Annotated in this window: 97 protein-coding genes, 2 tRNA genes and 1 riboswitch (2 of these 100 cut by a window edge); of the genes, 43 read left to right on the forward strand and 56 right to left on the reverse strand. The window is 71.9% G+C overall.

From position 1 onward, the window contains the following. Positions 1-272, forward strand: the 3' portion of a protein-coding gene (gene gltB, locus AB0878_RS25975) for a glutamate synthase large subunit (RefSeq protein WP_366582838.1). It extends 4,258 nt beyond the left edge of the window; the window shows 272 of its 4,530 coding nt (coding positions 4,259-4,530); the start codon falls outside the window, past its left edge; the stop codon is at positions 270-272. Continuing rightward, positions 265-1,716, forward strand: coding sequence for a glutamate synthase subunit beta (locus tag AB0878_RS25980; RefSeq protein ID WP_366582839.1), 1,452 nt, complete (start codon positions 265-267; stop codon positions 1,714-1,716). Before gltB ends, AB0878_RS25980 begins: the two co-directional genes overlap by 8 nt. 128 nt (positions 1,717-1,844) lie before the next feature. Here the strand turns inward: AB0878_RS25980 and AB0878_RS25985 are convergent, their stop codons facing one another. After that, complete coding sequence (locus AB0878_RS25985; RefSeq protein WP_366582840.1) at positions 1,845-2,753, reverse strand: ROK family protein; 909 nt, start codon at positions 2,751-2,753, stop codon at positions 1,845-1,847. A gap of 214 nt (positions 2,754-2,967) precedes the next feature. Here AB0878_RS25985 and AB0878_RS25990 point away from each other — a divergent pair, with 214 nt between their 5' ends. Both AB0878_RS25990 and AB0878_RS25995 read left to right on the forward strand, forming a co-directional pair. Beyond that, positions 2,968-3,183: a CbtB-domain containing protein gene (locus tag AB0878_RS25990; RefSeq protein ID WP_255638318.1), complete on the forward strand. Its 216-nt coding sequence runs from the start codon at positions 2,968-2,970 to the stop codon at positions 3,181-3,183. A 15-nt stretch (positions 3,184-3,198) separates the two neighbouring features. Beyond that, positions 3,199-3,975 (forward strand): CbtA family protein, encoded by a 777-nt coding sequence (locus AB0878_RS25995; RefSeq protein ID WP_366582841.1) that lies wholly within the window; start codon positions 3,199-3,201, stop codon positions 3,973-3,975. A gap of 28 nt (positions 3,976-4,003) precedes the next feature. Here AB0878_RS25995 and AB0878_RS26000 read toward each other — a convergent pair whose 3' ends face one another. After that, a complete protein-coding gene (locus tag AB0878_RS26000) occupies positions 4,004-5,470 on the reverse strand; it encodes a M1 family metallopeptidase (protein ID WP_366582842.1) in 1,467 nt (488 codons plus the stop codon). A gap of 86 nt (positions 5,471-5,556) precedes the next feature. On the opposite strand from AB0878_RS26000, the gene AB0878_RS26005 reads away from it, so the two are divergent. From AB0878_RS26005 to AB0878_RS26015, 3 genes are all read left to right on the forward strand, one after another. After that, the gene (locus AB0878_RS26005; protein ID WP_366582843.1) at positions 5,557-6,648 is read left to right on the forward strand and encodes a histidine kinase; all 1,092 of its coding nucleotides are present in this window, start codon (positions 5,557-5,559) and stop codon (positions 6,646-6,648) included. 18 nt (positions 6,649-6,666) lie between these two features. Further along, a complete protein-coding gene (locus tag AB0878_RS26010) occupies positions 6,667-7,308 on the forward strand; it encodes a response regulator transcription factor (RefSeq protein ID WP_366582844.1) in 642 nt (213 codons plus the stop codon). Positions 7,309-7,390: 82 nt separating this feature from the next. Further along, complete coding sequence (locus tag AB0878_RS26015; protein ID WP_366582845.1) at positions 7,391-8,107, forward strand: DUF4190 domain-containing protein; 717 nt, start codon at positions 7,391-7,393, stop codon at positions 8,105-8,107. A gap of 4 nt (positions 8,108-8,111) precedes the next feature. Here AB0878_RS26015 and AB0878_RS26020 read toward each other — a convergent pair whose 3' ends face one another. Together AB0878_RS26020 and AB0878_RS26025 are read right to left on the reverse strand one after the other, a co-directional pair. Continuing rightward, a complete protein-coding gene (locus AB0878_RS26020; protein ID WP_366582846.1) occupies positions 8,112-9,596 on the reverse strand; it encodes a cobyric acid synthase in 1,485 nt (494 codons plus the stop codon). Then, complete coding sequence (locus AB0878_RS26025) at positions 9,593-10,531, reverse strand: cobalamin biosynthesis protein (protein WP_366582847.1); 939 nt, start codon at positions 10,529-10,531, stop codon at positions 9,593-9,595. The genes AB0878_RS26020 and AB0878_RS26025 overlap by 4 nt, the downstream gene beginning before the upstream one ends. Positions 10,532-10,567: 36 nt before the next feature. Between AB0878_RS26025 and AB0878_RS26030 the strand changes: the two genes are divergently transcribed. The 3 genes from AB0878_RS26030 (at position 10,568) to AB0878_RS26040 (ending at position 13,092) form a co-directional block, all read left to right on the forward strand. Beyond that, a complete protein-coding gene (locus tag AB0878_RS26030; RefSeq protein WP_366582848.1) occupies positions 10,568-11,173 on the forward strand; it encodes a bifunctional adenosylcobinamide kinase/adenosylcobinamide-phosphate guanylyltransferase in 606 nt (201 codons plus the stop codon). A gap of 10 nt (positions 11,174-11,183) precedes the next feature. Beyond that, positions 11,184-12,203 carry a nicotinate-nucleotide--dimethylbenzimidazole phosphoribosyltransferase gene (gene cobT / locus AB0878_RS26035; RefSeq protein ID WP_366582849.1) on the forward strand — a complete coding sequence of 340 codons (1,020 nt, stop codon included), beginning with the start codon at positions 11,184-11,186 and terminating at the stop codon, positions 12,201-12,203. A gap of 133 nt (positions 12,204-12,336) precedes the next feature. After that, complete coding sequence (locus AB0878_RS26040) at positions 12,337-13,092, forward strand: adenosylcobinamide-GDP ribazoletransferase (RefSeq protein ID WP_366582850.1); 756 nt, start codon at positions 12,337-12,339, stop codon at positions 13,090-13,092. A 23-nt stretch (positions 13,093-13,115) separates the two neighbouring features. Here AB0878_RS26040 and AB0878_RS26045 read toward each other — a convergent pair whose 3' ends face one another. From AB0878_RS26045 to AB0878_RS26070, 6 genes are all read right to left on the reverse strand, one after another. After that, entirely contained in the window at positions 13,116-14,069 is a 954-nt protein-coding gene (locus AB0878_RS26045) for a redoxin domain-containing protein (protein WP_366582851.1), read from the reverse strand. Next, a complete protein-coding gene (locus AB0878_RS26050; RefSeq protein WP_366582852.1) occupies positions 14,070-15,326 on the reverse strand; it encodes an epoxide hydrolase family protein in 1,257 nt (418 codons plus the stop codon). 87 nt (positions 15,327-15,413) lie between these two features. Then, positions 15,414-16,439, reverse strand: coding sequence for an Rv2231c family pyridoxal phosphate-dependent protein CobC (gene cobC, locus AB0878_RS26055; RefSeq protein ID WP_366582853.1), 1,026 nt, complete (start codon positions 16,437-16,439; stop codon positions 15,414-15,416). Next, on the reverse strand, positions 16,432-17,763 hold the full coding sequence (locus AB0878_RS26060) for a cobyrinate a,c-diamide synthase (protein WP_366582854.1): 1,332 nt from the start codon (positions 17,761-17,763) through the stop codon (positions 16,432-16,434). Before AB0878_RS26060 ends, cobC begins: the two co-directional genes overlap by 8 nt. A gap of 5 nt (positions 17,764-17,768) precedes the next feature. Beyond that, the gene (gene cobO / locus AB0878_RS26065) at positions 17,769-18,383 is read right to left on the reverse strand and encodes a cob(I)yrinic acid a,c-diamide adenosyltransferase (protein WP_285973515.1); all 615 of its coding nucleotides are present in this window, start codon (positions 18,381-18,383) and stop codon (positions 17,769-17,771) included. Beyond that, positions 18,383-20,359 (reverse strand): putative cobaltochelatase, encoded by a 1,977-nt coding sequence (locus tag AB0878_RS26070; protein WP_366582855.1) that lies wholly within the window; start codon positions 20,357-20,359, stop codon positions 18,383-18,385. Before AB0878_RS26070 ends, cobO begins: the two co-directional genes overlap by 1 nt. 152 nt (positions 20,360-20,511) lie before the next feature. On the opposite strand from AB0878_RS26070, the gene cbiE reads away from it, so the two are divergent. The 7 genes from cbiE (at position 20,512) to AB0878_RS26105 (ending at position 28,450) form a co-directional block, all read left to right on the forward strand. Then, on the forward strand, positions 20,512-21,696 hold the full coding sequence (gene cbiE, locus AB0878_RS26075; RefSeq protein WP_366582856.1) for a precorrin-6y C5,15-methyltransferase (decarboxylating) subunit CbiE: 1,185 nt from the start codon (positions 20,512-20,514) through the stop codon (positions 21,694-21,696). Then, positions 21,693-22,454, forward strand: a complete 762-nt coding sequence (cobM, locus tag AB0878_RS26080) for a precorrin-4 C(11)-methyltransferase (RefSeq protein WP_366582857.1) — start codon at positions 21,693-21,695, stop codon at positions 22,452-22,454. The genes cbiE and cobM overlap by 4 nt, the downstream gene beginning before the upstream one ends. Next, the gene (locus AB0878_RS26085; protein WP_366582858.1) at positions 22,451-23,461 is read left to right on the forward strand and encodes a Gfo/Idh/MocA family oxidoreductase; all 1,011 of its coding nucleotides are present in this window, start codon (positions 22,451-22,453) and stop codon (positions 23,459-23,461) included. Before cobM ends, AB0878_RS26085 begins: the two co-directional genes overlap by 4 nt. After that, positions 23,458-24,186, forward strand: coding sequence for a cobalt-precorrin-6A reductase (locus tag AB0878_RS26090; protein ID WP_366582859.1), 729 nt, complete (start codon positions 23,458-23,460; stop codon positions 24,184-24,186). Before AB0878_RS26085 ends, AB0878_RS26090 begins: the two co-directional genes overlap by 4 nt. Next, on the forward strand, positions 24,183-24,827 hold the full coding sequence (gene bluB, locus AB0878_RS26095; protein WP_366582860.1) for a 5,6-dimethylbenzimidazole synthase: 645 nt from the start codon (positions 24,183-24,185) through the stop codon (positions 24,825-24,827). Before AB0878_RS26090 ends, bluB begins: the two co-directional genes overlap by 4 nt. Positions 24,828-24,857: 30 nt before the next feature. Next, a complete protein-coding gene (locus AB0878_RS26100) occupies positions 24,858-27,935 on the forward strand; it encodes an arabinosyltransferase domain-containing protein (RefSeq protein WP_366582861.1) in 3,078 nt (1,025 codons plus the stop codon). A gap of 89 nt (positions 27,936-28,024) precedes the next feature. Continuing rightward, positions 28,025-28,450 carry a heme-binding protein gene (locus AB0878_RS26105; protein WP_366582862.1) on the forward strand — a complete coding sequence of 142 codons (426 nt, stop codon included), beginning with the start codon at positions 28,025-28,027 and terminating at the stop codon, positions 28,448-28,450. Here the strand turns inward: AB0878_RS26105 and AB0878_RS26110 are convergent. From AB0878_RS26110 to AB0878_RS26120, 3 genes are read right to left on the reverse strand one after another with little or no spacing between them, the layout of a single operon-like run. After that, complete coding sequence (locus tag AB0878_RS26110; RefSeq protein ID WP_366582863.1) at positions 28,441-29,961, reverse strand: precorrin-2 C(20)-methyltransferase; 1,521 nt, start codon at positions 29,959-29,961, stop codon at positions 28,441-28,443. The genes AB0878_RS26105 and AB0878_RS26110 overlap by 10 nt on opposite strands. Next, positions 29,958-30,581 (reverse strand): precorrin-8X methylmutase, encoded by a 624-nt coding sequence (locus AB0878_RS26115; protein ID WP_366582864.1) that lies wholly within the window; start codon positions 30,579-30,581, stop codon positions 29,958-29,960. Before AB0878_RS26115 ends, AB0878_RS26110 begins: the two co-directional genes overlap by 4 nt. Continuing rightward, positions 30,578-31,705, reverse strand: a complete 1,128-nt coding sequence (locus AB0878_RS26120) for a precorrin-3B synthase (RefSeq protein ID WP_366582865.1) — start codon at positions 31,703-31,705, stop codon at positions 30,578-30,580. Before AB0878_RS26120 ends, AB0878_RS26115 begins: the two co-directional genes overlap by 4 nt. Before the next feature lie 82 nt (positions 31,706-31,787). Between AB0878_RS26120 and AB0878_RS26125 the strand changes: the two genes are divergently transcribed. The 6 genes from AB0878_RS26125 to AB0878_RS26150 all read left to right on the forward strand — a co-directional run bounded on the left by AB0878_RS26125 (position 31,788) and on the right by AB0878_RS26150 (position 39,759). Then, positions 31,788-32,711: an ABC transporter ATP-binding protein gene (locus AB0878_RS26125; protein WP_366582866.1), complete on the forward strand. Its 924-nt coding sequence runs from the start codon at positions 31,788-31,790 to the stop codon at positions 32,709-32,711. Further along, positions 32,708-33,586 carry an ABC transporter permease gene (locus AB0878_RS26130; RefSeq protein WP_366582867.1) on the forward strand — a complete coding sequence of 293 codons (879 nt, stop codon included), beginning with the start codon at positions 32,708-32,710 and terminating at the stop codon, positions 33,584-33,586. The genes AB0878_RS26125 and AB0878_RS26130 overlap by 4 nt, the downstream gene beginning before the upstream one ends. 6 nt (positions 33,587-33,592) lie before the next feature. After that, positions 33,593-33,826, forward strand: a complete 234-nt coding sequence (locus AB0878_RS26135; protein ID WP_366582868.1) for a helix-turn-helix transcriptional regulator — start codon at positions 33,593-33,595, stop codon at positions 33,824-33,826. A 10-nt stretch (positions 33,827-33,836) separates the two neighbouring features. Beyond that, complete coding sequence (locus AB0878_RS26140; RefSeq protein ID WP_366582869.1) at positions 33,837-34,454, forward strand: hypothetical protein; 618 nt, start codon at positions 33,837-33,839, stop codon at positions 34,452-34,454. A gap of 65 nt (positions 34,455-34,519) precedes the next feature. Further along, a riboswitch (cobalamin riboswitch) is annotated at positions 34,520-34,589 on the forward strand. Between the two features lie 52 nt (positions 34,590-34,641). Further along, the gene (gene cobN, locus AB0878_RS26145) at positions 34,642-38,250 is read left to right on the forward strand and encodes a cobaltochelatase subunit CobN (protein ID WP_366582870.1); all 3,609 of its coding nucleotides are present in this window, start codon (positions 34,642-34,644) and stop codon (positions 38,248-38,250) included. Positions 38,251-38,550: 300 nt separating this feature from the next. Then, complete coding sequence (locus AB0878_RS26150; protein WP_366582871.1) at positions 38,551-39,759, forward strand: chitinase; 1,209 nt, start codon at positions 38,551-38,553, stop codon at positions 39,757-39,759. Positions 39,760-39,835: 76 nt separating this feature from the next. On the opposite strand, the gene AB0878_RS26155 is transcribed toward AB0878_RS26150, so the two are convergent. The 4 genes from AB0878_RS26155 to AB0878_RS26170 form a co-directional block, all read right to left on the reverse strand. Further along, positions 39,836-40,942 (reverse strand): dihydrofolate reductase family protein, encoded by a 1,107-nt coding sequence (locus AB0878_RS26155; RefSeq protein WP_366582872.1) that lies wholly within the window; start codon positions 40,940-40,942, stop codon positions 39,836-39,838. Continuing rightward, positions 40,939-42,171: an aldehyde dehydrogenase family protein gene (locus tag AB0878_RS26160; protein WP_366582873.1), complete on the reverse strand. Its 1,233-nt coding sequence runs from the start codon at positions 42,169-42,171 to the stop codon at positions 40,939-40,941. Before AB0878_RS26160 ends, AB0878_RS26155 begins: the two co-directional genes overlap by 4 nt. 118 nt (positions 42,172-42,289) lie before the next feature. Continuing rightward, entirely contained in the window at positions 42,290-42,973 is a 684-nt protein-coding gene (locus AB0878_RS26165) for a M50 family metallopeptidase (protein ID WP_366582991.1), read from the reverse strand. A 1,165-nt stretch (positions 42,974-44,138) separates the two neighbouring features. After that, positions 44,139-45,113, reverse strand: coding sequence for a hypothetical protein (locus AB0878_RS26170; protein WP_366582874.1), 975 nt, complete (start codon positions 45,111-45,113; stop codon positions 44,139-44,141). A 173-nt stretch (positions 45,114-45,286) separates the two neighbouring features. Here AB0878_RS26170 and AB0878_RS26175 point away from each other — a divergent pair, with 173 nt between their 5' ends. The 3 genes from AB0878_RS26175 to AB0878_RS26185 all read left to right on the forward strand — a co-directional run bounded on the left by AB0878_RS26175 (position 45,287) and on the right by AB0878_RS26185 (position 48,582). Next, entirely contained in the window at positions 45,287-46,063 is a 777-nt protein-coding gene (locus tag AB0878_RS26175; RefSeq protein ID WP_366582875.1) for a methyltransferase domain-containing protein, read from the forward strand. Between the two features lie 35 nt (positions 46,064-46,098). After that, positions 46,099-47,421 (forward strand): M20 family metallopeptidase, encoded by a 1,323-nt coding sequence (locus tag AB0878_RS26180; RefSeq protein ID WP_366582876.1) that lies wholly within the window; start codon positions 46,099-46,101, stop codon positions 47,419-47,421. A 111-nt stretch (positions 47,422-47,532) separates the two neighbouring features. Then, a complete protein-coding gene (locus tag AB0878_RS26185; RefSeq protein ID WP_366582877.1) occupies positions 47,533-48,582 on the forward strand; it encodes a trypsin-like peptidase domain-containing protein in 1,050 nt (349 codons plus the stop codon). Positions 48,583-48,705: 123 nt separating this feature from the next. On the opposite strand, the gene AB0878_RS26190 is transcribed toward AB0878_RS26185, so the two are convergent. After that, positions 48,706-49,092, reverse strand: a complete 387-nt coding sequence (locus AB0878_RS26190; RefSeq protein ID WP_366582878.1) for a DUF3224 domain-containing protein — start codon at positions 49,090-49,092, stop codon at positions 48,706-48,708. A gap of 68 nt (positions 49,093-49,160) precedes the next feature. After that, on the reverse strand, positions 49,161-50,705 hold the full coding sequence (locus tag AB0878_RS26195; protein ID WP_366582879.1) for a helicase HerA-like domain-containing protein: 1,545 nt from the start codon (positions 50,703-50,705) through the stop codon (positions 49,161-49,163). Positions 50,706-50,822: 117 nt separating this feature from the next. On the opposite strand from AB0878_RS26195, the gene orn reads away from it, so the two are divergent. After that, complete coding sequence (gene orn / locus AB0878_RS26200) at positions 50,823-51,431, forward strand: oligoribonuclease (protein WP_285973492.1); 609 nt, start codon at positions 50,823-50,825, stop codon at positions 51,429-51,431. A gap of 74 nt (positions 51,432-51,505) precedes the next feature. Further along, positions 51,506-51,581: transfer RNA gene (locus AB0878_RS26205), tRNA-His, on the forward strand. A 164-nt stretch (positions 51,582-51,745) separates the two neighbouring features. Here the strand turns inward: AB0878_RS26205 and AB0878_RS26210 are convergent. After that, positions 51,746-52,987 (reverse strand): NADH:flavin oxidoreductase/NADH oxidase family protein, encoded by a 1,242-nt coding sequence (locus AB0878_RS26210; protein ID WP_366582880.1) that lies wholly within the window; start codon positions 52,985-52,987, stop codon positions 51,746-51,748. Between the two features lie 234 nt (positions 52,988-53,221). On the opposite strand from AB0878_RS26210, the gene AB0878_RS26215 reads away from it, so the two are divergent. After that, positions 53,222-53,294 (forward strand) — tRNA-Lys (locus AB0878_RS26215). A gap of 130 nt (positions 53,295-53,424) precedes the next feature. Here the strand turns inward: AB0878_RS26215 and AB0878_RS26220 are convergent. The 4 genes from AB0878_RS26220 to AB0878_RS26235 all read right to left on the reverse strand — a co-directional run bounded on the left by AB0878_RS26220 (position 53,425) and on the right by AB0878_RS26235 (position 57,264). Beyond that, the gene (locus AB0878_RS26220; RefSeq protein ID WP_366582881.1) at positions 53,425-53,559 is read right to left on the reverse strand and encodes a hypothetical protein; all 135 of its coding nucleotides are present in this window, start codon (positions 53,557-53,559) and stop codon (positions 53,425-53,427) included. Between the two features lie 809 nt (positions 53,560-54,368). After that, a complete protein-coding gene (gene ilvD, locus AB0878_RS26225; RefSeq protein WP_366582882.1) occupies positions 54,369-56,066 on the reverse strand; it encodes a dihydroxy-acid dehydratase in 1,698 nt (565 codons plus the stop codon). Between the two features lie 153 nt (positions 56,067-56,219). Beyond that, a complete protein-coding gene (locus tag AB0878_RS26230; RefSeq protein ID WP_366582883.1) occupies positions 56,220-56,447 on the reverse strand; it encodes a hypothetical protein in 228 nt (75 codons plus the stop codon). Positions 56,448-56,496: 49 nt separating this feature from the next. Then, positions 56,497-57,264, reverse strand: coding sequence for a DinB family protein (locus tag AB0878_RS26235; protein WP_366582884.1), 768 nt, complete (start codon positions 57,262-57,264; stop codon positions 56,497-56,499). A 464-nt stretch (positions 57,265-57,728) separates the two neighbouring features. Between AB0878_RS26235 and AB0878_RS26240 the strand changes: the two genes are divergently transcribed. Together AB0878_RS26240 and AB0878_RS26245 are read left to right on the forward strand one after the other, a co-directional pair. Beyond that, positions 57,729-58,844: a hypothetical protein gene (locus AB0878_RS26240; protein ID WP_366582885.1), complete on the forward strand. Its 1,116-nt coding sequence runs from the start codon at positions 57,729-57,731 to the stop codon at positions 58,842-58,844. Between the two features lie 462 nt (positions 58,845-59,306). Further along, entirely contained in the window at positions 59,307-60,167 is an 861-nt protein-coding gene (locus AB0878_RS26245; RefSeq protein ID WP_366582886.1) for a YihY/virulence factor BrkB family protein, read from the forward strand. A 742-nt stretch (positions 60,168-60,909) separates the two neighbouring features. Here the strand turns inward: AB0878_RS26245 and AB0878_RS26250 are convergent. The 13 genes from AB0878_RS26250 to AB0878_RS26310 form a co-directional block, all read right to left on the reverse strand. Next, entirely contained in the window at positions 60,910-63,717 is a 2,808-nt protein-coding gene (locus AB0878_RS26250) for a sugar-binding domain-containing protein (RefSeq protein WP_366582887.1), read from the reverse strand. A 76-nt stretch (positions 63,718-63,793) separates the two neighbouring features. Further along, positions 63,794-64,084 carry a helix-hairpin-helix domain-containing protein gene (locus AB0878_RS26255; protein WP_366582888.1) on the reverse strand — a complete coding sequence of 97 codons (291 nt, stop codon included), beginning with the start codon at positions 64,082-64,084 and terminating at the stop codon, positions 63,794-63,796. Further along, positions 64,081-64,968, reverse strand: a complete 888-nt coding sequence (locus AB0878_RS26260; protein ID WP_366582889.1) for an LLM class flavin-dependent oxidoreductase — start codon at positions 64,966-64,968, stop codon at positions 64,081-64,083. The genes AB0878_RS26255 and AB0878_RS26260 overlap by 4 nt, the downstream gene beginning before the upstream one ends. A gap of 149 nt (positions 64,969-65,117) precedes the next feature. Beyond that, positions 65,118-68,369 carry a TIM-barrel domain-containing protein gene (locus AB0878_RS26265; RefSeq protein ID WP_366582890.1) on the reverse strand — a complete coding sequence of 1,084 codons (3,252 nt, stop codon included), beginning with the start codon at positions 68,367-68,369 and terminating at the stop codon, positions 65,118-65,120. A 485-nt stretch (positions 68,370-68,854) separates the two neighbouring features. Further along, positions 68,855-69,343: a hypothetical protein gene (locus tag AB0878_RS26270; RefSeq protein WP_366582891.1), complete on the reverse strand. Its 489-nt coding sequence runs from the start codon at positions 69,341-69,343 to the stop codon at positions 68,855-68,857. Continuing rightward, positions 69,340-70,074: a 2OG-Fe(II) oxygenase gene (locus AB0878_RS26275; protein ID WP_366582892.1), complete on the reverse strand. Its 735-nt coding sequence runs from the start codon at positions 70,072-70,074 to the stop codon at positions 69,340-69,342. The genes AB0878_RS26270 and AB0878_RS26275 overlap by 4 nt, the downstream gene beginning before the upstream one ends. Positions 70,075-70,233: 159 nt before the next feature. Continuing rightward, a complete protein-coding gene (locus tag AB0878_RS26280; protein ID WP_366582893.1) occupies positions 70,234-71,412 on the reverse strand; it encodes a serine/threonine-protein kinase in 1,179 nt (392 codons plus the stop codon). A 158-nt stretch (positions 71,413-71,570) separates the two neighbouring features. Beyond that, positions 71,571-72,287 (reverse strand): GNAT family N-acetyltransferase, encoded by a 717-nt coding sequence (locus tag AB0878_RS26285; RefSeq protein WP_366582894.1) that lies wholly within the window; start codon positions 72,285-72,287, stop codon positions 71,571-71,573. Then, entirely contained in the window at positions 72,284-73,279 is a 996-nt protein-coding gene (locus AB0878_RS26290; RefSeq protein ID WP_366582895.1) for a transporter substrate-binding domain-containing protein, read from the reverse strand. Before AB0878_RS26290 ends, AB0878_RS26285 begins: the two co-directional genes overlap by 4 nt. Then, entirely contained in the window at positions 73,276-74,049 is a 774-nt protein-coding gene (locus AB0878_RS26295; RefSeq protein WP_366582992.1) for an amino acid ABC transporter ATP-binding protein, read from the reverse strand. The genes AB0878_RS26290 and AB0878_RS26295 overlap by 4 nt, the downstream gene beginning before the upstream one ends. 5 nt (positions 74,050-74,054) lie before the next feature. Further along, a complete protein-coding gene (locus AB0878_RS26300; RefSeq protein ID WP_366582896.1) occupies positions 74,055-75,023 on the reverse strand; it encodes an amino acid ABC transporter permease in 969 nt (322 codons plus the stop codon). A 258-nt stretch (positions 75,024-75,281) separates the two neighbouring features. Then, positions 75,282-76,685, reverse strand: a complete 1,404-nt coding sequence (locus AB0878_RS26305; protein WP_366582897.1) for an NtaA/DmoA family FMN-dependent monooxygenase — start codon at positions 76,683-76,685, stop codon at positions 75,282-75,284. Between the two features lie 4 nt (positions 76,686-76,689). Beyond that, entirely contained in the window at positions 76,690-77,769 is a 1,080-nt protein-coding gene (locus tag AB0878_RS26310) for an LLM class flavin-dependent oxidoreductase (protein ID WP_366582898.1), read from the reverse strand. A gap of 468 nt (positions 77,770-78,237) precedes the next feature. On the opposite strand from AB0878_RS26310, the gene AB0878_RS26315 reads away from it, so the two are divergent. Together AB0878_RS26315 and AB0878_RS26320 are read left to right on the forward strand one after the other, a co-directional pair. Next, positions 78,238-79,389, forward strand: a complete 1,152-nt coding sequence (locus AB0878_RS26315) for an MsnO8 family LLM class oxidoreductase (RefSeq protein ID WP_366582899.1) — start codon at positions 78,238-78,240, stop codon at positions 79,387-79,389. Positions 79,390-79,513: 124 nt separating this feature from the next. After that, positions 79,514-80,281: a GAF and ANTAR domain-containing protein gene (locus AB0878_RS26320; RefSeq protein WP_366582900.1), complete on the forward strand. Its 768-nt coding sequence runs from the start codon at positions 79,514-79,516 to the stop codon at positions 80,279-80,281. A 9-nt stretch (positions 80,282-80,290) separates the two neighbouring features. On the opposite strand, the gene AB0878_RS26325 is transcribed toward AB0878_RS26320, so the two are convergent. Further along, positions 80,291-81,028, reverse strand: a complete 738-nt coding sequence (locus AB0878_RS26325) for a GAF and ANTAR domain-containing protein (RefSeq protein WP_366582901.1) — start codon at positions 81,026-81,028, stop codon at positions 80,291-80,293. A 25-nt stretch (positions 81,029-81,053) separates the two neighbouring features. Then, complete coding sequence (locus AB0878_RS26330; RefSeq protein WP_366582902.1) at positions 81,054-81,779, reverse strand: GAF and ANTAR domain-containing protein; 726 nt, start codon at positions 81,777-81,779, stop codon at positions 81,054-81,056. Positions 81,780-82,072: 293 nt separating this feature from the next. Between AB0878_RS26330 and AB0878_RS26335 the strand changes: the two genes are divergently transcribed. Next, positions 82,073-84,484: a lysylphosphatidylglycerol synthase transmembrane domain-containing protein gene (locus tag AB0878_RS26335; protein WP_366582903.1), complete on the forward strand. Its 2,412-nt coding sequence runs from the start codon at positions 82,073-82,075 to the stop codon at positions 84,482-84,484. On the opposite strand, the gene AB0878_RS26340 is transcribed toward AB0878_RS26335, so the two are convergent. Both AB0878_RS26340 and AB0878_RS26345 read right to left on the reverse strand, forming a co-directional pair. Further along, the gene (locus AB0878_RS26340; protein ID WP_366582904.1) at positions 84,469-84,969 is read right to left on the reverse strand and encodes a DUF5994 family protein; all 501 of its coding nucleotides are present in this window, start codon (positions 84,967-84,969) and stop codon (positions 84,469-84,471) included. The genes AB0878_RS26335 and AB0878_RS26340 overlap by 16 nt on opposite strands. Before the next feature lie 17 nt (positions 84,970-84,986). Continuing rightward, positions 84,987-85,451: a DUF5994 family protein gene (locus AB0878_RS26345; RefSeq protein WP_366582905.1), complete on the reverse strand. Its 465-nt coding sequence runs from the start codon at positions 85,449-85,451 to the stop codon at positions 84,987-84,989. A gap of 250 nt (positions 85,452-85,701) precedes the next feature. On the opposite strand from AB0878_RS26345, the gene AB0878_RS26350 reads away from it, so the two are divergent. Next, positions 85,702-86,142 (forward strand): DUF5994 family protein, encoded by a 441-nt coding sequence (locus AB0878_RS26350; protein ID WP_366582906.1) that lies wholly within the window; start codon positions 85,702-85,704, stop codon positions 86,140-86,142. A gap of 49 nt (positions 86,143-86,191) precedes the next feature. On the opposite strand, the gene AB0878_RS26355 is transcribed toward AB0878_RS26350, so the two are convergent. The 4 genes from AB0878_RS26355 to AB0878_RS26370 form a co-directional block, all read right to left on the reverse strand. Further along, a complete protein-coding gene (locus tag AB0878_RS26355) occupies positions 86,192-86,956 on the reverse strand; it encodes an alpha/beta hydrolase (protein WP_366582907.1) in 765 nt (254 codons plus the stop codon). Positions 86,957-87,047: 91 nt separating this feature from the next. Further along, positions 87,048-88,199: a N(5)-(carboxyethyl)ornithine synthase gene (locus AB0878_RS26360; protein ID WP_366582908.1), complete on the reverse strand. Its 1,152-nt coding sequence runs from the start codon at positions 88,197-88,199 to the stop codon at positions 87,048-87,050. 59 nt (positions 88,200-88,258) lie between these two features. Continuing rightward, on the reverse strand, positions 88,259-89,380 hold the full coding sequence (locus AB0878_RS26365; protein WP_366582909.1) for an AI-2E family transporter: 1,122 nt from the start codon (positions 89,378-89,380) through the stop codon (positions 88,259-88,261). Positions 89,381-89,472: 92 nt separating this feature from the next. Continuing rightward, entirely contained in the window at positions 89,473-90,462 is a 990-nt protein-coding gene (locus AB0878_RS26370) for an acyl-CoA desaturase (protein ID WP_366582910.1), read from the reverse strand. A 495-nt stretch (positions 90,463-90,957) separates the two neighbouring features. Between AB0878_RS26370 and AB0878_RS26375 the strand changes: the two genes are divergently transcribed. Further along, positions 90,958-91,959, forward strand: coding sequence for a ferritin-like domain-containing protein (locus AB0878_RS26375; RefSeq protein WP_366582911.1), 1,002 nt, complete (start codon positions 90,958-90,960; stop codon positions 91,957-91,959). 70 nt (positions 91,960-92,029) lie between these two features. On the opposite strand, the gene AB0878_RS26380 is transcribed toward AB0878_RS26375, so the two are convergent. Genes AB0878_RS26380 through sigK form a run of 3 tightly spaced genes read right to left on the reverse strand, consistent with a single transcriptional unit; the run spans position 92,030 to position 93,532 of the window. Beyond that, positions 92,030-92,197, reverse strand: coding sequence for a hypothetical protein (locus AB0878_RS26380; protein WP_366582912.1), 168 nt, complete (start codon positions 92,195-92,197; stop codon positions 92,030-92,032). A 46-nt stretch (positions 92,198-92,243) separates the two neighbouring features. After that, positions 92,244-92,957 (reverse strand): anti-sigma factor, encoded by a 714-nt coding sequence (locus AB0878_RS26385; RefSeq protein WP_366582913.1) that lies wholly within the window; start codon positions 92,955-92,957, stop codon positions 92,244-92,246. Then, positions 92,954-93,532, reverse strand: coding sequence for an ECF RNA polymerase sigma factor SigK (gene sigK, locus AB0878_RS26390; RefSeq protein ID WP_366582993.1), 579 nt, complete (start codon positions 93,530-93,532; stop codon positions 92,954-92,956). Before sigK ends, AB0878_RS26385 begins: the two co-directional genes overlap by 4 nt. Before the next feature lie 183 nt (positions 93,533-93,715). Here sigK and AB0878_RS26395 point away from each other — a divergent pair, with 183 nt between their 5' ends. Both AB0878_RS26395 and AB0878_RS26400 read left to right on the forward strand, forming a co-directional pair. Further along, positions 93,716-95,284 carry a molybdopterin-dependent oxidoreductase gene (locus tag AB0878_RS26395; protein ID WP_366582914.1) on the forward strand — a complete coding sequence of 523 codons (1,569 nt, stop codon included), beginning with the start codon at positions 93,716-93,718 and terminating at the stop codon, positions 95,282-95,284. A gap of 132 nt (positions 95,285-95,416) precedes the next feature. Further along, the gene (locus tag AB0878_RS26400) at positions 95,417-96,079 is read left to right on the forward strand and encodes a fasciclin domain-containing protein (protein ID WP_366582915.1); all 663 of its coding nucleotides are present in this window, start codon (positions 95,417-95,419) and stop codon (positions 96,077-96,079) included. 78 nt (positions 96,080-96,157) lie between these two features. Here AB0878_RS26400 and AB0878_RS26405 read toward each other — a convergent pair whose 3' ends face one another. The 8 genes from AB0878_RS26405 to AB0878_RS26440 all read right to left on the reverse strand — a co-directional run bounded on the left by AB0878_RS26405 (position 96,158) and on the right by AB0878_RS26440 (position 102,074). After that, a complete protein-coding gene (locus AB0878_RS26405; RefSeq protein ID WP_366582916.1) occupies positions 96,158-96,469 on the reverse strand; it encodes a DUF6292 family protein in 312 nt (103 codons plus the stop codon). 109 nt (positions 96,470-96,578) lie between these two features. Next, entirely contained in the window at positions 96,579-97,007 is a 429-nt protein-coding gene (locus AB0878_RS26410; protein ID WP_366582917.1) for an ATP-binding protein, read from the reverse strand. Positions 97,008-97,095: 88 nt separating this feature from the next. Beyond that, on the reverse strand, positions 97,096-97,476 hold the full coding sequence (locus AB0878_RS26415) for an STAS domain-containing protein (RefSeq protein ID WP_366582918.1): 381 nt from the start codon (positions 97,474-97,476) through the stop codon (positions 97,096-97,098). 82 nt (positions 97,477-97,558) lie between these two features. Then, entirely contained in the window at positions 97,559-97,924 is a 366-nt protein-coding gene (locus AB0878_RS26420; protein WP_366582919.1) for an STAS domain-containing protein, read from the reverse strand. Continuing rightward, on the reverse strand, positions 97,921-99,159 hold the full coding sequence (locus tag AB0878_RS26425) for a SpoIIE family protein phosphatase (protein WP_366582920.1): 1,239 nt from the start codon (positions 99,157-99,159) through the stop codon (positions 97,921-97,923). The genes AB0878_RS26420 and AB0878_RS26425 overlap by 4 nt, the downstream gene beginning before the upstream one ends. Further along, positions 99,159-99,956 (reverse strand): alpha/beta hydrolase, encoded by a 798-nt coding sequence (locus AB0878_RS26430; RefSeq protein ID WP_366582921.1) that lies wholly within the window; start codon positions 99,954-99,956, stop codon positions 99,159-99,161. The genes AB0878_RS26425 and AB0878_RS26430 overlap by 1 nt, the downstream gene beginning before the upstream one ends. A 62-nt stretch (positions 99,957-100,018) precedes the next feature. Further along, positions 100,019-101,344: a crotonyl-CoA carboxylase/reductase gene (gene ccrA / locus AB0878_RS26435; RefSeq protein WP_366582922.1), complete on the reverse strand. Its 1,326-nt coding sequence runs from the start codon at positions 101,342-101,344 to the stop codon at positions 100,019-100,021. Between the two features lie 100 nt (positions 101,345-101,444). Then, positions 101,445-102,074: a class I SAM-dependent methyltransferase gene (locus AB0878_RS26440; protein ID WP_366582923.1), complete on the reverse strand. Its 630-nt coding sequence runs from the start codon at positions 102,072-102,074 to the stop codon at positions 101,445-101,447. 175 nt (positions 102,075-102,249) lie between these two features. On the opposite strand from AB0878_RS26440, the gene AB0878_RS26445 reads away from it, so the two are divergent. The 5 genes in view from AB0878_RS26445 to AB0878_RS26465 are tightly spaced (at most 57 nt apart) and all read left to right on the forward strand, a layout consistent with a single transcriptional unit that may run on beyond the window. Continuing rightward, positions 102,250-103,326, forward strand: a complete 1,077-nt coding sequence (locus tag AB0878_RS26445) for an LLM class flavin-dependent oxidoreductase (protein WP_366582924.1) — start codon at positions 102,250-102,252, stop codon at positions 103,324-103,326. Between the two features lie 31 nt (positions 103,327-103,357). After that, complete coding sequence (solA, locus tag AB0878_RS26450; RefSeq protein ID WP_366582925.1) at positions 103,358-104,542, forward strand: N-methyl-L-tryptophan oxidase; 1,185 nt, start codon at positions 103,358-103,360, stop codon at positions 104,540-104,542. A 36-nt stretch (positions 104,543-104,578) separates the two neighbouring features. Beyond that, positions 104,579-104,842, forward strand: coding sequence for a phosphopantetheine-binding protein (locus AB0878_RS26455; RefSeq protein WP_366582926.1), 264 nt, complete (start codon positions 104,579-104,581; stop codon positions 104,840-104,842). Positions 104,843-104,899: 57 nt separating this feature from the next. Further along, a complete protein-coding gene (locus tag AB0878_RS26460; RefSeq protein ID WP_366582927.1) occupies positions 104,900-113,893 on the forward strand; it encodes an amino acid adenylation domain-containing protein in 8,994 nt (2,997 codons plus the stop codon). Continuing rightward, positions 113,883-115,343, forward strand: the 5' portion of a protein-coding gene (locus tag AB0878_RS26465; protein ID WP_366582928.1) for an alpha/beta fold hydrolase. 2,334 nt of this gene lie beyond the right edge of the window; 1,461 of the gene's 3,795 nt are visible here — the first part of the coding sequence; the start codon lies at positions 113,883-113,885; its stop codon lies beyond the right edge, outside the window. Before AB0878_RS26460 ends, AB0878_RS26465 begins: the two co-directional genes overlap by 11 nt.

The raw sequence follows: 115,343 nt of genomic DNA on the forward strand, positions 1-115,343 counted from the left end.
ACCTGCCGGCGCACCGCGTGAACCCGGAGATGGTCGACATCGACCCGCTCGACGCGGACGACACCGACTTCCTGCGCGAGACCGTGGAGAAGCACTACAACGAGACGGAGTCCGCTGTCGCGCGCGAGCTGCTCGCCGACTGGGACGCCGCCGTCGACCGGTTCGGCAAGGTCATGCCGAAGGACTACAAGCGCGTGCTCGCCGCTCAGGTTCAGGCCGAGCGTGATGGGCGCGACGTGAACGAGGCGATCATGGAGGCCGCACATGGCTGACCCCAAGGGCTTTCTGACCACCACCCGGGAAGAACCGAAGCGCCGTCCGGTGGATCTGCGGCTGATGGACTGGCGTGAGGTCTACGAGGACTTCGCGTCGACCAAGCTGGAGAAGCAGGCCGGGCGGTGCATGGACTGCGGTATCCCCTTCTGCCACCAGGGTTGTCCGCTCGGGAACCTGATTCCCGAGTGGAACACCTTGGTGTGGCGGGAAGACTGGCGCGAGGCGGCCGAGCGGCTGCACGCGACCAACAACTTCCCGGAGTTCACCGGCACGCTGTGCCCGGCGCCGTGCGAGACCGCGTGCGTGCTCGGCATCAACGACGACCCGGTGACGATCAAGCGCGTCGAGATCTCCATCATCGACCGGGCCTTCGCCGAAGGCTGGGTCACGCCGCAGATCCCGGTGGCGAAGACGGGCAAGAAGGTCGCCGTCGTCGGGTCGGGGCCGTCCGGGCTCGCCGCGGCGCAGCAGCTCACGCGAGCAGGCCACAGCGTGGTGGTCTACGAGCGGGCCGACAAGATCGGCGGGCTGCTGCGCTTCGGCATCCCGGAGTTCAAGATGGAGAAGTTCCGCCTCGACCGCCGGCTCGACCAGATGCGGGCCGAGGGCACGGAGTTCCGGACGTCGGTGAACGTCGGCGTGGACGTCACCGTCGAGGAGCTGCGCGCGAACCACGACGCGGTGGTGCTCGCCGGCGGCGCGACCGCGTGGCGCGACCTGCCGATCGACGGCCGCGAGCACGACGGCATCCTGCAGGCGATGGAGTTCCTGCCGCCGGCCAACCGCGTCGCCTCGGGTGATCTGGAGGAGGTCGAGTACTCCGCCGAGGGCCTGGACGTCGTGGTCATCGGCGGCGGCGACACGGGCGCGGACTGCGTCGGCACGGCCCACCGCCAGGGCGCTCGCTCCGTGACCCAGCTGGAGATCATGCCGCGGCCGCCGGAATCCCGTTCGGACGCGCACCCGTGGCCGACGTACCCGATGATCTACCGCGTCAGCTCGGCCCACGAGGAGGGCGGCGAGCGCCTGTATTCGGTGAACACGCAGGAGTTCGTGGCCGACGCCGACGGCCGCGTCCGCGCGCTCCGCCTGGTGGAGGTGCGCAACGAGGGCGGCAAGTTCGTGCCCGTCGAAGGCACCGAGACCGAGCTGCCCGCGCAGCTCGTGCTGCTGGCCATGGGTTTCGTCGGCCCGCAGCAGTCGGGCCTGCTGGAAGACCTCGGCGTCGACCTCGACCAGCGCGGCAACGTCGCGCGCGACAAGGACTTCCGCACGAGCGTCGACAACGTCTTCGTCGCCGGCGACATGGGCCGCGGCCAGTCGCTGATCGTCTGGGCCATCGCCGAGGGCCGCTCCTGCGCCGCCGGCGTCGACGCCTTCCTCACCGGCCGGGCCTTCCTCCCGGCCCCGATCGCGCCGACCGACCGGCCGATCTCCTGACCCCGTGGTGGGCGCACCAGCGTTGCTGCGCCCGCCACGACCCCTCCCGGGCTGCGGGCGGGTGCGGCAACGGCGCCGCACCCGCCCGTTTTCGGGTGTGGGCCCGTGCGGCCGCACGCGGCGAGCCGTCAGCGGTTGTGCAGCCGGTCCAGCGCCAGGAGTCCGGCGCCCAGCCGTCCGGCCTCGTCACCCAGCGAAGCCACCCGCAGTTCCGGCATCCGCTGGAAAGTCAGCGCCGAAGCCAGGTAGTCGCGCACCGGGTCGAGCACGTAGTCGGCCGCGGTGAACAGGCCGCCGCCGAGCACGATCACCTCGGGCGCGAGCAGCGTCAGCAACGTCCGCAGGCCGTGGCCGAGGCCGTCGAGCGCGTCGGACACCACGGCGACCGCCGCTTCGTCACCGTGGCGCGCGGCGTCGACCACGGGCTGCGCGCCGTCGGCCGGGCGACCGGTCCGTTCGGTGTAGCGGCGCGCGATGGCCGACGCCGAGGAGATCGCCTCCAGACAGCCCGTCGCGCCGCAGCCGCAGACGATGCGGTGCCCCACGTCGATGTGGCCGACCTCACCGGCCAGCCCGTGAGCCCGGTAGAGGCGCCCGTCGAGCAGCAGGGCGGCCGCGATGCCCGTGCCGATGGCGACGAACGCCGCGTCGGTGCAGCCCTTCCCCGCGCCCACGCGGAACTCCGCCAGCCCACCGGCGCTCACGTCGTGGCCGAACGCCACCGGCAGTCCCAGGCGGTTCTCCAGCAGGTCGCCGAACGGGACATCGCGCCAGTCGAGGTTGGCCGAGAACCGGGCGACGCGCGCCTCTTCGTCGACGATGCCCGGCACCACGACCCCGACGGCGCCCGGCGAACCCGTGCCGGCCTGTTCCGCGAGCGAGGAAACGATCTCGGCCACCTGCTCGGCCAGCGCCGTCCCGTCCGCGCTCTTCGCCGTGGGCACCCGGGTCGTCGCGAGCGCGTTGAGGTCCGCGTCGAGCAGGGCCGCCTTCACGGTCGTGCCGCCCACGTCCAATGCCGCCACCAATTCAGCCATGCCGCGATTGTCACATCGAGCACCTCACATCGATGTGACATTGACTGGCGGTAGCACAGCAACCTACGCTCGGTCAGCCAGACGACGAGTTCGGAACGCGGTGAGAATCCGCGCGGTCGCGCCACTGTGACCCCTCGAAGCACTTTCGGGGGGAAGCCAGACCCGGACCCGTCGTACCGCTCCCGATAGGCCGCGAAAAGCCCGAGGAGGCACAGTGACCACGCCCGCAGCACCCGCCGTCGCCACACCGATCCCCGTCCGGATCCCCGTTCGCCAGATCGTTCCGTGGGCCGTGCTGGTGGGCCTGCTCGCTCTCATCGCCCTCTACTTCGTGAGCGCCGAACAGGGCGCCACCGCGGTGTTCGCCAACATGTACGTGCACGAGTTCGTGCACGACGGCCGGCACCTGCTCGCGTTCCCCTGCCACTGAGGCGGGCGAACCACCGTGATGAGGTCCCTGCTGGTCCGCGGCATGCTCGCGGGCCTGATCGCCGGCGTGCTCGCGTTCGTCTTCGCGTACCTGTTCGGCGAGCCGTCGGTCAACAGCGCCATCGGCATCGAGGAGGCCGGCTCCGCGGAGCACTCCCACGTCCACGACCCGGCCGCCGGCCAGGGCACCGGTGACGCCGAGCAGCCCGAGGAAGAGCTCGTGCCGCGCGACATCCAGAGCACCGTCGGCCTGCTGACCGGCGTGCTCGTGTACGGCGTCGCCATCGGCGGGCTGTTCTCGCTGGCCTTCGCGTTCGTCTACGGCCGCATCGGGTCGCTGCGCCCCCGCGTGACCACGGCGCTGCTCACCGCGGGCGCGTTCGGCGTGGTGTTCTTCGTGCCGTTCCTCAAGTACCCGGCCAACCCGCCCGCGGTGGGCCAGCCGGGCACCATCGGGCAACGCACCGAGCTGTACTTCGGCTTCGTCGCCGTCTCCCTGCTCGCGGGCATCCTCGCCACCGTGTTCGGCCGCAAGCTCGCCGACCACCTCGGTGCCTGGCGCGGCGGCCTGCTGGCCTGCGCCGGCTACGTCGTGGTGATGGCCGTGGTCACGTGGCTGATGCCGGTCATCGACGAGGTGCCGCCGACCTTCCCGGCGTCCACGCTGTGGAGCTTCCGCACCGCGTCCGTCGGTACACAGGTGACGCTGTGGCTCACGCTGGGCCTGTTCTTCGGCTTCTTCGCGGAGAAGGTGCTGAAGCCCTCCCAGAAGGCCACCGCGGCAGCCGTCTGAGCTTCACCAGTCCAGGTCGCCGGCCATCTCACGCCTTCCAATCCGGGTGGCCCGGCATGGCCGGGGTGGTGGAGCCGTACAGCCAGTCGTGGAAGAACGCGCCCAGGTCGCGGCCCGAGACGCGTTCGGCCACGGCGACGTAGTCCTGCGTCGCGGCCGGGCGGCCTTGGAACTCGTCGAAGAAGGTGCGTTCGATGTGGTCGAAGGTCGCCGGGCCGACGAGGCTGCGCAGCGCGTACAGCGTGAGCTTGCCGCCGAGGTCGGTGCCGAACATGACGCCCGTGGCGGAGGACTGCCGGGCGACCGGGCCGTTCTGCTTCAGGATCTCGTTGTTCTGCTCGTAGCCGGACTTCGCCTTCTCGTCGAACGGCTGGCCACCGTGCTCGGAGTCGTAGAGATCCTGGTAGAAGGTGGCGTGACCCTCGCTGAGCCACATGTCGTCCCAGTGGCGCACGGGCACGGCGTCGCCGAAGTACTCGTGGGTGAGCTCGTGCGCCATGGTCGACACCTCGCTGGGGTATTCGAGGGCCAGGGCGCTGTAGGTCGGCATCGCGGCGGTTTCCAGGGCCAGGCCGCCGCCGTAGAGGCGGTTCACGCCGAGGGTGCCGGCGCTCGCGTACGGGTACGGGCGGCCGAGGCGCTGCTCCAGCCAGGCGATGATCTCCGGGGTTTTGCGGGCGGTGTCGAGCGCGGCCGGTTTCGCCGCCGTGGTCACGTAGCTGCGCACCGGCAGGCCGTGCGGGCCCACCTGGTCGAGCTCGGTGAAGTGCCCGGCCGCGAGTTGCACGACGTCGGTGGCCGTGGGCCGGTCGACGCGGAACACCGAGGTCACCCGGTCGCCCGCGCGGTGCTTCCCGACGAGCGTGCCGCTGCCGACGCCCTGCACGTCGGCCGGGGTGGTGATCCGCAGGGTGTAGGTGGCCGGGTCGCCGGGGACGTCGTCGGACGGGAAAACCGCGTGCTCACGGTCGGTCTGCCCCATCACCGCGAAGCCGTCCGGGGTGTTCTGCCAGACACCCACGGCCTCGGCGAGGTCGGGCGGCAGCGGGACCTTCACCGTGGGCGAGGCCGGGCTCTTCGCCCGGTCCGCGACGTAGCCGATCCGCACCGTGAACGGCATGCCCTTGCGCACCGGCCGCGTGGGCGTGACCACCAGCTTTTCGCCCTGTACCACGAACTTCGCGGCCGTGCCGTTGACCTCCACGGTCCGGATCTCACCGACGGCCGAGTCGAGCCCGAAGGACGACAGCGACTGGGTGGCGACGGCGCGCATCGTCACCGTCGCGTCCATCGTGGTCACGCCCGGCCGGTAGTCGAGGGAGACGTCGTAGTCGCGGGCGTCGTAGCCGCCGTTGCCGAGCCCGGGGAACAGCCGCTCGCCCGCGTTCAGCGCGCCGGGCGTCGCCGGATCAGCGGTGGCGGCGGTCGCGGTGCCGGCGGCCAGCACCGCGGCGAGCCCTGCCACCGCTGCGGTTTTGATGATCGTTTTAGCCATGCCGCCAACCTTGCCGAGAGTGACTCCGTGCGCACATCGGCCGGGCAGCTCGATCGGACTAACCGGAAAGTCGTACGGTGATCGCCGTGCGACTGCTCCTGCTCGACGCCTGCCTGGCGATCGCCGTCGCGGGCGCGCTCACGCTGGAGGAGCTCAACGGCGTGACCCGGCACCCGCTGTGGCAGCTCACGATCGTGGCCGTGCTGGTGCTGTTGCTGCTGCGCCGCCGGTTCCCGCTCGTCACGATGCTGGCGATGGCGGTGCTGGCCTGGTTCGCGCCGATGGCACAGCTCGCCACGATCTTCTCGCTCTACACCGTCGCGGCCCAGCGCGGACCGAAGTGGCCGACGGCGGTCGCGGTGGCCGCGGACCTGGTGATCACGTTCGTCACCTACCGGCCCGACGACCTGCAGGCCTGGGAGGTCGTCGGCTTCGTCGCGGCCCTGATGCTGCTCCTGCCGCTGCTCGCGGGGCTGTGGATGCACCAGCGCGCGGTGCTCCTCGACGCCTTACACGACCGCGCGGACCAGGCCGAACGCACCCGCGACCTGCTCGCCGAACGCGCCGTGACGGCCGAGCGACGGCGGATCGCGCGCGAGATGCACGACGTGGTGGCCCACCGCGTGAGCATCGTCGCGCTGCAAGCCGGTGCGCTGACGGTGCGGGCTCGGGACGAGGAAACCGCCCGGCTCGCCGAGGTGATCCGCGAGTCGAGTGCCGCCGCGCTCACCGAGCTGCGCGACATCCTGCGGGTGCTGCGCGAGGAGGAGAACGAACCGAAGGCGCTGCCCAGCCCGACACTCGACGGCGTCGCGCAGCTGGCGGGCGACCTCGCGGCGGCCGGCGCCGACGTCGACACCGAGGTGCCCGATCCCCTGCCGCAGGTGCCGGAGAAGGTGGGCCGGGCGGCGTACCGGATCGTGCAGGAGGCGCTGACCAACGCGGCGAAACACGCGCCGGGCGCGCCGATCCGGGTCAAGCTGTCCCTCGACAGCGGCAAGCTCCTGGTCGAGGTCGCCAACGCGCTCGGCGCCTCGGCGGGCCTGCCCGGCGCGGGCTACGGCGTGATCGGCATGCGCGAGCGCGTGACGCTGGCCGGCGGCGCACTGCGCGTCGGTCCCGACGGTTCGGGTGACTACGTGGTGCGCGCGGTGTTCCCGCTCGCCGGCGGGGCGTGAGATGAGGAGGACGCTGCGGTGATCAAGGTCGTGCTGCTGGACGACGAGGTGCTCGTGCGCAGCGGCATCCGGATGATCCTCGAGTCGGACCCGGAGATCCGCGTGGTCGCCGAGGCGGGCGACGGCACCGGCGTCGCCGAGCTCGTCGCGCAGTACCGGCCCGACGTCGTGCTCACCGACATCCAGATGCCCGGCGTCGACGGCCTCGAGGTGACCCGCGTGGTCACGGCACTGCCCGAGGCGCCGGCGGTCGTCGTGCTGACCACGTTCGACCTCGACGAGTACGTGCACACCGCGTTGCGCCACGGCGCCACCGGGTTCCTGCTCAAGGACACGCCGCCCCGCGACCTGGTCAGCGCCGTGCACGTGGTGCACCGCGGCGAGGCGATGCTGTCGCCGGCCGTCACGCGGCGGCTGCTCGGCGAGTTCGCCTCGGGCGGGGCCATGGAAACCGCGAAGGCACGGCTGGCCGCACTGACCTCCCGCGAACGCGAGGTCGCGGTGGCCGTCGCCGAGGGCTGGAGCAACGCGGTGATCGCCACGAAGCTCGGCGTCAGCCAGGCCACGGTGAAGGTCCACCTGGGGCGCATCATGTCCAAAGTGGAAGCCGCCAACCGGACGCAGGTCGCCATCTTGGTTCACGACGCCGGTCTCGCCTGAATCGTTGTCGCGCGAGCGGTGCCCGGTTGGTTACGATCATGCCCGGGTCGGGGGATTCCACGAATGAGTTCAGGGGACCCTCATGTCCGATTCAGTCCTGCCGCCCAAGCCGACCGGGCCGAGCTACCAGGACGCGCCACCGCCACCGCCGCCGCCCGCGACGGGCAAGACCAACGGTTACGCCATCGCCTCGCTGGTGCTCGCGATCGTCCCGTTGCTGAAGGTGCTCTTCGGCTTCGCGCTGGCGATCCCGGGGATCAGCCTGCTGCTGAGCGTGATCTGCGGTGTCGTCGCGCTGCGTCAGATCCGGCGCACCGGCGACAGCGGCCGCGGCCTGGCCATCGCGGGCCTCGCCCTGTGCGGTGCGTGGCTGCTGACAGTGATCATCACCGCCGGCACCTCCTCCGGTTCGAGCAGCGAAGACGCCGCCATCGACGAGCTGTCAGGCGGCGGCGAGAGCGTGTTCTCGGCCGAGCAAGGCGAGTGCTTCACCGGCTACGACAAGCTGACCAGCGACATCGCCAAGGTCTCGTGCGACGTGGCGCACGCCGACGAGATCTATGCCGTGGTGCCCTTGCCGGAGTCCGAAAGCTATCCCGGCGAGGAAGCCCTGTCCACGCTGAGCCGCCAGTACTGCACCACGGCGCAGTCAGGGTTCTTCGTCGACACCACGATGCCGGCGGACCTGGTGATGGGCGTGTACTACCCGCCGGCCGGATCGTGGCAGAACCGGAACCGCTCGGTGGTCTGCACCCTGGAATCCAAGTCGGGCATGCTGACGGCGCCGGTGGTGCACTAGCGGTTCACGGCGCGCCGGGCGGGACGAACGGCAACCCGGCCGGCGCGCCACTTTCCAGCAATTCCAGCAGTTTCGCGGTGTCCACTTCGGACTCCACGGCGTCGGCCAGCCGTTCCAGCATGTCCTCGCGCAGGGCCGCGAACCCGGGCGCGCCCTCGACCGGCGTCCAGTCGACGCCGGACTGAGCGGCCACCTCCGTGAGCCAGGCGCGGCGGAAGCCGTCGTTCTCGAAAGCACCGTGCCAGGTCGTACCCCACACGGAGCCGACCCGGTGACCGTCCAGAAAGGACTCCGCGTCGCCGCGAGACGCGGTGCCGTGGTGGATTTCGTACGCCTGGACCCGGTGGCCGCGCCACTCGCCGACCGGGCGGCCGAGCACCTTCTCCCCCGCGAACGTCACCTCGGTCGGCAGCAGACCGAGGCCGGCGACGGTGCCGGCGCGGGACTCGACATCGTCGTGGATGGTGGCCGCCAGCATCTGGTAGCCGCCGCAGATGCCCAACACGGGACGGCCGGCGGCGGCGCGCGCGGTCACCGCGCCGGCGAGGCCACGCTCGCGCAGCCAGCGCAGATCGTCCACGGTGGCGCGAGAACCGGGCAGCACCACCAGATCCGCCGCGGCGACCGAGTCCGGGTCGGCGGTGAGGCTCACCGTCACGCCGGGTTCGGCGGCGAGGGCGTCGACGTCGGTGGCGTTCGAGGCACGGGGAAAGCGCACCACGGCCACGCGCAGACCCCCGCCACCGCGTCCGGCTTCGTGGCGCCAGCCCGCGGCGGCCAGCGCGTCTTCGGAGTCGATCCACACGCGGTCCAGCCACGGCAGCACCCCGAGCACCGGCCGGCCGGTCACGTCCTCGAGGCTCTTCAACCCCGGGCGCAGCAGCCCGACGTCGCCGCGGAACTTGTTGACCACCCAGCCCGCGACCAGCGCCTGGTCTTCCGGCGACAGCAGCGCGAGCGTGCCGAACATCGCCGCCAGCACCCCGCCGCGGTCGATGTCGCCGACCACGACCACCGGCAGCGAAAACCGCCGCGCCAGGCCCATGTTCACGTAGTCGCCGCCGCGCAGGTTGATCTCCGCGGGACTGCCCGCGCCCTCGCACACGACCACGTCGAACCGCGAACGAAGGTCCTCGAACGCACCGAAGGCGATCTCCGCCAGCCCCGCGCGGCCGGTCGCGTACTCGCCGGCTTCCAGTGTGCCGAACGGTTTCCCGAGCGCGATGACGTGGCTGCGGCGGTCGCTGCCGGGTTTGAGCAGCACGGGGTTCATCGCCGCTTCGGGCTCGACGCGCGCGGCGCGGGCCTGCAGCCACTGCGCGCGGCCGATCTCGGCCCCGTCCGCGCAGACCATCGAGTTGTTCGACATGTTCTGCGACTTGAACGGCACCACCCGCACGCCGCGGCGCGCGAGCCAGCGGCAGATCCCGGCCGTGACCAGGCTCTTCCCGGCGTCGGACGTCGTGCCGGCGACCAGCAGCCCGCTCATCGCGCCACCGCCACCGCGGCCGCCACCAGCGCCGCCGCCGCACCGACCACACGCGACAGCCGCACCGCACGACGCAGGTCGACGGGCCGGGGCGCGCGGCCGTCACCGAGCGTGCCGCGGGCCTCGACCTCGCCGCCGTAGCTGTTGGTGCCGCCCAGGCGCAGGCCGAGCGCGCCCGCGAACGCGGCCTCGACCTGGCCGGCGTTGGGGCTCGGGTGGTGCGAGCCGTACCGCCGCCACGCCCGCAGCGACGCCCGGACCCGCCCGCCGGCGAGCGGCGCGGACACCGCGGTGAGCACGGCGCCGGCCCGCGACGGCACGAGGTTCACGACGTCGTCGAGGCGCGCCGCCGCCCAGCCGAAGTTGCGGTGGCGCGGCGAGCGGTAGCCGACCATCGCGTCGAGCGTGTTGAGTGCGCGGTAACCGAGCAGGCCGGGCAGGCCGGCGACGGCACCCCACAGCAACGGCGCCACCACGGCGTCGGACGTGTTCTCCGCGATCGACTCGGTGGCCGCGCGCGTGAGCTCCGCGGTGTCCAGTTCGGAAGCGTCGCGCGCGCACAGGTGCGACAGCCGGGTGCGCGCGGCGGGCACGTCGCCTGCGTCGAGCAGCCGCGCCATCTCGCGGCCCTCCGCCGCCAGGCCACGCCCGCCGAGCACGACCCACGTCGCGACGGCCGTGAGCGCGAAGCGAGCGAAGGGACGTCGGCGCGTACTCAGCTCAGCGGCGACGCCCAGGCCCGTCACCGCTCCCGCACAGACGGCCGCGTACGCCGCTCCGCGCGGCTTCGAGTCGGCCCACCAGCGGCGTTCCAGCGCACCGGCCCAGCTGCCGAACACCGCGACCGGGTGCCCGCGCCGGGGGTCACCGAAGAGTGAGTCGGCGGCATATCCGGTGATCAGGCCGGCCGCTGTGACGGCTTGTCGGAGTGGCACGTGGCGAACCGTAGCGCGTGCACGAGAATGCCGGGTATGACCAAGCTGACGCACCGGCTCGCCGGGTATCTCGAGACCCTGGCGCGGACCCTCCGCCGGTACGGACGCGACGACGGCAAGGTGCTGGTCCTCGGCGGCGTCCGCTCGGGGAAGTCGAGGCACGCGGAGCGGCTCGTCGCGCACCACACGCACCTCGTGTACGTGGCCCCGGGCCTTCCCCCGAGCGACGACGACCCCGAGTGGGCCGCCCGCGTCGCCGCGCACAAGGCCCGGCGCCCGCGCCACTGGACCACGGTGGAGACCACCGACCTGGCGACCGTGCTGCGCACGGCGACGAGCCCGTTGCTCATCGACTGCCTCGGCACGTGGCTCTCGCGCGTGCTCGACGAGGTCGGCGCGTGGACGGGCAAGCCGGGCTGGGAGCGCCGTCTCGACGACCGGCTCGAGGACTTCCTGGCAGCGTGGACCCAGGCGCGCGTGCCCGTGGTGGCCGTGAGCAACGAGGTCGGCAGCGGTGTGGTGCCCGCTACGTCGTCCGGACGGCTGTTCCGTGATGTGCTGGGCGCACTCAACAACCGGGTGTCCGCCGAGTCCGACCGGAGTCTGCTGGTCGTCGCCGGGCGGGTGCTCGAACTGCCGTAAGGAGTCCGCCGTGCCGCGTTTCGACATCCCCGTGCCCGACGCCGCCGCCCGCGCCGCCGCGCAGGAGCGCCTCGACGGCCTGGTGAAGCCACTCGGCGCGCTGGGCCGGCTCGAGGAGCTGGCCGCGTGGCTCAGCGCCGCCCACGGCGTGGTGCCGCCGCGTCCGCTGGACGACGTGCGCGTGGTCGTCTTCGCGGGCGACCACGGGGTGTCGGCGCAGTCGGCCTACCCGCGTGAGGTCACGGCGGCGATGGTGCGGGTGTTCCTGGCCGGGCGCAGTGGCGTCACGGTGCTCGCCGCGCAGGTCGGCGCTCGCGTGCGCGTGGCCGACATCGCGGTCGACTGGGACGCTTCGGACGTGCCGGCTTCCGTGACCGCGCACAAGATCCGCCGGGGCTCGGGCGCGATCGACGTCGAGGACGCCCTCGCCCCGGGCGAAGCGCTCGCCGCGTTCGAGGCGGGGCGCGCCATCGCGGCGGAGGAAGCCGACGCGGATCTGCTCATTCCGGGCGACATGGGCATCGGCAACACCACGATGTGCGCGGCTCTGGTCGCGGCCACGCTGGGCCTGCCCGCCGCCGAGGTCGTCGGCACGGGTACGGGTGTGTCCGGGGCGGCGCTGGACGCGAAGACGGCCGTGGTCGAGGCCGCGGTGCAGCGCGCCGCGGGGCGGGTGGCCGACCCGTTCGAGCGGCTGACGGCGCTGGGCAGCGCCTGCGTCGCGGCCACGGCGGGATTCCTCGTGGAAGCCGCCGTGCGGGGCATCCCCGTGCTGCTCGACGGCATCTTCTCCGGCGCGGCCGCCCTGGTCGCCCGGGACATCGCGCCGGGTGCCGAGCAGTGGTGGCTCGCGGGACACCGCTCGACGGAGCCTTCGCAGGCGTTCGCGTTGAAGGCGCTGGGCCTGACGCCGATCCTCGACCTGGGCCTGCGGCTCGGCGAAGGCAGCGGCGCCGTCCAGGCCGTCCCGACGCTGCGGGCGGCGCGGGCGATCATCGCGGACATGGGGCTGCTGGCGGACCTCGCGTGAGGGCTGCCCGCCAGGACCTGAGGGCCGCCGGCGCGCGGCTCGAAGGATTCGGGTCACCGTCCGCGGCGCGCGGCGCCGTGACGTCGGCCGCTCTCGGGTGCCGCGGTTACGCGCGGTTGCGAGCGGGGAGCCGGTGAAGCTCGGCGACGCGCTGCGGCTGGCCGTCGGCACCCTGACCACCGTGCCCGTGCCGGCCCCGCGCGTCATCGATCGCGGGGTGGCCGGGGCGGCGATGGTACTGGGACCGGTCGCGGCGGTCCCCCTCGCCGCGGCCGCGGGCCTGATCGTGGCCGGCGGCGTGGCCGTGGGCCTGCCCGCGCTCGCCGTCGCCGCCCTCGCGCTGGGCGTGGTGGCTCTGGGCAGCCGCGGCCTGCACCTCGACGGGCTGGCCGACACCGCGGACGGGCTCGGCGCGTCCTACGACCGCGCCAAAGCCCTCGACGTCATGCGCCGCGGCGACTCGGGCCCGACCGGGGTCGCGACGCTCGTGTTCGTGCTCCTGGTGCAGGCCGGCGCGTTGACCGGCGCCGTGTCGGCGGGCCACGGCGTCGTGGCCGCCGTGGTCTCGGTGCTGGCGGGCCGGTGCACGCTGTCGATGTCGTGCGCGCAGGGCGTGCCCTCGGCCCGGCCGGAGGGGCTCGGGGCGACGGTGGCGGGATCCGTGCCGCGGGTGGTCGCGGTGGCCGTCGGCCTGGTGGCCGCCGCGCTCGCCGCTTTGGCGCCCGGTTTGCCGTGGTGGCAAGGGGTGGCCGCGGTCGGCGCCGGGTACCTCGTCGCGGCGGCCTTGCTCGCCCGGTGCGTCCGGCGCCTGGGCGGAATCACCGGTGACGTCCTCGGCGCCGGGGTCGAAGTGGCGGTGGCGGCGGCGCTGCTCACGCTCGCCGTCTGAGCCGCCGCGGTCCCGAAGACGAGCTACCCGAACGTGAACACGTACGCCCCGGCGCCGGGTTCGAGGAAGGTGATCTCCAGCGTCCGCTCGCGGACCTCGTCGCGCTGGCGCACGAGCTGGTAGAGGCGGGCGTCCCGGAGCAAGCCGTGCCCGTCCGCGTCGACGTCGACACCGTGGCCCGGGCCCGGAGCCGCGCCGTCGAGGGTTACGCGGAAAGGAATCGGCGGTCCAGGACCACGAGCCAGCACGAGGTGCGCGTCGCGCGCGTGGAACCGGTAGGTGATGCTCCCACCGGCCTCGGCGAGCACGACGCTCTCGGGCCCGATCGTCCACACACCGGCGAGGGCCCAGGTACCGAGGCGCACGCCCTGCGGCGGGAGCTCGTAGGCGCGTCGTTCGTCGAACCCGATACGGCCCGGCGAAGCGAAGTGCTCACCACGCGCGTAGCCGAGATACGTCTCGGGCGTGCGCAGGTGATCCCAGTCGGCCTCGGCCTCCACGCCGTGCCCGGCGACGGAGACCAGCTCGCGCTCGACGCCGAGCAGCCGCTGGATCATGCGCTCCGACTGCTCGTAGCGTCCTTCACCGAAGTGGTGGTCGCGGATGACGCCTTGGGCGTCCACGAAGTAGAGCGCCGGCCAGTAGTGGTTGTCGAACGCGCGCCAGATGGCGTAGTCGTTGTCGACGGTGACCGGGTAGTCGATCCCCCGCTCGTTCGTCGCCTGGCGCACGCGGTCGAGCGCGTGCTCGAACGAGAACTCCGGCGTGTGCACTCCGACGACGATCAACCCGTCGTCGGAGTAGGCCCGCGACCAGGCGCGGACGTAGGGCTCCTGGCGCAGCCAGTTGATGCAGGTCAGCGTCCAGAAGTTGACGACGACGACGTGGCCGGCCAGCTCGGCGGGACCCAGTGGCCCGGAGTTGAGCCACTCGGCCCCGCCGAGGGCGGGCATGCTCGTGCGCGCGGATACCGACATCTAGCGCACCGAGCGCAATCCGGCACGGACCTCGGAGGCGAACAGCTTCGGCTGCTCCCAGGCGGCGAAGTGCCCGCCCTTGTCGAGCCGGTTGTAGTGGATGAGCCGGGGATACGCCTCCTCGGCCCAGCTCCGCGGCACCTGGTAGAGCTCGTCGGGGAAGACGCTCACCGCCACCGGGACGGAGACGCCCTTCGGGTCGAAGAAGCCGAGTTTGTTCTCCCGGTAGAGACGTCCCGAAGAGACCCCCGTGTTCGTCAACCAGTAGTGGGTGATGTTGTCGAGCACGTCGTCGCGGGTCAGTCCCTCGGACTGTCCGTCGAAGACCCGGGCGATCAGCGCCAGACTGGCCGCGTCGTGGTCGAGCATCCAGGCGGCGAGGCCGATGGGCGAATCGGCGATTCCGTAGAGCGTCTGCGGGTGGGTCCCCATCTCGAGGGCGTAGGCCACGTCTGTCGCGAAGAAGTCCCTCAGCTTTTCGTAGAGACGTGTTCCCTCCTCGGACAGATCGGGTGGCGCCGGGCCGCCGGACTGCACGGCCTGGGCGACGTCGGGGCGGACGGCGCCGGGGAAATTGGTGTGGATACCGATCAGGCCGGCCGGCGCCTGCGCACCCATCAGATCGACGATCTGCCCGCCCCAATCGCCGCCCGAGGCGACGTAGTTGTCGTATCCCAGGCGCTTCATCAGCTCGGCCCAGGCGCGCGCGATGTGCTCGGGGCCCCAGCCGGTGACGGCGGGCTTGCCCGAGAACCCGTAGCCGGGCATCGACGGGATCACCAGGTGGAAAGCGTCCGCTTCGCTCGCGCCGTGGGCCGTGGGATCGGTCAGCGGACCGATGATCTTCAGCTGCTCGATGACCGAGCCGGGCCAGCCGTGCGCGACGAGGAGCGGCAACGCGTCTTCGTGTTTCGAGCGAACGTGGATGAAGTGGATGTCGAGACCGTCGATCTCGGTGATGAAGTGCGGGAGAGCCTTCAGTCTCTCCTCGCACCTGCGCCAGTCGTACTCCGTCGCCCAATAACGGGCGAGCGCCTGCATCGTCTCGAGCGGCACGCCCTGCGAGGCGTCCGAGACGGGTTCCTTTTCGGGCCAGCGAGTGGCCATGACGCGCGCACGCAGATCTTCGAGATCCGCATCGGACGTCTCGACCGTGAACGGCCGGATCGCTTGATCGTGCACTGCCCCTTCAGTCGTGACAGACATGCGTCTCCTTGGCGGATGGGTGCGGTGGTCGATGTCGCGTTTGCCGGACAAGACGCGAAGCCCGGTACTGTGCCACCGAATCACCGGCGGTTCCTCACCCGAAACGAGTGATACGCACGGCTTGCCCGTGCTCGCCGGCTAGAGCGACCGGGACAGCGCGGCGAGGAACCCGTCGGTCACCTCGCGCGAGCGGACGGCCAGGCGCAGGTGCCGGGGGCCGAGGCCGGGGAACGTGTCGCCGCGGCGGACGGCGTAGCCCGCGTCGCGCAGCCTGGTTCGCAGGCCGTCGTCGGGGCCTTCGACGAGCACGAACGGTCCCCTCGGGTCGCCGAGCACGGGCAGGCCCAGGTCGGCCAGCCGGGAGACGAGGTAGTCGCGGTCGGATTCGGCGGCGGTGGCGAGCTTTTCCGCTTCCTCGAGCGCGGCCGGGCGGCAGCAGGCGACCGTGGCGACGGCGGCGAGCGTCGAAACCGACCAGGGTGGCTGGACCGAGCGCAAGCGGGCCAGGACGTCGGCCGGGCCGAGGACGTACCCGGCGCGCAGGCCGGCGAGGCCCCAGGTTTTGGTGAGGCTGCGGAGAACGACCACGCCGTCGAGCGACGAACCCGCCAGGCTCTCGGCCTCGCCGGGAATCGCGTCGAGGAAGGCCTCGTCGACCACGAGCAGACGGCCCGGCCGGGCCAAAGCCCGGAGTGCGGCGGCGGGGTGCAGCACGGACGTCGGGTTCGTCGGGTTGCCCACGAACACCAGGTCCGCGTCGGCCGGAACCGCCGCGGGATCCAGCACGTAACCGTCCGAAGCGGACAGAACCACGCGCGAAACCTCGTGCCCCGCGGCGCGCAACGCGGCCTCGGGCTCGGTGAACTGCGGGTGCACGACCACCGCGTGCCGCGGCTTCAAAGCCGAAGCCAGCAAGGTGAACGCCTCGGCCGCACCCGCCGTGACCAGCACTTCGTCCGGCGGACGGCCGTGCCGCGCGGCGACGGCGGCCTGCGCCGCCGACGAGTCGGGGTACGCGGCGAGACTGTCCACAGCGGACACCAGCTCCCGCCGCAACCACTCGGGCGGGCGCGCGAGCCGGACGTTCACCGCGAGGTCCACCAGCCCCGGCCCGACCTCGCGGTCGCCGTGGTGGTTCAGGTCGTAGTCCGGGGAGTCAGCCACGCGAAGCCTGCGCTCGGACGTGGGTGGCGAACCGTTCCGCCAGCTCCGGGTACCCGGCCCAGTGCACGTGCAGGTAGGACGCGTGCAGCGAAGCCGAAGCGAACCCGTCCACCGTCCGCTCCCAGCCCCACGCCGGCGACGGACCGGCGCCGGGCGTCAGCTCGGTCCGGTGGAACTCGTGCCCGGTCACGCGCTGGCCGGCGACCGCGAGCACGTTGTCCGCCAGCGAAACCGCCGTCCGGTACCCGAGCTTCCCGCGTTTGGTCATCACCGCCGTCGCGTCCACGACACCGGCCATCGGCAGGCCGTCCAGCTCGCGGCACAGGTACAGCAGCCCCGCGCACTCCACGCTCACCGGCATGCCCTGCGCCACCGCGTCCGCCACCGCCGTGAGCAACGGCTTGTTCGCCGACAGCTCCGCGGCGTGCACCTCCGGGAAGCCGCCGCCGAAGTACAGTCCGGCGCAGCCCTCGGGCAGCTCCTCGTCCCGCAACGGATCCACGTCGACGACGTCCACGCCGAACGAGGCGAGCAGCTCCACGTTCTCCGTGTACCGGAACGTGAACGCCGGCCCGGCCGCCGCGGCCACCACCGCCCGCGGTCCCTCGAACTCACCGGGCGGTGTCCACACCGGACCCGTCAACGGCGGCGCCGCGCGCGCGACCCGCACCACCGCTTCGAGATCCACGCCGCCGGCCACCCACGACGCCAGCTCCGGCAGCACCCGCTGCGAGTCGGCGGCGCGTTCGGCCGCGGGCACCAGGCCGAGGTGGCGGCTCGGCGCGTGCACGTTCTCGTTGCGCCGCAGCGCACCCAGCAGCGGAACGCCCGTAGCCTCCAGCGCGGACGCGATCTCGTCCTCGTGGCGCTGCGAGCCCAGTTTGTTGAGGATCACGCCGGCGAGGCGCACGCGCGTGTCGTAGTTCGCGAACCCCAGCACGGTCGCCGCGACGCTGCGCGAAGCGGCCGAAGCGTCGACCACCAGCACCACCGGCGCGTCGAGCACCCGGGCGACGTGTGCGGTCGACGCGTAACCCTCCGTGCCGAGCGCGCCGTCGAACATTCCCATCACGCCTTCGATCACGGCGAGGTCCGCGCCCGCGGAACCGTGGCGCAGCAAGGGCACCAACCGGTCCTCACCCTGCAGGAACGGGTCGAGGTTGCGCGCGGGACGGCCGGTGGCCAGCGCGTGGTAGGACGGGTCGATGAAGTCGGGCCCGACCTTGTGCCCGGACACGCGGTGCCCGGCCGCGCGCAACGCCGCCATCAACCCCGCGGCGATGGTGGTCTTGCCGTGCCCCGAGCCGGGCGCGGCGATGACCACCCGCGCTACCACTCGATCCCCCGCTGCCCCTTCTGGCCCGCGTCCATGGGGTGCTTGACCTTCGTCATCTCGGCCACCAGGTCGGCGGCCTCGACGAGCTCCGGCGGCGCGTAGCGGCCGGTGATCACCACGTGCTGGTGCCCGGGCCGGGAGACCAAAGTGGACACCACGTCGTCCACTTCGAGCCAGCCCCACTTGAGCAGGTAGGAGAACTCGTCGAGGACGTAGAAGTCGTGCGTCTCGGCGGCCAGGCGGCGCTTGATCTCGGCCCAGCCCTCACGCGCGTTGGCGGCGTGGTCCTCGTCGGAGCCCTGCTTGCGCGTCCAGCTCCAGCCTTCGCCCATCTTGTGCCACTCGACGGGCCCGCCCTCGCCCGTCTCGTCGTGCAGCTTCCCGAGCGCGCGAAACGCGGCTTCCTCGCCGACGCGCCATTTCGCCGACTTCACGAACTGGAACACCCCGATCGACCAGCCCTGGTTCCAGGCGCGCAGCGCCATGCCGAACGCGGCGGTCGACTTGCCCTTCATCTCGCCGGTGTGCACGGCGAGCAGCGGGCGGTTGCGGCGCTGGCGTGTGGTGAGCCCGTCCTGCGGGACGACAGCCGGTTTCCCTTGCGGCATCAGGCAGCCCTTCCGGTGCGATCACGAACCGCGGCGGCGAGCGTCTCGGCCGCGACCTCGGCGAGCGGCACGTGCTCGGCGCCGAGGTGCCCGGCCAGCTCCGCCGCGAGCCCGAGGCGCATCCGGCCGCTTTCGCAGTCCATCACGATGGTGGTGACGCCGGCCAGCAAGCCTGCCGCGGCCTGCGACCGGGCGACGGCGTCGGCCCCGCTCGTGGCGCGTCCGTCCGTGACGAGCACCAACAGCGGACGCCGGCGCGGATCCCGGATCGCCTCCACGCGCAGCACGCGCGCGGCTTCCAGCAGTCCTTCCGCGAGCGGCGTGCGGCCGCCCGTCGGCAGTCCTTCCAGCCGCGCGGCCGCGGCCTCGACGCTGATCGTCGGCGGCAGCGCGAGCTCGGCCGAGTCACCACGGAAGGTGACGAGCCCGACCTTGTCGCGCCGTTGGTAGGCGTCCAGCAGCAGAGAGAGCACCGCCGTCTTCACCTCGCGCATGCGCGTGCGCGCGCCCATGGAGCCGGACGCGTCCACGCAGAACAGCACGAGGTTGCCTTCGCGCCCTTCACGCAACGCGAACCGCAGATCCTGCGTACGCACGAGAAGTCCGGGACCGCTGCGGCCACGGGACCGCTGGTGCGGCGCCGCGGCCCGCATCGTGGCGACGAGGTGCGGACGGCCGTCGCGGACACTCGGCGGCTGGACCCCGATCGTGCGCCCGGTGTCGGTGATGGCCCGGGACCGGCGGCCGCGTTCGCCTTCGCCGGTGCCCTTGACGCGGAAGACTCGCGCGCGGAACGTCTCGCCGGAGCCGACCGTGTTCTGCGGTCCGGAACCCGTCCCGTCGCCCGGTTGTTGTTGCTGCTGCGGTGCGGGCCGGTCCCCCGGCGGCTGCTCACCTTCCGCGGCGGGCGGTTGTGAACCCGAGCCGGGCCCGTCGTCCTCCGGACCAGGGCCGGGATCCTCGGGCGGCTGCGCGTCCTGCAACGCCTGTTCCAGCTGCTCCTCGGAAATCCCGGGCGCGTCGAACGGGTTGCGGCGGCGCCGGTGCGGCAACGCGAGCCGCGCGGCCACGCGGACATCCTCGGTGGTCACCGCGCTGCGCCCGGCCCACGCGGCGTGCGCGACGGCCGTGCGTGCCGTGACGATGTCGGCCCGCATCCCGTCCACCTCGAACGACGCGCACACCTCGGCGATCTGCCGCAGGGCGTCGTCGGGCAGCTTCACCGCCGGCAGAAGCCGTTGCGCCGCCTCGATGTCCGCCGCCAGCGCTGCGTCTTCGGCGGCATACGCGCTCGCGAACCCGTCGGGATCCGCCTCGTACGCGAGCCGCCGGCGGACCACCTCCACGCGTTGCTCGGGCTCCCGGCTGGACGCGACCTCGACGGTCAGGCCGAACCGGTCCAGCAGCTGCGGCCGCAGCTCGCCTTCCTCGGGGTTCATCGTGCCGATCAGCACGAACCGCGCCGCGTGCGACACGGACACGCCCTCGCGCTCCACGGTCGCGCGGCCCATCGCGGCGGCGTCGAGCAGCGTGTCGACGAGGTGGTCGTGCAGGAGGTTGACCTCGTCCACGTAGAGCAGGCCGCGGTTGGCGGCGGCCAGCAGACCGGGCTGGTAGTCCGTGACGCCCGCCGACAGCGCCTTCTCCAGGTTCAGCGACCCGACGACCCGGTCCTCCGCCGCGCCGACGGGCAGCTCCACCAGCCGCGCCGGCCGCCGGTGCGCGGGCGCGCCCGCGGGGTGCGGACCGTCCGGGCACACGGGGTCGGGCGCGGCGGGATCACACGAGAACCGGCAGCCGTCCACCACGTCGAGCTGGGGCAGCAGACCGGCGAGCGCGCGCACCATCGTCGACTTCGCCGTGCCCTTCTCGCCCCGCACCAGCACGCCGCCCACGGCGGGTGAGATCGAGGACAGGATCAGCGCCAGGCGCAGGTCCGGCATCCCGACGACGGCGGTGAACGGGTACGGCTTCAAGAGCTCTCCTCGTGGTCGGCGTCCGGCCGATCATCGCACAGGAAACGCGTCGTCTAGCGTGGGTGAACGTGCGCGAAAAATCACCCGACTCAGGCACGCGTCGCGCCTTGCCCGAGGCGACCGACCACGCGGCGGGCGGGGGGTCCGGGGGCATGCCCCCGGCGCGGGGTCCGGGGGCACGCCCCCGGGGAGACACCGCACCTGTGTCGGTCGTCGGGATCGGTGCCGACGGCTGGTCGGGACTAGGCGAGAAAGCACGCGACGCCGTGCTCGCAGCCGACATCGTGCTGGGGGCGCCGCGGCAGCTCGTGATGGTGCCCGACGGCGTCCGCACGCAAGCCTGGCCGAGTCCGCTGCTGCCGGCGCTCGACGGCGTCCTCGCCGAGCACGCCGGGCGCCGCGTCTGCGTGCTGGCCAGCGGTGATCCCCTGCTCTCAGGCATCGGCACGACGCTGCGCGACCGCGGCCACGACGTCGAGGTGCTGCCCGCGCTGTCGTCGGTGACGCTGGCCCGTGCGCGGCTGGGCTGGTCGTTCGAGGAGACCGAGGTCGTCACCGTCGTCGGGCGGGCCGTGGACCGGGTGGCCCGGGTCCTGGCGCCGCGCCGGAAAGTCCTCGTCCTGGGTGCGAACGTCGAAGACCTGCGCGAGCTGCTCCGCACCCGCGGCTACGGCGAATCCACCCTGACCAGCCTCGAAAACCTCGGCGCCGAAGACGAGCGCCGCGCGGACGGCTGGACCCACGAACCCGGCCCGCTCACCGTGTTCGCCCTGGTCTGCGCCGGCCCCGCGCTCCCGCTCACCGGCCTGCCCGACAGCGCCTTCGAGCACGACGGCCAGCTCACCAAACGCGACGTCCGCGCGTCCGCTCTCGCCCACCTCGCGCCGGTGCCCGGCGAGCTGCTCTGGGACGTCGGCGCGGGCGCGGGCAGCATCGGCATCGAATGGTCCCGGGCCCACCCGCTCAACCGCGCGATCGCGATCGAACGCGACCCCGCGCGCGCCGAGCGCATCACCCGCAACGCCGCCACGCTCGGCGTCCCCGAACTGCGCGTGGTCACCGGCCCGGCCCCCGACGCGCTCGCTCGGCTGCCCCACCCCGACGCCGTCTTCATCGGCGGCGGCCTCACCGTCCCCGGCCTGCTCGACGCGTGCCTCGGCACCGGCGCCCGCGTGGTCGCCCACGGGGTCACACTGGAAGCCGAACGGATCCTGGCCGACGCCTACGCGAGCCGGGGTGGTGAGCTGACGAGGATCGCCGTCGACCACGCGCAGCCGCTCGGCGGGTTCACGGGGTGGACCCCGTCGCGCACCGTGACGTCCTGGAGTTCGAGATGACCGTTCACTTCATCGGCGCCGGCCCCGGCGCGGCCGACCTCATCACCGTCCGTGGCCGCGACCTGCTCGCGCGCTGCGGCGTGTGCCTGTACCCGGGCAGCATGACGCCGACCGACCTGCTCGCGTACTGCGCACCCGAAGCCGAGCGCGTCGACACCGCGAACCTGAGCCTCGACGAGATCGTCGACCGCCTGATCACCGCCCACCACGCGGGCCACGACGTCGCGCGGCTGGTGTCCGGTGATCCTTCGCTCTACAGCGCGGTCGCGGAAACCGTGCGCCGCCTCGACGCGGCCGGCGTGCCCTACGACATCGTCCCGGGTGTGCCCGCGTTCGCCGCGTCGGCCGCGGTGCTGGGCCGGGAGCTGACCGTGCCCGGCATCGGGCAGAGCCTCGTGATCACCCGCGCCCAGGCGAGGTCGACGGCGTTGCCCGAAGGCGAGACGCTGGCGAACTTCGCCCGCAGCGGCACCACCCTCGCGGTGCACCTGGCCATCAACCATATCGAGCGGGTAACCGAGGAACTCGCTCCGTTCTACGGCGCCGACTGCCCCGCGGCCGTCGTGGCGCTGGCGAGCCAGCCGGGCGAGACCGTGGTGCGCGGCACGCTCACCGACATCGCCGCGCAAGCCCGCGAGGCCGGGATGACGCGCGCGGCCACCATCTTCGTCGGCCGGGTGCTCGCCGCCGGAGGATTTCCCGACAGCTTCCTGTATTCGAGCACCCGAGACCGCGCGAGCCAACCGGAGTCACTGTGACCGAACTACGCTGGGGCCTGGTGGCCGCCGGATCGATCGCCGCCGATTTCGCGGCCGGCGTCGAACGCAGCAAGCACGGCTCGCTGGAGGCCGTCGCCGCGCGCTCGGCCGACCGCGCTCGCGAGTTCGCCACCCGCTTCGACATCCCGAAGGCCTACGGCGCCTACGAAGACCTGCTCGCCGACCCGGCCGTCGACGCCGTCTACATCGCCACGCCGCACCCGATGCACGCGGAGTGGGCGATCCGCGCCGCCGAAGCCGGGAAGCACGTGCTGTGCGAGAAACCGCTGACGGTCACCGCTGCCGAGGCCGAGAAGGTGATCGACGCGGCACGCCGGCACGACGTCTTCCTCATGGAGGCGTTCATGTACCGGCTTCACCCGCAGACGCGCCGGCTGGTCGAGCTCATCGAGTGCGGCGCGATCGGGGAAATCCGGGCCGTGGACGTCTCGTTCAGCTTCGACACCGGCGCCAACGACGCCCCGCGCCTGGCCGATCCGGCCCTCGGCGGCGGCGGAATCCTCGACGTGGGCTGCTACTGCACGTCGCTCGCGCGGCTCGTTTCGCAGGCGGCGACCGGGATCGACGTCGTGGAACCCACCACCGTCACGGGCATGGCGCGGCTGACCGACCGCGGCGTCGACGAGTTCGCGATGGGCCTGCTGCGCCTGCCGGGCGACATCATCGCGCAGCTGTCGTGCGGCTACCGGCTCACGCAGGACGACCACATCCGCGTCTACGGCACCACCGGCCAGCTGCACGTGCCGCAACCCGCGTGGCTACCGCAGATGCGCCGCGCGACGTCGGCGCAGATCGTGCTGACGCCGGCCGGCGGCGAGCCCGAGGTGATCGAGATCGAGGCGACACAGAGCGTGTTCGCGCGCGAGGCCGACCACGTCGCCGCGCACGTGGACAACCGGCAGGCACCCGAGCTGACCTGGGCCGAGACGCTCGCGAACATGCGCACGCTCGACCGCTGGCGCGCGGCCGTGGGCTACGGCGGATGACCGTGCTGGTCCTCGGCGGCACGGCCGAGGCGCGGGCGCTCGCGGCCGAACTGCACTCGCGCGCGGTCGCCGTGGTGTCGTCGCTCGCCGGGCGGGTCGCGCGGCCGCGGCTGCCGGCCGGGGAGGTGCGCGTCGGCGGGTTCGGCGGGGTCGAAGGGCTCTCGACGTGGCTGCGGGAGCACGAGGTGGCCGCGGTGGTCGACGCGACCCATCCGTTCGCGGAACGCATCGGCACCAACGCTTTCGCCGCCACCTCGGCGGTCGGTGTGCCGCTGCTGCGGCTCGCCCGGCCCGGTTGGCAGCCCGCCGAAGGCGACCGCTGGCACTGGGCCGACGACCTCGACGCCGCCGCCGAACTGCTGCCCGGCCTGGGCTCCCGCGTCTTCCTGACCAGCGGACGCCAGGGCCTCGCCGCGTTCGCCGGGCTCGACGCGTTGTGGTTCCTCATCCGCTGCGTCGACCCGCCCGAGCCGCCGTTGCCGAGGCAGCACGAGGTCGTGCTGAACCGCGGACCGTACGAAGTGGACGGAGAACGCGCACTGCTGGCCGGGCACCGCATCGACGTCCTCGTCACCAAGGACAGCGGCGGCTCGATGACCGCCGCGAAGCTCACCGCCGCCCGCGAGCTGGGCCTGCCGGTGGTCGTCGTGCGCCGCCCGCCGCGCCCGGCCACCGCCGAGGTCGCGGGGGTCGCCGAAGCCGTGGAATGGGTGCTGCGCCGATGATCGACGAGTTCTACGAAATCCTGCGCCGCCGCCGCGATGTCCGCGGCGAGTTCACCGGCGAGCCGATCGACGACGCGGTGCTCACCCGCGTGCTCGAAGCCGCACACGCCGCGCCCAGCGTGGGCCTGAGTCAGCCGTGGGACTTCGTGCTCGTACGCGATCCCGCCACGCGCGAGTCCTTCGCCCGGCACGTGCACGACGAACGTGACGTGTTCGCCGCCGAACTGGCCGGCGAACGCGCCGACACGTTCTCCCGCATCAAGATCGAGGGCATTCGCGAGTCGACCCTCGGCATCGTGGTGACCTACGACGCCGAACGCGGCGCGCCCGCCGTGCTGGGCCGCCACGCGATCGCCGACGCCGGGCTGTACTCCGTGTGCCTCGCCATCCAGAACCTGTGGCTGGCCGCGACGGCCGAGGGCCTCGGCGTCGGCTGGGTGAGCTTCTACCGCGAGCCGTTCCTCGCCGACCTGCTCGGCATCCCCGATGGCGTCCGGCCGGTCGCGTGGCTGTGCGTCGGCCCGGTGACCGCGCTGGCCGAGGTCCCTGATCTGGAACGGCATGGCTGGCGCACCCGCGCGCCCTTGACGAACGCCGTGCACCACGAACGGTTCACCCCACGCACCGAGGGGCCTGCGTAGCCCCTTCGGCCGACCGGATAACTTTCCCGGATGCGTCCGATTGCCGTAGCGCTGGGGTTGCTTTCGGCGCTATGCGCCCTGGCCTATCCGTTCCTGCCCGTCGTGCAGGACACCGCGCAGGTCGGCTGGCCGACCGGCTCCGACACCCGGTCCGTCAACGCGCCCTTGACCGGGTACTGGGCCCAGGACCTCGAGGCCGAGATCCCGTGCGCCACGATCAAATCGCTCGATGCGCGCACGAACGGTCCCGCGCTGCTGTTCGCGACGGTGCCGGACGGGCGCACCGATCCGCGCGCCGGCAACGGCGTCGGGCTGCAGCTGCGCGTGGACAACGGCGTTTTGCTCGCGTCGAGCCAGGGCCAGCAGATCGCGCAGCAGCCGCTGCCGCCGGCCGGTTGCGCGGTGACGCTGAAGTCGGACGCGACGCAGATGACGCTCGCCGTCGCGGGCACGACGGTGTTCCACACCACCGGTGACGTCCGCCCGCGCGTGGTCGGCCTCTACTCGTCGATCAGCTCCGCGAAGGACCCGATCTCGGGCCTGCACGTGACGATGGTGCCGGACACGCGCTACCAGACTTCGCCCACGGCGTTGAAGCTCGGCGTCGGCATCCTCGGCGCGCTCGCGTTCATCGCCTGCCTGATCGCGGTGTGGCGCATGGACGCCGGGTTCGCCCGCCGCGCGCCGCGCTGGGCCCCGGTGGGCTGGTGGCGCCTGACCGGCCGCGACGCCACGGTGATCCTCGCGCTCGGCGCGTGGGTGTTCATCGGACCGGTGACCTCGGACGACGGCTACATCCTCACCATGGCCCGGGTCACCGAGTCCACGGGATTCCTGACCAACTACCACCGCTGGTTCGGCGTCGCGGAGGCGCCGTTCGGCTGGTTCTACCACCTCTACGAGCTGATGACGCACGTCAGCACGGTGCCGCCGTGGATCCGGCTGCCCTCGTACCTGGTGGGCGTGATCAGCTGGCTGCTCATCAGCCGCGAGGTGATGCCCCGGCTGGGCACGCAGGTGCGCGGCAGCCGGGCGGCCGGCTGGGCCGCGGCGGCCGTGTTCCTCGTCTGGTGGATGCCCTACAACAACGGCGTGCGGCCGGAACCCGTGGCCGCACTGGGTTCGCTGCTCGCGATCTGCGCCGTGGAACGCGCGTTGGTGACGCGCCGCCTGCTGCCGCTGTGCCTGGGTCTCACCGCGGCCGCGTTCACGCTCGCCGCGACGCCGACGGGGCTGATCGCGGTGGCGCCGTTCCTGGTGGCCGCGCGGCCGTTGTTCAAGCTCGTGCGCCAGCGCGCGGCCGGCGGCTGGCTGCCGATCCTGGCGCCGATCCTCGCGTCCGGGCTGCTGGTGCTGGTGGTCGTGTTCGCGGACCAGACGTTCGCGACCGTGCAGGAGGCCACGCGCATCCGCACGCAGGTGGGGCCGAACCTGTCGTGGTTCCAGGAGCTCGCGCGCTACCAGCTGCTGTTCGAGAACCTGCCCGACGGGTCGGCGCCGCGGCGGTTCCCGGTACTGCTCGTGGTGCTGTGCACGGTGACGTGCCTGGTCGTGCTGCTGCGGCGCGGCCGGATCCCGGGCGCCGCGCTCGGGCCGAGCCGGCGGCTGATCGGCACCACGGCGTTGTTCTTCCTGCTGCTGGCCCTCACGCCGACGAAGTGGACGCACCACTTCGGTGCGTTCGCAGCTGTCGGGGCGTCGATGGCCGCGTTGACGGCGTTGGCGACGAGCTCCACCGTGCTGCGCTCGAACCGCAACCGGGCCACGTTCCTCGCGGGTCTGCTGGTGGTCGGTGCGCTGGCCGCGACGGGACCCAACACGTACTGGTTCGTCTCGCGCCTCGGCGTGCCGTGGACCGGGCTGGCGCCGTCGATCGGCGGGATCCCGCTGTCGACGATCCTGCTCGTGGCCGCGGCGATCGCGGGGATCTACGCGTTCGTGGAGAACATCCGCGCCCACCGGCCGGGAGCACCCGCGCCGCAGGAGAAACGCGGCCGGTCGCTGCGGCTGGGGTCGCTGTCGCTCGTGGTCGTGTGCGGGCTCGTCGCGGCCGGCGAGTTCTACACGATGGCGGCGGCGATCTACATCCAGCGGGGCAGCTACAGCCTGGGCGCCGCGAACGTCAGGCACCTGTTCGGCAAGAGCTGCAACCTGTCCGACCACGTGATGGTGGAGACCGACGCCGCCAAGAGCGTCCTGCACCCGCAGCCCGAGCAACGCACGGTGCCGGCGAAACAGGAGGAGTCACCCCTGCCGAACCCGGACCCGGACAACGGCCAGGTGCAGACCGGTTTCCACACGCGTCCCGTCGAAGAGGACGACCCGCTTTCCGAGCCCCCGCACGGCTTCACGCCGGACACCGTGCCGATGTGGAGCAGCTACTTCGAGCAGAACCGCGCGGGCCGGCTGCGCAGCCAGTGGTACGCGCTGGCCGACAAACCCGCCGACGGCCAGATCGTGATCGCGACGGCCGGGCAGCCCCGGCGGCCGGCCTCGGTGAGCCTCGACTACGGCGTGGTGACGCCGCAGGGCGTGAAGGTGCTGCGCAGCCAGTTCGCCCTCCCGCCCGGCGCGGGCACCGGCGGCTGGAACGACACCCGCATCAACCTGCGCGACCTGCCGCCGCAGACCACGTCGGTGCGCGTGGACATCGTCGACAACGACCTGACCGAGGACGGCTGGATCGCCGCGTCCGCCCCGCGCGTGCCGACCTTCACGACGCTGACGGACAAGCTCATGGGCAAGTCGGTGTACATCGATTGGCCCGCGTCGTTCGTCTACCCGTGCGCGAACCCCGTGACCTCCCACGACGGCATCTCGCAGGTGCCCGACTACCGCATCACGGCCGGCGCCCTGGCCGACGAGGCCCAGTGGGCCTCCAGCACCAACGGCGGGCCGATCGGCTGGCTCGAGGAGGTGGCGAAGGAACCCGAGGTGCCCAGCTACCTGATCGGGCAGCCGAGCCAGTCGTGGGGCCAGCTGCTGCAGGTGGAACCGTTCAGCGAAGGCATCGCACCCACGGTGCAGCACGGCCGCAGGACCGTGTGGGGCTGGTGGTCCCCGGGTCCGGGTCCGGCGCAGCCGAACGGGAAGGATCCGACGCGCTGAGTCAGCCGGGCACACCCCCGGGTACTTCTCCGCACGGCCGAGGGCGGGCCGGTGGACGGCCGCAGCGGCGCGCGGCTAGGTTCGGAAGGGTGTCTGATACCCCCCGACTGCCCGGGTTGACGTTGGCCGAAGCGGACCAGCTGGTGAACACGGCGCACGCCGTCGCCGCGGAGCGCGGGTTCGCGCCGCTGGCGGTGGCCGTCCTCGACGTCACCGGCGAGGTGATCGCGCTGAAGCGCGCCGACGGCGGCACGCCCGTGACCAGCCGCGTCGCCGTGGCCAAGGCCCGCACCGCGCTGCGCATGCTCAAGCCCTCCGGCGAAGTCACCCTGCCCGGCGAGGTCGTCGGCCCGCTCCAGCACGTCTACGGCGGCGACTTCGTCGCCCGTGCCGGCGGCATCCCCATCACCGACGGCGACGTGGTCGTCGGCGCCATCGGTGCGTCGGGTGCGCAGAGCGCGGAAGACGAGGAAGCCGTCCGCACCGCCGTCGAACGCCTGCGGGCTCAGGCGTAGCTGCGCGGGGTCCAGACGACCGTCGTGCCGTCCGGGCCCTGCTGCGCCACCGTTTTCGACGAGCCCACGATGAGCAGGCACCGCATGTCCACAGTGGACGGGTCCAGCTCACCCAGCGTGGTCACCGTGATCCGCTCCTCCGGCCCGCCCACGTCCCGCGCCACGACGACCGGGGTGCCCGGTTCGCGGTGGCGCAGCAGGACTTCCCGCGTGGTGGCCAGCTGGGTCGTGCGCGTGCGTGAAGCCGGGTTGTAGAGCGCCAGCACCAGATCGGCCGCGCCCGCGGCGTCGAGGCGGCGTTCGATGACGTCCCACGGCTTGAGGCGGTCCGAAAGCGACAGCACGCAGTAGTCGTGCCCCAGCGGGGCGCCGACGCGGGAAGCGGCGGCCTGCGCGGCTGTCACACCGGGAACGATCCGCACGCGCACGCCGGCACCACGACCGGCGGCAACCTGTTCCAGCACCGCGGAAGCCATCGCGAACACACCCGGGTCACCCGAGGACACCACGGCGACCCGCGCCCCGGAAGCCGCCAGCTCCAGCGCTTCCACCGCACGGTCGGCCTCGACCCGGTTGCCCGACGCGTGCCGCTCCTGGCCGGCGCGCTGGGGCACGCGGGCGACGTACGGGCCGTAGCCCACGATGTGCTCCGCTGCGGCCAGTTCGGCCGACGCTTCGGGCGTCAGCCATTCCGGGCCCGCCGGACCGAGGCCGACGACCACGACCTCGCCGCCGTCGGAAACCGGTTTCGGCGACGCAGGAACCACCGCCGGCTCACCGTCCACCCGGGACGCATACGCCGGGCTCGGCAGCAGCGCCAGCGAGAAGTACGGCACCGTCGCCGGATCGACGTCGGCGAGCGGCTCGATCCGCTGCTCCCCCCAGGTGGCGCGTTCGACGTACCACGCGTCGTCCAGCTTGCCCGCCTCCGCGAAGGCCTCACGGACGGCGCCGAACGTGCGCCCCAGCTTCAGCACGGCCGCGGCCTGCGTGTCCGCCAGCCGGCGCGCCAGCTCGGGCGCCGGCAACGTGCCCGGCAGGACCGTGAACACCTCGTCGCGCTGCACCAGCGGACGGCTGAGCACCGACGACGCCGCGCTCACCGACGTCACACCGGGCACGACCTCGGCCTCGAAACGGCCGGCGAGGCGCTCGTGCATGTACATGTAGGAGCCGTAGAAGAACGGGTCACCCTCGCACAGCACGACGACGTCGCGTCCCGCGTCGAGGTGCTCGGCGAGCTTTTTCGCGCTCAGCTCGTAGAAATCGGCGATCGCGCCCTCGTAGCCGCCGGGGTGGTCGGTGGTCTCCGTGGTGACCGGGTAGACCAGCGGCTCCTCCAGCTGGCCCTCGCGCAGGTACGGCGCGGCCACCGAACGCGCGATGCTGCGGCCGTGGCGCGCGCTATGGTAGGCGATCACGTCGGCCTCGCCGATCAGCCGCGCGGCCTTCACCGTCATCAGTTCCGGGTCGCCGGGACCGAGTCCGACGCCGTAGAGCCGGCCGGTCATTCGACCACGCTCGCGAGCGCGTTGACGGCCGCCACGGCCATCGCGCTGCCACCCCGGCGCCCCTGCACCACCAGGTACGGGGCGGGCGCGCGCTTCACCAGCTCCACTTTGGACTCCGCCGCACCGACGAAACCCACCGGCACGCCGATGATCGCCGCCGGCGCCCCGACGCCCTCTTCGAGCAGCTCCAGCAGGCGGAACAACGCGGTGGGCGCGTTTCCGATCGCCACCACCGAACCCGGCAGCCGGTCACGCCACAGCTCGAGAGCCGCGGCCGACCGCGTGGTCCCCATTCGCTCGGCGAGCCCGGGCACGCTCGGGTCGTCGAGCGTGCAGACGATGTCGTTGGCCGCGGGCAGCCGCTTGCGCGTGATGCCGCTGGCGATCATCTTCGCGTCGCACAGCACCGGCGCGCCCGCCTCGAGCGCCGCGCGGCCCGCCTCGACGACGTCGAGGGAGTAGCGCAGGTCGTCGACCAGGTCGACCATGCCGCAGGAGTGGATCATCCGCACCGCGACGCCGGCGACGTCGTCCGGCAGGATCGCCAGGTCCGCCTCCTCGCGGATCGTGGCGAACGAGTGCCGGTAGATCTCGGCACCGTCGGCCAGGTAGTCGATCACGGGTTTTCCTTCCTCACCCAGGAGTCCGCCAGGCGGGACGCCGGCAGCAGGCGTTCGCCGACACGGTAGCCGCCGGCCTCGGCGACCACGTCGAGGTGGGGGCCCGAGGGTCGCCCGCAGCGCCGGGCACAGCCCGCCACGTGGGCGCGGACCCCGGCCGGGACCAGCCGCGCGGCGTCGGCGCGCACGTCGGCCAGCGACTTCGCGCAGCCGGGCCGGCCGATGCAGGCCGTGATCTCCAGCACGGCGGGGTCGGTGCTGAGGCCGGCCGCGTGCAGTCGCGCGACGGCGTCCGGCGCCGGGTTCGGCAGCACGATCGACCGCCACGGCGTGACGACGGCGTGATCGGCCAGATCCGCGAGAACCCGCAGCTGCGCGGCCGTGAGCTGCCCGAACCGGGGCGCGACACCGACACCGTGCTCGCCGAGTGGCCCGACCGTCGGGTCCACCCGCACCGGGCGCTCCACCGGTTGCGACCGCGGTCCGCGAGGCAGCACCGCGGTGGGATCCGGCAGCTCCGCGATCCGCCAAGCCGTCCCCCGCCGCGCGGCGAACTCACGCGCGACGGCCAGCAACGCACCCACGGCTTCGCCCCGCGGCACCGACCAGCCGGTGTCCACGCCCGCGAGCAGCACCGTGCCCGCGTCGGACGTCACCGCACGCCAGCACACGTCGGCGCCTTCGCCCGCGACGTCACCCCGGCCGTCGTCGAACGCGAACAGGAACCGCCCCGGCAGCTCGGCCAGCTCGGGCTCGGCGCACAACGCCACGTCCAGCTCCCCCGCCAGCCCGCGGACGTCGGCGGTCCCGCCGTGCACCCCGCTCAACGGCGAGGCCAGCACGTTGCGCACGCGTTCGTGCGTCGGCGAGGGCAACAACCCCGCGGCCATGAGCCTCGACGCGAGACCGGGCCGCGTCACCCCACGCAGCTGGACGTTGCCGCGCGAGGTGAGGTGCACGTCGCCGTCACCGAGGTCTTCGGCGCAGGAAGCCAGCACTCGCAACCGCTCCGCGGAGACGACCCCGCCGGGCAGGCGCACTCGGGCGAGCGGTCCGTCCGCCGCGTCGTGCGTGGCGAAGACCCCGGGACAGGCGTCGGCGCGTACGCGGGCAGGGCTGGACATGCCGCTCACTGTAGCTGGCAGGGGATTCAGCAGACTTGCGATCGAATGTAGTAGATGTGCTACATTTCGTCGCACACGAGCGATGGGGGTGGGTCCGGTGAGGAATCCGGAGCAAGTCGTGTTGCAGGTCGAGGGCCTGCGCATGAGATACGGCACCAACGATGTGCTCCACGGCGTCGGCTTCACGGCGTACCGCGGCGAAGTGCTCTGCCTGCTGGGACCCAACGGCGCGGGCAAGACGACCACGATCGAGATTCTCGAGGGCTTCCGGATGCGTTCGGCCGGCGAAGTCGAGGTGCTCGGCACCGACCCCGCGCGTGGTGGCGAGGACTGGCGGGCACGACTGGGGGTCGTGCTCCAATCCTGGCGTGACCACGGGAAATGGCGCGTGCATGAGCTGCTCGCCCACGTCGGCGCCTACTACGCGCCCTACTCCACAGACACGATCCGCCGCCCGTGGAACACCGACGAGCTGATCGAGGTCGTGGGCCTCGCGCCGCACGCGGGCAAGAAGCTCAAGCAGCTCTCCGGTGGGCAGCGGCGCCGGCTCGACGTCGCGATGGGCATCGTCGGCCGGCCGGAACTGCTTTTCCTCGACGAGCCCACCGCGGGCTTCGACCCGGAGGCGCGGCGCGAATTCCACGACCTCGTGCACCGGCTCGCCGACGACAACGACACCACGATCCTGCTCACCACCCACGACCTCGACGAGGCCGAGAAGCTGGCCGACCGGATCCTGATCCTCAACGGCGGCCGGATCGTCGCCGACGGTTCGGCCGACGAGCTCAGCCGCCAGATCTCCGGCGAGGCCGAGGTGCGCTGGTCGGTCGAGGGGCAGCACTTCGTGCACTCCACCACCGAGGCCACGAAGTACGTGTTCGAGCTCTTCAAGCAGCACGGCGACGCCGTGGCCGACCTCGAGGTGCGGCGCGCGTCCCTCGAGGACACCTACATGACCCTGGTGCACCGGGCCGAGACCGGACTCGTGGAAGCGGGTGTGCGATGACAGCGACAACACCGCTGGCGCTCACGGCGGCCGGCAAGCGAGCCGCCGCGCGGAACGGGCTGCGTCGCGGGCTGATCGAGTTCCGCCAGCAGTGGACCAACCGCGACGACGTGCTCGGCCAGGTGATCTGGCTGGTCCTGATCTTGGTCACGCTGTTCTTCCTGCGGGGCATCCACCTGCCCGGCACGTCGTTCTCGCTCGGCGCGGCGACCGTGCCGAGCGTGCTCGGCGCCGGGCTGGTGTTCAACGGCCTCTCGGGTGCGGCGGGCCAGCTCGTCGTCGACCGTGAGGACGGCACGCTGCTGCGGGCCAAGGCCACGCCCAACGGCATGCTCGGCTACCTGATCGGCAAGATCATGTCGCTTTCGCTGATGCAGGTGTCCGCGATGCTGGTGACGCTGGTGCCGTGCCTGATCCTGTTCCCGGGCCTGGCCGACCGTGGCGTGTGGTCGTGGCTGAACCTGCTCTGGGTGCTGGCCGTCGGGCTGGTGGCGACGCTGCCGCTGGGTGCCGCGATCGGCTCGCTGATCCGCGACCCGCGCTCGATGGCGCTGGTCATGCTGCCGGTCACGGGCCTCGCGGCGATCTCCGGCATCTTCTACCCGATCACGGCACTGCCGGTGTGGGTGCAGGACATCGCCCAGGTGTTCCCGATGTACTGGCTCGGCCTCGGCATGCGCTCGGCGCTGCTGCCGGATTCGGCCGTGGTGGTGGAGATCGGGCAGTCGTGGCGGCCGTGGGCGACCCTCGGCGTGCTGCTGGTGTGGTCCGTGATCGGATTGGTGCTGGCCCCGGTGCTGCTGCGGCGCATGGCGCGGCGCGAGTCCGGGTCGTCGGTGGCCGAACGACGAGAGAGGGCACTGCAGCGTGTGTGATCCGCGGTGAGCGAGAACGTCTACAACCGCATCGCGGTGCTGCGCGCCGAGCGCGGGATCTCGCGCCGGCAGCTGGCCGACGCGCTCGGCGTGCACTACCAGACGATCGGGTACCTGGAACGGGGCGAGTACAGCCCGAGCCTCCACCTGGCGCTGCGGATCGCGGAGTTCTTCGAGGTGTCGGTGGAGGTGCTCTTCTCCACCGAGCCGTTCCCGCGGATCGGCGACCGGTCGGCGTAGAACGGATGGGGTGATCGCCCACCTGCGCGCCGCCGAGGACCTCATCGACCACCTCTCGCCGGAGGCCAACCGCTACAAGGCCTCCGGCGAGCCCGACGTCGTGAGCTGGGCCCGGCCGTGGCGCAACCACACGCAGTGCGCCTCGTTCCAGACCCAGCTGCTCAAGCACGTCTACGACTGGGCCGACGACGAGTTCTTCACCGCCCACTTCCGCTCGGTGAGCCCGCCCTCGCGCACGTACCGGTGGGTCTTCGAACAGCGGGAAGTGCCGCACTTCGCCCGCGTGGACACCGTCGCGGACCTGCGCCCGGGTGACCTCGTCGTCGTCGACTACGGGCACCGCCGGCCGACGAACACCGGGCACATCGCGCTGGTCCGGGGCGCGCCCGTGGTGGACGAGGACAAGTCCTACGTCGTGCCCGTGGCCGACTGCACGGCCGACCCGCACGGCACGTCACCCGACTTCCCCGACAGCCGCTCCCCCGCAGGTCAGGGCGCCGGCTACGGGCACCTCGTGTTCCACGCGTCGCCGGAAACGGGCGGGTTCGCGGGTTACGCGTGGAGCGTCACGGCCCAGCGGTCCCACCCCGTGGCCGAGCGGCCGATCGTGGCCGTGCGCGTGGTCTGAGACGTCACCTTGACGCGGGCTCGCGCGCCCGTGAGAGTGAGTGACGAACCACGCGTCGGCAGGTGGAGGAACCCGGTGAGAGTCCGGGACGGTCCCGCCACTGTGACCCGGAGTGATCCGGGAAGCCAGGAACTCCCGCCGGCGCGACCGACGACCCGGGGCGCGGACACCCCGAGTGAGGAACGCCGTGATCCTGCTTCTGTCCACTTCGGACACCGACCTGCTCAGCGCCCGGGCCTCGGAGGGTGAGTTCCGGCTCGCGAACCCGGCCCGGCTCGACGTCGCGGACCTGCCGGGGCTGCTCGACGGCGCGCCGATCGTCGTGGTCCGGATCCTGGGCACGCCGCGGTCGTGGCAGGAGGGCCTGGACACGCTGCGTGCGTCGGGCTCGCACGTGGTGGTGCTGGGCGGCGAGCAGACGCCGGACGCCGAGCTGATGAAGCTCTCCACCGTGCCGGCGGGCATCGCGGCCGAGGCCCACGCGTACCTCGCGCAGGGCGGGCCGGAGAACCTCACGCAGCTGCACCGGTTCCTGTCCGACACGCTGCTGCTGACCGGCGACGGCTTCGAGCCGCCCGCGCAACTGCCGTCGTGGGGCGTGCTGGAGCGCGCTTCCTCGGGCCCGGCGGACGGCCCGGTCGTCGGGATCCTGTACTACCGCGCGCACCACCTGTCGGGGAACACCGCGTTCGTCCACGCGCTGGCCGACGCGATCGAGGCCGCGGGCGGGCGGGCGCTGCCGATCCACTGCGCGTCGCTGCGCAACCGCGAGCCGGAGATGATGGCCGAGCTGGGCCGCGCCGACGCGCTGCTGGTCACGGTGCTGGCGGCGGGCGGCACGCGGCCCTCGGAAGCCGGCGCGGGCGGCGACGACGAGGCGTGGGACGTCGCCGAGATGGCCGGGCTCGACATCCCGATCCTGCAGGCCCTGTGCCTCACCAGCGATCGCGCGGCGTGGTCGTCCAGCGACGACGGCCTGTCGCCGCTGGACGCAGGCAACCAGATGGCCGTGCCGGAGTTCGACGGCCGGCTGATCACGGTGCCGTTCTCCTTCAAGGAGTTCGACGAAGACGGCCTGCCCCGGTATGTCGCCGACGCCGAGCGCGCTGCCCGCGTGGCCGGGATCGCGCTGGCGCACGCGCGGCTGCGCCACACCCCTGCCGAGTCGCGGCGCATCGCGTTGATGCTCTCGGCGTACCCGACGAAGCACTCGCGGGTGGGCAACGCCGTGGGGCTGGACACCCCGGCGTCGGCGATCAAGCTGTTGCGGCTCATGCGATCGCAGGGCTACGACCTCGGCCCCGACGCGTTCCCGGGCGTCGAGCCGACGGGCACCGACCAGCCGGACGGCGACGCGCTGATCCACGCGCTGATCGCCGCCGGCGGGCAGGATCCGGAGTGGCTGACGGAGGAACAGCTCTCGGGCAACCCGATCCGCGTCCCCGCGGCGCGGTACCGCGCATGGTTCGCCGCGCTGCCCGCGGAGCTGCGCTCGGCGGTCGAGGAGCACTGGGGCCCGGCGCCGGGCTCGCTGTATGTCGACACATCGGCAAATCCCGAGGGCGACATCGTGCTGGCGTCGCTGCAGTCGGGCAACGTCGTGATCATGATCCAGCCGCCGCGCGGGTTCGGTGAGAACCCCGTGGCGATCTACCACAACCCCGACCTGCCGCCGAGCCACCACTACCTCGCCGCGTACCGCTGGCTGGAGGAGGAGTTCGGCGCGCACGCGGTGGTGCACCTGGGCAAACACGGTTCGCTGGAGTGGCTGCCGGGCAAGACGGCGGGCCTGTCCGCGTCGTGCGCGCCCGACGCCGTGCTGGGCAACCTGCCGCTGATCTACCCGTTCCTCATCAACGACCCCGGTGAGGGCGCGCAGGCCAAACGGCGGGCGCACGCCACGATCGTCGACCACCTCATCCCGCCGATGGCGCGCGCCGAGTCCTACGGCGACCTCGCGCGGCTCGAGCAGCTGATGGACGAGCACGCGAACATCGCCGCGATGGACCCGGCCAAGCTGCCGGCCATCCGCGCCCAGATCTGGACGCTCATCCAGGCGGCCAAACTCGACCACGACCTGGGTGTGGCCGAACGTCCGCACGACGCGGAGTTCGACGACTTCCTGCTGCACATCGACGGCTGGCTCTGCGAGGTCAAGGACGCGCAGATCCGCGACGGCCTGCACATCCTCGGTGAGGCCCCGGTCGGCGAGGCGCGCGTGAACCTCGTGCTGGCGATGCTGCGGGCCCAGCAGATGTGGGGCGGCAAGCAGGGCGCGGTGCCGGGACTGCGTTCGGCGTTGGGGCTGAAGGAGAACTCGTCCGCTCCGATGTCCGAAGTGGACGCGATCGAGACCTCGGCGCGTTCGCTGGTCTCCGCGATGGAGGCGCGTTCCTGGGCTGTTTCGGCCGTGCCCGCTGTGGTTTCCGACGTCCTGGGCACACCGGACGCGGAGGTCTCGCGGGTGCTTTCGTTCGCGGCCACCGAGATCGTCCCCCGGCTGGCGGGGACTTCCGGCGAGATCTCCGCGGTGCTGCACGCGCTGGACGGCGGTTACATCCCCGCCGGCCCGAGCGGGTCGCCGTTGCGCGGGCTGGTGAACGTGCTGCCGACCGGGCGGAACTTCTACACTGTCGACCCGAAGGCCATCCCGAGCCGCCTGGCATGGGAGACCGGCCAGGCGCTGGCCGACTCGCTGCTGCGCCGCTACCGCGAGGACACCGGCTCGTGGCCGAAATCGGTGGGGCTTTCGGTGTGGGGCACCTCGGCGATGCGCACCTCCGGTGACGACGCGGCGGAAGTGCTGGCGCTGCTGGGCGTGCAGCCGGTGTGGGACGAGGCTTCGCGGCGCGTCACCGGTCTGGAGGCCATTCCCCTGGCCGAGCTGGGCCGCCCGCGCATCGACGTCACCGTGCGCATCAGCGGCTTCTTCCGCGACGCTTTCCCCCACGTGATCACGTTGCTGGACGACGCCGTCCGCCTCGTGGCGGCGCTGGACGAGCCTTCGGACCAGAACTTCGTGCGGGCCCATGTCGCGGCAGACCTGGCCACGCACGGTGACGAGCGCCGCGCCACCACCCGCATCTTCGGCTCGAAACCGGGGGCCTACGGCGCCGGCCTGCTGCCGCTGATGGACTCCGGCAACTGGCGCGACGACAAGGACCTGGCCGAGGTGTACGCGGTGTGGGGCGGCTTCGCCTACGGCCGCGACCTCGACGGCCGCCCCGCGCGCGAAGACATGGAGCAGTCGTACCGGCGCATCGTCGTGGCCGCCAAGAACACCGACACGCGCGAACACGACATCGCCGACTCCGACGACTACTTCCAGTACCACGGCGGCATGATCGCCACCGTTCGCGCGCTGACGGGCTCCGCGCCCGCGTCCTACATCGGCGACAGCACCACGCCGGACGCCGTGCGCACCCGCACCCTGGGCGAAGAGACCGCCCGCGTGTTCCGCGCCCGCGTGGTCAACCCGCGCTGGCTCGCGGCCATGCGCCGCCACGGCTACAAGGGCGCCTTCGAACTCGCCGCCACCGTCGACTACCTCTTCGGCTTCGACGCCACCGCCGGCGTCGTGGGCGACTGGATGTACGAGAAGCTGTCCGAGTCGTACGTGCTCGACTCCGAAAACCAGGACTTCCTGCGCCAGGCCAACCCGTGGGCTCTGCGCGGCATCATCGAGCGCCTCACCGAAGCCGCCGACCGTGGCCTCTGGTCCGAGCCGGACCCCGACCTGATGGCCCAGCTGCGCGACGTCTACCTCACCCTGGAAGGCGATCTCGAAAGCGACTGACCTCCTTCACCCGACCCGTCGGAGCGGTCCTGCCATTCCCTGCCGCCCGCTTGTCCTGTCCTCGGGTGCCAGAGAGCGAGTGCGACCGGATTTCGAGCGTCGCCGGCTGTCCGCAGTGGACCAGCGGGGCGGTTGGTCCGCGTCCGGTCGGGGGCGGGGACGTTGGGCCGCCAGGGTGAACACCGGGGGCCGATCCCGGCATTTCGCCCGTAGCAGCCCGCCGATCGTCGGGTGGTGGGTTGACTTCGCATTGGTCTAGTCCAATGCTGATGTGCACCCCGCTCGTCAGCTGGAGGACAGATGCAACGAAGCAGACTGGCCGCCGTCGGGCTCGCTGCCGCCGCCGTGCTCGGAACAGCCGCGACCCTGGCCGCCACGGCCGATGCCCAGCCCGCGGCCGCCGCGGCCCTGAGCAACAACTGGTACGCCTCGGCGCCGTACCTCATGCCCGTGAGCAACAATCCGCCCGACCCGGTGACGGTGATGAACGCGACCGGGCAGAAGGCGTTCCAGCTGGCCTTCATCCTCGCCCCCGACGGCGGCGGTTGCAGCCCCACGTGGGACGGCAAGTCGGCAGTCTCTTCGGACACCGCGGTCGCCGGCGTCGTGAACCGCATCCGGGGCAACGGTGGTGACGTGTCGGTGTCCGTCGGCGGCTACGGCGGTACGAAACTGGGCCAGACGTGCGGCACCGTCGACGCGACCGCCGCCGCCTACCAGCAGGTGGTGACCAAGTACGGCCTCAAGGCCCTCGACTTCGACCTCGAAGAACCCGAGTACGAGAACACCGCGGCGATCGCCAACGAGCTCGGCGCCGCGAAGAAGCTGCAGGCCGACAACCCGGGCCTGTTCGTGTCCGTCACGATGCCCGGCACCTCCGCGGGCACCGGCTGGTTCGGCACGCAGCTGCTCGACCAGGCCAAGTCCACCGGCTTCACGCCCAACAACTTCTCGATCATGCCCTTCGACGGCGGTTTCAACGACTCCTCGGCGCAGGTCTCGGCGCTCGAGAACTTCCACGGCCTGCTGGAAAGCCACCTCGGTTGGGACAGCGCCACCGCGTATTCGCACGAGGGCTTCTCCGGCATGAACGGCCGCTCCGACAACGCGGAGATCTTCACCCTGGCCGACTTCCAGACCGTCTACGACTACGCGACCAGCCACCACCTCGGCCGCTTCACGTACTGGTCGGTCAACCGCGACCGCCCCTGCACCACCACGACCGACAATGCGGTGTGCTCCAACGTGACCCAGAACGACTGGGACTTCACCAAGTTCACCACCCGCTTCGCCGGTGCGACGCCGCCCCAGACCGACCCGCCGACGAGCCCGCCCACCAACCCGCCGGGCACCTGCGCCGCGCCCGAGTGGCAGAAGGCCTCGGTCTACGTCGGCGGCAACTCCGTGTCCCACAACGCCCACAAGTGGACCGCCAAGTGGTGGACCCAGGGCGAAGAACCCGGCACGACCGGCCCGGACGGGGTCTGGTCCGACAACGGCCCCTGCTGAGCGCGTTCCCCTGCTGCCGGGTGGCCCACGGTGAATCCACTGTGGACCACCCGGTGTTCCACGTCCGGCGGCAGGCTCAGGGGCGGATGCCGGGCAGGTGCGTGTTGGCGCGGCGGACCTCGGAGGCCAGCGCGGGCACCTCGACGACCTTGCGGCCCGCCGCGGTGAGGAGTTCGACACCCTCGGCCTCGACGAAGAGCGAGGGCTCGCGCCAGGCGATGACGACGCGCGGGATGGACGTTTCGAGGATCAGCTGCGTGCAGCTCTTCGGGTGCGAAGCGCGGGAGCTGCACGGTTCGAGCGAGCTGTACATGGTCGCGGTGGCCAGGCGCGGGTCGTCCGCGCGGAGCTTGGCCAGGGCGGCTTCCTCGGCGTGGTTGTGCGGCTCGCCCTCGCCGGAGTGGCCGGTGGCGAGCACGGTGCCGTCGGGCGCGGCGATGACGGCGCCGACGCGGAACGTCGAGCTGGGCGGGCATTCGTCCGCCAGCGCGATCGCCTGGCGCAGGCGCAGGACGTCAATCGGCGTGGGTTCGGCCGCTGCGCGGTAGTTGAGGACGGCGACGTTGCCGAGCTGGCGCAGTCCGGCCAGCTCCAGCGGGCGCGGGAACGCGCCGGGGCCGAGGAAGCGCGGCGCGCGCGGGTCGCCGACCACCAGGGGCGCGATGGCGAGGCGCAGCTCATCGGCGAGGCCGGCTTCGAGGAACTGCGTGTGGACGGCGCCACCGCCCTCGACGAGGAGCCGGCGGACGCCGCGTTCGCCGAGGTCGTCGAGGATGCGCTCGAGCCGGGGCGGGGTGCCGGCGTCGATGATCGTCGCCACGTCGCGCAGGCCGTCGACCGCGACCGGCGGCGCGTACACGAGCTTCGGTGCTTCGCCGACCGTGAAGAAGCGCGACGCCGGATCCAGCTTGCCGCTGCTCGTCACGGTCACCTTGATCGGCTGCTCCGGCCGCCCCGCCGCGACGCGCTCGCGGCGCAGGTCCGCCGAACGCACGAGCAGCCGCGGGTTGTCCGCGCGCACCGTGTTGGCGCCGACGAGGATCGCGTCGGCCTCGGCGCGCAGGCGGTCGACCTCGGCGAAATCGTCCTCATTGGACAGGATCAGCCGGGTGGTGCTCGCGTCGTCGAGATAGCCGTCCAGCGACTGGGCGGCCGACAACACGACGTGGGGACGGCTGGTCATGCGGGTTGGACCGCGTACTGGCGCACGTACAGGTCGGTGTAGGTCACCGGCCCGCGCGGCCCCGGCACGCGGTCGAGGTTGATCCCGGTCTCGGGCACGGCGAGCAGCTTGAAGCCGTCGAGCAGCCGCGTCGGTGCGTTCCAGAAGACGCCCGTGCCAGTGTAGCCGTCGAAGAACGCGCCGGCCGCCGCCTCGTCCTCGGTGGCGATGCCCGCCGCGAGGCCCGACGTCCGTTCGTTCGCGATCTCCACGGCCTCGTCGAGCCCGCTCACGCGCTCGACCGTGACGGTCGCCTCGCGGTCGGAGTCCAGCGCCCACTCGTAGCCGATGGCGTGCTCGTGCGGCGCCAGCGACGGCGTCACCCCGCGCTCGGCCAGCGCGGCGGTGATCGACGGCCACACGGCGTCGTGCACGTCGTCGTGGATGAGCAGCAGGTTGAGCCGGTTGCACACGCCGAGCCGGTCGAGGCTCGCGGACACGAGGTCGCGCACCTTCGCGGCGTCGGCCGCTGCGTCGACGTACAGCACGCCGCCGCCGTCCGCGTGCGCCAGCGTGCGCACGCCGTGCACGGCCGCCTCGGTGGCCAGCGCACGCGTGCTGTCGCCGCTGCCGCGCAGGATCACCAGCGGCACCAGCCCGGGCAGGCGCACCAGCGCCGACGCGGCCTCCCGCTCGACGCGCGGCACCAGCTGCACCACGTCCGGGTCGATCCCGGCCTCGGCCAGCGCCGGCGCGATCACCGTGTCGCGCAGCCGCTGGGCCGACCCGAGAGCGGCAGACCCGGTGCGCAGCACCCCGGCGTTGCGCGACTTCACCAGCTGCGAGGCGACGTCGACGGTCACGTTCGGCCGCGCCTCGTAGTTCGCGCCGATGACACCCACGGGCCGGCGCCGCTCGATCAGCCGCAGTCCACCGTCCAATGTGGACACCTCGACGGACCGCTCCTGGTGCGGCGCGCCGGCCAGCAGCCGAAGCTGCTCGGCCATGCCGTCGAGGCGCTCGGGCGTGATGGTGAGCCGGTCGAGCAGACCCGCGCTCATCCCGTCCTCGCGCGCCTTGGCGACGTCGGCCTGGTTGGCGTCGAGCACCTCCTCGCGGTGCGTCTGCAAGCGCTCGGCCATGCCCCGCAGCGCCGCGTCCACGGCCTCCTCGGTGGCCCTGGCCAGCGACGGCGCGGCCAGCTTCGCCGCTCGCGCGCACTCCTCGACGGCCTTCGCGACCTCGTCCATCGTCGTCTCCCTCCGCGCGTTCGGCAGAGGACCAGTTTGCCGCACCGCCCACATCGGGGGACGGCGGGCTCACCCCTCGGGACGCCCGTCACACGCCCGCGGCCCATCCCCGGGTCGTTCAGGCGACGACCGGCTCCAGCAGCCACAGCGCACCGGCCAGCAGGCAGCTCACCGTGAGCACCACGAACACCAGCACCCACAGCACCGCCGGCACCGCGGTCAGGCGGCTCAGCTGGTCGGCGTCCGAGTCGCGCGCCTGCCCACGATGCCGCTTGACCTGCAGCTCCACCACCGGCCGGACGCCCCCGAACAGCAGGAACCACGTCAGCAAGTACGCGAACGGCGCCTGCACCACCGGCGGTGCGACCAGCGCCACCAGCCCCAGCACGACCGCGCTCGCGACCACGGTGAACACGCCGTACGCGTTGCGCACCATGATCAGCACGCCCAGCAGCAGCAACGCCACCAGCACCAGCACGGCCGTGATCAGGTCCTGCCCCACCAGGCTCGCGAACACCAGCCCGAGCACCGACGGCGCGACGTAGCCCGCCAGCGCCGTGAACGCCATGCCCGGCCCCTCCGGCTTCCCGCGCGACACCGTGACGCCCGAGGTGTCCGAGTGCAGCTTGATCGACCGCAACCGCCGCCCGACCAGCACCGCCGCCAGCGCGTGCCCCGCCTCGTGCACGATGGTCACCACGTTGCGCGCAAACCGCCACGGCGTACCACCCACCAGCACCACCAGCAACGCGACGCCCCCGGTGACCAACGTGATCGCCGCCGGCGTGTTCGCCTGCGTCAGCGCCGCCTCGACCGCCCCGGGCGCGTCGGCCGCACGCCCCCACCCACCAGCCACACCTTGACTGGCGACCACGGACGAGACGTCGAACACACGCGAAATCACGCGCACACCTCACCACAGGCGACATCTGGCCACTGTTAGTGCCCACTGCGGGACGGGGTGGCTGGGGTCGGTATGGGTGGGGTCAGTTCATGGGGTCTCCTTTCGTCGTCTTCGGTTTCTGTTGCATCGGGTGCGGCGCTGCCGGCCGCTGTTGACCACCTCCTTGAGTCGCCCGCCCACTGCTCGGGCGAGGACTGACCGGGCTTGTGGCACCGGTTGCGCCGTCCACCACCGACCGCAGCCGGCCCGGCACCGGTCCCGACCCACGCTTTGCCCGCAGAGCACGCCCCTGGGCACTGCTGCGCCCGCACGCTTCCTCGTCGCCCAGCACAGGGCCGCGCCGCTGGACCGCAACCAGCTGAACGCACCCGCGACCTCCCTCCCGAACCCAGTCACCACCTCCATCTCGAATGCAGTCCGCAGCGCCCCAGCAGGCAACCGTGAGCAGCGGTCCACTCCCGCCCCCTGACCGAAAGCGACTGCGACAAGACCGAACGCGCCGGCGCAGGGGCCAGGAAGCCCCCTCGCACCAGGCCGCACAGCCGCCGAGGATCGCCCGCACGAGCCATCCCACCGATCGCCCTCCGCCGAGCAGCACAGCACCACCACGGCCGGGCGCCGTTCCTCGGCCGATCCCGGCTGCCCCACGGGCACGTCGGCACAGCCGCCAGAGCGGCACTTCCGCACGAGCCGCAGCCTTCGGACACGCGCGTCCGGGCGTCGCACACCAGCCGAGGCAGTCTCGACATTCAGTCGCACGTCGTCGCAGCACCATCGCGGCCAGCCGTCGCGCGGCAGTCACCTCGGCTAAAGGCAGCACGGCCGCCAGGGTGGCACGCTCGGCGAGCCCGGCCTCCAGGCGCGCGGCCAGGCGTCGCCGCTCAGACAGACCAGCCTCGACGTTCAGGTGCACGGCTCCACCGCACCAGCGCGGCTTGACGTCGATCGTTACCCAAGCCGGAAGTCACCTCCTTCCCGGGTGCGACAGCCGCGGGCGCGCCAGCGCGTCCACGCGGGCGACTCGTGAGCCGCAACAGCCGGGCTAGCGGCGCAGCGGTCGGCATCACTGTGCGGCCGAGCCGGTCACCACCTCCTCAGCCAAGGAAGCCGCGTCGGGGTCTGGCGGTACGGCATCGAGCGTGGCGCGGAACAGCAGGGCGATCCAGCTGCGGTAAGGGCGCCAGTCATCGGCCAGGGGAATCAGCTGGGAGGCGGGGGTGGTCGCGGGGAGCGAGTACGCCTCGCGCATGGATTCGTGCAGGCGGGCGTCAGCGCGGGGGAAGAGGTCGGGGTGGCCGACGCCGCGCAGGAGGATCTGTTCGGCGGAGAAGGCGCCGATGCCGGGGATGGTGCGGAGGTGCGCCAGGGCGTCGGGAACGGGGAGGGCGCGGAGTTCGGTGGCGTCGAGGCGGCCGTCGGCGGTGGCCTGGGCGATGGAGCGGAGGCGGGCGACGCGGAAGTCCGCCAAGCCGCCTTCCGAGGCCAGTTCGGCCAGAACCGCGGGGGCGGGAAACGAGACCACTTGGTACTCACCGACGTCGATGATGGCGCCGTGGCGTTCGGCGAGGAGGCGGCGGCGCCGCATGGCCGTGGTGAAGCGCATGCCCTGGGAGAGCACCGACCAGCAGGCGGCTTCGTAGGGCGAAGAAAACAGCACAGGGCGCAAACCCGGATGCTCGGCACGCAAACCGGCGGCTACGGAGTCACGCAAGTCGATGTCGGGCAGACCCGAGGCGTCGACGTCGAGCGACAGCATGCGGCTCACCTGCCCCATCACGCGCGCGGCCAGGTCGACCGGCGCGGAGACCTCGACTTCCACCGTGCCGGGCGATCTCTGGCGGATGGCGGCGCCGGCGTGGGTCCACACGCCGTCCACGGGGAAGGCCAGCCGCAGCACGCCCGGCTCCGAGGCGGCGTCGGGCCGGCCGGCCGGGCCGAACCCGGCCAGGTAGCGGCTCGCGGCGGACAGGTCGAACGGTCCGCGCACGGCGATCTCGCCGGTCGGCACGTCGATGGGCAGCAGGATCGGTGCGGTCATCGGGATGTCCCTCCTCTGCGGACTCCGGGGGTCGGAGAACCGTGGAAGCGACGTTAGGAAGGGGGGCCGACAATCCGGGCACTCGAACGCCTGATCGGCGAGATCTTCACTCGATCGTGGACAACCAGGCTTTGGCATACTGCCGGTATCCCACCGAGAGGGGAGAAAAACCGGTGGTCGAGCACCCGAAAGCCCAGGACCGTCTCGCCGAGCTGCTCACCACGCCGGCCAAGCCCACAGACGCCGGCTACCTCGACGTCCTCGGCGACGCACCCCAAGCCGGTCCCACCACCGGAATCACCCAGCGCGTGATGCGCACGACGCTGCTCCCCCAGGTCTACGAACGCTTCTGGCGCCCCGCGTTCGGCCGGCTGTTCAAAGGTCCGTTCGGCCCCAGCATGGCCGGCGAAGTCCGCCTCGCCACGGAACTCCTCGCGCTCGAACCGGGCGAGATCGTGCTCGACGTCGCCTGCGGCACCGGCCGGTTCACCCGCGCTTTCGGTGCGGCAACGGGAAACCACGGCCTCGCCATCGGTCTCGACGGCGCGCCCTCGATGCTCGCCCGCGCCCTAGCCGAGACAGACGAAAGCCACGAAGACGGGGTCGCCTACCTCCGTGCCGACGCCGTCGAACCACCCTTTCCACCCTCCACAGTGGACGCCATCTGCTGCTTCGCCGCCCTGCACATGTTCGCCGAGCCCGAACGCGCCCTCGACTCGTTCGCGCGGATCCTGCGTCCCGGCGGTCGCGTCGTGCTGCTGACGAGCGCGCGGCGAGACTGGCAACCCGCGCGAGTCGTCGACACGGCGGGCGGGATCCTCAGCGGACAGCGGATGTTCGACCGCGGCGAGATCGCGGCCGCCTTGCGCGCGCGGGGTTTCCGCATCGTCGCCGAGCGGTTCGCGGGCGTCACCCAGATCGTCGCCGGCGAGCTGCCCGGGGCGAACTGATCCACTTTGTCGGTGCCCGGGGATAGCATCCCCGCATGACCGACGCCGCTCCCGTCCCACCCGACGACTCCCACCTGCGCGCCCTGATCGAGGCCACGGCCGAAGCCGTCGCGGCCGCCGAGCCCCTCGGCTCCGACCACACCGGAGCCGAGTCCGGCGTGCGCGCGGCCGTGGAACGAGAAGTGCGGGCCCGCGCCGACGAACTCGTTGCGCTGAGCCAAGACCTGCACGCCCACCCGGAAGAGGGCTTCACCGAGCACCGCTCCGCCGGCGCGCTGGCGGAGCTCCTGCGCGCCCACGGCCACGAGGTCACGGTGGGCCTCGGCGGCCTCGACACGGCGCTGCGCGCGAGCACGCCGGACAACGGCGGGCCGCACATCGCCGTGCTCTCGGAGTACGACGCCCTGCCCGGGCTCGGCCACGCGTGCGGGCACAACGTCATCTGCACCGCCGGCGCCGGCGGGTTCCTGGGTGCCGCGGCCGTCGCCGAGCAGGCCGGCGGGCGCGTGTCCCTGATCGGCACGCCCGCGGAGGAAGGCGGTGGCGGCAAGGAGACGCTCGCGCGCGCCGGGGTGTTCGACGACGTCGACGCCGTGATCATGCTCCACCCGTTCAGCCACGACATCGCGCTGCACCCGTTCCTCGGCCGGCGGCAGCTGGAGATGGTGTTCCACGGCGTCGGGGCCCACGCGTCGGCGCAGCCGTTCATGGGGCGCAACGCACTCGACGCGGCGGTGGCGGCCTACCAGGGCGTGTCGATGCTGCGTCAGCAACTGCCCTCCACCGACCGCGTGCACGGTGTCTTCACCGACGGCGGCGCCCGGCCCAATGTGATCCCCGAACGCGCCGCGCTCCTGTTCTACCTCCGCTCGGCCGACCCCGAGACGTTGCGCGACCTCGCGAAGCGGATGACCGCGATCGCCCACGGCGCTGCCGAAATGACGGGCTGTGGCGTGGAGCTGACGTGGGATTCGCAGCCGGCGTACCTGCCGATCCGTTTCAACACCACACTCGCCGGGCGGTGGTCGGTGAACCAGGCCGACACCGGCCGCAAACCACTGCCGCCGGGCATCGTGCCGGAGTTCCTCACCGGGTCCACGGACCTGGGCAACTTGTCGTACCGGATGCCCGCGCTGCACCCGATGATCGCCGTCTCCGGACCGACGGTTGCCTTGCACACCAAGGAGTTCGCCGAAGCCGCCGGGTCGCCCTCGGGCGACAAGGCCGTGGTCGACGGCGCGCTCGGCCTCGCCCTCACCGCCGCCGACTACCTCGCCGACGCGACGCTGCGCCAAGCCGTGCACGACGAGTTCGAAGCCTCGGGAGGTGCCCTCGACGTCCCGAAATTCTTCGACTGAAACCCACCCGCCCAGGCTGAGGAACGCCTGAGGATTCTCAGCTGATTCTTCTCAGCAAAGCCGAAGGGATTTCCACAGGGTTCTCACAACCACGGCCGCGAACCTGGTGTCATGACCGAGAACGCGAGTCGGCCCGGCCCCGCCTCACCCGGTGGGCACCAGCCGCACCAGACCCACCCGAACGCTGCTCAGCAGAACGCCCAGCAGCACACCCAGCCGCAGTACGGCCCGTACGCCCAGTACGGGCAGTACTGCCACCAGCAGGCCGCGCCGAATCCGCTCTTCACGCAGCAGCCGCAGGCTCAGCACGCGACGCAGCCGAAGCGACGGGGCGGCAAGCTGGCCGCCGTCGTCGGCGCGACCGCGCTCGCCGCGGCGCTCGTCGGCGGTGGCGCCGGCGCGGCGATCGTCGGGCTGACCACCACGTCGGTGGCCTCGCCCGCGTCGTCCTCCGCGGTCGCCGGGCAGACGGTCAGCAACACGACCTCCACCGGCGACGTCAGCACGGTCGCGGCGAAGGTGCTGCCGAGCGTCGTGCAGGTCAACGTCGACACCGGCCAGGGCGAAGCCATCGGCTCGGGCGTCATCCTGACCTCCGACGGCCGGATCCTCACCAACGCCCACGTGGTCGACGGCGCGGTCGGCGACGTCACGATCACGACGTCCGACGGCAAGAAGTACCAGGCCAGCGTGGTCGGCGCCGACACCAAGGGCGACATCGCGGTGCTCCAGGCCAAGGACGCCAGCGGCCTCACCGCCGCCACCCTCGGCGACTCGAGCAAGCTCGCGGTCGGCCAGGAAGTGATCGCCATCGGCTCGCCGGGCGGGCTGCAGAACACCGTGACCACCGGCATCGTCAGCGCGCTGAACCGGCCGCTGTCCGACGTCGGCGGGGGCGAGCAGCAACAGCAGTCGCCGTTCAGCCGCACATCGAACCAGGCCGACAACGGCCCCAGCTACACCGCGATCCAGACCGACGCCTCGATCAACCAGGGCAACTCCGGCGGCGCGCTCGTCGACGCCCAGGGCCAGGTCATCGGCATCAACTCGGCCCTCTACAGCCCGTCGGCGGCAGGAGGCTCCGCGGGCAGCGTCGGGATCGGCTTCGCGATCCCGGTCAACGACGCCAAGACGATCGTGAACCAGATCGTCAACGGCTGACGCGGTCGCGGACGGACCGCGGTCGGGGCGGCCCGTCCGACTTTCCTCGCTCGAATCGGGGTGGCGGGGAAACCACGGTGAAAGCCGCTCTCCCAGGGTTTCGGGGCCCTGAGAGAGCGGCTTTCACGCTGCCGGGAGCTCGTAGGTCAGCGTGAACGCGTGGTTGCCGGCTTCGTCCTGGGTGATGGCGGCGGAGCCGGAGATACCCGTCAGCTCTCCCGAGCCTGAGCCCGCGAGGATGAGCAGCGACAGGCCTTCGTCACCCGCCGTGTGCCGCAGCACGAATGAACCCTTGCGCCCGTCGACGGACACCGACAGTCGCTCGAAGGCGACGTACGCGCGCGAAGTGGCGTTCGAGGCCGTCAGCATCTCGACGGTGCTGGTGCCCTCCACCGCACCCGTGAACGTCTTGGCGATGGCCACCCGCGCGAACTCGGTGCCACCCGTCTCGTCCTCGGCCTGCGGCTCCCACTTGTCCAGCTCGAACGTGGCGGTCGCGGTGCTGGTCATGGCTCGTTCCTTCCGATCGGATGCGCTCAGCCTGCCCGCCATACCTGCCAGGTCGTGTCAGGTATTTCTCACCGCCGCCGGTTGCCGAACAGCCCCCGCGTGATCTCCCGCCCCAACGCGGACGCGGCCGAGCGCATGAACGACTTCACCGCCGGGTTGCTCATGGCCTGGGAGATCAGTCCGGGATCCTCGGCCTTCCCCGCCGGAACCGGAGCGGGAGCAGGGGCTGGGGCCTCGGCAGCAGGCGGCTGGGCAGGCGCCGCGACCCGAGCCGCCAGCTTCTCGTACGCCGACTCCCGGTCGATCGTCTCCGAGTACTTCGCGTTCAGGTCGGACGCCGCGACCGCCGCGGCCACCGCCTCGTCCCCGACCGAGCCCATCTTCGACCGCGGCGCCCGCAGCCGCGTCCACGCGACCGGCGTCGGCGCACCCCGTTCGGACAGCACCGTGACCACCGCCTCGCCGATCCCGAGCGACGTCAGCGCCGACTCGAGGTCGTAGTGGGGCGTCTTCGGGTACGTCTTCACCGTCCTGGCCAGGGCTTTCTGGTCGTCGGGCGTGAACGCGCGCAGCGCGTGCTGCACCCGCGCGCCCAGCTGCGACAGCACGGCGTTCGGGATGTCGGTGGGCAGCTGCGTGCAGAAGAACACGCCGACGCCCTTCGACCGGATCAGCTTCACCGTCTGCTCGATGCGCTCCAGGAACGCCTTCGACGCGTCGTTGAACAGCAGGTGCGCCTCGTCGAAGAAGAACACGAGCTTCGGCTTGTCGAGATCGCCCTCCTCGGGCAGCTCCTCGAACAGCTCGGCCAGCAACCACATGAGGAACGTCGAGAACAACGCCGGCTTCGACTGCAGGTTGTCCAGCTCCAGCAGCGTCACCACGCCTTTGCCGTCGGCCTGGCGCATCAGGTCGTGCACGTCCAGCTCGGGCTCGCCGAAGAAGTCCTCGCCGCCCTGGGCTTCCAGATTGGACAGTGCGCGCAGGATCACCCCGGCCGTCGCCGCGGAGACGCCGCCGATGCCCTTGAGGTCGGCTTTGCCCTCGTCGCTGGTCAGGTGCGTGATCACCGACCGCAGGTCCTTCGTGTCGAGCAGAGCCAGCCCGCGCTGGTCGGCCCAGTGGAAGATCAGGCCGAGCGTCGACTCCTGCGTCTCGTTCAGGTCCAGCACCTTGGACAGCAGCACCGGGCCGAAGCTCGTGATCGTGGCCCGGATCGGCGACCCCTTGCCGCCGGTACCCAGCGACAGGAACTGCACCGGGCTCGCGGCCGGCGCCCAGTCGTCACCCAGCTCCTGCGCGCGTTTCGTGAGCTTGTCGTTCGCCTCGCTCGCCGCCGACAGGCCCGAAAGGTCGCCCTTCACGTCGGCCAGCACCACCGGCACACCCGCGGCGGAGAGCTGCTCCGAGATCAGCTGCAACGTCTTCGTCTTGCCGGTGCCGGTCGCACCCGCCACCAGACCGTGGCGGTTCAGCGTGGCCAGCGGCAGCCGCACGGCCGCGGCCGCCTCGGTCCGCCCGTCGATCACCACGGCGCCCAGCTCCACCGCGGCGCCCTCACTCACGTAACCCTGCGCGATCTCCGCCGCAGGCCCCGACCCCTGCTCGGCCACTGGCCGCACCCCGTTCCGAGTCCGAAATCACACTCTTTCACCTGGCTGCCCGAGCGTAACGCGCCGAATGCGCAGGTAACCCGGCTGACATCCCCGTGTCGGGTTAGGGTTGTCCGGGTGACCGACCACCTAGTCTGGATCGACTGCGAGATGACGGGGCTCGACCTCGGCAAAGACGCGTTGATCGAAATAGCCGCCCTCGTGACCGACGCCGACCTCAACGTCCTCGGCGAGGGAGTCGACATCGTCATCCACACCGACGACACCACGCTCGACGGCATGCCGCAGGTGGTCCACGACATGCACGCCAAGTCCGGGCTCACCGAAGAGGTCCGCGCCTCCGCGGTGACGCTCGCCGAAGCCGAGCAGCGCGTGCTCGACTACATCCGCGAGCACGTCCCCGACCCCGGCACGGCCCCCCTGGCGGGCAACTCCATCGCCACCGACCGCGGCTTCATCTCCCGCGACATGCCGGCGCTCGACAGCCACCTGCACTACCGCATGGTCGACGTGTCGTCGGTCAAGGAACTCGTGCGGCGCTGGTACCCGCGGATCTACTACGCGAAGCCGGAGAAGGGCCTCGCCCACCGCGCGCTCGCCGACATCAAGGAATCCATCGGCGAACTCGACTACTACCGCAACGTCGCCTTCGTCCCCCAACCCGGGCCGACCAGCGAACAAGCCAAAGCCGCGGCCGCCGAAGTGCAGGAACGCCACCGAAGCTGACCCGGTGAAAACCCCTCGCGAGGGCACGCTACGATATTCCGCAGCAAGGTGATCGCAACGATCCCTCGCAGATGGTGGGCGTAGCTCAGCTGGTAGAGCACCTGGTTGTGGTCCAGGAGGTCGCGGGTTCGAAACCCGTCGCTCACCCCATCACCCCAGTCTGGTCGGTGACCTTCGGGCACCTTTCCCCAGGCTGGGGTTTCGCCTTTTTCTGGGGGTCGGACCCCCAGACCCCCGCCAGGGGGCGAGCCCCCTGGACCCCATCCCGTGTCGTCACCCTAGGTCGTGGGGTATTCCTCGTCCTTTGTGGAGGGTTAGGAGAAGAAGAGGGCGTCGTGGAGGGTGGTGAGGGCGGCGATGACGAGGGCGGTGGTGGGGCGGCGGGAGGGGCGCGGGCGGGCGCCGCGGCCCAGGCGGGAGAGCTGTTGTTGGTGCCAGGAAGAGTTGAGGAGGTCGTCCAGGAGCTTCTGGCCGATCTTGGGGGTGGGGGCGGCGCTGCGGGCAGTGGGGGTCGTGAGAAGTCGGTGGGGGAAGGTCGGGTCGTGGGTGATGGGGCGGGCCAGGCCGACGAGGTCGACGGAGCCGGAGGAGACGGCGTCGACCATGGCGGCGTGGGAGCGGAAGCCGCCGGTGAGCATGAGGGGAATCGTGAGCTCGCGGGCGAAGTCTTCGGCGAAGTCGTGGAAGTAGGCCTCGCGGGCGAGGGTTGAGGCGCGTTGAGGGGTGCCGTCGACGACGGCGATGCTTTCGTAGGTGCCGCCGGATACTTCCAGGAAGTCGACCTCTTCCTGTTCGAGGGCCTTGGTGACCGCGAGGGCGTCTTCGGGGGCGAAGCCGCCGCGCTGGAAGTCGGCGGAGTTGAGCTTGACCGAGAGGATGAAGTCCGGAGGCGTGCCGGCGCGGATCGCGCGGACGACCTCCAGCAGGAAGCGCATCCGGTTCTCCGGTGACCCGCCCCAGCGGTCGTCACGGCGGTTGACGAGCGGAGACAGGAACTGGTTGAGCAGGTAGCCGTGGGCCGCGTGGAGCTGGACGCCGGCGAAGCCCGCTTCGGCGGCGACGTACGCGGCCGTGGCGAAGCGCGCGACCAGTGTGCTGACTTCCACGTCCGACAGCGCCCGCGGCCGACGGAAGAGCCACTTCCCCAGGTCCAGGAGCACCGCCGACGGCGCGACGACATCCTGCTGCCGCCCGGCGAGCTTCAGGCCACGCATCGACTGGCGGCCGGGGTGCGAGAGCTGCAGGAGCAGTTTGGTGTCGGTGCCCACGGTCGCGGCCGCCCAGCGCCGCAGCTCGGGCAGGTGCCGGAAGTCTTCGATCACGACGTTGCGCTGAGCCTCCAGCGCCGAGCCGTCGACCATGACGTTTCCGCTGATCAGCAGCCCGGCACCCGAGTGCGCGAGCCGTCGGTAGGCCTCCGCGAGTTGCCGCGTCGGCGCGCCCCGCCGGTCGGCCAAGTGCTCACTCGTGGCGGCCTTCGCCAGCCGATTGGCGAGGACGGTGCCATTGGGCAGCGTGAGTGGGGTGGCGAGGATGTTCTCCTGTACGCCGTACATGAGACCAGAGTTACCTGTACGACGTACAGTTGTCAACGGCCGCTTCATGACCTCGACAACCCCCACAACGGCCCCCGATCTGCCAGACTGAACGGGAACGCGCAGCTAGGAGCCCTCCCGCCGCCGCGGCGACCCCCCGCGCGCGCTTAAGGGGACCCCCCTGAAACGCGGCTTGAACAGCCTGCTAATCTTTTCCACGTCGCCGAGGGAAACCAAAGCGGCGGGCACCACCAAGCGCCATTAGCTCAATTGGCAGAGCAGCTGGCTCTTAACCAGCGGGTTCGGGGTTCGAGTCCCTGATGGCGCACCCTCACTCCCCAGGTTCGGATCTTCTCCGGCCTGGGGATTTATGTTATGTGGAAGAGTTTCTTCCGGTTGTCTACCGTCCACAGTGGTCACCGTGATCGAAGAGTTCCTCAACAAGTCGCGCCCGAACTTCATGTCCAACCCACCATGAGCGCCAGGCTTTCGCGGTGTGGCACGAATCCCGCCGACTGGTTGCGGACGGCCGCACCTTCGGGTCCGCTGCGACTGTCGTTCGAACGCGGATTGCCGGCGACGTCGTCGGCCACCCGATCTCCGTAGCAGCCGACCAGACCGCCGTCGAAAGCAGCCGATACGTCCAGTCAACCGCAGCCGGCCAGGCCACTCCTGGCAACCGCGCTGAAAGCGACAGGTCCGGCGCCTGCACGCCCGATGTCCGCCCCCACTGGTTCGACGCCCTCGCGCGCGGGATTTCCGGTGTCCCGCACCGGTCATCAACCGGGACGGGAGACGCCCGCGCCGCCATGCTCGCCGACGGCGTCCGCACGCTCGCAGCCCCCAACCCCGCCTGCGCCCGCGTCGGCCCGAACGGCGCCCTCAGCGCAGACCCCAGCAAGGCACACAGCTTCTGGCTCACTGCACACGAGGCGAATCCGACGGCAGCTGCGGCGCCGCGCCCCGAAGCCTTGCCGGAGTCTTCGAGACCAGTCTTGCCTGTGCATTGGCGGCCGGCCAGGCAGCCCGAGGTTCAAGGCTTCTGCGCCGACTGCTCGAGCGCCGCCTGGTGCCGAGAGGCCTTGTCTGCTGCGATCGGGAGCAGACTTTTCTCGGCGTCGTCGAGGGCGTCCTCGGACAGAGCACCAGCGAACCCGGCGCCGACGCCCGCTTCGTCAGGGTGGCCGGGGCCGGGGAACGTCGTGAACCTTTCCTCATGGGCTTGAGCACTCATGCCACACACGCGGCAGCGACCGGCGCCGTCCCCACTTTCCTGAGCGGCTCATCCACTGAGCCCGGCACCAACAGAAATTGCCAGCGCCCTTCGCCTCGTTCCGCTTGACCATTCGGTCATGAGCGACGGCCACGCCCGGCCGGATCGCCGGGCGCAGTCCTGGCTGCGTTACCCGCAGACAGCGCCCTGGGAGGCCGAGCCGACGAGCCTGGAGTACTTGGCCAGCACGCCGCGTGTGTAGCGGTCGGGCAGTGGGGTCCAGCCCGCGCGGCGGGCGGCCAGCTCGGCGGCATCCACGCCGAGGTCCAGCATGCCGGTCGCGACGTTGAGGCTGACGGGATCGCCATCGCGGACGAAGGCGATCGGCCCGCCGTCGGCTGCCTCGGGGGCGACATGGCCGACACACAGGCCGGTCGTGCCGCCGGAGAAACGGCCGTCGGTCAGCAGCAGGACGTCCTTGCCGAGCCCCGCACCCTTGATCGCCGCGGTGATGGCGAGCATCTCCCGCATCCCCGGCCCGCCCTTGGGGCCCTCGTAGCGGATCACCACGACGTCGCCCGCGACGATCGTGCCGTCCTCCAGCGCGTCCATCGCGGCGCGTTCGCGATCGAACACCCTGGCCGTGCCGGTGAACACGTCCGAGTCGAAACCGGCGGACTTCACGACCGCGCCCTCCGGCGCCAGGGAACCACGCAGGATCGTGATGCCGCCGGTCGGGTGGATCGGCGAGGCCATCGCGCGCAGCACCGTGCCGTCCGGGTCCGGCGGCGCGATCTCGGCCAGGTTCTCGGCGACCGTACGCCCGGTCACGGTCAGGCAATCGCCGTGCAGAAGACCCGCGTCCAGCAACGCTTTCATCACCACCGGCACGCCGCCGATGCGATCGACATCGGTCATCACATACCGCCCGAACGGTTTCACGTCGGCCAGGTGCGGCACCCGCGCACCGATCCGCGTGAAGTCGTCCAGACTCAGCGGCACCTCCGCCTCGTGCGCGATCGCGAGCAGGTGCAGCACCGCGTTGGTGGAGCCGCCGAACGCCATCACCACGGCGATCGCGTTCTCGAACGCCTCCCGGGTCATGATCCGCCGAGCGGTGATCCCCTTGCGCAGCATCTCGACCACCGCCTGACCCGACCGCCGCGCAAACCCGTCACGCCGCCGGTCCGTCGCCGGCGGAGCCGCACTGCCGGGCAACGACATCCCCAGCGCCTCGGCCGCACTGGCCATCGTGTTCGCCGTGTACATCCCGCCGCACGCGCCCTCGCCGGGACAGATAGCGCGCTCGATCAGCCCGACGTCCTCGCGGCTCATCAGGCCCCTGGCGCACGCACCGACGGCCTCGAACGCGTCGATGATCGTGACTTCGCGCTCGCCGCCATCCGACAGCGTGACCCGGCCGGGCAGAATCGAACCGGCGTAGAGGAACACACTGGCCAGGTCAAGCCGGGCAGCCGCCATCAGCATTCCCGGCAACGACTTGTCACACCCGGCCAGCAGCACCGAGCCGTCCAACCGCTCGGCCTGCATCACCGTCTCCACACTGTCCGCGATCACCTCACGCGACACCAGCGAGAAATGCATGCCCTCATGGCCCATCGAGATACCGTCGGACACCGAAATCGTGCCGAACTCCAGCGGATAGCCACCCGCGGCGTGCACGCCGTCCTTGCTCGCCTTCGCCAGCCGGTCCAGCGACAGGTTGCACGGCGTGATCTCGTTCCACGACGAAGCGACACCGATCTGGGGCTTCACCCAGTCGTCGTCACCCATGCCCACAGCCCGCAGCATCCCGCGCGCAGCGGTGCGCTCCAGGCCGTCCGTGACATCGCGACTGCGCGGCTTGATGTCCGGAGTCTCGTCCATGACCGGACCGGAGTCCGAACGATTCTGGTGCACCTTGTTCCTCCACGGTTTTTCGACGACCAAATTCGACTATCGTAACTTGGCAGCACCCGGTACAAAAGCAGAAATTTTCCCAGGGATAACTTGGTCAAGTCGTTCAGAAAATCATTCATATCACGGTAATCGTTTCGGGGCAGAATGCGAGCCAAGCTCGTCCAGGATGTCCCGAGCTTTCGCCGAAGTGATCTCAACGCTCGCGTGCTCGGCGAATTCAAGCGGCGTGAGGTCAACAACGACCTCAGCCTCCGTGTTGAGGAAGTAGCTTCCCGGGAAGGTTTCCACGCCCGCGAGGTCGTTCGGCAAGGCGATCTGAACGACCGTGGAGCCGCCGACCTCCGTCACCCATCACGGACACCAGGGCTCGCCACCTGGCCGGGGAATAGCTCGAAGACTACTGCGGTTCAGGCACACCTGCCTCGAGCACCGCAAGGTCGCGCGCCGCGTAACGGTGGTGCTCGCCTTCTTCTTTCAGCACTACCTTGAGACAGCGGCGCACGACGTACTCCGTGTCGGGATACGGGTGCGCCGGCTTGCGACCGCACACCCGGTCGAGCTCGGCCGGAGTGAGCCCTTCGACGACACGCCGCATCACGGCCATGCGGGCCAGCCGTGGCGCGAGCACCTCGTCGAGCGACGGGGTGGCGTCAAGGTCCAGGCCCAGCTTCGCCGCCGCGTCGGGCGGCATCCCCCCGGCGGGCAGGCCCCACGGGTGGTAGGGCGCTTCCTCCTCGAGCACGGCGTTGCCGAGCCAGGCATCGCACGCGAACAGCAGATGCCGTTGCGTCTCGACAAACGACCACTCGCCCGCCACCCGCTCGTGCAGTCTGGCCTCGGGCAACAGCCTCGCCCGGTCAAGCGTCGCGCCCCACAGGGCCTCGATCGCGTCCCACGCAGCCCCGTAGTCCGCGGGGGATGCCGCGTCCCGCGCCAGCACCCGCACGGGGTGCCGGCGGTCGAGTTCCGCCTCGACGTAGGCGGTCACGTCGACATCGTTGACGACCAGGCGCTCGAAGTCACCACCGAGATAGACGTCCCTGCCGTAGCAGTCGACGATCTTCAGGCCATTCACCTCGCAATCGCGGATCTCGAGGCCGGCGAGATTGCACAGGCGGATACGAGCACCACGGAATTGATCGCTCTGGGCGTACTCGGAAACCATCGAAGCAGTCTCGCCCACCCGCCCCGCCCCCGCCACACTCGGCAGCGGCCTGGCCATCGACTCGATGCGAAAGGCGGGGCCAGCGTGAGTCCGCGGCAAGGCGCTGTCGCGACGCACAACGTGCAGACCTCGTGATGACCGGGCGCAGCTCGCCGTCCAGCTCAACGTGCAAGTTCTCGACTTCCAGCAGGTGATTGAGCCCGTCTCGCACCTTGTCTGCTGACTCTCGGTCGTGAGGGTATTGGCGAGGGTCGGTCAGCCGCCTGAGTACTTGTTCGATGGCGTCGGGTTCATCGCGGCGGTGCCGGCCCCTACGTTCCAAGGACCGCAGAGAGTTACGTCGAACGCCGGGTCACCGGACTTCCATGGTTTCCCGCCGTGCCTGGACCTACTGTCGAGAATGGAGCTTCCTGCCCTGCCTCAGGCAGGACGGGCGGACGGACACCTCGATGAGGAGGAACCGCATGACGTTGTACACCGACATCCCGACCCGCTCCGAGATCGACGCGCTCTGGCAGGCCGAAGCTCCGGCCGCCGTGTCGATCTACCTGCAGACCGAGCCCACGTCACCGGGCGAGGCGGAGCGGATCGCCTCCAAGAACGGAGTCCGGGAAGCGCTGGCACAGCTCGGCGACGTGGACCAGCACGACCTCGCGGCACTGGAAGAACAACTCGCCGTGCTGGAGGACGAGGACTCCGGGGTCTTCTGGCGGCACCAGGCGCGCAGCCTCGCCGTGTTCGCGACGCCGACCTCGCTGCACAGCTTTCGGCTGCCCAACCGCCTCACGCCGGCCGCAGTCGGAGCCACACGGTTCTTCGTCAAACCGCTGATGCGCGCAGTGACCTTCCCGCAGACCGCGTTCGTGCTGGCGCTCGCCCAGGGTTCGGCGCGGGTGCTGGAAACCGTGCCCGACGCTCCGCCGCGTGAGATACGCGTGCCGGGCATGCCCGCGGACGTGGCGTCCGCCGTCGGCAAGGCATCCGTCAAGGACCGCGCACCGAGCCGCCGGGTGCAGGGCGCGGAGGGACAGAAACTGCGCATGGCGCAGTTCTCCCGGCTGGTCGACGGCGCGCTGCGCGAGGTGCTGCCCGGCCACGGCGTGCCGCTCGTCCTCGCCGCTACGGAGCCGCTCGACAGCATCTTCCGCGTGCACTGCGGCTACCCCGACCTGGTGCCCCACAGCGTGCCCGGCAACCCGGAGGACCGCGGTGACGGCGAGCTGGTCACCGAAGCCCGCGCGGTCCTCGACCGTTGGTACGCCGCGCGGCTCGACGAAGAGAAAAGCACCTTCGACGAACGCTTCGGGCAGGGTCGCACCTCGACCGACCTCGCCGACCTGGCCCGCTTCGCCACGCGCGGCGCCGTGCACACGCTGTTCGTGGACATAGACGCCACCGTCCCCGGCGAGGTCGACGACTCGGGCGAGGTGACCTTCGGAGCTCCCGGCCCCGTCGATCTCGTCGACGAGATCGCGCGCCGGGCCTGGCTGTCGGGCGCCTACCTGCTCGCCGTCCGCCACGAGGACGTCCCGCGCGGCGGCGACGTCGCCGCGACCTTGAGATACGCGCCGACGGCGTGATCGCGGACCCCTCGACCTGCGCGGTTGACCACCCGGAGCAGCGAGTACAGCCGGTGAACGGGCGCGTCGCGAGCCGCTGGGTTCCAAACTCGATACCTCGCCGATGCCGTGTACCAGCAGCTCATCAACGACACGCCCCACACGGCCGAACACGTTGCGTCAAACCAACCGCCGCTTGACACCAGACCCCAGGTGCTCCTCATTCCGAGATCGTCACCCTCGTGTCGTTCGTGTTCGCAACCTCGCAGAACCACCACCGAGACCACCGCTGACACATCACCCTTCCCAGGTGAGAAACGCCCCGCCACGCGCCCGGGCCCGGGGTCTTGGCGCGTGGCTGCGGAAACGGATGTCGCACAAGAGGATGGGGGCGGAGGGACACAGCTCGAGGTCTCCACCCTCCCGGACGAGGTCACGCCGACGAAGCCGGCGCAGACTTGGCGAAAGGAGGTGCATGAGCACGTGACAAACTCGGCTCCGCTGGTTCGCGCGCTGCGCAGGCGAGTCGAGGCCGCGCTGCGAGTCGTAGCCGAGGACCAGCTACCCGACCGAGCCGCCGCACTGACCTACTTCGGCCTGCTGGCGATCTTCCCGGCGCTCATCGTGCTGGTCGCAATTCTCGAGCTGACCCTGCGCTCCACTCCCGACACCGACGTCGTCGTCGATGGTTTTGTCGAGCTGCTGCCGGCCGGCGCCGCCGGGGTGGGCCCGGTTCTGCGCGACGCCCTGCGCGACCACACCGCGGCCGGAACTGTCGTGGGGGTCGGACTGGTCGCGAGCGTGTGGGCGGTCTCGGGCTACGTCGCCGCCTGCCAACGCGCGATCGGCGGGATTCGCGGCGTGCCGGACACCCGACTGCCCTGGGTCGCCAAGCTCTCGCGGCTTCCGCTGACTCTCCTGATGCTCGCCCTGCTGGCCGGGATCACTCTCGCGCTGCTGGCCGGCGGTCCGCTCGGCGCCGCCCTCGAGCGGGCGGTCGGGCTGCCCGACCTGGTCGCGGGCCTTTGGCACGTACTGCGCTGGCCGCTGTTGTTCGCAGTGCTCCTGATCTTCTTCGGGCTGCTGCAGCGAGGACTGCCCGCCGCCCCGGGAGCCCCGCGCGGGCGAGCCAAATGGGTGAGTCGGGGCGGCGTTGTCGGCGTGCTCCTCTGGCTCGCCGGATCCGGCGCGTTCTCCTGGTACAACGCGAACTTCGCCGCCGGTGGCTACGGCGCGCTCGGCACTGTGGTGATCTTTCTCGCGTGGCTGTGGGTGGGCCACTTCGCCCTGCTGATCGGTGTGGAGATCGACCTCCGGTCAGTCAGGTGCACCACCAAAAAATGAGCCTCAAACTCCGCCGGCTCGATCACGCCCTGACCAACCCAGCAGCGCTCAACGCAAGTACGGTGCGCAGCTACGCAGGGAAGGTGCGCTCGTTGGCCAGGATCAACCGGTAGTCCGCGCTACTCACCTTCGGTGTACCCCGCGCAGGCACACCCGTTCATCCGGGGGTCTTCTTGGCAGTTCGCCACTGGCGCAAGATCCGCCGACCGTCGTTGTGCGTACCGGCCACCCGATCCAACTCGGCTCCATTCGGAGTCCGACCGCCGGCTGCTTCACGCCGGTGGTGCTCCCACATCCGCTGCTCGGCCGTCATCCCGCCCGCTGTGGACGGATGCGACACGGAGTGCGAGCCGACGATCTCGGCGGTTTCGTGACCCGTCCTTTGTGGCGAGCCCGAGACCGCGTTCGCTCCACTCTCGGCGTGCGGAAGCCGTCTCGGAGCCAGTCTCGACCGCTGTCCGGCGCTTCCGTGCGCCGTCGAGCAGCTCGACTGCCATCAGCAACACCGACGGAGGACAAGCAGCCACTGTCACCTGAAGCGGGCTCAGCGTCGTCACCGAGCAGATGTTGGCCACCAGCGACAAGCAGATGCCGAACACGAACGCCGGCCACGCCACCCAACAACCCTCGGCCGAGCACCCACGGCGCTGACGCGGCGTCACCCGTCGATCAGGACAGCGTTCCGTCGCTGGCCGGCCGCAAGCGAGGGATCAGGCGTTTCGGCCGGACCCCTCGCTTCCGGCTACGCGCCGAAGGTTTTCGTCGGGGGGTGGGTGGAAAGGGCGGCCTGGTTGAAGGTAACGGCCATGCCGTGGCCGCGCAGGTGGGAAGCGGGCTGGTCGATCTTCCACCCGTCGACGCGGATGCCGAGGGACGGGTGGCGGCGGGTTTGGTCGGCGGTCAGTTGCGTGTGGACGGTGGTCGACTCGCCGGGGGCCAGGTTGAGGTAGTTGTCGCTGAAGGTGGCGGGCAGGATGCGGTCGCCGGTGTGGGTGTCGTAGGCCTGCAGGTGCAGCATGAGGGCCACGGAGTGGCCGGTGTTGGTGACCTCCGCGGTCAGGGTGAGCTCGTCGCGGTCGCGCCGGGCGTCGGCGGTGATGGAGACGGCGGGGGCGGGAGCGGTGTCCAGGCTTGCGAATCCCGTGGGGCGCGCCGGGTTCTCGAGCCAGGAGAAGGTGCGGACCAGTTCCGTACCGTGCTGGTCCTTGAGGGACAGGCGGACGAAGGCGACGTCGTCGGGGGTGGCGGCGAGCTGGGGCGCGAGGGTGCCGATGACGGTGTGGTCGGAGGCGGCCGCGGCGGGCACGCGCAGGGAAGTCTGGGCGAACACCGTGCCGTTCAGGGCGTAGAGCGTGGCGTCGACGGTGCCGCGCACGGCCGACCGGGTGTGGTTGGCCACCACCACGTCGAGGGTCTGGCGGTCGAGGATCACGTTGACCCGCCGGCAGGCGTGCTGGACCGCGTAGAACGCCGAGTGCGCCTCGAGGTCGTGGGTGTACATCTGCCAGACGAAGCTGGGCTGCGCGGGGTTGGTCATCCACATGATGACGCCGGTGCGCGGGTACGGCTTGCCCGGCGACGCGCTGATCATGTTCGCGGCGTGCGCCTCGTAGATCGCCCTGATGCACTCGTAGTTCATCAGCTGCGACTTGCGCGCGAAGTCCGGGAGGTTCAGCACCTCGCCGTACCGCTGCGCGATGAGCGCCAGGTACCCGGCGCCGCCGCCGTTGCCGCCGTTGCCGTTGACGTCGCGGTCGGCCCAGAAGTCGTCCGGGTGTTCCCACGACGACTCGGGGAGCATCTTGCGGATGAACTCCAGCGTCGGGATCGAGTACGAGCCGACCTCGTTGTGGAACGGGGGCCACTTCGTGCCGTCGTTGAGCGAAAAGTGGGTGCCGGGGGTGACCCAGTGGTACGGACCGCCGGAGCTGTATCCACCGATGGGGTCCTGGCCGGTGTCGCCGGCCGAGCTGGTCAGCGCCGCGCGTTTCGGGTCGAGCTCGGCCACCAGCGCGTCCAGGCCGTCGACGAGCGGCTGCGGCGGCGGGCCTTCGTTGCCACCGCACCAGAGCAGGATCGACGGGTGGTTGCGGAACCGCACGATGCAATCGCGGATGTTGTCCAGGTCGCGCGCGACGTCTGCGGGCGGCGGGCCTTCGGTCGAGCAGAAGAAGTCCTGCCACACCAGAATGCCGTACTCGTCGCACGCCTCGAAGAAGTCTTCGGTGCTGCTTTGGCCGTTCCAGTTGCGGATCAGGTTGAGGTTGGCGTCGCGGTGCAGCCGCACCTGGTCGCGCAGCCGTTGCCGCGGAATGCGTTTGAGCGCCTCGTCCAGGCCCCAGTTGCCGCCCATCACCAGGATCGGCTGGTTGTTGACGGTGATGGCCAGACCGTCGACGGTCGCGCCGGACGGCGACTCGACCGGCTTGGTGTACTCGATCCGCCGTACCCCGAAGTCCACCGTCCGCTCGTCGCAGACCTCACGGCCGGACTCCACCGCGATCGTGAGCCGATAACGGTGGGGGTCGCCGTACCCGTTGGGCCACCACAGCTTCGGGCGGTCCAGGCGCAGGCAGGCGAGGTCTTTCGACGTCAGCGTGATCGTGGACGCCCCGGCCGGCACGGTCACGGTCCGCTCGAAGTCGTGACCGTCGAGGGATCCCTTCAGCACCACGGGTTTTGCGGTGCCGAACGCGCTGTCGAGGGCGAGCTCGACCGTGACGTCGGCGGTGCGCAGATCGGCCGACAGCGTCGGATCGACGTGCACGTCGGTCAACCGGACCGGGCCGGTGGTGGACCAGGTGACCGGCTGCCAGATGCCCAGGTCCCGGTCCGGGATGGTCGGCAGCCAGTCCCAGCCCGCCGTGCAGAAGAACGTCGGCCCGTTCTTCAAGGTGATCCCGGTCTTGCCCCCGTTGCGCCCGCCGCGCGTCACCCCGCTGGCGTAGCTCGGCAGCGACGGCGGGTCGACGTAGTCCAGCTTGCCGACCAGCACCGCCAGGTACGCGGTGCCTTTCGCGTTCGTGATGATGTCCGTGACGTCGAAGACACTCCGCTTGAACGCACCCGCGACGGTGCCGACTTCGGTGCCGTTGAGCCAGACGGTCCCCAGGTAGTTGATGCCGTCGAACTGCAGCCAGAACCGCTGGCCCGGAATCAGCCGCGGCACGGCGAACGCGACGCGGTACCAGTAGCCGGTGTCCTTGAGGGTGTCCGGGACCGTGTCGGTCACGATGTGGCCGTACAGCGGATCGGGGTACTCGCCGTTGGCGATCATGCTCGTGAGCGGCGTCCCCGGCACGACGGCCGGCTTCAGGCCCGCGAGCTGCTGGGCACTGGCGAACCGGTCCCCGGTTGCCGCTGTCGCGTCGGCCGCGGTGAAGGTCCAGCCGCCGGTGATCTCGTGGCCGTCGAGGTGAAGGGGCCGGCCACCGGCCGTGCCGTCCGGGGCCGCGTCGGCGATGCCCGACAGGCCGAGCGCGCCGAGCGCGCCACCACCGGCGATCGCGATCCCACCGGACAGAAACCGCCTGCGATTCAGCTGGGTCACGTCGCTCCCGATCCGTGTCTGACAACGTTGTCACGCTCAGTGCGACTTCTATGATCGACGGGCCGGGATCCCTTTGTCAATCCGACTTTGGGAGGTGCCGGGCCTGTAGCTGCTTGCGCTCCGCGGTGTAGTGCCACCACGGTCGGGCCGGCCGCCCGGCGGCTTGGTCCGCAACGGACAAAACCGTGTCGAGCAGGCACGGGTCGAGCCGTTCACCGGCCGCCGCGGACATCCGCTCGTACAGCTCGACCGGGTCCTGGTTCGCCAGCTGCGTGATCCGGGTGATGCCGATGCTCTCGAAGTAGCCCGCAACGGCGGGGCCGACGTTGGCCAGTGTGGTGAGGCCGGATTCCTTGTGCGAGCTCATCGGGGTGCCTCCTTTTCCGATTCCCAGGCCGTTTTGTCGAGGACGCCGGCCAGCAGGCCGATCTGCTCGGGTGATCCCGAGCACGGGAACAGCACCAGATCGTCGGCTCCGGCCTCCGAAAGCCGGCCGATCTCCTCGCGCAGGCGGGGTTCGTCGGTGATGACGTCGAGACGGACGCGGGGCAAGAACTCGGCCCCGTAGTAGTGCGCCACATACGATTCGGCCGTTTCCGCCGCGCGCGGCCCCAGGCAGAAGTAGCGCTCGACGACGATCCGCGGTCGCCCCTCGCGGCCGGCTCGGCCCCACTCCCGCCGGACCGTCGCCACCCCTTCGTTCAAGACCTCCAGCCCGAAGGACGGCGCCACCCAGCCGTCGGCCAACCGCGCGGCCCGGACGAAACCGGCGGGCACGACCCCGGCGAGCAAAACCTGCGGACGGCCTGGTGGCAGGCCGGGGATCGGCCCGCAGGCCCCGGACAGCTCGCCGCGCCACACCTGCCGCATCGTGTCCAAAGTGGACTCGAACAGGGCGCCCCGCTTCGTCATTTCGACGCCGCTCGCGTGGTAGTCCTCCGGCCAGCCGCCCATCCCGAGCCCGACGGTGAGCCGCCCTCCGGAAAGGCGTTCGACCGAATCGATCTGCTTCGCCAGGACGACCGGATTGCGGCGATAACCGGTGTTCAGCACCGTGGTCAGCAGCTCCACGCGCTCCGTGCACGCCGCAGCGGCGGCCAGTGCCACCAGCGGGTCCAGGTTGTCGTACACCAACCGGTCGAGCACACCCAGCGAACGGAAGCCCCGCTCCTCGCTCTCGGCGGCCCACCGTCCGATCCCCGCGGCGTCCGTCCCCGGCACCGCGGCGGGCAGTCCGATCCCGATCCGCACCCGTCTCTCCTCCGTCGGCGTTCGTTCCCTCGCCGCCAACGTAAGCGGGGAGGGCCGGCCGGATCTTGAACAGATCGGACACCCACACGACGGGCCTTGCCATGCCACAGCAGCAGGGCGCGCAACGGCTCGTCCGCCGGGACGACGGGTTACGAGTTCAGCAACCGCACCGTGAGCGGGCGGGCCGTCGGTTGTGCGGGCGTCCGCACGGTCACGGTTTTCGTCGCGGGGTCCCAGGTCCACGTGTTCGCGGCGCTGCGGTGGCCGTCGACGAGCACGGCCGACGGAGCCTTGGCGGCGGTGAACCGCACGGTCCAGGTGCGCTGCGCCGGCCGGCCCGGGTACGAGCCGTGCATGGCGTCGATCGCGAGTGTCGCCGAGTGGGGGTCCTCGGTGTAGGTCAGGCGGGTGGTGGCGCCCTTGGCCGAGGGTGACTGCCCGTCGTCCTCGTAGAGGGTGAAGGTGCCCTGGTGGCCGCCGGCCACGGTGGCCGTGGTGGCGGTCAGGGGGTGGCCCTGGTCGCCGGTGACGTCGGCGCTGCGGGTGACCATGATGCCGCCCGAGCGCAGGAACACCGGCATGGTGTCCCAGCCCGTGGTGATCTGCGCGGTGGTCCCGCCGTGGTAGGTCTTGCCCGTGAAGTAGTCGGTCCAGTCGCTGCCGGGCGGGAACCACACGCTCGTGGTGGCGGTGGTGCCGGGGCTCGTCACGGGAGCGACCAGCACGTCCGGCCCGTACAGGTACTCGCCGCCTGCCTGGGCGTAGGCCTCCTGCTGCCCGGGGTACTGCAGGTACAGCGGACGCACGATCGGCAGCCCCGTGGCGGTGGCCTGCTGCGCGAGCGTGTACGTGTAGGGCACGAGGTCCTCGCGCAGGTTCAGGAACTTCGTCGCCGACGTGTCCGCGGCGGCCCCGTACTGCCACGGCAACCGGTCGCTGTGGTTGGAGTGCAGGCGGTCGATCGGCTGGAACGTGCCGAGCTGCACCCAGCGCGCGTACAGGTCGTCCGGCAGCTTCGTGCTGCCCGGCTCGCTGCCCGGTTCCTGCAGGCCCCCGGTGTGGCCGCCGATGTCGTGGCTCACCGAAGCCAGCCCCGTCGCCGCGGACTCGCCGGGCGTGTAGCCGACCTCGAATCCCAGCGTGGCCCAGTCGGAAATGGTGTCACCGGTGAAGTGCAGCGTGGTGCGCTTGTCGGCCCAGGGCCCCGTGGGCACCGCGGTGGGCGAGCTGTAGCCACCGGCCTGCAGTGAGCCGTACGCGCGGGAGAACGCGAACCCGCGGCCGACGGTCTTCGCCGCGTCGTCGGCGTACTGCTGGTTGATCCACGAGTCCGGGGTGACGCCGGCGAGGCCGGAGCTCGACCCGTCGCAGCACCAGTCGAGCCACCAGAGGTCGTTGCCCTGCTGCTCCATCGGCCGGTGCAGGTCGAAGTAGGCGCGCAGCTGGTCCGGGTCGCCGAAGTCGAACACGTAGCAGTCGGTGCCGCCACCGCCGCAGCTGCCGGGCTTCAGCTTGCCCTTCGCGGTCGCTTGCGCCGCGGCGAACTGCGGGTCGGAGGCGAGGATGCTCGGGTGGACGTTCAGCGCGGTGTGCAGGCCCTGATCGTGCGCCCACTGGAAGAACGCCGCCGGGTCGGGGAAACGGGCCGGGTCGATCTCCCAGCCGTTCCACTTGTTCGGCGTCTTGAAGTCGGTGTCGACCACGAGCATGTCCAGCGGCACGTTCTCCGACCGGAACTTCGGCAGGATGGTCTGCTCGAAGTCCGCGGCGGTGCGGTCGTAGTACTCGGAGTACCAGACGCCGTACGACCAGCGGGGCAGCAGCAGCGACGGCCCGGTCAGCTGGGACAGCTCCCGCAACGCGCGGGTGTAGTCCTGGCCGTAGGCGAACACGTATCCGTCCTGGTAGGCCTGGCCGCCGTGCGCCTGGCGCTGGGTGACGACCTTGGTACGCGGGTCATACAGCGCCGAAGCGGTGTCGTCGAGCAGCGACCAGCCGTCCTGGTAAAGGATTCCCGGGGCGGTGACCGCGGTGCCGTCCACGCCGTCGAGCCCGCGCCGGTAGCCGCCGAGAGCCGCGTGCGGGGCGAGCAGCGGCGCATGGGGCTTCGTGATCGCGACGGTGTCGATGTTGAGGTGGCAGTTCGTCGAGTCGGGGCAGGCCAGCGTCACGGTGTCGGTGCCCGCCGCCAGCTTGACCGGGACGGCCGTGGTCCGCCACGAGTTCCAGCTGCTCGTCGCCGGCAGCGTGAGGCTGGTCGGTGCGGCGTCGCCCACCCGGACCGACAACGTGGTGGGCTGGTTCTGGCCGGAGACGGCGGTCGCGTCGGCGTAGCGCAGTTGCAGGTCGTACGAGCCGTTCGCGGGCACGCCGGTCACCGTGAGCGCGCTGGACGCGTCCGCCCGCTCCATGCCCGCGAGGAAGCCCTTGCCGGAGTAGCCGTCGTGGTCGCTCGCCGCGTGCGCGCCGCCGGCCAGGGCGCCCTGGTCGGCTTCGCAGAGCGCGCCGAAAGCACAGGGCGTGGGTGCGGGCGGGACGGGCTGCGGGTACGCGGCGCCTGCCGTGACCACGGCGAGGCTGTCGATGTTGACGTTGCCCGAGTCGGTGGCGCCACGCTCGATGCTGACCTGGTGCTCGCCCGCGGGCAGCGTCACCGGCACGGTGGCGAGGGTCCAGGTGTCCCAGTCGGCGGTGGGCGGCAACGACACCTGGTGCGGATCGCCGCCGTCCACGAGGACGGTGAGCGTGCGCGTGGTGTGCTGGCCGTCGCCGCCGGATCCGTTGGCGTACCGAAGATCCAGCTGGTAGTCGCCGGCCTTCGCGGCGGTCGTGCGGAACGCCAGGGCGTCGCCGGCGTTGGCGAAGCCCGCGGCGAACCCGGCGCCGGTGTAACCACGGTGGTCGTCGGCCGCGCCCGGCCCGGACAGCTGCAGATCCTCGGCCTCGCACAGGGCGCCGAACGCGCAGGCCGGGGTCAGTTTGCCTGCCCAGGGGCGGGCTGTGACGTCCTGGCCGCCCGTGCGCAGCTCGACGGTGAGGTTGTCGTCGGAGAACGCGCCCGAGCCGAGCTTGTAGCGCAGCTGGACGGAACTGGTCCGGATGGTCAGCCAGCCGTCACGTTTCGTTGCGGTGTAAGGGGTCCGGGCGAAACTGCCGCGGCCGACCGCGTTGAACGTGCCGGCGTCGACGAAGGCGGAGTCGCCCGCATACTCCGTCCGGATGAGCGTCGGCGAGAGGACCTCGAACCGTGCCTGCCCGGCGGTCACGGTTTGCGCGGCGAGCGCGGAAACCGGTGTGGCGCCGGCGGACGCTCCCGTGGACACCAGCGTGCCCGCCAGACACACGACGGCCAGCAGCCGCACCAGAAATCGTCGCCGGACCGATGTCGACCGCCTGGTCACCGTTGCCTCCTAGAGATCCCCGGCGACGGTACTTCGGGAAGGATCAAGGCTGAAGACGCGGGCCTGAGCCTGTCCGGTGGTCTGTCCTGTCGGGCACCGGCAGACTCCGCGCGGACGAACAACCCGCGGGCGCGTCGGCATCACGGTACGGCCGTTCGGAGCCGTAGCAGGTGATGCGCTCCGCGGGCATGAGGAACCAGTGCCGTTCGAGGCACCGGACTTTCACGTGCGGAACGCCGGAGAGCCGGGACGCCCATTCGATCGTGGCGACGTTCCCGCACTCGGGGCAGGACACGAGTTCGATCGCTGTGCGCTCGTGTTGGTCGCCGTCGGGGTCGGTCATCGGGAGGTGCTTCCCGGATCGAGGCTGCGATTTCTTGTCCATGCCGGGTAGACGAACTGCTGCGCGGGAACGTGAGGTCCGGTTCGAACGACCAAGCCGGGTCTGCGAGGCCCGTTCCTCGCGCAGTGCGATGTGTCCGGCGTCATGCGTTCCCGGCCACGTGCCAGGAGGCGCCGTCCGCGGTGGCGCCGGTGAGGCCGTGCAGGTGGGCGAGGCCGACGAGCGCGAGGGTGCGCGGATCGCCGATTCCGGCGGTCGCCAGTGTGCGGGCCGGGGTCCAGGGGGTCGACCACAAGAGGCGCCGGGTCATCTGGGCCCAGCCGGTGGCCGGTCCGGTCATGAGCCACAGGTCGGGGTCGGCCGCGGCGAATCGGGAGGCCGGGCGCAGCCAGGACGCTGCGGTTTCGGGCCAGGTGACGGTGCCGAGCGTCCGGCCGCCGGCGTGGGCCCAGGCGGATTCGACCGCGCGGGCGGTCGCGAGGGCGCGGGCGGTGCGGCCGGAGCCGATCGTGATGTCGCGGGCGCCGCGGGCAAGGGCGAGCCGGACGAGAGCGTCGACCTCGGCGTCGGTGGCCGTCAGGTCCGCGTCGTAGGTGGCGGGCTTCGTCAGCAAAGGGCTTTCGCCGCTCATGCCGCGTCGTGGAAGACGAGGGCGAGGGTGTGCCGTTCGCCCGACCTGATGGCGGACACGCCGTGGCGGACCGGCGCCGCCGACCAGCCGCGGGCGGATTCGACCGGCCGGTCGCGGGTGGTGAACAGGTAGCCGTGACCGTGCGGCAGCAGGGTGGCCGTGCCCCGGGACTGGGCGCGCGGGCGCTGTTCCAGCAGCAGGAACTCCCCGCCGGTGTGGTCCACGCCCGGCTCGTTGAGGTTGATCACGACCTGCAACGGGAACACGAGGTCGCCGTACAGGTCGCGGTGGAGGGCGTTCCAGTCCTTCTCGGCGTAGCGGAGCAGGATCGCGGTGGACTTCGCCTGGCCGGCGTCGTGGCACATCCGGAGCCACTCGTCGAGGGTGTCCGGCCAGGGCGCGGGCCGGCCGAGCTTGGTCCACCAGTCGCGGGCGATCGGCAGCAGGCGCGGGTACAACGCCTGCTTGAGCCGCTCGATCGGCTCCGGGTACGGCGCGTGGAAGTACCGGTACTCGCCCCGGCCGAAGCGGTGCCGGCCCATGTCGACGGTGCTGCGGAACAGGTCGTCCCGCGCGTACAGCCCCCTGATCTCCTCGGTCTCCTCCGGGGCCAGCAGCCGGGGCAGCAGGGCCCCGCCGTACTCGTCGACCTCGGCGGTGATCGCCGGCCAGTCCCCCGACTCGACGCGGTCGCGCCAGCGATCCACGGTCGCTTGCCGTGCAGCGTTCATGCAATCTCCAGGTTCACGAATGCCGGACACTCCTCTACCTGGTAGACGGCGGCCGAGGGTAAAACGTGAGATGGCCTCCGCCGGCGATTTGCGGTGGCCCCGGCGTACAGCGTGAGCCGGTCGGGATTGCGGCGAGTGGGGTGTCTGCGAGCGGAGGCGCTACGGGCCGCCGGGGCCCTTGCCTTTGCCCTTGGCCTTCTCTTCGGGTTTGCCTCTGGCTTTGCCGCCCGCGGCTGGCGTCTTGGGAAGAGCGCCCGGGCCTCGCGCAGCGACGGGGATCGGCCGCGACGGGGCGGGGTTGTGCGGTACCGCCGCCGGGACGGCGGAGGTAGGTGGCTTCGCGGAGGCGGCGGTTGACGGCGCCGGCGCAGCGGGAAGTTGGGCGGCAGGTGCGGGGCCGGGCGCGTCCGGTCCCGTGAGCGCCACAGCGAGGACGGCTGCCGTCGTGACGGCCGCGATGCCTCCGAACGCGGCCAGCAGCCTCGGGCGAAGCCTGCGGGCCACGGCCGGTGGCCGAACCGGCGCAACCGCGGTAACGGGCTGACGAAGCAGCTGCAGGGCCTCAACCGCCGTGGGGCGGTGCGCGGGCTCCCGGGCCGTCATCCGCTCGAGCGCGTGCGCCAACGGTGCGGGCAACCCGGCGGGAATGCGCGGCGGCCGGTGCAGCCGCGCCATCGCCGATTCGGCCATCGTGCCAGGGTATTCGCGTTGTCCCGTAAGGCATTCCAGCAGGATGAGACCCAGCGCGTAGACATCGGCGGCGGGTCCGGCCGGCTCGCCGACGACCTGCTCGGGCGCGAGGTACGCGGCCGTGCCCGTGACGAACCCCGTGCCGGTGATGCTGGTCGAGCCGAGCTCGTGCGCGATGCCGAAATCGCTGATCAACGGGCCGTCCGGGCCGAGCAGGATGTTGGCGGGCTTGAGGTCCCGATGCACGACGCGCCGGGCGTGGATGTGCGCGACCGTCTCGACGAGCCGCACCGCCAGATCGGTCACCTGATCGGCCGGCAGGGGCCCGGAAAACAGGCGCTCCGCCAGGTTTTCGCCGTCCACGAGCTGCATCACGAGAAACGGGCGGCCACCGTCCGTCCCGCTGTCGAGCACGGCCACCACCCGCGGGTGGTCGATGCCGGCCTGGATCGTCCGCTCCCGCACGCGGCGCACCTGCTCCACCGCGACCGATTGCCGGTCGTACACCTTGACCGCGACCTCGCGGCCGAGCCTGCGGTCCACCGCCCGGTAGACGCGCGCCGTGCCTCCGCTGCCGATCAGCCGCTCCACGTCGTAGCGCCCGGCGATCGAGTGCGGCGGATCCTCGGGCACCTCCCACGGCAGCACCTGGGCGCCCAGGGTGAACCGAGGATCGGTGACGCCACTGGCGTCGCTCCCGCGTCCGTCCGTCATCGGCCGACACCCCCGTCCTCTCGGTGACCGCCCAAGTACCCCCGCGGAACCACCCGCCAAACACCGGACCGGAAACCGAGACCATCCGCACGTCAGCGCTCCTCGACCACCTCCGGTACCCGGACCTGGCCGAAGACCGTGCGGTGGCGTAGGCGGAAGCCGAGGGACTCGTACAGCCGGATCGCGTTGTGGTTGTGGGCCGCCGCGTGCAGGAAGGGGGTTTCGCCGCGGTCGCGGATGCCGGCGGCGACGGCCAGGACGAGGCGGGTGGCCAGGCCACGACCCCGGTGGTCGGGGTCGGTGCAGACGGCGCTGATCTCGGTCCAGCCGGGCGGGTGCAGGCGTTCCCCGGCCATCGCGATGAGAGCGCCGCGGTGGCGCAGGCCGAGATAGGTACCGAGCAGGACGGTGCGGGGCAGGAACGGGCCCGGCCGGGTGCGGGCGACCAGGTCGAGCATTTCCGGCACGTCGGCTTCCGTCAGCCGCACGGCCTCGGGATCCGGCGCGGCCGCCACGCCGTGGTCCACGAGCTGCACGCCCGCGGCCTCGCGCAGGACCTCCCAGCCGGGTGGCGGCGTGCCGGCCCGCGCGAGCAGCGGCACCACCGCGCCGGGGCCGGCGAGCGCGGCGAGGTCGTCCCACACCGGGCCGCGCGCCGCGGGATCGACGGCGAGGAACGGGGCCACGTCGACCGGATAGCGCACGAGGCGGCCGCGGCGTTCGGCGAAGTGCGCGTGCGGGCCGGTGAGCGAGGCCCACGCGGGGTCGTCCAGAACAGCAGTGGGTTCGGTGGTGCTCGTTTCGGTCACGAGTTGTCCAGCGGGAGTCCGGGCGGGTTGACCGCGGCCTTTTCGACGGCTTCGTTCTCGAGCCCGTACGCGGCGAGCCACTGCTTGTACTGGCCGTGCTGGATGAGGTAGTCGATGGCCTCCGACAACGCCTCGACGAGCCCGTTGCCCTTCTTGGTGGTGGCCGCGATCAGGCCCTGCAGCGTCGCGCCGGCCCCGGAGTACTTGCCTGCGCTGCGCGTGGGGTTGGGCGTGCTCGCGGTTTGCGCGGCGTGGTAGGCGATGCCGGGGTTGGGGGCGAAGTAGGCGTCGATGCGGCCGGAGTCCAGCGCGAGGTAGGTGCTGTTCTTGTCGGCGAAGTTCCGCACGTCCAGCTTCCTGCCCTCGGCCTGTAGCCGGTTCTTCCACTCCAGCAGGATCTTCTCCTGGTTGGTGCCGGAGTCGACGGCGACGGTCTTGCCGGCGAGGCTCTCGTAGGTGCCGTCGAAGTTCCACGTGCTGGTGCGCTTGACCTCGAAGCCCAGGTTGTCCTCGCGGTAGGCGGCGAAGTCGAAGCCCTGCTGCTTGCGCTGCTCGGTCACGGTGACGTTGGAGAACCCCGCGTCGAACTGGCCGCTTTGCAGGCGTACGAACAGGTTCTGCCAAGACGCGTTCTGCACGTCGGGCTCGAGCCCCAGCACGCCGGCCACCAGGCGGCCGAGGTCGGGCTCGGCGCCGGTGAGGGTCCGCTGGTCGGTGCCGACGTAGGCCAGCGGCGGGAAACCCGAGGGCAGCGCGCCGACGCCGATCACGAGCTTGCCGCGGTCGAGGATCGCTTTCGGCACCTTCGCGCGGATCTCGGCGACGGTCGGCACGGTCAGCGTCACCGGGTGCTCGTCGCTGGTGTTGGCGGCGACGTTCACGGTGTGCGTGCCGTCCGGGTTCGTCGCGGCCTGGGTGCTGCCGCCGCACGCGCCGGCGAACAGGGCGACGACGGTGACGGCGGCGAGGGGCAGCAAAGAGCGGCGTCTCATGGGATTCCTGCGCTTTCGGTGCGGGTGACCCTCCCGAGGAACTCCCGGGTGCGGTCGTGACGGGGACGGTCGAGGACCTGCTCGGGCGGGCCCTCTTCGACGACGCGGCCGGCGTCGAGGAACACGACGTGGCCGGCGATTTCGCGGGCGAAGCGGATCTCGTGGGTGACGACGATCAACGTCGTCCCGGAGCGGGCGAGGTCCCGGATCACCGAGAGCACCTCGCCGACGAGTTCGGGATCGAGCGCCGAGGTGGGCTCGTCGAGCAGGATCAGCTTCGGCTCCAGCGCGAGCGCGCGGGCGATCGCGACCCGCTGCTGCTGCCCGCCGGAAAGCTGACGCGGGTAGGCGGTTTCCTTGTCCGCCAAGCCGACGCGGGCCAGCAGCTCGCGCGCCCGGGCCTGCGCCGTCGCCCGCGCGACGCGCTGGGTGACGACCGGGGCTTCGATGACGTTGTCGAGAATCGTCAGGTGCGGGAACAGGTTGAAGTGCTGGAACACGAACCCGATCCGCGAACGCCGGCGCAGGATCGCGCGTTCGCTCAGCTCCTTGAACCGGTCGCCGTGCACCCGCACACCGACCAGCTCGCCGCCGATGCTCACGTAGCCGCTGTCGAGGCGCTCCAGGTGGTTGATCGCCCGCAACAGCGTCGATTTCCCGGACCCGGACGGACCGAGCAGCACCGTCACCTCGCCCGCGGGCGCGGTGAGGTCGACGTCGTCGAGGACCCGGATGCCGTCGTAGGACTTCACCGCGTTGCGCACGCGCACTTCGCTCACCGGGCCACCCCCAGCGAGCGGAGCCGGCGCCGGAACCGCTGCACCGGCGTCGGCGGCACCGTCCGCAGCGCGCCGCGGGAGAAGTAGCGCTCGACGTAGTACTGCACCACCGACAGCACGCTCGTGAGGATCACGTACCAGACCGTGCCGACCAGCAGCAGCGGGATGATCTGGCCGCTGTTGGTGCTCGCCTGCGTCTCGACCACGCCGAACAGCTCCAGCAACGACGTGATGTACACGACCGACGTGCCTTTCAGCAGGCCGATCAGCTGGTTCGCGTACGCGGGCACGATGGCGCGCGTGGCCTGCGGCAGGATGATCCGCCGGTACTGGCGCCACCGCGGCAAGCCCAGCGCGGCAGCCGCCTCCAGCTGCCCCTGGTCCACCGACAGCACGCCGGAGCGAACGATCTCCGCGGCGTACGCGGCTTCGTTGAGGCTCAGCCCGAGCACGGCCACGACGAAGAAGCTCAACAGGTCCGTCGCGCTGAACTGCAGGAACGACGGTCCGAACGGGATGCCGAGGCTCAGGGTGCTGTAGAGCGCCGTGACGTTGGCCAGGAACAGCAGCAGCACGATCAGCGGGATCGACCGGAAGATCCAGACGTAGGCCCAGGAAACGGCCTGCAGCAACGGGTTTCGCGACAGCCGCATCAACGCCAGCACGATGCCGCCCACCAGGCCGAACACCGCGGCCAGCCCGGTCAGCTCCAGCGTGAGCACCAGCCCGTCGAGGATCACCGGCCGGAAGAACCAGTAGCCGAACACGTTCCACTGGAACACCGGGTTCGTCACCAGCGCGTGGACGAGCTGCGCCAGCAACACCAGCACCACCGCGGCGGCGATCCAGCGGCCCGGCCTGCGCAACGGCAGCACGCGCCGCGCGGCGAACTCACGAAGGCGGGCTTCGTCGACCGGTGGTCCGGATGACGAGGTTTCGAGGCGAGTGACCGGAGGAGAGCTCACGAGTGACTCCAGAGGGGAAGGGGAAAGCGTGCTGCCGCCGATCACTCTGACCCGGTCGCCGCACCCCTGTCGAGCACCGGCTCGACACTCTCACATGATGAACTTGGCCCGTGACAAAGGTTTCGGTGCAAATGTCCCGAGTGGACACTTGCCGAGACCGGGCGGGGCCGGATGGTCATGCCGAACACCGCCCTCTGCCCGGCAGGCAACCGGGCAGAGGGCGGAGCGCACTGTCCACAGTAGATCTTGCCGGCGCGGTCAGCTGGCCTCCGCGACCGGCAGAGCTCCTTCCCCTCGCCGGGCCGGAGGCAGGTCCAGGTGCTCACGCAGCGTCGTGCCGGTGTACTCGGTGCGGTACAGACCGCGTTCCTGCAGCGCGGGGATGAGGGAGCCGACGATGTCGTCGAGGCCGTCGGGCACCAGGTAGGGCGAGACGTTGAAGCCGTCCAGCGCACCCTCCCGGACGAAGCGGGCGAACTTCTCCGCCAGCCCGGCCGGAGTGCCGACGTGGCTGCGAGCGCGCTGCCCAAGCTCGATGACGGTCTGCCGCAACGACCAGCCGTGGGCGGCGGCCTCCTCGCGCCACCGCGCGACGGTCGCGCGCGAGTCGGCCACGCGGGCGGCACCGAAGGCGCCGCTGCTGTCCTGCTCGCGGGGTTCGAGGTCGGGCAACGGCCCGTCGGGGTCGTAGGCCGACAGGTCGACGTTCCACAGCAACGTCGCCTGCGCCAGTGCGGTACCGGGCGTGATCTGCTGCTGCCGCACCCAGCGCGCCTTCTCCTCGGCTTCCGCCTCGGTGTCGCCGAGGATGATGGACGCGCCGGGCAGGATGCGCAGGTCCTCGGGAGTCCGGCCGGCGGCGGTGAGGCGGCGGCGGATGTCGCCGGCGAACGCGAGCGCGTCGTCGAAATCGTAGCCGTGGGCGGAGAAGATCACATCGGCGTTGCGGGCGGCGAAGTCGCGCCCCTCCGACGAGTCGCCGGCCTGGAAGATCACCGGGTGGCCCTGGCTGCTGCGCGGCAAGCCGCCGGTGAGCTCGAGGTCGACGAGGTCGCCGTGGCGGACGACGGGCGCGATCGAGCCGTCCCGCGCCCACGACTCGGCGCCGGTCGAGGTGGAAAGGGCGTCGTCGGCCCAGGCGTCCCAGAGCGCCCGTGCGGCGCCGAGCACTTCTTCGGCACGCCGGTACCGGTCGGCGTGGTCGAGGTAGCCGCCGCGGCGGAAGTTCTCGCCCGTCCACGCGTTGTCGGTCGTGACGACGTTCCAGCCGGCGCGCCCGCCCGAGAGCAGGTCGAGCCCGGCGAAGCGGCGGGCCAGGTCGGCCGGGTCGTTGTAGGTGACGTTCGACGTCGAGACCAAACCGATGTGCCGGGTGGCCGCGGCCAGCGCGGACAGCTGGGTGATGGCCTCGGGCCGGCCGGCCACGTCGAGGTCGTGCACCAGGCCGTTGATTTCGCGCAGACGCAGTCCTTCGCCGAGGAAGAAGGCGTCGAACAGGCCGCGCTCGGCGGTCAGCGCGACCTGGCGGTAGGACTCGGGCGCGATCTGCGAGCCGCTGCGCGGGTCGGTCCAGATCGTCCAGTGGTTGACGCCCTGGAAGAACACCCCGAAGTGCAGCTTCGCGTGCGGGCGGGGAACGTCGTGCGGATCGGTGCGGGTCATCGGCTCAACCTCCGGTGGTGGCGAACGGGTTGGTGGCCGCGGCGAGACCGAGCGTCGACCGCAGCCACTGTCCGGGAACGGGTGCCGCGGCGAGACGTTCGGCGCGCAGCCGCGGCAGGACCGACCTCGCCAGCGTGGGCAGGTCCTCGTCGAGGACAAGCGGGTGCAGGCGCACGCCGTCGACAGTGCGGGCCAGGTCGGCCAGCAGCCGCACGAACCCCGGTGCGTCGCCGACGAAACGCAGGCGCCCGCGATCGGCCCAGGGGGCGTGCCGCGCCAGGTCCGCGACCCGCTCGGCCCCGCTGTGCGCCTCGGTGTCCAGAGCGACCTCGACCTCGGCGAACCGGAGCGGTGCGGCACTGGCCAGGCTCGACGCCGCGGCCACCGCGGTGAGGTCCCGGCCGGAGATCAGGGCGACGTCGGCGTCCGCCGGATCGACCAGCTCCGGCGCGGCGAACACGACCGGGTTGCCCTGCGGCGGTCGCGGCACGATCGCCGGTCCCTTGACCGAGTACGTCTCACCCACGAAGTCGATGTAGTGCACGCGATCGCGGTCCAGGTAACGGCTCGTGGTCACGTCGCGGACCACCGCGTCGTCCTCCCACGAGTCCCACAGCGCGCGCACCACGCGCAGGGCGTCGGCGGCCTCGCGCCGCAGCGCGGCCTCCCCCGTCACGGCAGGACGGTCCCAGGCGAGCGCGGCCGCCGGGTTCTCGGTGCTGCCCACGACCCATCCCGCCCGGCCGTGGCCGAGGTGGTCCAACGCCGCGAGGGCGGACGAGACGTGGAACGGTTCCGTGTAGGTCATCGACACGACCGGCACGAGCCCCAGCACACTCGTCACCTCGGCGAGGAACGCGGCGCGCTCCAGCGACCCGATGCGGCCCGCGGGCTCCGGCGCGGGTCCCGGCAGCAGGTCGTCCTCCAGCGTCACCGCGGTGAAGCCGGAGCGCTCGACGGTCTCGCCGAGTGCGCGCAGCCGCCCGGGATCGAAGTGCCCGGACGGTGGATGCGCCGCCCTGCGCCACGCCGCGGGATGCGCTCCCGCGCCGTCGATCTCCAGTGCCACCGCGAGGGATGTCATGGCCCGTCTCCTCTGTCACGTGCGCCGCGCGCACCATCTGCCGGACGGCGTCTGCAGCCGCTGCGGCGCTCGGGGTATTCCGGGTTTCACGGGGTAGGACGGGCCTGGCGAACAAACTGCCGATCCCGTCCGACGCATTCGGTCGGCCCGCGAAACCGCACCCGACGAGGCGGGCGAGGCGTAGCAGCCACGCGGAATCGGCTCCCCTGTGGACAGTCCCGGTGAGGTCGGCCGGATGAACCGGCAGGTCCCTGCTGCCACCCCCGTCGCACGACGATTGTCAGCACCGGCGTGCAGGTGAGGCCAGCCCGTCCACGGAGCGAAACCCTTGCCGGACAAAGTGAAGGGCCGCACAAAGACCGGGAAGGGTCCAGGATCCGGGAATCGGCTCCGTCCGCGGAGTTTCGGCCTAGCGTGGCCGGGTGTCTCGAAACCTTTCGGTCAAGCACACCCTCACGGTCGTCGGGCATGTCGCCTGACGCCGCCCGAACCGGGGCGCCCGACCTCCCGTTGTCGGTCCTGGACCTCGTTCCCGTGAGCGAGGGCTCGACCGCGACGCAGGCCGTGCGCAACGCGATCGACCTCGCCCGCCACGCCGAACGGCTCGGCTACCGCCGGTACTGGCTCGCCGAGCACCACCTCAACGAAGGCGTCGCGGGATCGTCGCCGCCGGTCCTGGCCGCGCTGCTCGCGTCCGCGACAGAACGCATCCGCGTCGGATCGGCCGGAGTGCAGCTCGGCCACCGGACGCCGCTGTCGGCCGTGGAGGAGTTCGGCCTCGTCGACGCGCTGCACCCCGGCCGCCTCGACCTCGGGCTCGGGCGCAGCGGCAAGCAGCTGATCCGTGAGCGCGCCTCCGCGCCCGAGCACCGGCCCGCCGCGCACCACAACGGCGGCGTGCTCATCCCCCGGCCCCCGGATCTCGGCAACCTCCGGCGCTCGGCCCGGCTCGCCGTGACGTTCGCCCTGCTCCAGCAGCCGGGCGCCGAAGCCCCGGACTACGGCGAGCAGGTCGACGACCTGCTCGCACTGCTGGACGGGACTTATCGCTCGGCCGAGGGCGTGGCGGCGCACGCGGTTCCCGGCGAAGGCGCCGACGTCGAAGTCTGGGTCCTGGGCAGCAGCGGCGGGCAGAGCGCCCGGGTGGCCGGCAGCCGCGGGCTGCGCTTCGCGGCCAACTACCACGTGAGCCCCGCGACGGTGCTCGACGCGGTCGAGGGCTACCGCGCGGCCTTCCGCCCGTCGGCGCACCTTTCGCGGCCCTACGTCGCCGTCTCGGCCGACGTCGTCGTGGCCGACACCGACGACCACGCCCGCCACCTCGCGGCCGGCTACGGCCTCTGGGTCCTCGGCATCCGCCGCGGCGAAGGCGCCATCCCCTTCCCCACCCCCGAACAGGCCGCCGCGCACACGTGGACCGCCGAGGACCGGGCGCTCGTCGCCGACCGGGTCGACACCCAGATCGTCGGCTCACCCGCCACGGTCGTCGCGCAGCTGCGCCGCCTCCAGCAGGCGACCGGCGCGGACGAACTGGCCGTCACCACGATCACCCACGACCCCGCCGACCGCCTTCGCTCCTACGAACTCCTCGCCACCGAATGGAGGACGAGCACAGGTTGAGCTGAGTCTGTCGGCACCCGCGCCGGTTTCGGCGTGGGATCGTTTCGCCGAGCGCTCGGCTGTCCCCCGCGTATCCTGGAGGACTCCCCTGTTCCTGGACCTTCGCCGGAGACGGAGCAGACCCATGGATGAGCACTCCACCACGGCAACCCGAACGCTGGCCGGGCGGGAACGGCAGCTGGCCCGCGCGTTCGTCGCCCTCGCCGACACGCTGGTCGCCGATTTCGATGTCGTCGACTTCCTCGGGATGCTGACCGGGCAGGTCGTCGACCTGGTCGACGTCGCGGCGGCGGGGGTGATCCTCCGCGGTGGCCAAGATCGGCTGCAGGTGGCGGCGACGTCGTCGCACCGGGCGGAGCTGCTGGAGCTGTTCGCGGTGCAGACCGACGACGGGCCGTGCGTGGACTGCGTCCGGACGGGCGAGCCGGTTTCGAGTCCCGACCTGCAGGCCTCGGCCCTCCGCTGGCCGCGGTTCGCCGCCGCGGCGCGCGAATGCGGGTTCCGGTCCGCCCACGCGCTGCCGATGCGGCTGCGGGACGACGTCCTCGGGGGCCTGACGCTGCTGGGCACCGAGCCGCGTGGCGTGGGGGCCGATGACCTCGCCCTGGCGCAGGCCCTGGCCGATGTGGCGACGATCGGGATCCTTCAGCAGCGCACCATCGAACACGGTGACCAGCTGTCGGCCCAGCTGCAGACCGCGTTGAACAGCCGGGTGCTGATCGAGCAGGCCAAGGGCGTGCTGGCCGAGCACGGCGGGATGTCGATGGACGAGGCGTTCGGCCACCTGCGCGGCTACGCGCGGGCCCATCACCGCCGGCTCACCGAGCTCGCGGCCGAGGTCGTCGGCGGCGGCGTCGACCTCGACGTCATCCTGCGCCAGCACCCGGCCTGACGGTCTCGGTCACCCGCGGGCGAAGATGTCGGCGGGGCTGACGGTGCCGTCGGCGAGGTCGCGCGCGACTTCGGACAGCCCGCGTTCCTGGGCGTGGGCGTAGCGGCGCAACGCCGTGAAGGCCTCGTGCATGTCGATGCCGCCGTGCTCGGCGAGCACACCTTTGGCCTGCTCGATCACGGCGCGCCGCCGCAGCGTGGCTTCGAGCTCCTCGGCCAGCAGTTCCGCGCGCGAGGCGGCCCGGTTGTGCAGGATCCCGATCGTGGCCACGTCGGCCAGCGCCTGGCCGATGGCGATCGTGTTGTCGTCGGGGTCGACCGGTGCCTGTTTCAGCAGTGTCAACGCGCCGACGGTCTGCTCCCGCAGCCGCATCGGCACGGCGGAGGCCGCGCGGAAGCCGGCGTCGAGAGCGGCCGGGGCGAACTGCGGCCAGCGCCGCAGCGCGGCCTCGGTGGCGAGGTCGCCGCTGCGGACCGGCCGCCCCTCGGCGACGCAGTCGAAGCACGGTCCTTGCCGCGCCTGGACGGCGAACAGCTCGACCAGGTCCGCCCGCTCGGACGAACCGGCGGCGGGCCGCCAGCCACCGCGTTGATCGGACAGGATCACGCCCGCCGCGTCGACCTCCAGCAGCTCGACACTGCGCTCGGTCAGCGCGGACAGGAAATCGAGCACGTCGAAGCCGACGACAAGGGTGTCGGCCAGGGCAACGAAGGTGCGGGCCAGCCGCTGGTCTGGGGTCGCGCTCATGCAACACGCCTTTCTTCGCTGGTCATCATGCGGGCTTCTCTTCGTCGGTGAACCGCAGCGTGCGGGCCACGACCTGCCGGGCGACGTGGCTCAGCGTCGCCCCTTCGGCGAACGCGTGCCCGCGCAACCGCAGCAGGGCCGCGTCGGCGGTGACCCCGAGCTGAACCTTCACCATCCCCACCGCCTGGTGGATCTCGATGTGGGAGTCGGCCAGCCAGGACAGGTCGCTGACGGCGTGCCCGTCGAGGTGGCCGATCACCACCTGGGTGGCCACGTCGGCCAGCAGCAGGGCGTCGGACAGCTGGCTGCGCGACAGCGGACCCGCCTGGTCGCGGTAGAGGTCGAGCGAACCGAGCCGCACCACCCCCACCTGCAGCGGGAACGAGAACACCGCCGCGACACCGAGCCGGGCCGCGGCCGGGCCGAACGCGGGCCACCGCGCGCTCTCGGCGAGCAGGTCGGGCACCAGGATCGGACCGCCGGAAGCGTAGGCGTCCAGGCACGGGCCCTCGCCGACGGTGAACTGCAGGTCGTCGAGCCCGGCGCTCACGGGGTTGCTGGCGTGCACCAGGCCACGGTGGCGCCCGACACCGGCTCCATTGCCGTTGCCGTTGCCGAGCACCGTGGCACCGGCACCGGACACTTCGAGCGTTCCCACGCACACGGCGCAGACCCGCTCGATGCGCGGGCCGAACTGCTCCCGGCCGTCCTCGGCGAGCAGCCGGTACAGCTGCTGCCGCCGATCGTCCATCACGGCCACTCCCGTCTCGGCATTCCCGCCGACCGATTGAGCCTAGGCCCTGGTCGCGGCAGGCGTGCGTGCGCCGGTCCAGGAGACCGCGCGAACATCGGCGAATTCTTCACCAGGGCGGCGCGTCCGCTGTAGACACTCACGACGCAGGGCGCGTCGATGACTCGCACGGCGCGGGTTGAGCGGAGCCCGAAGTCCGGGGGCGAGCCGTTCGGGTACCCCGGCCGCGTGAACGCAAACTCGCCGACGTCGTCCTCCCGGTTGTCCTGGTCGCGGGTTGGGCGGACGCTGGGGTGGTCGACCGTGCGACCCGCGATGAGTCCGAGGCAGCAGTGAAGGGCAACAACGAGATTTCGGCCGCCGCGAGCGGCCGGCGCCGGATTTCGCTGTCGATCGGGCGCAGACCCGGTGACCTGATCTCGCTGGCGATCGCGGCGGCCGTGGTCACGTTGTGCTCACTTGTGGCGAGAAACCCCGCCATCAACCCGGTCGAGGTGGCGATTTACCAGCAGCTCGGGAAGATCCCGGCCGAGTCCGTCTGGGTGTGGCGGGTGCTGGCGGGGGTCGGGAGCTGGATCGGCATCGCCGCCGCTTCCGCGCTGGCGTTGTACTTCAAGCGGATCCGGCTCGGGGTGTCTCTCGCGGCGGCCGGCACCCTCGCCTGGGGGTCGGCGCGGATCCTGCACTGGTTCACCGGATTCCGGCCCGTTCCCGCCGAACTGCTGTCGGATCCGGTGATCCGCCTTCCCGGCGCCGCGGGATTCGACTTCCCGTCGGTGCCCGCGGCGATCGCGGCGGCGATGGCCACGGTCGCCGCCCCCTACCTCACCGTCAAGGTCCGCAACCTGGCCTGGGCGGTGGCGGTCCTGGCTGCCGCGGCCGATGTGTACCTCGGCGGGCACCTCCCGCTGGGGGCCTTCGCCGGGGTGTTCCTCGGCTGGGGCGCCGGGACGATCATCCACCTGGTGCTGGGCGCGCCCGGGCGCCGGACGTCGGCGGAAGCGGTGCACCACGCGCTGGACGTGGCCGGGTTGAACCCGGTCCGCGTGCTCCCGGTCGAGCAGGGCACGCGGGGACCGCTGCAGTTCACGGTGGACACCTCGACGGGCGACCGGCTCCGGGTGCAGATCGTGCGCCGGCTGCATCGCCGCGCCGGCGCGTGGTACCGGCTCAGGCGGCTGCTGGCCTCCCTCGACGCCGAAGACGATCCGCCGCTCTCGACCACCTACCACGAGGCCGAGCACGAAGCGTTCGTCACGCTGTTCGCCGATCGCGCCGGGGTGCGGACGCCGCCGGTCGTGTCGGTCTGCGAGACCGAACACGGCTCGCCGCTGCTCGTGCGCCGGGAAGTCGAGGGACGCCGGTTGGGTTCCGCCGAGATCGGCGAGCCGGTGCTGGACGGCATCTGGCGGCAGGTCGCGATCCTGTCCGAGGCCCGGATCGCCCACCACGACCTGCGGCCCGAGAACTTCCTCGTCGACACCGCCGGCGACGTGTGGCTGCTCGACTTCACCTTCGGCCGGGTGAGCGCGGCCCCGGCCCGCTGCGCGCAGGACCTCGCCGAGGCGCTGGTGTCCCTGACGGCGCTGGTCGGTGTCGAGCGGACCGTCCGCAGCGCGCGCAGGACGCTGTCGCCCGACCGGCTCGAGGCGGCCCTGCCCTACCTCCAGCCCCTCGCGTTGCCGCGGAGGATCCGGAGCCAGATCGACGGCCGCTACGTGCTGACCGATCTCCGTGAGACGCTCGCCGAAACCATCGACCGGCCCATCCCCACGTTCCGTTCCCCGGTTCGCCCGAGGACGATCGTCGGGCTGCTGTTGTTCGGCGCGGCCGTGTATGTGCTGCTGCCGCAGCTGTCGGGAATCGACGAGGTGGTCGGCTCGCTGCGGGACGCCCACTGGGGCTGGCTGCTCGCGTCCGTGGTCACCGGTCTGCTGGCGATCGTGATGTCGTCCGTGTCGTTCCTCGGTTCCAGCGTGACGCCGCTGCCCTTCTGGCGCACCACCGCGGTGCAGCTGGCGGCGGCGTTCACCGGGCGCACCACGCCCGGCGGGGTCGGGTTCTTCGGCATCAACATCGCGTTCATGGAACGCCTGGGCATCCGCCGCGCCCACGCCGTGGGCGTCACCCTGCTGAACCTCGCCGCCACGGGCGCCGTCTCGGCGCTCTGGTGCGTGATCGGTGTGTTCGCGCTCGGTGGTTCGGGAGTGGTTCACGGGGTGTCCATCCCGCACGGGTGGCCCGTCCTGGCGGGGGCGGGCGGCGCGCTGGTCATCGCGGGCATCGTGATCGGCTCCCCGCTGGGGCGCCGGCGCCTGGTCCGGCCCACGGTGGCGATGGCCCGCGACCTGCTGCCGGTGCTGCGCGACCCGATCCGCGCGCTCGAACTGTTCGGCGGCGCGGGCGCCTATCTGCTGTTCTCCGGCCTCGGGCTCGCCACCAGCCTGGCCGCGTTCGGCGTCGCAGTCCCCGTCGCCGCGGTGCTCGTGGTGTTCGTGGTCGCCCAGTCCCTCGGGCACCTCGCGCCGATTCCCGGCGGCCTGGGGGCGGTGGAGGGCTTGATGGTCGCGGGGCTGACCGCGGTGGGCGTGCCGCCGGCGACGTCGGTGGCGGCGGTGCTGACTTCGCGGCTGCTGACGTACTGGCTGCCGGTCCTACCGGGAATCGCGACGTTCCGTTATCTCCAGCATCACGGCACCATCTGACCGGGACGGCGGATTTCCGTTGAGCCGCCTTCGGATTCCCAGCGGCAGACGTCGTTTTCGGACGGTTGGCGGGCCAGGCCCGCGCCGTTGAGGAGCGCCGCCGGGCGGGTCGCGTCGTTCTGGTCCGAGGCGGCCGACATCGCGCGCTCGACGATGACCGGTGTGGTTTCCGCGGGGACGACGAGCAGGGTGAGGCGGCGCATCAGGCTGCCGGTCACGTGCACGATGTGCGGGTCCTGGGCGGGGAACCCCTCCAGTCGGATGACCATGCCGCGGTTCACCATTCGGGTTCCGGGCACCGTCCACGCCGGCGACGGGTACGCCACGCGCCACACCGGTCCGATCCGTTCGGCGAGCGCGGCCGCGAGTTCCGGCACCTCGGCGGTGAGCTCCGTCGAACGCGGCCACCAGGCGCCGTCGACGAAGCCGGTGACGGAAGGCTGCGGCTTGAGCCGCACCCTGGAGCCGTCGAGCGGGGCGTCCATGAGAATTCCGATCCCGGTCAGGCCGGGCCGGTGACCCCGCTGTCGCTCAGGATGAGCTGGGCGGAGTCGGTGCTGTCCTGGGCGGACGTGGCGGCCAGGGCGCGTTCCGCGGCGGCCGGGTCGGCTTCCGGCGGGATCACCAGCAGGGTCAGGTGGTGGATACGCGGCCCGATCACCACGACGGTGTGCTGCTGCAGACCGAAAAATCCCGCCAGCCGGACCAGATCGGGACCGTGGGCGAGCCGGGCCGGCGCGAGGTCCCACGCGGCCGGGTTGAAGCCGATGCGTTCCACCCGGCCGAGCCCGGCGGCGATCGACGAGACGAGGGCGCTGAACTCCGCGACCGGATCACGGGAACGCGGCCACCAGGCGCCGTCGAAACAGCCTTTTGTCGCTCCCGGTTCCTTCAGCCGCAGCCGTTTTCCGGTCGCGAGCGAGCCGATCACCGTTCCCGCGGCACCGCGGTCCGTTCCGAACTCCATGGTCGCGCTCCTGTCCGGCTTGCCTCGTGCGACGAGCGCTCCCGCGATTTCCCCGAGGTGCGCCGTCCTCGGCCGGCAGAGTCGAATTCCGTGATTTCCTGGGCCAATAACCTCAGCGTACGCCGATTTCGCCCGCATTCGGGGTAGCGTGGTGGTACCAGGGGGAAGAGTGTCCGGCTGCTCGCCGGTGCCACCGCTGGCGCACGAACAATCCCCGGCCCCGTCGAGGGCCGGAGGTGGGAGCGCCGGAATGGCGACCGCGATTCAGCCGGAAACCGACCAAATCCACGAGCCCCGCCTGCGGCTGAAAAACTCCGGCACCGAACGCGGCTCTGTCGACGGCGGCTGGTGGCCGCGTTCCACGGATCTGGAAGCGGAACTGCCCTCGCTGGCGGCCGCGCTCGAGCAGTCGGTGGGACCGGTCACGCGGGTGTCCTACCACCTGGACACCTGGGACCCGGCGACCCGGAAGGTGTACCTCGGCGACCGGATCGTGCCGCTCGAGGGCTTCCGATTCACGGACCCGCACACGATCACGGCGATCGGGTCGAATTCACGTCAGCTGATCCTGCTGGTCGTACCCCCGGAAACTCCGCGGGAAGCGGCCGACACCGCGCTGCGGTCGGCCGCTGGCGAGGGGTCCGCGACCACTACGACGGAAATCCTTGCGGGCGAAGGCGTTCCCGCGTAAGGCAGAGCACCAGTACTGAAATTCCAGTCCGATGTGGACATGGAAGATCTCACGCGAAAAATCGTGCGATGCGGTCCATGGCCCTGGGGATGTGAACTTCGCCGGGGAGCACTTCGTGCCGCGAACGCGGATAAACGGCGCACAAAATCGCCACACTGCGCGCGTATTCCGGCGTCGTACTACCGCCCTCGACGAAGGTCACCGGTGCCGTCACGCCGGCCCAGTACTCGGCCGGCACTTTCAGCCCGGTCGCGGACTCGAGGTCGGCGATGAGGCCGGGGACGAGCCGCGCCAGCTTGGCGACCGTCCCGTCGGCGGCGCCCTCGTCGCGCGGGGCGGGTGACCCGCTCAACGTGAGAGCGAGGCGCACCGCGTCTTGCGGATCACCTCCCTCGACGGCTTCACGACAGCCCTTGAGCATCGGTTCGAGCGGGCCGCCGAGCAGAGCCACCGGCGGCTCGTACAGCACCATCCCCGCGACGCGCTCCTCGGCGGCGCGCGCGGCCGCCAAGCTCACCAGGCCACCGAAGGAATGTCCGAACACCATCGCCGGCTTCGCGACTTCCCCCAGCACGGCAACGAGATCCTCCGCCTGCCGGTCGAACGTCGCCGGAGCCGGCCCCGGCGACGTCCGCCCGTAACCCCGGCGCTCGACGAGCACGACCGCGTACCGGTCCGCCAGCACCCGCGCCAGCGGCCGGTACAGCTCCAGCGGCGCGAGCACCCCCGGCACGATCACCAGCGGCCGCCCCCGGCCCTCCGTGGAGAAATGAACCTTCGTTCCGTCCGGGGAAATCGCGAACCCGTCACGCACCGCTGCGTCACCCTCCCTCGGCCGGTCCGTCGTCGGAACGATCTTTCCACCTCGTGCGCGGTGGGCAAACGCGGCCGAGCTTCGCCGGGGCTCAGAGCTTGTCGTGCGGGTACTCCGGCGAGCGGTGCTGGAAGGACAGGATCGCGGGGTTCTCGACCGTGCCGTCGCGGATCTCGATGGCACGGCGGACGGTCGGGTGCTCGTCCCAGCCGGCGGAGCCCGCGAGGACCGACCGCAGGTGCGGCAGCAGGGCTTCGCTGATCTCCCAGGTCGCGGAGTTCCACAGGTAGGACGGGCTGTGGTCGACGGCGTAATAGGTGATGCCGTCCCCGACCGGGAAGGTCGGCGCGGCGAACGTCGTGGGCCGGGCCCAGCTGAACCCCATGCCTTCGTCGCACGAGACGTCGACGATGAGGCTGCCCGCGGTGAACGCGGCCAGGTCGTCGTCGATGAGGAAGGTCAGCGGCGCGGCGGTGTCCTGCAGCACGCAGTTGACGACGATGTCGTGCTCGGCGAGGAACCCGGCCAGCGGGACCCGGCCGGTCGGGGTGAGCGCGTGGCTGCGGCGGAGATCGCCCGGGTTGGTCACGTCGTGGTCGATGTGCACCATCGTCGCGGAGTGGATCGGCGAGCCGACCGCGCTGAGGCCGCGAGCGGTGAGGACGTCGACGTCGTGGATCCCGTGGGCGTTGAGCGCCGTCACCGAGCCGCGGGCCGTCGCGCCGAAGCCGATCACCACGGCCCGCAGCCGCCGGCCGAAGTCGCCGGTCGACCCGATGAGCTGCAGGCCGTGCACCACCGAGCAGTACCCGGCCAGCTCGTTGTTCTTGTGGAACACGTGCAGGCCGAACGAGCCGTCGCGACGCCAGTGGTTCATCGCCTCGAAAGCGATCACCGTGAGCCGCCGGTCGATGGCCAGCTGGGTCAGCTCGGCGTCCTGCACGCAGTGGGGCCAGCCCCACAGGACCTGGCCGTCGCGCAGCTCGGCGACGTCGCCGGCCAGCGGCTTGGCCAGCAGGACGACGTCGCACTCGGCGATGAGCTGCTCACGCGAGCGCAACCCGGCGACGAGGCCTGCCAGCTGCTCGTCGGACACGCCGAAGGACTCGCCGTAGCCGTGTTCGAGGTAGATGGTCTTCCGGAGATCGGCGTCGATCCGGTCGAGGTGGTGCGGGTGGATCGGCAACCGGCGTTCGTTCTCTTTCCGGGAAAGAGCGATGACGCCGAGACTGAGCTGGTGCACCTGGAGCCCCTTTGCTAGGACCCAGTCCTAACACACTCGGCGCGCCGGCCGTGAATTCATCAGGCCCGGTCGAGGCGCGGGTACAGGACTTCGCGGACGATGAGCAGGGCCGCGGCGGCGATGGGGATGGCGACGAGCGCGCCGACGATGCCCAGGAGCGCGCCGCCGACGATGACGGCGACAACGGTGACGAGGGCGGGCACCTTCACCGCGCCGCCGATGATGCGGGGCACCAGGAGGTAGTCCTCGACGAGGCGGTAGCCGACGAAGAACCCGATCGTGGCGAGGCAGACCGGCAGGGACACCGTCAGGGCGACGAGGCTCACGAGCACGCCGCCGACGACCGAGCCGACCACCGGGATCAGGTCGAGGATGGCGACGGTGATCGCGAGCAGCGCCGCGTAGGGGACGCCGAAGATCAGCAGCCACGCCAGGGTCAGCACGCCGGCGATGACAGAGATGGCCAGGTTGCCCAGCACGTAACCGCCGACCTTGGTGGAGATCTCGTCGCCGAGGAGGATGGCGCGGGGCCGGCGCGAGTGCGGGACGAGCCGGTAGCCGCCCGCGCGGATGCGGGGCAGGTCGGCGAGGAAGTACACCGTGAGCACGATCAGGATCAGCACGTTGGTCAACGCGCTGAACACGGCCTGGCCGGCGCCGAGCAGACCGGTGCCGAAGCCGGGCCCGCTGAGCAGGCCTTCGAGCTGCGACTGCAGGTGGAAGCGGTCGTTGAGCTGCCCGAGGACGGTGTTGTGGTTCTGGGCGTCGTGCAACCAGCCGGGCGCCTTGGCGACGAGCTGCGTGCCCTGCTCGACGACCACCGGGATCGCCGCGGTGAGGAAGCCGCCGAGGGCCAGCAGCCCGACGACGAACACGGTCGTCACCGCGAGCCAGCGCGGGAACCGGCGCCGCGTCAGCCACGAGACCGCGGGTTCGAGGCCGATGGCGAGGAACAGCGCGAGCCCGATCAGCACCAGGATGTCCTGGAGCCCGACGACGATCAGCACCAGCCCGTAGACCACCGCCACGCCGGCCGCGCCCGCCAGACCGAGCAGGAAGGGCGACCGCCGGTTGAGCGGTTTTCCCTTGGCGCCCAACGGCTGTGCGGCCGTGCTGAGCTCGGCCGCGGCGGCTTCGGCGGCGGCGAACGAACCCTGCTCGGGTTCCTGCGATTCGGGCACGGCTGGGCCTCCGGAGGTGCGGGTGTTCGGATCGTGGAGGCTGTGGGTTCAACCCGCGTTGATCGAACCAGGCCGTGGCCCCGGGCGCAGTGTCACCGGGGATCGAGCACTCCGCGTTCAAGGCCCGGTGCGTAGCCCGGGTTGAGCTTGCGGGCCAGGCGGTCGGGCTTCGGCCAGCGGACGTCGGTGGCCCAGCCGGCCTTCTCGAACAGCCAGATGATCCGGGCCGAGATGTCGATCTGGCCGCGGCGGACGCCGTGGCGGGCGCCGGTCGGGTCGGCGTGGTGGGAGTTGTGCCACGACTCGCCCATGGACGCGATCGCCAGCGGCCAGAAGTTCGCCGACTTGTCGCGCGCGGCGTAGGGCCGGTCGCCGATCATGTGGCAGAGCGAGTTCACCGACCAGGTCACGTGGTGCAGCACCGCGACGCGCACGAGGCTCGCCCAGAAGAAGGCGGTCACCGCGCCCCACCAGGACATCGTGGCGAGGCCGCCGATGAGAGCGGGCGCGAGGAGCGTGACGGCGGTCAGCGCGGGGAACCAGCGGTCGATGCGCGCGATGTCGCGGTCGGCGAGCAGATCGGGGGCGAACCGCTGGGCGTTGGTCTTCTGGCGGTCGAACAGCCACCCCATGTGGGCGAACCAGAACCCCTTGGCGAGCGCGGCGGGCGAGGTGCCGTAGCGCCACGGGGAATGCGGATCGCCGTCACGGTCAGCGAAGGCGTGGTGGCGGCGGTGGTCGGCGACCCAGGTGATCACCGGGCCCTGCATGGCCATGCTCCCGGCCACGGCCAGCGCGATCCGCAGCCCGCGGTGGGCCTTGAACGCACCGTGCGTGAAGTGCCGGTGGAACCCGATCGTCACGCCGAGGCAGGTCAGGACGTAGAACCCGGCGGCCAGCGCGAGGTCCACCCAGCCGAGACCCCAGCCCCACGCGAACGGCACCGCCGCCACCAGCGCCAGCAACGGCACCACGGCGAACAGTTTGACCAAGGAGTTCTCGGTTCGGGTCTTTTCACCCGACAGCATCGGCTGCGCGGGTTTTCGCGCACCGCTACCAGGGCGCGTGAGGGTTTGTGTCATGCGATCGCTCTTTCTCGGAGACGGACGGTGGTCGCCGAGTTCTGGGGCGATTAGCACCGGGATATCCCGCGTGGGGTGAGGCAAAACCGTCGGGTGGGTCACACGTGCGTCACGGCCGGACCGGTTCCGCCCGTGGTCCACAGTGGATTTTGGGGGTGGGATGCCGGGAAGTTTCCCGGTTCCCCGAACCGGGCCGGAGGTGTCACCCGTGGTGGCGCCGGCGTTGTCGGTCACGCCGCTGGAACCGGTGCCGCCGGAGCCGCCCGGAGTGCCGGATGCGGCGGCCATCCGAACGGAGGGGTGCGGGGCCGATCTTTTTCCGTTCCGCCGAAAAGATTCGGCGCCGCCACCACCCGATCCGGGGTCCGGACCAATCCGCGTCCCGAGCGGCGCCGAACTCCGGTGGTCCACGCAAGATCCGTTGCCCGCGCGCACGTCCGGCGCGGGTTCGCCCGGCGCGGCCGATCGCGGTGCCGGGTCGGAAGGAGATCGCCTGTGTTCGGCAAGCGTTATACCGCCTCCATGATCAGCCGGAGCGCGGAGAATCCCCAGGATCGGCGGAAGTTCCTCCAGGCCGCGGGCATGACCGGGCTCGGCGTCGTCGGCGTCGGCGCGCTCGGCGGAATCGGGCTCGCCGGGCCGGCGGCAGCGGCGACGCGGCGGTCCGCGCCGGTGGCCGAGGCCGGCGCCGAGGTGAGTGACGGCGCGGTGCTCAACTTCGCGCTGAACCTCGAATACCTCGAGGCCGAGTTCTACCTGCACGCCGTGACCGGCAAAGGCCTGGCCGACTCGATGACCACCGGCACGGGCACCCGCGGAGGGGTCAGCGGCGGCCGCGCGGTGCGGTTCGAGACGAAAGCCACCAAGCAGTACGCGCAGGAGATCGCGGGTGACGAGAAGGCCCACGTCGCGTTCCTGCGCTCCGCGCTCGGTGCCGCGGCGGTGAGCCGGCCCGCGATCGACCTGCAGTCCAGCTTCACCGCCGCCGCGCAGGCGGCCGGGATCGTGAAGCCCGGGCACACGTTCGACGCGTTCGCGTGCGAGGAGAACTTCCTGCTCGCCGCGTACCTGTTCGAAGACGTCGGCGTCACCGCCTACAAAGGCGCGGCCCCGCTGATCAGCAACAAGACCTACCTCGAAGCGGCCGCGGGCATCCTCGCGGTCGAGGCCTACCACGCCGGCACGATCCGCAGCGCGCTCTACCAGCGCGGCGGAGGCCTGCTCGGCACCGGTCTGTTCAGCACGGACCTGAAAACGGCGTCGGTCAGACTGTCCGCCGCCCGCGACAGCCTCGACGGCCCCGCCGACGACGACCAGGGCGTGATCGACACCCACGGCAATGCCAACATCGTGCCCACCGACTCCAACGGGATCGCCTACAGCCGCAGCCCCGGCCAGGTCCTCAACATCGTGTACCTGACCGACAAGGCCGCGACCTCCGGCGGGTTCTTCCCCCAGGGCGTCAACGGCGACGTCACCACCAGCGCCGCCGGCTGACCCGGCACACTACGGAAACGAAGGGGGGTGGCGGGCCGCGTGGCCCGCCACTCCCCTTCGTCACGTTCGGTCAGCCGGGGAGTGCGACGACGACCGTGATCCGCACGGACCCGCGGCGCAGTACCAGCCATCCGTCGGCCGCGCGCTCGATGTCGTAGCCCTCGGCGAGGTAGGAGTCCAGCGCGCGAGCCAGTTCGCCGCCGCCGGCGACGTGGTGGACCGGCTCGTGCGCAGTCACGTGCTCTCCTCCCCACGGGAATTCAGCATCCGAAGTGGACAGTGGCTCACCCGAGGTCGAGCCGGAGCACGCCCGGAGTCGTGGGCCGGGGTGATCCCGTCGCGGGTTCGGTGGTGACGGCGATGTGGTCGACGTCGGCGGGCAGGGCGGTGACCAGCGGGCCGGCGTCGGGGCGGAGCAGTCCGGCCGACTGAGGGCCGCGGGGGCCGATCAGCCAGACCTGGTACGCGTGGGCGGGGTCGAGCGGCGCGACGCCGGCGAGCGAGACCGCGACGCGGGCGGCGCTGCGGGAGGCCTCGGCGGTACCGGTGCCGCCGGTGGCCACGCGGGCGGTGACGGTGACCGCGTCGGGCGCGGCGAGGATCTGGCCGTCCGCGGTGGCGACCGTCGAGCCGTGGGGGTCGCCGCCCAGCGTGATGCCCCCGACGACGCCGGCGGCCACGGCCGCGACGGCGGCCACCGCGATCGCCGCCCGGGTGCGCCACCGGCGGGGGATACGGACCGCGGGGTGCGGTTCGCGGACGATCGGCGGGGCCTGGCGCGTCGTCGTGATCCGGGCGAGCACCGACGAGCGCAGCCAAGCCGGCGGGTCGGCGGCCGCGGCGACGCCGAGCAGCGCGGCCACGGCGCGCAGCTCGCGCACCTCGTGGGCGCACACTTCGCAGTCGCGCAGGTGCCGTTCGAACTGTGCCCGCTCGAAATCGCCGATGGCGTCGAGCACGTAGGCGCCGGTGAGGGCGTGGGTGTCGGCCGTGGTCATGCTCGTGCTCCCAGGACGTGGCGCAGGCGGATGAGGCCGTCCCGCATGCGCGACTTGACGGTGCTCACGGGAATGTCGAGGAGGGCGCCGACCTCGCGATAGGTGTATCCGTCGTAGTACGCGAGCTCGATCGAGCGGCGCTGCAGGTCGGTGAGCGAGGCGAGCGCCGCGCGCACGTCCTCGCGTTCCAGGCGCAGCATCGTCTGCTCGGCGACCTCGTCGAAGTCCCGGTGCGGGTCCAGGCGGCCGGCGCGGGCCTCCCGGTCGGAGCCGGACTGCTCGGACCGCACGCGGTCGATCGCCCGCCGGTGCGCGATCGTCAGCGCCCACGACCGCACGTTCCCGCGATCCGGGCTGAACGTCGCGGCCTTGCGCCAGATCTCGAGCATCGTCTCCTGCGCGACCTCCTCCGACTGGGCGCGATCGCGCAGCACCCGGCCGACCATGCCCAGCACGGGGCCGGCGAGCTCGTCGTACAGCGCGGCGAAGGCCACCTCGTCCCCGAGCGCTGCCCGGGCGAGCAGCTCCTCGGGTGTCGCCTGGACGTCCACTGTAGACAGTTGCGGCGGCGCCATCCGCAAAACTCCGGCGTGACCGGCCATGTGAAGTCCCTCCCGGCCGAACCGCCGAGTCCGCCACCGGCACTCAGCCGGCAGGTCACCAGGCATTCGCCACCGGTTCCGTGCCGTTTTGGTGCCGATCGGAAACTCACCCGAGCAGGTGCCCATCCGGACGCCGGGCGGGGCCGAATGACCGGTATGGCCACTACCGAAGCCCCTGCCGCGCCGAGCACCGCGCCGGCCCGGCTGCGCATCCCGTCCGCGGCGCTCTGCGGGGTGCTGGCGCTGCTCGCCGCGCTGGGGGCCGGGCACCTCGTGGCCGGGTTCATCAGCATCAACGCCTCGCCCTACCTCGCCGTCGGCAACGGCGCGATCGACCTGACGCCGATCGGGCTGAAGGACTTCGCGGTGCGGACGTTCGGCACCTACGACAAGGTCGTGCTGCTCGGCGGCATGGCCGCGGTGATGGTCGCCGCGGCCGCGGTCGCCGGGGTGCTGTCGCTGCGCTCGCCCCGGCCGGGAGTGGTCATCGTCGCCCTGTTCGGGCTGCTCGGCGGGTTCGCGGTGTACCAGCGCCCAGACCTGACCGCCGTGGCGCTGCTGGCGCCGGCGGCGAGCCTGGTGGTGGGCGTGGCCGTTTTCCTGCTGCTGCACCGGATCGCTCCCCGCAAGAACCCGCGGGCCGAGCGGCCCGGGGGTGCGTCGCGGCGGTCGTTTCTCCTCGGCGGGGCGGGTGCTCTCGTCGGGGCCGGGGTACTCGGCGGGGCCGGCCGGCTGGTCAGCGGCACCCGGGACGCGACGGCGTCCCGGGCGGCGATCGGTGCCCTCGTGCCCGCGAAATCCGCGCCCGCGATCCCGGCCGACGCCGACTTCGCCAAGCTGGGAACACCGACGTTCCTGACGCCCAACCCCAAGTTCTACCGAGTGGACACGGCGTTGTCGGTGCCGCAGCTGCGCGCGGAGGACTGGAGCCTGCGGATCCACGGGATGGTCGAGCGGGAAATGCGCTACCGCTACGCCGACATCCGCAACCGCCCGCTGGTCGAACGCACGATCACCATGACCTGTGTGTCCAATGAGGTCGGTGGCGACTACGTGTCGACGTCCGAATTCATCGGCGTCGACCTGGCCGATCTGCTGGCCGAGGCCGGCGTGCGGCCGGGAGCGGAGCAGCTGTTCTGCACGAGTGTCGACGGCTGGACCTCCGGCACGCCCGTGGCGGCGGCGCTGGATCGCGGCCGCGGCGCGATGCTGGCGATCGGGATGAACCGGGAACCTCTTCCGCTGGAACACGGGTTCCCCGCCCGGCTGGTCACACCGGGGCTCTACGGCTACGTGTCGGCGACCAAGTGGGTCGTGGACATCGAGGTGACCACCTGGCGGGCCCGGCAGGCGTACTGGCTCAAACGCGGCTGGGGCGAGCAGGCACCGATCAAGACCGAGTCACGCATCGACACCCCGAAGGGCTTCGACACCGTGCCGGCGGGTGCGGTGCGGCTGGCCGGCATCGCGTGGTCGCAGCACAACGGCATCGCCGACGTCGAGATCAAAGTGGACACCGGCCCGTGGCAGCGGACCACGCTCTCGGCCGAGGTCAACGTGAACACCTGGCGCATGTGGTGGACCCAGATCGCCGTGAAACCGGGGACGCACCAGGTGTTCGTCCGCGCGACCGACAAGACCGGTTACACCCAGACCGACGCGCGCGCCGGCACCGTGCCCGACGGCGCCACCGGCTGGCACTCCACCACGTTCATCGCGACGTGAGCGGCTCACTCGAAAGAGTTTCCCGCACCACCAATCCTTTTCTGGACCGGCGTCGAATCCCTCACGAGAAACACCCCGGCGAACCACTGGGCCGGTCCTGGTTCATCTGTCCACTGTGAATGGAGCTTTACCGTGAAATCCCTTCGTATCGCCGGAATCGGCGTCACCGCTGTCGCCGCCTTCGCACTCGCCGCCTGCGGCACCGACAGCGGCTCGTCGAGCAGCAGCGCCCCGGCCCCGGCCTCGTCGGCCCCGATGTCCAGCGCCGACTCCGGTGTCTCGAACGGCATGACGACCAACGCCGACGTCTTCGGCCCGGCCTGTTCGCAGCTGCCGCAGGGCAACTCCCCCGGCTCGCTCGACTCCATGGGCCCGCAGCCCGTGGCCAGCGCCGCGTCGACGAACCCGCTGCTGACCAAGCTGGTCGCCGCGGTCAAGGCCACCAACCTGGTCGACACGCTCAACAGCCAGCAGGCCATCACCGTCTTCGCCCCCGCCGACCCGGCGTTCAACGCCCTCGGCGACGCGAAGTTCAACGAGCTGGCCCAGAACCCCGACCAGCTCGCCCCGATCCTGCAGTACCACGTCGTCGGCAAGCGCTACGACGCCAAGGGCCTCGCCGCTGCCGGCACCGTCACCTCGCTCAACACCGCGGGCGGCCCGCTCAAGATCGAAGGCACTGGCGACACCATGACCGTCAACGGCGCCAAGATCCTCTGCGGCAACATCCCGACGAAGAACGCGACCGTCTTCGTCATCGACAAGGTCCTCACCCCGGGCACCAACAAGAACTGACCCCCGACGCGGACCAACAAGCCCGGCGTGCTTGCCCCAGAGGCCACGCCGGGCTCGTTGCAGTCCGGAGGGCAGCAGCTACAGCGAATCCACGACCTCCGCCGAGTTCCGCAGCGCGTCGCGCAGCCGGCGAGCCACCCGCGCGGGTGCCGGGCGCACCGGGTGCGGCCACGCGGCGACGACCACCGGCTCCTCACCACCCTCGGGCTCCAGTGCGAGCCGCCAGCCTTCTTCACCGTTCCACAGCAGCATCAGCAACCGCTCGGGCCAGGCCGCGCTGGAGTCGGCGAGCGCGATGTACGCGCTGGGCCGGGGCCCGCTCTCGCACAACGCCGCGCCGGCCTCGACGCCGACCTGCTCGGCCACGGCGTTCACGTAGTGCCGCAACACCAGGGCTTCTCGATACTCGGGCTCCACCGGCCTGCCTCTCACCATCGTCTCGGGGGCGGGGTTTCCTGTCGCCGGTGCGGCGAAACCCGGCCGTGAGTGCCGCGGCGGGCTAGGCCCCGTCGGGGTGCAGGCGCCAGGTCATGGTCACGGTGGTGCCGGCGCCGGTGCGGACGATCGTGGCGTCGTCGGACAGGATCCGGATGAGGGCCAGCCCGCGGCCGCGCGTCGGGTCGGGGGCGGCCGGCGGACGTTCCCAGCGGCCGAAATCGGTGACGGTGACGCGGATCAGGCCGGGCTGGTGCTGGGCGCACAGCTCGACGTCGCCGGCGGCGCCGGCCGGGTAGGCGTGCTCGGCGGTGTTGATCAGGGCCTCGTAGGCGGCCAGCGCGATGTCGCCCACGAGGTCGACCGGCGGCTCCTGCGCCGCGATCCAGCGGGTGAGCTTGTGGCGCACCTTGGTCACGTCGCCGGTCCGTGCCGGTGACGTCACCCGCAGCTCGGGAGTGACGGTCGCGCCGAGATCGCCGGCCGGAGCCATGTGCGCCACCTCGCGCTTTCCTGATCGGGTTGGCCTGGACGTCATGGGCTCGGGGTACCCGCCCGCGGCACTCCCAAGCACCGGATGCTCACCCGGCCGCCAGAGCCTCCTCCACCGAGGCGTACGTCGCGAGCTGCTGGTCGAGGCCCACCAGCTTCAGAGTGCGGCCGAGGTAGTGCTCGACCGCCAGGCGCAGGCTGGTCTGCTCCGCGGCCTTCAGGTGCGCGTCGACCAGGGCCGCGATCGCACCCGAGCCGAAGAACTCTACGGCGGTGAGGTCGATGACCAGCACCTCGGGGCCGGCTTCGACCGCTTCGCGGATCGAGGTCCGCAGCCGCGGGGTCGTCACCGCGTCGAACTCGCCCTGTGCGGTCAGCACCACGGCGGAACCGGCGCGGCGCAGGCTGATGGTCGTCTCCCCCGCGAACGAGCGGGGGTCTTGTCCTGGGTTCGGATCTGATGCCGGCATTCCCCGATACTCGTCCGCCCGCCGCCGGGCCGCACAGCCACGGGCGAGGCGGCCGAGGGCGCCGGGGCGGCGTGCCGCCCGGTCACTGGTCGGAAGCGCTTGCCGCCCAAGCGTTCCGGGCGTCCTCGGTGGTGGGGTAGGTCTTGAAAAGCTCGGCCAGCCCGATGAGGCCGAGCGTGCGGGCCAGGTGGCCGGGCACCGCGGCCAGCGCGATCGCCGCGCCGGCCGCGAGGGCGACGTTGCGGGCCGCGATCAGGGCCGAGACGCCGCTGGAATCGCAGAACACCAGGCCGCTCAGGTCGACGAGCAGCTGCTGGCCGGCGGCCGGGGCCAGGAGCCGGATCGCTTCGAGGGCGTCGGGCGCGGTGGCGGCGTCGAGCTCTCCGCTGAGCTCGAGCAAGGGGCCCGAGGCGGTGTCGTGGGTGGTGGCGGCGAACTCGATGGTCACGGCTCCTCGTCTCCCGGGTGCGGAATGCTCAGGGCGAGCAGCGCGGCGTCGTCGTCGACGCCGGCGGCGAACCCGGCGAGCAGGCCGGAGATCGCGGCCACCACCGTCGTCGCGGTGGCCGGCGCGAGGGTCGAGGCGAAGTCGCGCAGCTGCTCCTCGCTGTAGCGGACGCGGCCCTGGGTGCGGGCCTCGGTCAGGCCGTCGGAGTAGAGCACCAGGGTGTCCCCGGGTCCGAGGTGGCGCTCGACGGAGACGAACCGCGCGTCGGGCAGCGCGCCGACCAGCTGCCCACCGGGCGTGTCGACCAGCTCGGCCGCGCCGTCGCGGCGGATCAGCAGCGCGGGCGGGTGCCCGCCCCCGGCCAGGGTGACGGTGGCGCCGGCGGTGTCGGGCACGAGCAGCCCGTGGACGACGGTGCAGTACCGCGGGTCGGTGCCGTGGTACTCGTGGTTGAGCACCGTGTTGAGGTTGCCGAGCACCATGACCGGATCCGGCTCGTAGACCGCGGCCGCGCGCAGGGTGTAGCGGGCCAGCGAGGTGACCGCGGCGGCCTCGGCGCCTTTGCCCGACACGTCGCCGAGGAAAAACGCCCACGTGTCGCCCGTCAGCGGGAACAGGTCGTAGAAGTCGCCGCCGACCTCGTCGGGCGAGGCGGGGTGGTAGTACGCGGCGACGTCCATTCCGGGCACGGCCGGCAGGGCCGGGGGCAGCAGGGTGCGTTGCAGCGTGGTGGCCAGGCGTTGCACGCGGTCGCGCTCGTGCTCGGCCTCCTGGCGGGCCCGCAGCAGCTCCTGCTCGTAGGCACGGCGGTCGCGCGCGTCGAAGACGGTGGTGCGGATCAGCTGGCCCTCGCCGCCCAGCCCGGTCTTCACGGTGGACGTGACCAGCACCGGCAGCCGCGACCCGTCGGCGCCCTTGAGCTCCAGGGCGATCCCGCCGAGCTCGCCGTGCATGCGCAGCGACGGCGCGAAGTGCGTTTCGTGGTACAGCCGGCCACCCACGGTGAGCAGGTCGGCGAACCGGCGCCGCCCGACGAGCTCCTCGCGCCGGTAGCCGAGCCAGCCGAGCAGCGTGGTGTTGATCTTGGCGATCGTGCCGTCCATCAACGTGGACAGGTAGCCGCACGGCGCGTGCTCGTAGAGGTCCTCGACACTGTCCTCCAGCAGCGCGGAGAAGGACGCGGCCAGCGCCTCGGGGTGTTCACCGGCCGACCCGCCGCCGGTCTCGCCCATCATCAGCCGGCCGCGAACGCCGTGATCGCGGCCGCGGTCGCCTCCGGCGCGCTCAGCTGCGGGCAGTGGCCGGTCGCGTCGAGCGTCACCAGCACGCTGCCGTCGATCCGGTCGTGGACGTAGCGCCCGACCTCGGGTGGCGCGATGGCGTCCTGGGCGCACTGCAGCACCGCGGTCGGCACGGTGACCTTCGGCAGGTCGACGCGGTTGTCGGACAGGAACGTCGCCTTCGCGAAGACCCGCGCGATCGCCGGGTCGGTGCGGCAGAAGCTGTCCCTGAGCTCCTCACCGAGCTCGGGCCGCTCCGGGTTGCCCATGATCACCGGCGCCATCGCGCCCGACCAGCCGAGGTAGTTCGCGTCGAGCGAGTCGAGCAGCTCGTCGATGTCGGCGCGGCTGAACCCGCCGCGGTAGTCCCCGTCGTCGAGGTACCGCGGCGACGGCGTCAGCAGCACCAGCTTCGCGAACCGCTCCGGCTCGCGGTTGGCGGCCAGCACCGCGACCATCGCGCTCACCGAGTGCCCGACCAGCACGACGTCGCGCAGCTCGAGCTCCGCGCAGATGTCGAGCACGTCCTGCGCGTACCCCTCCAGCCGCGAATACCGCGGCTCCGACCACGCCGCCAGATCCGACTTGCCCGAGCCGACATAGTCGAACAGCACCACGCGAAACCGCTCGGCCAGCGCCGGCACGACGAGCCGCCACAGGTTCTGGTCGCACCCGAACCCGTGCGCGAGCAGCACCGTGGGCCGGTCCTCCCGGCCGGTCACGGTCACGTTGTTCCTGCTGCGCACGTCCACCTGGCCATCCTGTCACCGATGGCCGGGGCGTGGCCGGATCGCGTCCCGTTCGGCCGGCGCGGTCAGGCCAGCGGCGCCATCCGGTCCTCGCCGAGCCGGGCGCGCAGGGCGGGGTCGGTGATGCCGAGGCCGCGCGAGGGGGCTTGGCACAGGACGACGACCTTGCCGACGTGTTCGTTCAACTGCACCAGGCGCATGGCCTCGGCCACCTCGTCGAACGGGTAGACCGCCGACATGGCCGGGACGATCGCGCCGGAGGAGATCAGGCGGGTGGTTTCGGTGGCTTCCTGCAGGTTGCCGCCGTGGCTGCCGATGACGCGGTTCAGCTTCATCCACAGGTAGCGGTTGTCGTAGAGGTGCTCGTAGCCCGAGCTGGAGCCACAGGTGACGACGACGCCGCCGCGGCGGACGACGAAGACGGACAGCGCGAAGGTGGCGCGGCCGGTGTGCTCGAAGACGATGTCGGGATCGCGGCCGGCGAGCTCGCGGATGCGGGCCCCGAGGCGTTTGCCGATGGCGCGGACGGCGTCGGGGTCGCCCGACGGATCGCCGGTGAGGCCCAGTTCGGTGCGGTCGATGACGTGGTCGCAGCCCAGTCTGCGGACCGCTTCGGCCTTCGCGGCTGAGCTGACGACGGCGACCGGGATGCCGCCGCCGTTTTTCACCAGCTGCACGGCGTAGGTTCCGAGGCCACCGGCCGCGCCCCACACGAGCACGACGTCACCCTGCTTCATGCGGGCGCCGTGCGAGCCGACGAGCATGCGGTAGGAAGTGGTGGCGCACAAGGTGTTCGCCGCGGACTCCTCCCACGTGAGGTGGGTGGGCTTGGGTACCAGCATGCTGGCGCGCGCCACGGCGTACTCGCCGAAGGCGCCGAAGTTCGTTTCGTAGCCCCACGCGCGCTGCTGGTCGTCCATCATCGCGTCGTCGTGGGCGGCGGCGCCCTGGTCGTCGACGTGCACCGGGTGGATCACGACGTGGTCGCCGACCTGCCACCGGCGCACGCCCGAGCCGACGCGCACGATGACACCCGAGCAGTCGGAGCCGATCACGTGGAAGGGCTGGTCGTGCCGGGTGGCCCAGCCGCCCTGGCGAGCGTACTTCTCCAGGAAACGGAAGGTCGGCATCGGCAGGAAGGTGGCCGACCACACGGAGTTGTAGTTGACCGCGGCGGCCATCACCGCGATCAGGACCTCGTCCGGCGCGATCTCGGGCAGCGGCACCGGGCCCACGGCCACCGACTTGCGCACGTCGCGGTCTTCGGCGCCGGAGAACATGTCGACGTCCTCGGCGCGCAGGTGCGCGGCGCGGTAGGTCGCCGGGAGCGGCGCGCTCAGCAGGTCTTCGGGGGACGCACCACTCAGCACGGCGGCACGCAGGTCCGTCATCGTCTTGGTTCCTTTCGGGGGATCGCCCGCGGTGGGAAAGTCCCCGGCCACGCGGAAACCGGGCGGCCGGGGACTCCTGCCGGTGGCCGGGAACGAGGACTCAGCCCAGGCGCATGCTCAGCTCGAGCCCCTCGCCCATCGGGAAGTTGACCGAGAGGTAGCCGTTGGCGGGGTTGCGCACGTGCTCCAGGTAGTCCTGGCACCCCTCGCCGAAGAGGTTGACGTCGTCGGCGAGTACGAGGGAGCTCGGCGCGAGCTTGGGCTGCAGGATGTTCAGCACCTGCAGGTAGCTCTCGTTCCACCCGTCGAGCAGCACGAACTGGATGCCGTCGGGCACCGATTCCAGCGTCTTCAGCGCGTCGCCCTCCAGCACCTCGACGTGCTCGGCGACGCCGGCCTGCTCCAGCGAAGCCCGGCCCTGCTTGATCTTCTCCTCGTCGATCTCGGTCGTGTAGACGCGGCCGCCGTCGCCGTTGTCGCGCACCGCGGCGGCGAGGTACACAGTGGACAGACCGAGCGACATCCCCAGCTCGACCACGTTGGTGGCACCGGTCGCGCGCACGAGCTGGTACATCAGCGTGCCCGCCTCGGGAGGAACCGCGACCGCCAGCGAGTCGCGCACCTGGTCGAACAGGGCCCGGTCGTGTTCTGCGGCGCGGGCGTTGATCGTGGTGAGCGTGCTGTTGACGCGCTCGTCGCTGACCCAGATCTCGGGCACTTCGGTGCTCATCCGATTCGACACGCTGGCGTCCTTTCGAAGCTGTGGAAGGAAAACGAGAACCGGGGTCTCGGCCGGCGACTCCTGTCTACCAGCGGTTCTCTAGGGAACTCCCCAGTCCTCGCGCGCCTACGCTGGCCGCGCCGACCGACGACACCGTTCGCACCTTCGATCCTTTGGGGAGCCCATGGATTTCGGCCTGACCTTCTTCCCCGTCCTCGACGAGCAGGACAAGGCACCACGCGCCTACTACGAAGACTGCCTGACACTGGCCGCCGACGCCGACCGCCTGGGCTACGAGCACGTCCAGGTCGTGGAACACCACCTCGGCCCCTACGGCGGATTCAGCCCCGACCCCGTGGTCCTGCTCTCGGCCATCGCCGCGCGCACCGAACGGCTGCGCATCACCACCGGCGCGGTCATCCCGGCGTTCGACCACCCGATCAAGCTGGCCGGCCGGCTCGCCATGCTGGACCAGCTGACCGGCGGCCGGCTCGACGTCGGGGCGGGGCGGGCGTTCCTGCCGCACGAGTTCTCGGCGTTCGGGGTGTCGATCGAAGAGAGCCGCGCCCGCTTCAGCGAGGCGCTGCGCGCGTTCGTGGCGCTCTGGACCGAGACCGACGCGGTCTTCGACGGCGAGTTCCACCGCTTCGGGCCGGTGACGCTCACCCCGCGTCCGCTCCAGCGGCCGCACCCACCGCTGTTCGTGGCCTCGGCGTCCAGCGCCGACTCGTGCGCCGCCGCCGGCCGCGAAGGCCACAACCTGCAGGTCGTGCCGACGATCACCAGCGGCGCGCAGTTCGCCGACATGCTCGCCGCGTACCGCGAGGCGTTCGCCGCGAACCACCCGGACCGCACGCCGCGGATCCAGGTCAAGTACACGTGCTACCTCGACGAAGATCGCGCCCGCGCGTGGGAAGCGGCCGAAGAGGGCGAAGCGAACTACCTGGCCAAGATGAGCGGGGCCGTCGAAAGCTGGCGCGGCGCCGCGACCGCGCAGTACCCCGGTTACGAGAAGCTCGTCGACAAGGTCGCCTCCGCCGACCTGCGCAAGTCGTGGGAGCAGGACAAGGTCCTGATCGGCACCGCCGGCGAGGTCACCGAGCAGCTCGAACGCGTGCGTGCCCTGATCGGTGACGACGTGACCGTGAGCTTGCACCTCAACACCGGAGTCACGCCGCTCGCCCAGGCCCGGTGGGCCGTCGCCGAGTTCGCCGGGAAGATCGCGCCGCAGTTCGCCGGCGAGCTCGCCCCGTCCGCCTGACCCGCGCTTCCCCGAGCAGGAGGTACCGGACATGCCCGACAATCGCTCGCCCGACCTCGGCCGCCCCGAGGTGGTGGTGGTCGGCCTCGGGATCTGGGGCGCCATGACGCTGTGGCGGCTCGCCGCCCGCGGCGTGCGGGCCGTGGGGGTCGAGCAGTTCGACATTGCCCACGCGCGCGGCTCGTCCCACGGCGGGGCGCGGATGTTCCGCGAGACCTGCCTGGAGAACGAGGCGCTGGTGCCGACGGCCCGCCGCTCGCTCGAGCTGTGGCGGGAGCTCGAACGCGCGACGGGCACCCGGCTGGTCGAGGACACCGGCGGGCTGCTGATCGGCCCGCGCGACGGACGCCAGGCGGGGGCGACCCTCGCGTCGGCGCAGGCCCACGGCGTCGAGGTCGAGGTGCTCGTGCCCGGCGAGCTCATGCGCCGTTTTCCAGGCCACGCCGGGATTCCCGACGGGCACGTGGGCGTGTGGGAGCCGTCTGCGGGAGTGCTGCGGGCCGAGGAGTCCGTGCGGGCCGCGATCGCGCAAGCGGAGCACCACGGCGCGACGGTGGTGAGCGGAACGCGGGTGCTCGGCGTCGAACCCGAACCGGGCGGCGTGCGGGTGCGCACCGCGTTGCGTGATCTCGTGGCCGACCAGGTCGTGCTCACGCCCGGGTGCTGGCTGCCCGGGTTCGCGCCGGATCTGGGGTTGCGCTCGGTCCACCTGCCGATGACGTGGTTCGCGCCGCGCGGCGACCCGGCGCTGTTCAGCCGCGAGCGCTTCCCCGTCTTCATGCGCGAGATCGACGCGGACACCGTGCTGTGGGGCCAGGGTGACGGCGATCCCCGCCACGTCAAACTGGGCCTCGAACCGGGGCCCGAGCCGGCGCCGTACGACCCGGTGAACGGCGACCTCGCCCTCACGAGCGCGGTGTGGGACCGGCTCGGCGAGGTGCTGCCGACCGCCGTCCCCGGTGTGGAGCGCTTCCCGTCGAAGGTCCTCAACTGCGGGATCACGACGACCGCCGACGGCCAGTTCGTGCTCGGCGCCGCGCCGGAGGACCCGCGGATCGTGCTCGCGGGCGGCTGCAACGGCTACGGGTTCAAGCACGCGGCCGGAATCGGCGACCTGCTGGCGGACGTCGTGCTCGGCGCCGCCGATCGCACGCCACTGCCGTTCGCCGCGCCCGGTCGCCTCGTCGCAGCCGAAGCAACGGCCGCGCAATTCTGAGGAAATCCCCAAGGTCTTCGAAACTAGCGTGGAGCCATGAGTCCCGATCCCGCTCGCGTCCCCGAGACGTTCGACGAACTCCTGGCCGCCCTCACCTGGGCGGCCGGCCTGGAGGACGAGGAACTCCTCCCAGACGACAACCTCTTCGAGCTCGGCCTCGACTCCGTGACGCTCAACCGGCTCGTCGGGTCGTGGCGCGCCGCGGGCGTCCGCGCCTCGCTGGTCGACTTCCTGGAACGGCCCACCCCCGAGCAGTGGTGGGAGATCGTGCGGGAGTCCGGGGTCACGACCGCGAGCTGACGCACGGCCGCCACCCGCTGGGTCCCCGCATCCCGACGAAACGTGGAAGGTAAGCCCATGCCCGACCGTGCTGCCGAGTCGTGTCCGCTCACCGCACCGCAAGCCGGGATCTGGTTCGCGCAGCAGCGCGACACCACCAACCCCGTCTTCACCACCGGGCAGTACGTGCGGCTGCCCGCGGGCACCGCGCCGGAGCGGTTCGCCCGCGCGGTCGAGCAGGCCCTGGGCGAGGTGTGGGGGCTCGCGGTCACCGTGACCGCCGAGGGTGAGGTCCCCGTCCAGCGCCGGACCGGGGTGGCGCCGCGGGTGGAGGTCGTCGACCTCGCCACGCAGCCGGATCCGGAAACGGTTGCGTTGAACCGGATGCGCGCCGATCTCGCCCGGCCCACGAACGCTGAGCTGGTGCGGGAGGTGCTGTTCACCTGGCCGGGCGGTGCCGTGTGGTTCCACCGCTGCCACCACGTGCTGCTCGACGGCTACGGGTTTTCCTTGGTACTGCGCCGGATCGAGGAGATCTACGAGGCCCTGCGCACGGACACCACACCCGGCGAGCACAGGTTCGGCGAGCTGGGCGCGTACCTCGACGAACAGGACCGCTACCTCGACTCCGAGCGGCCCGCGGCCGACCGCGCCTACTGGCTCGAAGCCCTGGCCGGGATCCCGGCGCCGGTAAGCCTGTCCGGCACGCGGCCCGAGCCCGCGCGCGGTGCGCCGCTCAAAGCGACGGTCGACGAGCTGCCGTCGCTCACCTCGCTCGCCGAACAACTGCAGGCCACGACCGCGGACCTCGTGATCGCGGGCGCGGCGGCGTACCAGCACCGGCTGACCGGGGTCACCGACGTGGTCCTCGCACTCCCGCTGGCCCTGCGGACCGGCACGGCCGCACGGCTGCCCTCGACCACCGTCAACGTGCTGCCGTTGCGGCTCCGGGTGGCAGCCGGCGACTCCGTCGGCGAGCTCGTGGCCCGGTTGCGCGAGGCGATGCGGGACCTGCGCCGGCACGGCCGCTACCGCATCGAGGACATCCGCCGCGACCTCGGGCTCGTGACCGCGGAGTCGGAGCTCACGACCACGCAGGTCAACATCAAGAGCTACCGCACCGTGCTCCGGCTGCCCGGCGGGACCAGTCCGGTCGTGGACCTCTCGCCGGGCCCCGTCGACGACATCGCGTTCGTCGCCGGTCTGGCCGAGGACGGGGCGCTCACCGGGCTGGAGGTCGAGGCCAACGCCCTGCGCTACGACGAGCCGACGGCCCGGGCCCACGGGCGCGGCTTCGCCCGCCTGCTGGCCACGCTCGCGTCGGCCGAACCCACCACGACGGTCGGCGAGCTGGATCCCGTCGGGCCGGTCTACGACGACCTCGCCACCGGGCTCCGCGAACGCGACCTCGCCGCCCGGGCGGCGGTGCTCCGGCCGCCGGCCGAACCGTTGCGGCTGGGCGGAAACACCACCGACGAGTACCAGGAGCAGTCTGTTCCGGTGCGGTTCCCCGCAGCACTGGACCAGGCGGCCGAACGGCTGGGCGCCGAGCGCGACGACGTGGCACTGGCCGCGTTCGCCGCGCTGCTGCTGTGGTACACCGGCCAGGAGGACCTGACGCTCGGTGTGTCCTCTGTGGACGGCAAGATTCTGCCCATCCGGCTTCGACCCGAGGCGCGGCTGAGCTTCACGGACCTCGTCGCGGCGACGGCGGCCGACACCGCCCACGCCCGCGAGCACAGCCGTGCTCCGCTCGACGAGCTGGCCCGGCGCGTCGGCGAGGACACCGCGTTGTTCGAGCGGGACCTGCGCCTGGAGCAGGATCGGCTGGTCTACAACGGACTGCGCTTCACCGAAGAGCGCATGGCCACCATGGCCACGCACTTCGAAACGATCCTCACCCAGCTCGCCGAGCGGCCCGAGCAGCCCGTCAGCGCCCCCGACCCGCTGACCGAGGCCGAGCGGCACACGCAGCTCGTCACCTGGAACCCCGGCGACGCCTCCTATGCGGAAACCCCGGTCCACGAACTGATCCGCCGCGCGCGACCGGACGCCATCGCCGTCACCGACGGCGAGACCGCCCTCACCTACGCCGAGCTGCTGGCCGACGCCGAGACCATCGCACGCGGCCTGCTCGCCCACGGCGTGCGGCGCGGTGAGCTCGTCGCGCTGCTCGTCGACCGGGGCGCCGACCAGGTCCGCGCGATGCTCGGCACCCTGCTGGCCGGCGCCGCGTACCTGCCGATCGACCCGGCGATCCCGGTGGCGCGCAAGGAATTCATCCTCGCCGACTCGCAGGTGCGGATCGCGGTGTCCGACGGCGCCGAGCGTTTCGACGGGCAGCTGCTCGCCCTGCGTGACCTCCTGGCGCAGCCGACCACCGACGTGGTGCTGCCCGAGGTTCCGCTCGACTCCCCCGCGTACTGCATCTACACCTCCGGCACCACCGGCACGCCCAAGGGCGTCGTCCTCACCCACCGCAACCTGGCGCGGCTCGTGGACAACGACGCGTTCCCGTTCGACTTCGGGCCCGCGGACGTGTGGACGATGTTCCACTCCTACGCGTTCGACTTCTCGGTGTGGGAGCTGTTCTGCGGCCTGGTGCACGGCGGCCGCGTGGTGATGGTGTCGCCCGAGCAGACCCGCGACCCCCAGCTGTTCCTCGACCTGCTGCGCCGCGAGCGGGTGACCGTGCTGAACCAGACGCCGAGCGCCTTCACGCGCCTCGTGCGGATCGGTGCCGAGCTGCCGGACCTGCGCTGTGTGATCTTCGGCGGCGAAGCGCTGCAGCCGCGGCTGCTGGCCGGGTTCGCCGAAGCGCACCCGCGCGTGCGGCTGGTGAACATGTACGGCATCACCGAAACCACCGTGCACGCCAGCATCCACCCGGTCACCGCCGAGGATCTCTCGTCCGGCGCGAGCGTGATCGGTGGCCCGATCCCGACGACGAAACTGTTCCTGCTCGACCGCCACACCGGCCGCCGGCTGCTGCCGGTGGGCGCGGTCGGCGAGATCCACGTCGGCGGCGCGGGCGTGGCCGGTGGTTACCTGGGCCGCCCGGAGCTGACGGCCGAGCGGTTCGTGCCCTCGCCGTTCGGCGACGGGACGCTGTTCCGCAGCGGCGACCTCGCCGCGTACACCGAGGACGGCTCGCTGCGCTACCTCGGCCGCGCCGACGCCCAGATCCAGCTGCGCGGCTACCGCGTCGAGCCCGGTGAGGTGCAGGCGTGCCTGGCCGAGCACCCGGCCGTCGCGGAGTCGGTGGTGTTCGCCGAGGACCAGCAGCTCGTCGCGGTGGTGCAGAGCCGGCAGCAGGTGTCCGCCGACGAGCTGCGCGCGCTGCTCGCCGCGAAACTCCCGGCGTACCTGGTGCCCTCGCTGTTCCACGTCGTGCCGCAGATTCCGTTGACGGTCAACGGAAAGGTCGACCTGGCCGCGCTGCGGGCCGAGGCGGCCCGCCGGACGTCCGCGGCCGCTGTACGCGAACCCGGGAACCCACGGGAACGCGCGCTCACCGAGATCCTCGCCAAGGTGCTCGGGGCCGAACGGCTCGGGCCGGACGACGACTTCTTCGCCGCCGGCGGCCACTCGCTCACCGCCGCCCGCGCCGCAACCGAGATCCGTGCGCAGTTCGGCGTGGAGATCGGCGTCGCGGACGTGTTCGACACCCGGACCGCCGCCGGTCTCGCCACCCGCCTGGACACCGCCCCGCCCACGCGCGCGCCGCTGCGCCCGGTCGCCCGCCCGGCGCGGCCGCCGCTGTCGCCGGCCCAGCGCGGCCTGTGGTTCCTGAACCAGCTCGACGGTGGCGCGACCTACCACATCCCGCTCGTCCTGCCGCTCACGAAGCAGGTGGACGTGGACGCGCTCCGAGCCGCGCTCGGCGACGTCGCCGCCCGCCACGAGAGCCTGCGCACGGTGTTCCCGGCCGACTCCGGCGTGCCCTACCAGGAGATCCGCGAGCGCGGGCCCGTCGCGTTGCAGGTCGTCGACTGCCCCGCCGAAGAGATCAGCGCGCACGTCGCCGCGGCCTCACGCCAGCACCTCGACCTCACGCAGGAGCCGGGGTTCCGCGCCGGCCTGTACGGACCGGCCGGCGGTGCGCGCACCCTGGTCCTGCTGCTGCACCACATCGTCGCCGACGGCTGGTCGCTGCGGCCGCTGGCGCAGGACCTCACCACGGCCTACGCCGCACGCGCCGCGGGCCGCGGGCCGGAGCTGCCCCCGTTGCCGGTCCAGTACGCCGATTTCGTGCTGTGGCAGCAAGATCGCCTCGACCCGGCGGGCGGCGGCGCGGCGGCGCGCGACGAGGAGTTCTGGCGCGCCACACTGGCCGGGCTGCCCGACGAACCCGCGCTGCCCGTCAACCGGCCCCGCCCGGCTCGCCCGACCGGCCGCGGCGGCGCCGTGGACCTCACCGTGGACGCGGCGGCGCACGAAGCGTTGCGGCAGCTGGCGCGGGCCCACGACGTCAGCCTGTTCACGGTGCTGCACGCGGGGCTCGCCGCGTTGCTCACCGGCCTCGGCGCCGGCGAGGACCTCGCGATCGGCACCCCGGTCGCCGGGCGGCACGACCCGGCTCTCGACGAGGTGGTGGGCCTGGTGACCAACACCGTCGTCCTGCGCACCGACACCTCGGGGTGCCCGGCCGTCGCCGAGTTGCTGGCCCGCCTCCAGGCGAGTGACCGGGCGGCGTGGGCGCACGAGGATCTGCCGTTCGAACAGGTGGTGGAGCTGCTCAACCCGCCGCGCGTGCCGGGCCGCCACCCGCTGTTCACGGTGATGCTCGCGCTGCAGAACAACGCGGCGGCCACCGTGTCGCTCGGCGGGCCGCCGGTGCCACTGCGCCCCAGCGCGACCGGCACCGCGAAGTTCGACCTGTTCTTCGACGTCACCGAGCACACCGACGAGGCCGACGAACCCGCCGGCCTGACCTGTCACGTCGAGTTCGCCTGTGACCTCTTCGACCCCGGCACGGCGCGGCTGCTGGCCGAAGGGCTGGTCGCCGTCCTGGCGCGGGCCGCCGCCGAGCCGGGCGCCCGCATCGACAGTCTGGTCCCGGAAGACCTGCTCGCAGCCCGGACGCCAGAGCCCGAAGCGCCCGGCACGGATCTCGAAGCCCGCCTGCGCGCGTTGTCCGCCGTCGCGGACGTGGCCGTGACCGAAGTCGGCGTCTGGGTCGTTCCAGCCCGCCCCGGCGCGGACGACGATGTACGCCGGCTGCTCGGTGACCAAACGCGGGTGACGGCCGTGACCGCGTTGCCACGCACCGCGGACGGGCACCTGGACGTCGCCGCCCTGAACCGGTTGCCGATCGTCGACGAGGTCGCCGCCGACGCCTGGCGCACCGCCCTCGCGGCGGTGCCCGGCGTGCGTGCCGCCACCGTCACCCGCGACGAGATTCCCGAAGAGCTCGAAGCTCTCCCCTTGGCGACCCGGGTCCGCGCCGCAGTGGAGGAATCGCCCGCCGCGCCGAGCGTCACCAGCGACAAGCTGTCGCTGTCGGAAGGCCCGGCGCTGCCCGCCGCGGAGGTCGACGGCTGGGGCGACGCGCTGCGCCGGGCGGCCACCCGCGGCGAGCACGCCGAGATCGTGCACGTGCGTGCCGACGGCTCGGAGACCCGCCGCACCTACGCGTCGGTGATCGAAGAGGCCAACCACGTCCTCGGCGGCCTGCGGGCGCTCGGCCTGCGCCCGGGCGACAAGATCGTGCTGCAGTGCGAGGACACCGAGGACTTCGTGGCCGCGCTGTGGGGCGCGATCGCCGCCGGCGTCACGGTCGTGCCGCTCACCGTGCCCGGCACCTACGCCACCGACTCCGCGGCGTCGAACAAGCTCGACGGCATCTGGCGCATGCTGGGCCGGCCGATCATCGTCACGTCGGCGGCGAAAGCCGAGGGGCTGCGCGCGTTCGGCGAACGGCGCGACTGGCCGGATCCCCGCATCGCGACCGTCGACGACCTGCGCACGGGCGACCCCGCCGAGGACTGGCACCGCGCGGACCCGGACGAGCTGCTGCTCATGCTGCTCACCTCCGGCAGCACGGGGCTGCCCAAGGCCGTGCGGCTGACGCACGGCAACGTGCTGAGCCGGGCCGTCGCCGCGACCGTCACCAACTCCCTGACCGAGCACGACGTCTCGCTGAACTGGATCCCGCTCGACCACGTCACCGGCGTGGTGATGTTCCACCTGCGCGACGTCTACCTCGGCGCCCGCCAGGTGCACGCGCCCACCGGCTGGATCCTCGAAGACCCGCTGCGCTGGTGGGAGCTGGCGGACCGCTGGCGCGCGAGCGTCACCTGGGCGCCGAACTTCGCGTTCGGCCTCGTCGTGGAGCAGGCGGACCGGCTGGCCGGGCGCGGCTGGGACCTGTCCCCCGTGCACCTGATCATGAACGCCGGCGAGGTCGTGGTCGGCGCGACGAACCGCCGCTTCCTGCGGGCGCTGGCGCCGTTCGGGCTCCGGCCCGACGTGCTGCACCCGGGCTGGGGCATGTCGGAGACGTGCTCGGTGGTCACCGACACCGTCCTCGCCGCCGAAGCACCGCCTGGCGGTGACGAGACGTTCGTCAGCTGCGGGCGGCCGTACCCGGGTTTCGCGATGCGCGTGGTCGACGACGAGCTGCGGCTGCGGCCCGAAGGCGAGGTCGGGCGGCTGCAGGTCCGCGGCACGTCGGTGACCTCGGGCTACCACGACAACCCGGGCGCCAACGCCGACTCGTTCACTGCCGACGGCTGGTTCGACACCGGGGACCTCGCGTTCCTGCGCGAGGGCGAGCTGTACATCACCGGTCGGGTCAAGGACGTCATCATCGTCAACGGCGTCAACCACTTCAGCCACGAGATCGAGGCGTGTGTGGAAGAGCTGCCCGTGGTGGTGCGCTCCTTCACCGCCGCGGTCGCCGTGCGCGCCGACGCCGCGGCGGGCACCGACCAGCTCGCCCTGTTCGTGCACCTCGCCCCCGGCCACGACACGGGTGAGGCCGCGGCGGCCGCGCTGCGGGCGATCCGCGGCAAGGTGGCGCGAGAGGCCGGGGTGGCACCCGCGTTCGTGCTGCCCGTCGAGGCGGCGGCGATTCCGAAGACCGAGATCGGCAAGATCCAGCGGACCCAGCTGCGCAAGCGGTTCGAGGCCGGCGAGTTCGCGCAGGCGGTGCGTGACGCCGAGGTGCTGGCCGGCACGGCGGCGACCGTGCCGCACTGGTTCCTCCGTCCTCAGTGGACACCGGTGCGCCGCCCACGCACGTCCGTCGGCGCGTCGGTGCTGATCGTCACCGCGGGTGCTCGAGGTACGAGGCTCGCCGAGCTGATCTCCGCCCGCGTACGCGCTGACGGCGGCCTCGCCACGACGGTTTCCGCCGGCCCGGCCTACTCGCGCACGGATGCCGCGCGGTACACGGCTCGCGTCGCGGACTCCGGCGACCTCGGGGCGCTGGTCGACCGGCTCGCCGCCGACGGGCGCCGGCCCGAGCGCATCGTGCACCTCGGTCCGTGGGACGCCTGCGGTGAGGCGTCGGTGCTGGCGCTGTTCAGGGTGCTGGCGCGGTCGGACTACGAGGTCGACCTGCGGGTGGTGACCGACGGCTCCCCGGAACATGCGTTGTTGACCGGGCTCCTGCCCTCGTTGCGCGACGAGCGGCCCGGTCTCACCGCGGGCACGATCGCCGTCCCGGGCGGAGTGGACGCGGCTGAGTTGATCGCCGAGGAGCTCGCCGTCGCCCCGGCCGACGCGGAGGTCCGCCGGCAGGGCGGCGAACGCCTGGTCCGCCGGTTGGTCCCGGTGCCGGTGCCTTCGTCGGTGACCGCTCCGTCCTATCGGGACGGTTTCGTCCTCGTCACCGGTGGGCTCGGCGGAGTCGGTGCCCGCGTGGCGGAACACCTGCTCACGGCTGAACCCGGCGTCCGATTGCTCCTCATCGGGCGGACGGCAGACGCCGATATCGAGACCCTGCGCAAGCTCGGCGAAGTCCGTTACGCCGCTGCAGATGTCACTGATCCGACGGCAGTGGAAAGCGCGGTGGAAGCCGCGTCGGAAGCGTGGTCGGCTTCGCTCACCGGCATCCTCCACCTCGCCGGGACGATCGACCGGCGGCCCGCGACCGACCTCGACCCCGTGACCTGGCGGGCGGCGATCGCGGCCAAGGTCGACGGCGCGACCGTCCTCGACGGACTCACCCGGCGGCACCCGGTGCGGTCGTTCGTGTCGTTCTCGTCGGTCAACGGCACCTTCGGCGCCGCGTTCAGCGCGCCCTACGCAGCGGCGTGCGCCTTCCTCGACGCACTGGCCGTCGAGCAGCGCGCCCGCGGCCTCGATGCCCAGTCGCTCGCGTGGAGCACCTGGCGCGACACCGGCATGAGCGAGGGCGACGAGCTGGCCGCCCTCGGCGAGACGCGCGGCTACCGGGCGCTGGACGTCGAGACCGCACTGCGCTCGTTCGACCTCGCCCGCGGCCTCGCCGAGCCGGCGGTGCTCATCGGCGCCGACCGCCGGGCCGACGGGATCCGCCGCCTCGTCGACGGTCCCGCCCGGGCGCGGTACCGGCTCGCCGCGCGCGTCGAGCTGGACGACGGTGCCGACCTCGGTGTGCTGCACGAGACCGCCGTCGCGGCGGCGACCCACGCATCCGGCGGCATCGCCGAGCACGGTGCGGTCCTGCGGGCCGCGGGCACCTCGACCAGCGAGTCCACTTCGGACGCTGACACCGGGGATCGCGTAAACGCGTTGGAAGAAGCCGTGCTCACGGTCTGGCGGAAGGTGCTGGGCCGCGACAAAGCCGGCGCCGCGGACAACTTCTTCGACCTCGGCGGCCACTCGCTGATGCTGGTGCGGGCCCAGGCCGAGCTGAACGAGGCGCTGGGCAGCGCGCTCACGGTGGTCGACCTGTTCGCCCATCCCAGCGCCCGCGCCCTCGCCGCGCACCTGGTGACCCGCTCCGACTTCGCAGCGCCCGACAGCGATCGCGGCACCGCGAAGCCCGGCGGCCCGCTCGGCCGCGCCCGCGAACAGGCCCTGCGCCGCCGCGAAGCGCGCTCCCATCGCAACCGGAAGGGGAAGACGTCGCATGCCGAATGAGGACGAGACGGCCGAGCTGGTGGCTGTGATCGGGATGGCGGCGCGCTTCCCGGGCGCGGACACGCTGGAGGAGTTCTGGGCGCTGCTGAGCGAGGGCCGCCACGGCGTCCGCGACATCAGCGAACAGGAGTTCCTCGACGCGGGCGGCGACCCGGCCGATCTCGCCGACCCGGAACTCGTGCGCAAGGCCGCGATCCTTCCCGATCACGACCGTTTCGACGCCGCGTTCTTCGGCTACGGCCCGGCCGAGGCCGAGCTGATCGACCCCCAGCAACGGGTCCTGCTGGAGACCGCCTACCACGCGCTGGAGGACGCGGGGTACGCCGACGGCCACGGCGACCACGTCGTCGGCGTCTACGCGGGAGCCGGCGACAGCCGCTACTACGCCGACAACGTCCACCCGCGCTTCGCCGGCGAGCCGAACTCGGTGGGCCTCGCGCACGCGGCCACGGCGAACTCCCTCGGCACGCTCGCCACGCGCCTGTCCTACGACCTGGCGCTGACCGGCCCGAGCGTCTCGCTGAACACCGCGTGCTCGACCGCACTCGTCGCGGTGCACACCGCCGGCGAGGCCCTGGCCGCCTACGCGTGCGACATCGCCGTGGTCGGCGCCGTCTCGATCGACCCGCAGGCGCTGCGCGGATACCGCCACGTGCCCGACGGCCCGTACTCCCCCGACGGGTTCTGCCGCCCGTTCTCCGCGGACGCGGCCGGGACCGCAGCGGGCGACGGCGCCGGCGTGCTCGTCCTGCGGCGGCTGGCCGACGCGCTGGCCGACGGCGACCGGATCCGCGCCGTCCTCCGCGGCTCGGCGATCAACAACGACGGCCGCCGCAAGGTCGGGTTTTCCGCCCCGAGCCCGGCCGGGCAGTCCGAGGTCATCGTGGCCGCGCAGGTCGCGGCGGGTATCGAAGCCGACACCGTCACCTACGTCGAGGCCCACGGCACCGCGACGCGCCTCGGCGACCCGATCGAGGTCGCGGCCCTCACCGAAGCCTTCCGCGAGACCACCGACCGCAGCCAGTACTGCGCGCTCGGCTCGGTGAAGAGCAACATCGGCCACCTCGGGGCCGCGGCCGGGATCGGCGGGCTCGTGAAAACCGTGCTGGCGCTGGAAAACGAGACCATCCCGCCGACGCTGCACCACGCCGCGCCCAACCCGCTCATCGACTTCGCGAGCACACCGTTCCGCGTCCCGACCGAGCCGGAGCCGTGGAAGAGCGACGGCCCCCGGCGCGCCGCGGTGAGCGCGTTCGGCGTCGGCGGGACCAACGCCCACGTCATTCTCGAGGAGGCGCCGCCACGCGCGGAACGCCCGGCGCCGCCGTCGGACGAGTGGACGGTGCTGCCGGTGTCGGGGCGCACCCGTGACGGGCTCGAAGGCCAGCTCCGGCGGCTCGGCCGGCACTTCGAGACGCACCCCGAGCTGTCCGTGGCCGAGGTGGCCCGC

It is taken from the genome of Amycolatopsis sp. NPDC047767, from assembly GCF_040704195.1.
GTDB lineage: Bacteria > Actinomycetota > Actinomycetes > Mycobacteriales > Pseudonocardiaceae > Amycolatopsis.

What these genes read in the sequence shown, in the direction of transcription:
- AB0878_RS25980 (WP_366582839.1), top strand. Translation starts at nt 265, where the DNA reads ATGGCTGACCCCAAGGGCTTTCTGACCACCACCCGGGAAGAACCGAAG.
- AB0878_RS25985 (WP_366582840.1), bottom strand. Translation starts at nt 2,753, where the DNA reads ATGGCTGAATTGGTGGCGGCATTGGACGTGGGCGGCACGACCGTGAAG.
- AB0878_RS26000 (WP_366582842.1), bottom strand. Translation starts at nt 5,470, where the DNA reads ATGGCTAAAACGATCATCAAAACCGCAGCGGTGGCAGGGCTCGCCGCG.
- AB0878_RS26015 (WP_366582845.1), top strand. Translation starts at nt 7,391, where the DNA reads ATGTCCGATTCAGTCCTGCCGCCCAAGCCGACCGGGCCGAGCTACCAG.
- AB0878_RS26020 (WP_366582846.1), bottom strand. Translation starts at nt 9,596, where the DNA reads ATGAGCGGGCTGCTGGTCGCCGGCACGACGTCCGACGCCGGGAAGAGC.
- AB0878_RS26030 (WP_366582848.1), top strand. Translation starts at nt 10,568, where the DNA reads ATGACCAAGCTGACGCACCGGCTCGCCGGGTATCTCGAGACCCTGGCG.
- AB0878_RS26045 (WP_366582851.1), bottom strand. Translation starts at nt 14,069, where the DNA reads ATGTCGGTATCCGCGCGCACGAGCATGCCCGCCCTCGGCGGGGCCGAG.
- cobO (WP_285973515.1), bottom strand. Translation starts at nt 18,383, where the DNA reads ATGCCGCAAGGGAAACCGGCTGTCGTCCCGCAGGACGGGCTCACCACA.
- cbiE (WP_366582856.1), top strand. Translation starts at nt 20,512, where the DNA reads ATGCCCCCGGCGCGGGGTCCGGGGGCACGCCCCCGGGGAGACACCGCA.
- cobM (WP_366582857.1), top strand. Translation starts at nt 21,693, where the DNA reads ATGACCGTTCACTTCATCGGCGCCGGCCCCGGCGCGGCCGACCTCATC.
- AB0878_RS26090 (WP_366582859.1), top strand. Translation starts at nt 23,458, where the DNA reads ATGACCGTGCTGGTCCTCGGCGGCACGGCCGAGGCGCGGGCGCTCGCG.
- bluB (WP_366582860.1), top strand. Translation starts at nt 24,183, where the DNA reads ATGATCGACGAGTTCTACGAAATCCTGCGCCGCCGCCGCGATGTCCGC.
- AB0878_RS26100 (WP_366582861.1), top strand. Translation starts at nt 24,858, where the DNA reads ATGCGTCCGATTGCCGTAGCGCTGGGGTTGCTTTCGGCGCTATGCGCC.
- AB0878_RS26110 (WP_366582863.1), bottom strand. Translation starts at nt 29,961, where the DNA reads ATGACCGGCCGGCTCTACGGCGTCGGACTCGGTCCCGGCGACCCGGAA.
- AB0878_RS26120 (WP_366582865.1), bottom strand. Translation starts at nt 31,705, where the DNA reads ATGTCCAGCCCTGCCCGCGTACGCGCCGACGCCTGTCCCGGGGTCTTC.
- AB0878_RS26125 (WP_366582866.1), top strand. Translation starts at nt 31,788, where the DNA reads ATGGGGGTGGGTCCGGTGAGGAATCCGGAGCAAGTCGTGTTGCAGGTC.
- AB0878_RS26130 (WP_366582867.1), top strand. Translation starts at nt 32,708, where the DNA reads ATGACAGCGACAACACCGCTGGCGCTCACGGCGGCCGGCAAGCGAGCC.
- AB0878_RS26150 (WP_366582871.1), top strand. Translation starts at nt 38,551, where the DNA reads ATGCAACGAAGCAGACTGGCCGCCGTCGGGCTCGCTGCCGCCGCCGTG.
- AB0878_RS26155 (WP_366582872.1), bottom strand. Translation starts at nt 40,942, where the DNA reads ATGACCAGCCGTCCCCACGTCGTGTTGTCGGCCGCCCAGTCGCTGGAC.
- AB0878_RS26160 (WP_366582873.1), bottom strand. Translation starts at nt 42,171, where the DNA reads ATGGACGAGGTCGCGAAGGCCGTCGAGGAGTGCGCGCGAGCGGCGAAG.
- AB0878_RS26170 (WP_366582874.1), bottom strand. Translation starts at nt 45,113, where the DNA reads ATGACCGCACCGATCCTGCTGCCCATCGACGTGCCGACCGGCGAGATC.
- AB0878_RS26180 (WP_366582876.1), top strand. Translation starts at nt 46,099, where the DNA reads ATGACCGACGCCGCTCCCGTCCCACCCGACGACTCCCACCTGCGCGCC.
- AB0878_RS26185 (WP_366582877.1), top strand. Translation starts at nt 47,533, where the DNA reads ATGACCGAGAACGCGAGTCGGCCCGGCCCCGCCTCACCCGGTGGGCAC.
- AB0878_RS26190 (WP_366582878.1), bottom strand. Translation starts at nt 49,092, where the DNA reads ATGACCAGCACCGCGACCGCCACGTTCGAGCTGGACAAGTGGGAGCCG.
- AB0878_RS26210 (WP_366582880.1), bottom strand. Translation starts at nt 52,987, where the DNA reads ATGTACGGCGTACAGGAGAACATCCTCGCCACCCCACTCACGCTGCCC.
- ilvD (WP_366582882.1), bottom strand. Translation starts at nt 56,066, where the DNA reads ATGGACGAGACTCCGGACATCAAGCCGCGCAGTCGCGATGTCACGGAC.
- AB0878_RS26235 (WP_366582884.1), bottom strand. Translation starts at nt 57,264, where the DNA reads ATGGTTTCCGAGTACGCCCAGAGCGATCAATTCCGTGGTGCTCGTATC.
- AB0878_RS26240 (WP_366582885.1), top strand. Translation starts at nt 57,729, where the DNA reads ATGACGTTGTACACCGACATCCCGACCCGCTCCGAGATCGACGCGCTC.
- AB0878_RS26255 (WP_366582888.1), bottom strand. Translation starts at nt 64,084, where the DNA reads ATGAGCTCGCACAAGGAATCCGGCCTCACCACACTGGCCAACGTCGGC.
- AB0878_RS26270 (WP_366582891.1), bottom strand. Translation starts at nt 69,343, where the DNA reads ATGAGCGGCGAAAGCCCTTTGCTGACGAAGCCCGCCACCTACGACGCG.
- AB0878_RS26275 (WP_366582892.1), bottom strand. Translation starts at nt 70,074, where the DNA reads ATGAACGCTGCACGGCAAGCGACCGTGGATCGCTGGCGCGACCGCGTC.
- AB0878_RS26290 (WP_366582895.1), bottom strand. Translation starts at nt 73,279, where the DNA reads ATGAGACGCCGCTCTTTGCTGCCCCTCGCCGCCGTCACCGTCGTCGCC.
- AB0878_RS26305 (WP_366582897.1), bottom strand. Translation starts at nt 76,685, where the DNA reads ATGACCCGCACCGATCCGCACGACGTTCCCCGCCCGCACGCGAAGCTG.
- AB0878_RS26310 (WP_366582898.1), bottom strand. Translation starts at nt 77,769, where the DNA reads ATGACATCCCTCGCGGTGGCACTGGAGATCGACGGCGCGGGAGCGCAT.
- AB0878_RS26315 (WP_366582899.1), top strand. Translation starts at nt 78,238, where the DNA reads ATGTCGCCTGACGCCGCCCGAACCGGGGCGCCCGACCTCCCGTTGTCG.
- AB0878_RS26320 (WP_366582900.1), top strand. Translation starts at nt 79,514, where the DNA reads ATGGATGAGCACTCCACCACGGCAACCCGAACGCTGGCCGGGCGGGAA.
- AB0878_RS26325 (WP_366582901.1), bottom strand. Translation starts at nt 81,028, where the DNA reads ATGAGCGCGACCCCAGACCAGCGGCTGGCCCGCACCTTCGTTGCCCTG.
- AB0878_RS26330 (WP_366582902.1), bottom strand. Translation starts at nt 81,779, where the DNA reads ATGGACGATCGGCGGCAGCAGCTGTACCGGCTGCTCGCCGAGGACGGC.
- AB0878_RS26340 (WP_366582904.1), bottom strand. Translation starts at nt 84,969, where the DNA reads ATGGACGCCCCGCTCGACGGCTCCAGGGTGCGGCTCAAGCCGCAGCCT.
- AB0878_RS26345 (WP_366582905.1), bottom strand. Translation starts at nt 85,451, where the DNA reads ATGGAGTTCGGAACGGACCGCGGTGCCGCGGGAACGGTGATCGGCTCG.
- AB0878_RS26350 (WP_366582906.1), top strand. Translation starts at nt 85,702, where the DNA reads ATGGCGACCGCGATTCAGCCGGAAACCGACCAAATCCACGAGCCCCGC.
- AB0878_RS26370 (WP_366582910.1), bottom strand. Translation starts at nt 90,462, where the DNA reads ATGACACAAACCCTCACGCGCCCTGGTAGCGGTGCGCGAAAACCCGCG.
- AB0878_RS26385 (WP_366582913.1), bottom strand. Translation starts at nt 92,957, where the DNA reads ATGACCACGGCCGACACCCACGCCCTCACCGGCGCCTACGTGCTCGAC.
- sigK (WP_366582993.1), bottom strand. Translation starts at nt 93,532, where the DNA reads ATGGCGCCGCCGCAACTGTCTACAGTGGACGTCCAGGCGACACCCGAG.
- AB0878_RS26395 (WP_366582914.1), top strand. Translation starts at nt 93,716, where the DNA reads ATGGCCACTACCGAAGCCCCTGCCGCGCCGAGCACCGCGCCGGCCCGG.
- AB0878_RS26410 (WP_366582917.1), bottom strand. Translation starts at nt 97,007, where the DNA reads ATGGCTCCGGCCGGCGATCTCGGCGCGACCGTCACTCCCGAGCTGCGG.
- AB0878_RS26415 (WP_366582918.1), bottom strand. Translation starts at nt 97,476, where the DNA reads ATGCCGGCATCAGATCCGAACCCAGGACAAGACCCCCGCTCGTTCGCG.
- AB0878_RS26425 (WP_366582920.1), bottom strand. Translation starts at nt 99,159, where the DNA reads ATGATGGGCGAGACCGGCGGCGGGTCGGCCGGTGAACACCCCGAGGCG.
- ccrA (WP_366582922.1), bottom strand. Translation starts at nt 101,344, where the DNA reads ATGACGGACCTGCGTGCCGCCGTGCTGAGTGGTGCGTCCCCCGAAGAC.
- AB0878_RS26440 (WP_366582923.1), bottom strand. Translation starts at nt 102,074, where the DNA reads ATGAGCACCGAAGTGCCCGAGATCTGGGTCAGCGACGAGCGCGTCAAC.
- AB0878_RS26445 (WP_366582924.1), top strand. Translation starts at nt 102,250, where the DNA reads ATGGATTTCGGCCTGACCTTCTTCCCCGTCCTCGACGAGCAGGACAAG.
- solA (WP_366582925.1), top strand. Translation starts at nt 103,358, where the DNA reads ATGCCCGACAATCGCTCGCCCGACCTCGGCCGCCCCGAGGTGGTGGTG.
- AB0878_RS26455 (WP_366582926.1), top strand. Translation starts at nt 104,579, where the DNA reads ATGAGTCCCGATCCCGCTCGCGTCCCCGAGACGTTCGACGAACTCCTG.
- AB0878_RS26460 (WP_366582927.1), top strand. Translation starts at nt 104,900, where the DNA reads ATGCCCGACCGTGCTGCCGAGTCGTGTCCGCTCACCGCACCGCAAGCC.